The following is a 115,343-nucleotide window of genomic DNA, read 5'->3' as shown; positions in this document are numbered from 1 at the left end:
GTGCTGTGTGGTAGACCTTTATGACGCCCTCCTTGGCCGCAACCGCACTCTTTTCCAACCACTGCAAGCCCTGAGCAAGAACGTTATGGCTTGACTCTGTCATGCCGCGTGGGCGGAAATAGCTGAAAGGCTCAATGCTCATGAGAAAACCGGACTTGGAGTCATGCACCATGTTCCTAACGAAGGCCACCACATGATCGTTGGCTGTAGCCTTCCACGCCTCCAGACGCCAAGCCTCAGGATTAACGACTTGCCCATAATTTTCGCCGATAAAGCGGACAGTCCTTGTGGCGGCCTTCACTGGCGAAATAGTCTTGACGTCGTTCGCAATGGCTTTGCCTGGGTTAAGCAATAGTTCCGCTTCGCGCGCCATGCTGTCGTGGCCAATGAGTCGATTCCCCAGCGAACTCTCTTTTTGCACAACGTCTGCGGTCTTGATACCTTTGCGAGTCATGGTCCCATACGCTGAATACAAGGCCTTCATGTGCGCGGCTATAACCTGTTCAATGCTTCCGTTCGGTGCCACACTGGCCATATAGTTGTTGTACAGCTCCTGGGTTTTGGGCTCGATCGCAAATCGCTCGATAAACACCGCCTTATGCAATTTCTCGACTTCGCGATATGAGTACATCCGCACCCCGGACTTAATAGCCTCACCCATCATGTCGCGCATCGGAATTCGCGCCAGATTGTTGGTAATGCCCTGATTGGCCGAGTCGTCATTGCCACCATTGGTCGCAAGTGGCAGATACCCGCCGCCGACATCTGAGTGGACCCCGGGATAGACTGTCTCGGTCCAACTAGAAGCTAATTGGCCTTTCTGTCGGATCAAGTCCACCGGAAAAGAAAAACGCAATTCGTGGGCGGCAACATAGTGCACGCAGCGTTCGCTCTGGCTGGGAACCCTGAGATTCTTTTCCGAGAACAATCCATCCATATTCGCGGAGGGCGCTCCAAACGATGCCACTGTGTCGAACAGTCCCATGAATTGGAGGCGAACTGGAATCTCCTTATAGGTCAATTGACCATGCTGATCCTTCTTGCAGAGCTTGATGAAGTCATTTGAGAACGCACGCGCCAACGCGGCTCCCCGCGAGAAGCCAAAAATCGAGATATTGATGACTTTAATCAACCGATGGCCACCCAATGCCATGCTTAATTCTGCAAAACTCTTGTCTTTGCTTTTGTCTGCATACGCTTTGGCGACACCACCGAGCTTGCTTGCATTGGTTATTAGCACCTGACGCAGGGCATCATTGACATTGCTTTGTCCGAATTCTGTACGACGGGTACCGCCACCGCCGCCTGCGTTGCCGAACGCCGTATCCTGAACGCTGGTTCCCGCCTTATCCAGCCAGCCCGTTGCCGTTCCATTAAATGGCGTGCCAACGCCCGAAATGTAAATAGCATGAATATTCTTTGCACCCTCGACCAGATCGATGGCAAACGTCGCCGACAGCCACATGCGTGCGACATTGCTCCACTTCTTTGGCTTTTCGTCCACATCCTTGTTGTTGCCAGTGCCGTCAAAAAACAGGCTCAGATGAACGACGTCGGAGCAATCCTGTTTTGCAGTCGACTCGCACCCCGGCACATCACGGTTGCAAGCCTGCGCAGCATGCAATTGCTCATTCTTATCGTCCACGCTTACGAACCTCTGCCAGAATAGTTTCGCCGCGAGGACTCACCTCAGGGATATATTGCGAAAAAGTAAATTCCGCAGTGTCGTCGGGATAAATATGCACTCCTAGATAGCGGGAATTCGGTGGAACTTGATTCTTGCCGATGGCCAAGGCATTTTTGGCCATCACGGTGTCGCCATTGCGTGGCGTTCCTTCAGGACCACTCAGGCGCCAGCTAAGAGTTTGCGCGCCAAATGGAATCGTTTCGCCAGTCATGATGCCCCCGCCCCCGCCGTAAGCCATTGCCCCGCCGATATCGCTGCCGTTCAGGAGCACCTCAAAGATCGGCCGGTTCACATAATTGAACAACACAACGCTTAACACAATTTCATTACTCATAAATAGTTTCCCTTTACAACTGGCAACAAGCGGATACAGCAGCGCTGCTCCTGCAAGGCTGCCGAAAAATTTCCGGCGAGTCTTCACACTCATGGATAGTGCCCCTTTTTCCTTGTTCGATATGGCGAATTGTCACTTCTTCTTCCTGGGAGGCCTTCGCGAAACTGACAACCATTGACATTGCTCGTCAAGTTGAGATTGATAATGAATTTAACGGACATCCTTTAGGGCCTCAGCGAGGATGCTCTCCCCGCGAGGAGTTCGCTCGGGAATGTACTCTGCAAAAGTCAATTCCGCCGTATCGTCGGGATAAATATGCACCCCTAAATACCGCGAATTCGGTGGAACCTGATCCCTGCTTATAGCTAGGGCATTCTTGGCGATCACAGTGTCGCCGTTGCGTGGCATTCCTTCGGGGCCGCCCAGGCACCAACTCAGCTTTTGCGGGCCAAACGGAATTGTTTCCCCGGTCATGATGCCCCCGCCCCCGCCATAGGCGATTGCCGCGCCGATGTCGCTGCCGTTCAGGAGCACATCAAAGATCGGCCGGTTCATATAGCTGAACAACACAACGCTCAGCACAATTTCATTACTCATAAATAGTTTCCCTTTGCAACTGGCAACGAACGGGCAAAGCACCAGTGCACTTGCAAGGCCACGGAGAATATCGCGACGACTTGTCGAACTCACTGGGATTGCTCCAATTCACCGCCAAGCGCTTTCAGGGCAACGTTCTCATCCCAATCAGCCATAACGTTGTCATGTTTCACTAGACAGGGCACCGCCGTACTCAACTCAGCAGCTCGTTGAGAGGGAGCCTGCCAACGCGCCATAAAATCCCTCACGGGCATCAGCGCGTTCCCTTGTTTACGAAAGCGGAGCGCGAAATTGCGCGTTTCCTTAAGCATTCAACGCAAATCGTTTTGGGAAGTTTTTGCTTGGTCTTCGCTGAGAGTGCAGCTCCGTTGCAACTGGCGGCGAACGGATAAAGCAGCGCCGCCCCCGCTAAACCCCCAAGGATTTTACGGCGTCTCGTCATTATCATGGGAATTGCTCCAGTGCCTTCGCGAGGGTGATTTCGCCAGACTTTACTTTGCCCAACAGTTCTATGATGACGCTGTCATTCCGCATTTGCTCGCCGTAGATAAACTCCGCGCAGATGTAGTTGATGAGGTCTTGCATGCCCCGCAAATTGAGTCGCCTAGCAGACAGCAAATGTCGCTTCACGCTTAAATACTGCTCAAGTTCTGACATGCCATGCATTAGCATCGGCTGATTCTGTTTGATGTACCCCCGCAAATGGTCGGGGACGCTTGCTTCGATCAACATTTCCAACTGAACCGGGGCCAACTTGAGCGGCAGCACTACCTGGTCGGCGTCGCTCTGTCGCGCCTCGTCTATTATTTGCTGCTCCTTACCATCTCGCCCCCAGTACCACCATACCTGAACTCCCGTCAGCAGTTTGCTGCGCTGTCGTGCGGTCAGTACGGGGCCCGTCACATGCAATGTGCTATCGCTTTTCTGTCCAACCAACGTGCCGAGGATGACGGGATCCCAAAATGCAAAGTGCATTTCATCTCCATCGGGCAGCACAACCTCTGTAAACGCGGCCAGTTGGGCATGGAGCCGCGAAAATCGCAGGGGGCTGGCGATGACGGTGACACAGGCAGGATTTGCGGCGGAGCGACGTGCAATGAGCCGCCAAGCATCCAATTCTTCCACGAACGGCGGCAAGGCTACCAGGTGGGGGGCCGCTTTGCTCAATTCCGGGCCCTGCGCGTCGGGAAGCAAACATTCGCTTTGCGTTTCGGGTGTCGCCTTGTGAAGCGCCGCAAGCAGGCTCGCGTCCTGGGCCGAATCGACAATGGCGTACAGGTGCAACGGGACCGCTTGGGGAAGGGTTTCCCAATGCTCCAAAAATTCTTTCATAACTCTCATTGTGTTCCCTTGTTCATAAAGGCGGATCGTGACATTGCACGTTTCATCAAGCATTCCAGGCAGATCGCTTTGGGAAGTGTCGGCATGGCGAACGGCATAGCCTTGGCGGAGGTCAGGCTGAACTCGCTTTGATGGATAATCCGCTGGCCGCTGGTTATATCGGTGATGCCCGATCCATTGATCTTGATTGCCGATCCGCCGGCGCCAATCGTAATTTCGTTCTTGGCCCAAATCTCAATGTTCTCGGTGGTCGAAATCAGGCGCAGCACTTTCTCCGCAATGATGTCCAGGTTATCGCTTTGCGCCTGAATTTCGACCTTGCCTTTGGCGGCAAAGAATTTCATGCCACCGTTGTAGGCAAACAGGCTCAGCTTCTCCCTAATGCTGGCGACGAAGCTCTTTCCAACAGCCAGGTTGCTGTCCTTCCCCGACGACATTGTGATGTCCTCGCCACTGTGGATGTGCGTGCTCTTGGGTGTCGTCAAGCCGATGCCGCCTTGAGCCGCAGCCAACAAGATCGGCTCTTTGAAGCGATTGGCTTGTTGTTGGCCATCGCCGTCATAGCTGTCTTGTGTCGCCTCGGCGAATTTCTGCAACGACTCCTGAGCGTCCAGGGTTTCAGCATTGGCCTTGCTGCTGGTTTCCGAAAGGGACTTAGCCAGGTTCTGACTGGTTTCCAGCTGCTGCTCGGCATCCCGCACGTCGAGTTGCGATCCGGGCCGGCCGAAGGTGCTGATATAAAGGCCCTTATTCGCTGTAATGGCGCCGAAAGCGTCGGTGTTGAGCGCAAAGCCCGAACCGTAGAATGGACCACGCTTGTTGCCTTGCTGCCCAACCAGGTAGCCCAGGTTCAGCTGTGCATTGGTATTGGTGCTGTAGAGTTGAACGCGGTTCTGGTTGGTATTGTCGTCCATCACCAACTGCGTAAATCCGCTACCCTTGTACTCCTTCGATTTATAGCCGGACAACTTGCCGTCCGTGTGCCAGTCAGGCGCTTGCTCAGTGTTATAGACGCGGCCCGTGATGATCGGGCGATCCGGATCTCCGCCCAGGAAAGTCACGATAACTTCCATCTTGATGCGCGGGACATGCAGCCCACCATAACCCTGCCCAGCATTCGGGTAGCTCACCCTGACCCAGCAGGAGGCCTTTTCGTCGCCCGGATTCAAACGGTTCCACGGGAACTTGATCTTTACCCGGTTGAGGGCGTCGGTATAGATTTCTTCGCTTTCAGGGCCCACGACCACCGCAATTTGCGGGTGCATTTCCGGTTTGGTGTGCACCAGTGGGCTGCGGTATTCAACACTGCGGCGCTGCACCTCGATGCTGTTGACAAAGTAGCCGCTCTGTTCATTCAGGACCTTGTCGCTGGCAGCAGTCTGGCGTTTTGCATCGGCAATCCTGCCTTCCAGGCTGCCGGGATAGTGATTGACTCTGGTCGAAAACGGCAGATTGTTCTCGATGTACCAATGCAAGCTGATGACCATGAACTGCCGGCCTTCTGCCTCATCACTGTTATGGTCGGCGTGGTCTGCCAGGCTGAACCAGCGCCCAACCCCCGCAGCCATGCCAGGGACGCTCGACCAGGCAAAATATCGCTTGGCCTGGGACTCCCAGCCTTCGACCTTGATCTTGGCCAAGGTGTCGCCACGCTCCCGCTCCAGATAGGTATAGGGCCCGGTATATTCGTAGACCTCCAGCTGGTCAGGCACCTCGCCATGCCCAGGCTGGGTATAGGTATTCGTGGCTTTTTGATTGCTGGGCGCCTTGTAGTCGTAGGTTACCGTCGACAGCTGCCGGCTCTGCAACCTGCGCTGGCCGCCCCAATGGGTGATCTTGTCGATTTCATCGCTCTTTGCCCCACGATGGAACTGAATTTCTTCCGGCACCAGCGGCTTCAACTGGGACACGGAATCGGTAATCACCAGGGTGTGGTTGGATCCGTCTTTTCCTGCTCGTGGTAGCAGTACCAGCCTTCGCTTTCCATCAAGCGCATCACGAAATTCCAGTCGCTCTCGTACTGCGTGCAGTAGGAACGCGGCTGGGCCGGTTCGGCCAGGTCAAAGCGGAAGCGGCCGCTAGCCTGCGGGTGCTGGTTGAACACCTCGCTGATGATGTCGTCGGTGCTCTTGTCCTGCCAGATGCGGGCATCATGCCGGAATCGCAGGAAATATAACCAGGACGAAAACACCAGCTGGTAGACCGTGAACTGGCCGTCGTGCCCGAGCATGGAGGCTTGCTGCACGTAGCCGTGCACGGGCAGATAATCGGTGGAGCCTGCTTGCCTGATCCACAGCGCAATTGGCTGGGCAATCAACTGCTTGAGCTCAATATCGTCCTGCAGCGACAGGGCATCGAGCGTAAAAGTATAACCTCGTCCTAACCTGTCCTCCCCCACGACGCGGTGCGGTAGCAGCACATCGGTACCCAGGGGCGTGTCAAGCTTCAGCAACCGGCCCTGCTGCGTGACGCCAAGCAGAGCTTGCATATTTTTCATCCAAAAACCCCAACCATTTGCATTTGAGGCAACTATTTTATCACTGGCAACTAATACGTGAATTCAACAGTGCGCGGGGCAAGGCATACCTGTGTTATTGGCGAATCCAGTCGCGCAGTTCGTAGTACCAGTAGGCCAGTTGGGCAGCTAGCAGGCCGGCGGGGCCGCCGGTGGTGGGCAAGCCCCAGGCTCCAAACTGCTCAACCTGGGTCAGCTCGCCCATCAACGCCGCCGACAGCACGTCGCCGGCCAAGGAAGTGGGACCGACCCCGTGACCGCCAAAGCCCATGCCGTACCAGACCCCGCTGGGTAGCCTGCCCAGTTGCGGCATCTTGTGGCGTCCATAGCTCATCAACCCGCTCCAGGCGTGGTCTACCCTGGTCCCGGCCAACTGCGGATAGACCTTCAACATGTCCTCGTACAGCAGGCGCGCCACGTCCTGCGGGCTGCGCGAGCGGATCGAAATGCGGCCGCCCCATAGCAGGCGGCTGTCCTGCAAAGGGCGGTAATAGTCAAAAGCAAACCGCGTGTCGTAAATAGCCGCATCGGTCGCCAGCACGGCCGGCATGCGATCGCCCAGCGGCTCGGTCACCATCACATAAGTCGCAATCGGCAGGATCGCGCCCGCCAAGGCGGGATAAAGGCGCTCGATATAGCCGCCGCAGCAGACCACCACCTCATCGCACAGCACTTCGCCGCCGGCCGTCGCGACGCGCCAGCCTTTGCCATTGCGCGCCTCGATTGCAGACGCCCTGCTCGCTTCATGCACCCGCACGCCGCCGGCGTGCAGCGCGCGCGCCAGGCCCTGCGTATATTTCAGTGGATGAAAGTGGAAAGCGTTTTCCTCAAACAGGGCGCCGAAATAGCGTTCGCTGCGGGCCTTTTCGGCGAAATCGGAAGGCGAAATTCTTTGCCACTCGACGCCTAGATGCTCCTGCATGAAGCGCTGGCGCTCATCCAGTACGCGCGGATCGTCGAACCAGTTCGCAAGATAGATGCCGCCATGCGTCGCATCGCATTCAATGCCGTACTGCGCAATACGGCGGCGAATCTGGTCGACCGCGCCAAGCGTGAGCTGGTAGAGCCGCTTGCCCTGCTCCGCGCCAACAGTGGCAAGCAAAGCCTGTTCATCAAGCGAATATCCGCCGAACACGAACCCGCCATTGCGGCCCGATGCGCCATGGCCGACAGTTTCGGCCTCGAGCAGCACCACGTCGCGTTCGCCGTGCTCCATCAGCGACATCGCCGTCGCGAGGCCGGCAAAACCCGCGCCGATGATGCAAATGCGCGCCTCCTGGCGGCCTGCCAGCGGCGCATAGGCATCGCCGGGCGCAGTAGCGCGGTAGTAGCTCTCCGCACCGTTCATCACAGGGTTGGGTACCCGCTGACTGTCAGCTCGAAGCCCTCGGCGTCGGAAACGAGCTGCGCCTGTGCCCCAAATGGCAAAGTACAGCGCTCCTCACCGTGTCCGAACGGCAGCCCGGTCAGCACCGGCACGGGCAGCAGGCCCCGGATATAGGCCAGCATGGTATCGAAGTCATAGCCGTTATCATGAGGCGACAATCGGTAACCGGAGAAATCGCCCAGCACGATGGCGCGCTGCCGCTCCAGCACCCCGGCAAAATGCAGCTGCAGCAGCATGCGCTCGACGCGGTAAGGGTGTTCGCCGATATCCTCCAGGAACAGGATGCCGCCATCGATGTGCGGCCAGTATGGCGTGCCAATCAAGTGGTTGATCATTGCCAGGTTGCCGCCCCACAGCGTGCCCTGCACGTCCACCTGCGGGTTGCCAAGCGCCGCCCCGCGCACGGAGTGCGTCGGCCCATGCAGGCAATCCCAGAACTGCTTGAGCGTGTACGCGACCGGCTCCTCGCGCACAAAGTCCGCGCTCATCGGCCCGGCGAAACTGATACGCCCCGCCGCCTGGTACAGGCCCATATGGAAAGCCGTGAGATCGCTGAAGCCGACGAAAAGCTTGCCGCTGTCGGCCATGGCACGGAAATCGATATGCGGCAGGATGCGGCTGATGCCGTACTGTCCGCGCAAGGCGATCACGACCTGGCAATTCGGATCGGCTGCAGCGGCGTTGAGCTGGGCCAGGCGGTCCTGATCCGTGCCGGCGAAACGCTGGAATTTGCGGGCCGGATCATAGTAGTTGTGGACGATGCAGCCTTGCGCCTCAAGACGGCCTATACCGCGTGCCAGCGCGGCGTCATCGATGGGGTAGCCGCTGGTTCCGGCGATGGCAATTCCGATATTTTTCACCCAGCCATATTACTCCGCAGGTGTTGATCGAGCAAGGTTAGCAGCCTGCCAACCAAGGCCGGCGGCATATCGTGCCCCATGCCCTCGATCAGCTCCAGCCGCGCGCCCGGGATCTGGCGCGCGGTGTCGATGCCGCAGGCGCACGGCACCAGCGGATCGGCATCGCCGTGGATCACCAGCGCCGGGCAGCGGATCTTGTGCAGCAGCGCGCTGCGGTCGCCGGAAGCGGCAATCGCCACCAGTTGCCGCGCCACCCCGTCGCCATTGACATTGCGCGCCACCGCCTCGCCGGCCATCTGGCGCAGCAAGTGTTCCGGCGTCGGAAATGCCGGGCTGCCAATGGTCCGGAAGGTATCGACCATCTGCTCCACCACGCGCGCGCGATGGTGGGCGCTTGCGGTGCGCCGCAGCAGGATGCGCCGCGCCGCCGGCGTCGGCCCGGGCAGGCCGGGACGGCCGCTGCTCGACATGATGGAGGTCAGGCTCAGCGTGCGCGCCGGGTAGCGCGCCGCCATGATCTGCGACACCATGCCGCCCATCGACACCCCGACGACGTGCGCCGCCGCCACCCCGAGCGCGTCGAGCAGCCCGAGCGCATCGCCGGCCATATCGTTCAGGGTATACGGAGCGCTCTGGCGCCAGCCGCACAGGTGGCGCAGGTAGGCCAGCCAGAGGTTGGGCGCGCCCAGGTGGTCGAAATGGGAAGACAGGCCGGCATCGCGGTTGTCGTAGCGGATCACGCGAAAGCCGCGCTGCGCCAGCCCGTCGACGAACTCACCGGGCCAGGAAATCAGTTGCAGGGCCAGCCCCATGTTCAGCAGCACAGCCGGTCCGGCCGGGTCGCCACTCGACTCGTAGGTAATCGTAATACCGTTTATATCAACGCTGGCCATAGTCCAGCATAGCACCGCCACAGCAGTGCGTGGCGCACCCTCAGGCGGCGTTGTTTTTGCGCACGGCGCGGCGTTCGGCGAAGAATTCTTTCAGGACCTGGCCGCAGTCTTCGGCCAGCAAGCCGCCTTCCACTGCGGCGTGGTGATTCAGCTGCCCGCTCTCGAACACATTGACGACGGAGCCACAGGCGCCGGTCTTGGGATCGCTCGCGCCGTAAACAATCTTCGACAGGCGCGCGTGCATCATGGCGCCGGAACACATCACGCATGGCTCCAGCGTCACGTACAGCTCACAGCCCGGCAGGCGGTAGTTGCCCAGTGCTTCGGCCGCGGCGCGCATCGCCATGATTTCGGCGTGTGCGGTCGGGTCGTGGCGGCCGATCGGCTGGTTGTAGCCGCGGCCGATCACCACGCCATCCTTGACCACCACCGCGCCGACCGGCACCTCGCCTTCGGCCCAGGCGCGACGCGCTTCCAGCAGCGCCTCGCGCATGTACAGCTCATTCGACAATTTCAGCCCAGCAGTTAGGCGTTTCGTGCAGCACCAGCTTGTGCAGGTGCAGGCCGGTGCCGTAGCGGTCCTGGAAGGCGGCCTTCAGGATGTCCCAGGCCACGGCAGCCAGGTTTTCCACCGTCGGGATGCGGTCGATCACCACGGTCTTGTGGCTGGGCAGCGAGGACAGGAAATCCTTGACCGCGGCGTCCTTTTCGTACACCAGGAAGGCGTGGTCCCAGACATCCACCAGGTGCTCCTTGGCGATGGTCTTGACGTCGGAGAAGTCCATGATCATGCCGTTGTCGGAATTGCCTTCGGCGTCGATCACCTTGCCGGTCAGCGTGATTTCCAGGGTGTAGCGGTGGCCGTGCAGGTTGCGGCACTGGCTCTTGTGGTCCGGAATGCGATGGCCGGCATCGAATTCCAGCTTACGGGTAATCGTTAACATCGGGTCAGCAATACTTAAGGTATGTTCAACAGTTTATGGGTTTGCAGGCTCAGTTTCCATTTCGGATTGCGCTTGCAGGTCTCGATCGCCAGCGTGGTATTGAAGGCCGCCAGCGGGCCATCCATCGGCTGCACGAAGAAATTCTCGAAATCCAGGCCTTCGTAGGCGGCCAGGTCCTGGTCCTTCTGCGGGATCACGACCTTGATTTCATTGCCTTTGCCAACCACCAGCTTGGCGCCCATTTTCGGGCTGACGCAGATCCAGTCCACGCCTGCCGGTACTTCGATGGTGCCGTTGGTTTCGATGGCGATGGTAAAGCCCACCGCGTGCATCGCCGCGATCAGCGGCGCGTCGAGCTGCAACAGCGGCTCGCCGCCGGTGAACACCACGTATTTGTGGCCATGGCCGGCCGGCCACTGGCTGTCGATGGCCTGCGCCAGTGCCTGCGGCGTGGCGAATTTGCCACCGCCCTCGCCGTCGGTACCGACGAAGTCGGTGTCGCAGAACTGGCATACCGCGCTGGCGCGGTCCTGCTCGCGGCCCGTCCACAGGTTGCAACCCGAAAAACGGCAAAACACGGCCGGTCGCCCCGCATGGGCGCCTTCGCCCTGCAGGGTGTAGAAAATTTCCTTAATGCTATAGGTCACGGGTGAATCCGGTGGTCGGCAACCCTACATTATAGCGTGTTTCACGAAACGAAACGGCTTTGCGCTTCGTCAACATTTGCCGCTGGCGGCAGCGGCACAATCAAGTTCCCGACGCAGTGAACAACAAACAGGGCCGCCGCCAAATGAATAGTCTGCTCAAAATCTCCCATCTGATGGAAGCACCCTCCTCCGACCAGCCGCAGGGTTTCGCCCTGAAATTGATGGAACTGCTGGTCATTCCCACTTTCGTCCTGGACACCCAGGGCCGGGTGATCATCTGGAACCGCGCCTGCGAACGCCTGACCGGCGTGCCGGCGCACGAGCTGCTCGGCACCAGCGGGCACTGGTGCGCCTTCTACGCCAACCAGCGCCCCACCCTGGCCGACCTGGTGATTGCCGGCCGCACCGGCGAAATCCTCGACCTGTACGACGGCCAGTCGCGCAGTCCGGCCGGCGCCCAGGACAAGCTGTGCGCGGAAAACTGGTGCGAAATGCCGCGCACCGCCGGCCGCCGCTACCTGGCCGCCGACGCCAGTCCGATCCACGACAGCGACGGCCAATTGGTGGCGGTGGTGGAAACGCTGCGCGACCTGACCGAGGAAAAGCAGGCCCAGATCGCGCTGGAGCAGCTGGCCACGCGCGACGGCCTGACCGGGTTGGCCAACCGGCGCTGCTTCGACCGCACCCTGCTGGCCGAGTGGCAGCGCGCCCTGCGCCAGGCGCAGCCGCTCTCGCTGTTGATGGTCGACGTCGACAACTTCAAGCAGTACAACGACGCCTACGGCCACGTCGGCGGCGACGATTGCCTGAAGCGCATCGCCGGCGCCGTGGCAAGCGAGATGCGCGCCAACGACCTGGTGGCGCGCTACGGCGGCGAGGAGTTCGCCGTGATCCTGCCCAACCAGTCGCTGAAAGGCGCCGCCATCGTGGCGGAACGGATCCGCTGCCGGGTCGAGGCGCTGCGCCTGCCCAACATCGGCGCGGCGCAGCACTACGTCACGGTCAGCATCGGCGCCGCCACCGCCATCGCTTCGCACGAGCACCAGCCGGCGCAACTGGTGGCAACGGCCGATGCGGCGCTGTACCGCGCCAAGCACATGGGCCGCAACCGTATCAGTCTGCCCGGCACTTAGCGCTTTCCGCGTCGCCCAGCGTGGCGCGGTTGCGGCCGGCGCGCTTGGCCTCATACAGCGCCTTGTCGGCCGCTTCCAGCAGCCTGGCCGGCGTGTCGTCCATATCGGGCGCCAGCGAACACAAGCCGACGCTGATGGTGACGTGCGGCGCCACCGGCGAGGCGGCATGCGGCAGCTGCAGTTCCGCCATGTGCTGGCAGAGCCAGGCGCCGTAACGCTGCATGTTGTTGCCGCAGCTATTCGGCAGCAGTACCACGAATTCTTCGCCGCCGTAGCGCGCCACCAGTTCGCCGGGCCGGCGCGTGCACTGCGCCAGTGCTTGCGCCACCGCGCGCAGGCATTCGTCGCCCATCTGGTGGCCGTAGTGGTCGTTGTACAGCTTGAAGTGGTCGACGTCGACCAGCGCCACGCCCAAGGCCGCGCCCTGGCGCCGGTGGCGCGCCACTTCGAGCGCGATCTGCTCGTCGAAATAGCGCCGGTTGTGCAAGCCGGTCAGGCCATCCTTGTGCGCCAGCGTGTCGAGGCTGGCCAGCGCCGCCTGCAGGCGCAAATGGGTGCGCACCCTGGCCTGCACCACCGGGCCGCTGAGCGGCTTGGTGATGAAGTCCACCGCCCCGGCGTCGAGGCAGGCGATTTCACTTTCCACGCCGCTGCTGGCGGTCACGAAGATCACCGGGCAATGGCGCAGGTCCGGATCGGCCATGATCCGTTCGCAGACGGCAAAGCCGTCCATGCTCTTCATCTGCAGGTCGAGCAGGATCAGTTGCGGGCGCTGGGCCCGTGCGATCTCCAGCCCCGCCATGCCGTTGGTGGCGAACAGCACGCGCGCCTGCTCGCGCAACATGGCGCTCATCAGGCGGATGGTGTCGGGGTTGTCGTCGATGATCAGGATGGTGCTTTCCATGCTTCCTCACTCAAGACGTCCAGCGCGGTACCGAAGTCCAGCGCTTCGATGGCGGTTTCCAACTGGGCCGCGGCATGGTCGCCGCGCTGGCTGGCCAGTTGCGGGCGCAGCTGGCGGAACTGTTCCAGCGCATCGAGATCCTGCCGCCGCAGCATGTCGACCAGGGTATCCATGGCCGCCTGCAGACCCTGCTGCACGGCGGCCGCCGGCGCCGGCCGCTCCAGCTGCAGCCAGTGCGCGCCGGCCTGCAGCGTCGCCGACAGCGCTTGTTGCGCCAGCTCGAACTGGGCGCCGACTGCGGCGGCGTCGGCGCTGCGCAGGGCCTGTTCGGCCGCCAGCGTGGCGTCGGCGAAGTGGCTCGCCCCCAGGCTGCCGACGCCGCCGCGCAGGGCGTGCAGCGCCGCCGCCGCGCCGGCCGCATCGCCGCCTTGCCAGCGCGCGCGCGCGGTATCGAGATCGCCCTGCGACTGGCGCACCACGCGCTCGACCAGCGACACGATATTCTGGCGTTGCGGGCCCTGCCCGATCACCGACAGCAGCTTGCGGATCGAAAACACCCCGGGTTGCTGGTCGGCGTCGCCGGCGTCTGCCTGCAGCTCCGGCGACGCAGCGGCGGCGGGCACGGCTGCCTGCGGCGGCGCGCCTGCCAGGTGGGCTGCGATGGTGGCCAGCATCTGGGTGTAATCGACCGGCTTGGGGATGAAACCGTCCATGCCGCACTCCTGGCACCTGGCCTGCTCGGTATCGAGCACGCCGGCGCTCATCGCCAGGATCGGCAAGCGCAGGCCCATTTGCTGGCGCAGGATACGGGTCGCCTCGAAACCATCCATCACCGGCATCTGCACGTCCATCAGGACCAGGTCGAAAGCACCCGGCCCGGCGCGCAGCAGGTCGACCGCCTGCTGGCCATGCTCGGCCACCGTCACCAGCGCGCCGGTTGGCTCGAGCACGCCGCGCGCCACCACCTGGTTGGTCGGGTTGTCTTCCACCAGCAGGATGCGGGCCCCGCGCAACACATCGGCATACACCACCACCGGCGCCGCTTCCGGCGCCGCCTGCGCCGCGGCGCCCTGCTGGCGCAAGCCTTGCAGCAGCAAGCGCATGGCCGCAGGCAGCACCGGCTTGGCCAGCGCCGCCGCTTCGGCCGGCAGCGACTTGCGGTCCAGGCTGCGGTTCAGGCCGACCAGGCACATACCCTGGTACGGCGCGCAGCCTTGCGCATCGAGCAGCACCGAGTCGACCAGGGCCACCTCCCAGTTGGCGGCAGCGGCAGCCGGCGCTGCCGCATGCGCTGCGACCACGCAGCCCCAACTGCGCAACTGCGCCTCCAGGTAATGCAGCGTCGGCACGTGGTCGTCCACCAGCAGGACCCGCAGGCCGGCCAGCGCGCCGGCATCGGGCCCGTCCACGCGCGGGCGCCGCGCCGCTTGTAGCGGCACCGACACCACGAACTCGCTGCCGCGCCCGGCTTCGCTGCTGACCGTGATGGTGCCGCCCATCAGCTGCACCAGTTGCCGCGAAATCGACAGGCCCAGCCCGGTGCCGCCAAAGCGGCGCGAGGTGGAGGTGTCGGCCTGCTCGAAGGGATTGAACAGGCGCCCCAGTTGTTCGTCGCTCATGCCGATGCCGCTGTCGCTTACCACCAGCTGCAGGATGTCCATCGCACTGCCGGGCGCACTGCTGCCGAGATGCACCCGCACCTCGCCCTCGGCGGTGAACTTGATGGCATTGCCGACCAGGTTCAAGGCCACCTGGCGCAGCCGCTGCAGGTCGCCCACCAGGCTGTGCGGCAGCTGCGGGTCCTGCGTCAGCAGCAGGTCGAGGCGCTTGCCGACGCTGGCCGACTGCATGGCCGCGGCCACCGCTTCGGCCAGCTCGTCGAGCTGGAACGGCGCCGCCACCACGGTCAGCTTGCCGGCCTCGATCTTGGACAGGTCGAGAATATCGTTGACCAGGGCCAGCAAGGCGCTGCCGGAGGCGCGGATCAGGCGCACGTATTCCTGCTGCTCGGCGCTGAGCGGCGTGCGCTCCAGCAGTTGCCCGATGCCCAGCACCGCATTCATCGGGGTGCGGATCTCGTGGCTCATATTGGCCAGGAAAGCACTCTTGGCGCGGCTGGCTTCCTGCTGCTGCAGTTCCGCCTTCTTGCGCGCCGTGATGTCGAGCGCCACAATGTGGAAGCCGCAGACTTCCCCTTGCACGTCGGTGTCGGGGATGTAGTCGGTCATGAAATGGCGCTGCCAGCCGGCGCGCTCGGTGTCGGTTTCGAAGTGGACGCGTTCGCCGCGCAGCGCCGCCGTCACCTGCGGCCCGATCTGCCGGTACAGCAGCTCGCCCAGCACCTCCTGCATGCTGCGCCCGATCATGCCGGCCGGGTCGATCCCGAGCAGGGTCTGGTAGCTGCGGTTGGCAAAGCGGAAGATCTCATCCTGGTCGACGTAGCCGATGGCCGCCGGATTGTGGTCGGCCACCGTGCGCAGGAAGCGCTCCTTGTCCGCCAGTTCCAGTTGCGCGCTGGCCAGGGCCGACAGCTGTTCGGCGGCCGCCTCTTCGCTGCGCCGGCTCTCGGTGGCGTCGGTCACGAACACCGCATACGCCAGTGCCCCATCGACCCCGTGCCGCGCCAGCGTCAGTTCGGCGTCAAAGCGCGCGCCATCGCGGCGCCAGCCGGTCAGCGCCACCGGCTGGCCAACGCTGCCGTCGCCCAGGCTGGCCAGCAGGCCGGCACTGGCCTGCAAGAGTTGCTCGACCGGCTTGCCCAGCGCTTCGGTACGCTGCCAGCCGAAGATCGCGCCGGCGCGCTCGTTCCAGTCGGTGACGATGCCGTCCTCGGTCAAGCCGATGAAGGCTTCCTGGGTCGCTTCCAGCATGGCCCGCATGCGCAATTCGACCGTGCGCCCGCGCTCGCGCGCCAGCGCCAGTTCCGCTGCGCGCTGGTCAAGCTGCGCCTGCAGGCCGGCCTGCTGCTGCGCCAGCTGCTGCGCCTGCTCGTGCTGGTGCCGCAGCGCGCCGTTGCAGGCGTCGCGCAGGGTCTCCAGCTCGCGGAAGCTGCCGGCCAGGGGCGGCACGGCGCGCGCCGTGCCCTGCTGCACGGCGCGCAGGGCGCCGGCCGCTTGCTGCACCGGCTGCAGCAGGGCGCGCGCGGTGCGCCAGCCCAGCAACGCAAACAGCACCGCCAGCGCCATGCCGCCCAGCGCGACGCCGGCCTGCAGCCGGCGCACCCCGGCCAGGGCGCCGTCGGCATCCTGCCGCACCAGCACCGTCCAGCCCAGGCCCGGATAGCCGTCGTAGCCGCGCGTGCGGCCATACCCCACCAGGTAATGGCGGCCATCGGGCCAGCGCTCTTCCACATAGCCGGCATGCTGCAGGCGCGCTTGCGCCAGGGCGCCGCTGGGCAAAGACTGCTCCAGCAAGCCGTCCGGCCCTGCCAGCACCTTGCCGGCGTGCGACAGCACCAGCATGTTTTCGCCCAGCAGTTCGCGCACCCAGTTCCAGTGCAGCTGCACGCCCAGCACGCCGGCCGGGCGGCTGGTGCCGTCATAGTAAGGGAATGCCAGGTCGATCACCCGCAGCGCGCGACTGCCATTCGACGGCAGTTGCCGCCCCAGCAGCGGATCGGCATGCACATCGTGCACATACACCCCGCTCGGCGCTTGGCTCCACCAGGGCTGCTGCGAGACGTCGGCGCCTTCCAGCACGCCGCCGGCGGCGGTGGTGACCCTGCCGGCCGCATCGGCCAGGCCAAGCCAGGCATACAAGGGATAGGTGCGCTGCAGGTCTTCCAGCAAGTGGCGCCGTTGCGCCACGCCCTGCGCGCCAGTGGCGCCGGCGCGGCGCGCCAGCAGTTGCACTTCGCGGTAACGCTCGAACATGGCGGCATCGAGCTGGTCGGCGCTGTCGGCCGCCCGCTGCGCCAGGCCCTGGCCGATGCTGTGCTTGAGTTCTTCCGCGGTGCGCCAGCCCAGCAAGGCGGCAGCCAGCAAAGTCAGCAATAGAACCGCGATCGCCAGCAGTCCGGCCAGCACCGTGCCCAGGCCCGCCGGGCCAATCCTGTGTCGCAAGGAGGGACGTTCGGGCAAGGCTTGGTCTGGCATGGCAGCTCCGGTTCTCCGAAGCCCCGAGTATAACCGACTCTCCCGCGAAAAGTTGCCAGAAAGTCTTGTTTAAAGCGCCTTCATTAATGCACTTTACGTCCGGCGCGCGACTTCTGCGCCTTGGTTTCACCGTGTTCGCGCCGCTGCTTGTTCACGATGCGGGCCGCGACTTCCTCTTCGCGCCCGGGATAGCGGTGTTCTTCCTTAAACTCGTGCTTGAGTTCCTTGAACTCGCGCTCGCGTTTCTGGCTGGCTCCTTTTGGCATGCTAGGCCTCCTGGTTTCCAAGAATCTGCAAACCCGTATGCTAGCCAAGCTTGGACCGGCACAGCGCACGCAAAGGCCGGCCGCCGCAGCCTGCAGGCCAGCCGCGACCGCATGCGATCGCCGGCGGCAAGCGGGACCTGTCGGCGCGCACCGGACAGCAAGCGGCCGAACTGCTGCGCACTGTGGATACGGTACAACAGCTGGCCGGCAGCCACGCCGAGTCGGCCGGCATCGCACCAGTGGGGCGCAGCGGGACGACCAGCAACGCGCTGCGCCGCAGCGCGCCCAGGCGCGGCGCTGATCAGAACTGCTCGACCCAGGCCGCCAGTTGCGACGGGGTCAGGGCGGCGTCGGCCTGCACCAGGCGGCATTCCACGCCCAGCACATTGCTGGCCATGTGCAGCGCCGCGCCGCGCTTGCCCAGCCACAGCAGGCAGGCCAGCCAGAACGCGTGCTGCGACGACACCGCCGCGCTGGTTGGGGTTTCCAGGAACTCGGTGAGCTGGGACGCCTGCAGGAACAGCGCGTGGCCGGCATCGACCGCGCGGAAGGTCGGGCCGAAGGCTTCCGCCAGCAGCGCGAAGGCGTGCGCCGGGTCGGCGTCGGCATAGCGCTGCTCCAGCTGTTGCAGGTGGTCGCGCACGGCGCAGCCGAACGCGGCGCTGCGGAAGGCTTCCGAGCTGATCAGGTCGGAGTGGTCCAGCATCAGCCAGTCCGGCTCCGGCGGCGTCATGCCGGCGCTGAGCGCGCCGGCCAGGTAGCTCTCCACCGGCACGAACGACGGGCCGGCCGACAGGCTGGCCGCCAGCGTGTACAGGGTGCCGATGCGGCTGGCCACGGCCTGCTTCTGGCGCACCAGCAGCTTTTCGCGCAGCAGTTGCGAATGCTCTTTCTGCAGCTTGGCCAGGGCCAGCGCCTGTTTCAATTCCATGCGCAGCGCGGCGATATCCCAGGGCTTCTGGATGTAGCGGTGGATCTGGCCCTGGTTGACCGCGTCCACCGTGTGTTCCAGCTCGGAGTAGGCGGTGGTCAGGATACGCACGATGTGCGGGTAACGGTCCCAGGCATAGAACAGCAACTCGTTGCCGTAGGCGCCAGGCATGCGCTGGTCGGACACCAGCACCGCGATGTCATCGGCGTGCTCGTCGAGCATGCGCTTGCCCTCCTCCACCGACTCGGCCACGTAGACGGGCGCCAGCGCGCCCAGGGCGCGCTGGAAATATTTGAGGGCGGTCGCCTCGTCGTCGACGTACAGGATCGCCGGCGCGGGTCGTGCCGTTTCTTTTTCTATCATGCTGGTTCCTTCTCTAACTGCGGGAAATTCATGGTGACGGTGGTGGAGCAACCCTGTTCCGACTGCACCCTCAGGTGGCCGCCGAACGATTGCATCACGCGATTGCAGAAGATCAGCCCCCAGCCGCTGCCGCCTTCGCTGGCATGCATGGAGACCGGATCCAGCAACAGGCGGTTCAGCAGCGCCGGCGCGATGCCGGGGCCGTTGTCTTCCACGATGATATACGGGCGCTCGGCCACGCCCACGGTAATCCTGATGCGGGGCTCGGGGTGGCCTTGCAGGGCGCGCAGCGCATTGCTCAGCAGCGAAGACAGCACCAGCGCCACGCAGTTGGGCGAAGCGCGCACCGTGAATTCGCCCTGCACGTCCACCGCGATCATCTCGCGCTGGCCCGGTGCCAACGGGTACACGCCCAGCAAGGCCGTGACCATCTGCTGCGCGCTGCCGCTGGCCAGGCGCGCGGTCGGCACCACGCTGGCGCGCTTGACCGATTCGACAAACGAGGCCAGCACCGACAAGCAGTAGCGCGCATTATCGGTCATGTGCGCGGCGGCATTGACGATATCGGCCTTCAGCGGCAGCCCGTTGTCGTCCGCCTGGCCGTTCACGCGGCGCTGGATATTGCGCGCGAAATTGGCGATGGTGGCCAATGGCGTATTCAGTTCGTGCGCCAGGAAGGCTACCGTTTCTTCGATGGCCAGCAGGCTTTGGCGGCGCATGGCGCGTTCGCGCGCATTCTCGCTGGCCAGGCGCAGTGCATCACGCACGGCATGGGCGTCCAGCGGCTTTTCCAGGATGCGGAAAATGTCGCCGCCGTTGATGGTTTCCAGCAGCACCTCCTTGTCGGCATAGGCGGTGACCAGGATGCGCACCAGGTGCGGATAGTCGCGCTCGACCTGGCGCAGCAGTTCGCCGCCGACCCGTCCCGGCATGCGGTAATCGGTGACCAGCACGTCGACCTCGCTGTCCGGCTTGGCCAGGATTTCCAGCGCCTCGTCGACGCTGGGCGCGGTCAGCACGGTGAAGTCGTTTTCCACCGCGCGCGCAAAATACTTGCGTGCCAGTTCCTCGTCGTCGACGTAGAGCACGGTCGTGGGCTGGCTGCGTCCGCTCATTTCTCGCCTCCGGTCACGCGCGGCAGGTCAAAGCTGAACTTGGTCCACTCGCCCGGCACGCTCTCCGCGGCCAGCAGGCCGCCGTGGCGCTGGATCACGCTGTAGCAGATCGACAGGCCCAGGCCCAGGCCCTGCCCCACTTCGCGCGTGGTGAAGAACGGTTCGAACACCCGGCCGATATTTTCCGCCGCGATGCCCGGGCCATTGTCGCGCACCGTGATCAGCAGGCGCTCGCCGCGCGCTTCCGCGTAGACATCGATGGCCGGCCCCTGGGTCGCGCCCTTGCGCATGGCCAGCGCCGCATTGCTCAGCAGGTTGATCAGCACGCCGATGATGGCCGCCTCGTCGCCGCGCACCAGGGTGTCCGGCTGCAAATGGCGATTCACCTTGATGCCCTTGATCTCGTGGCCCACCAGGCGCACCGACGATTCCAGCGCCCGCTCGAACAGGAACTGCGCGCTTTCGTGGTCGCTGCCCGACTTGCGGTAGGCGAAAGTCTTCAGGTCGGACACGATGTACTGCACCCGCTGCATGCCCGACTTGGCATCGGTCAGGCATTCCAGCAGCACCTCGCTGCTCTTGGCGCCCGGCTCCTCCATCGCGATGTCGATGGCCATCATGCAGAAGTTGACCGGGTTGTTCACCTCATGCAGCAGGCCGGCCGCCAGGGTGCCCAGGGCCGCCATTTTCTCCTGCTGCAGCATCTGGCCCTTGATTTCGGCCAGGCTGCGGTTGTTCGCTTCGAGCTGGGCGTTCTTGTCGGCCAGTTCCGCCTTCAGCTGGAACAGGTTGAAGCGGGCCTGCTCGTTGTAATAGGTGCAGACCGCGCTGGCAATCGCGCTGAAGGCCAGCAGCAGGGAGTTGACGGCAAACGCGCCGCCCGTCGGCGCCTGGCCGTCGTGCACCCAGCAGGCCGCCGCGTACAGCAGGTAAGTCAGCAGGCCGAGCGTCAGGTTCTGCCACATGCGGAAGGCAAAGGCGATGGCCGAGGCGAACACGCCCAGGTTCAGGCCGGCGTAGTAAATCGATGCGGCGCCTTCGGTGACGGCGATCATCCAGGCGATCATGACCTGCGGCAGCATCAGCCAGGCGAAGCTCATCGCCTCCACATGGCGCGCGCCCCAGGGGCCGCGCATCAAGCCGATGATGCCCAGGATGGCCAGCGACACCAGCACCCGCGCCAGGGTGAACGCCCCCAGGTGGTCGGGATACAGGCTGAAGTCCAGGCCGATCCCCAGCAGGACCAGGCCGATCGCGGTCCACGCGCCGCCGCGGCTGAAGCGCAGCCGGTAGGCGCGCAAGTCCGATTCATACGCCGAATGCAGGTGCAGGTTCACGTAGGGTGCCGGTCCCGTCATGGCAGCGACGCTTCGGCAAACACATTGACGCCGGTCGCATCGACATAGGTCAGGCGCTCGCGCGACTGCTGCGGCAGCAACTGCTCCATCTTGGCTTCGTCGCGGTAGATCAGGTACCACTCCAGCAGGTGTTCCATGCCCGGGCGCTCCGGGTTGTTGGCGTGGACATTGGTCACCAGCAGGCGGCCGCCGCGCTTCATGCAGGAGGCGAAATAGTTCAGCAGGCGGCTGCACACCTTGTCCGACAGGTAGTCGAACAGGCCGGCGCAATACACCACGTCGAAATCGGCGCCCATCTGCGGACCGTCGACGCGGCGTTTCAGCAGGTTGTGCACGGAATCCTGCACGAAGCGGATGTCGGGCTGGCGCGCCAGGTTGGCGCTGATGCCGCTCAACTGGCCGCGCGTCCAGGCCAACGTTTCCTCGCTGAAGTCGACCAGCTCGAACGACAGCCAGTGCGGTTCGTCGTATTCGCGCAGGAAGCGCTGGATCTCCTGCGCCGGCCCGCAGCCGACGTTGAGCACGCGGAACGGACGCCCGACGCGGCGCGCCGCATCGGCATGGCGCTTCAGGAACGCGACCAGGATCTCGATCCGGTTGCGGTGCGCCACCGCCACCGCCGTTTGCAGGAAGGCCGCGTTGACGATCTGGAAGTAGGTGCTCGGGCCCTGGCGCGGATCGCCCAGGATCTGGTTCACCATCTCATAGTCGCCGGCATAGCCGAGCGGCTTGCTGAAGGTGCGAAACACGAACGGCGCACGCAGGATCAAGGGATGCAGCGCGCCCTGGGCAAAGGCGCGGTGGGCGGCCGCCGCTTCCTGCTCGACCAGGCCCGCTTCCTTGTTCAAGTCGTCGAAATAGCGGCGCACGCGCATGATCAGGGGCTCGGCCAGTTCGGCAAAGACGTCGGCGCGCAGCCGTCCGCCTTCCTTGGGCAGCGAGTCGGACAGGTCGACCTGCTCCACCCAGCGCGCCACTTCAGCCAGGTAGGCGCGCGACTCGTTGACGGCAATCTGGTAGTCGCGGCGGATGCGGAAGCGCTCGTCCCAGTCCAGCACGAACTTGCTCGCCTCGCGTCCCACAGCGCCCGGCTGCATCACCACCTCGCTCAGTTCGCGCCACTCGTCGATCAGGGTCACCGACACCACGGCAGTCAGGCCCGTGTTGACCATGCTGATCACCACGGCCTTGCCGATATAGGCGCTGGCCGTCCCCATGCGCACCGTCAGCTCGCTGAGTACTTCGCTGACCTGCACGATGGAATACGGGTTATACACTTCCATCACCAGCGACTTGCGCTGGAGCGTCACGATGGTGCCGCGGACCGCTTCACCTTGCGTGTTCAGGAAACTGACGACCGGATCGATTTGCGCCTGTGAATACACTTTTATTCGGAACTTAAATGGTTGCCGTGAATTAAATTGAGTGTACTGACTTGTAGCCCAAATCGCAACGTTTCCCTATGAAGAATTGCCCGCCAAACAGTAGGGATTAATAAATTGACAAGCAAGCGCAGCCACCAAAAGTTCGCTGCCGCACAGACGCGATCATTTCCGGATGTCAAACTGGCGGCGAGTCTTGGAGAACACGATGGAGCAGTTACGCAAGCAGTCTCCCGCCGAACTGGAACGGGCTGAATTCCACGAACGGTTTGCGCGCAGTTTCACCGATCCGCGTTTCGACGGCCTGCGCGACGCCGTCGACGCCCTGGAAGAACTGGCCTGGCGCCAGTACTGCGAGCAGCGCTGGCCGGCGCCGCGGCATTAAGCGTTGCTCGCCAGCAGTTCCAGGCGGGCCGCCAGCCGCTCGGCCATCTGCGCCGGCGTAAAGCCGGCGTAGCGGTTGGCCACGCCGCGCGCCGACATCAGGGTGCGCCCGTCCATGAGCAAGCTGCGCACCACGCTGCGCCAGTCCACCGTCCCCGGCAAACGGCCGCCATTGACCGCCACGCCCGCCTGCTCCAGGCGCGCCGCCAGCAAATAGCGTTCAAGCTGGGTCGGCAACAGCAGCAGCGGCACCGCCGCCAGCAGCGCATGCGTGATGGTGCCCTCGCCGGCCTGGCTGACGCAGATGCGCGACTCGGCCAAGGCCGCCGCCAGGTCGACCGGCCCGCGCGCATAGGCCAGGCTGGTGGCGTGCACCGGCGGCACGGCCCCGGCAGCGACTTCCGGTTGGTAACACAGCACCCGGCAACCTTCCATCACCAGCGCATGCAGCACCGCCACGTGGGCTGGATGTTCCTGGCGCAGGTAGACAAAGACTTTATGGCCATGGCCCGGCGGCCATTGCGGCGCTTCGCCGGCGGGCGCCACGAAGGCTGGCCCGAACCACTGCTCGCGCTCGGGGGGCCGGCCATAATGGTCCAGTTCGGGCCAGGCGCACAGGAAGTGTTGGCGCCCCAGCAGCGCGTCGGCCGCCTGCACATACGGCACGCCGCCATGGTGCACCAGCACCGTATTCATGACTTTCAGGGTATGCTGCTCGGCCGCGGCCAGGCGCTGCAGGTCCATCGCTTCCCAGGGGCGAAAATTGGGCAAGGGCTGGCCCGCCGGCGGCAAGGTGAAGCCGGCCCCGAGCGCCGCCGCCGGAATATCCAGGGTGCGCGCCGCCAGCAGGGCGGTGGGGGCAAATTCGCCCACCACCACGTCCGGCTTCAGCAACTGCAGCGCCGAACGCCAGCCGCGCACCAGGCCGTCGAGCCCCTGCGCCTCGCGATAGCCAGAGGCGAGCAGGATCTCGGCCAGGCTGGCCGCGTGCTGCGCCGCCCCGTGCAACCATAGCGGCGCCTGCAACATCGTGACGTCGAGGCCGCCCAGCAGCCGGCGCGCCTGCCCCAGGTCGCGTACCGACAGGCTGACGGCGTGGCGGCGTGCCAACAGGGCTTGCGCAATGACCCGCAAACGTCCTGCATGGGCGGCATCGCCGCCTAATTCCCAAGCCAGGTGAAAGTGCGCCATCCTCAATTCACCCAGCCAAGTGTCATTGCAGTTTTCACATTATTTCCAATTAAGGCCGTGCGTTGGATTTTAGAACACACTCGCAAACAGGTGTGCAATACTAAGCCATGGCCCCCACCCGACTGCTACCACGGAGCTTGCGCGCGCGCATGACCTGCGTGGTCATCTTGTTCGTGCTGGCAGCCACCACCATCGTGACCTGGCTGGCGCTGTCGCTGTCGGAACGCGACATGAAAAGCGTGATCGGCCAGCAACAGTTCAGCCTGCTCTCGGTGGCCGCCGCCCATATCGACGAGCAATTGGCCACCAAGCGCTTGCTGCTGGCCTCGATCGCCGAAGCCATTCCCGCCACCCAGCGCACGCCAGCGGCGATCCGCGCCGCCATCGAGCGCCATGCTTCGGCCTCGGCCGAGTTCGCCAATGTGGCCGCCTTCGACGGCAGCGGAAAATACCTGGCCAGCCTGCGTGCGCCGCAGCAAGAGAACCCGAACGTGGCCGACCGCCCTTACTTCGAACAGACCCTGGCGCAAAAGCGCGCGATCATCTCACCGCCGCTGCGCGGACGCGTGTCCAGCTTGCCGGTGGTGGTGCTGACCCATCCCATCATCGATAGCGGCGGCGACGTGCAAGCGGTCCTGGTGGGCAGCATCGACTTGCTGAATTCCGACTTCTTCCATCATTTCAACACCATGAAGCCTGGCAAGACGGGTTTCATGTTCATCATGACCACCGACGGCCTGTTGGTCAACCACCCCAACAAAGCCCGTCTGCTGGAACATATCAATGCCAGGCCCGGCCTCAACCTGGGCACCCAGCGCGCCCTCGACGGCTTCGAAGGCTGGATGGAAGCGAGCAACAAGGATGGCGTGGACGGCATCTATTCTTATAAGCGGCTGAACGCCACCAACTGGATCGTGGCGGCGCGCTACCCCACTGCCGAAGCGTTCGCCCCCATGATCAGCATGCGCCAGCAAGGCGTGCTGGCGGCCAGCCTGTTTGCGGCGGTGGCCGGCGTGTTAAGCTGGCTGATGATCAATGCGCTGCTGTCGCCGCTGCAAAAGCTGCGCGCCAACCTGCACGCGATCCGCAACCGCGGCGGCGATATCAGCCTGCTGCGCAGCGGCGGCAAGGACGAAATCGGCGAACTCAGCGAAGCGCTGTACGAACTGACGGCCGAACGCCAGGCGGCACAGGAGCGCCTGGCCGACAGCGAAAAACGGGCGCGCGTGATCGCCGACAATATCCCGGCCCTGGTGGCCTATATCGACCGCGACCTGTGCTACCGCTTCACCAACGAGCATTACCAGTTCCTGCTCGGCATCGACCCGCGCGCCATGGTCGGCAAGCGCTTCGACCAGGTGTTTGGCGGCGCGGCCTTCGAACGCTGGAAGGATTGCTTCGAGCTGGTGCTGGCCGGCCGCCGCATCCACGTCGAGCGCCCCGGCGAGGAACTGGAACGCCACCTGCACCTGATGGTCGAGCTGGTGCCGGACCTGGCCCCCGATGGCAGCGTGCTCGGCTTCTACATGATGTGCACCGACATCACCGAACGCAAGACCGCCGAACTGGCCCAGGCGGCCAGCGAAAAGCGCTTGCGGCTGATTGCCGACCATCTGCCGGTGATGATCAGCGCCATCGACCGCGAGCATGTGCTGCAGTTCGGTAACGCCACCTATCGCCGCTGGCTCGACACCGATCCCGATACCCTGCCCGGCCGTCCCATGGCCAGCGTGGCCGGCGAGCAGGCCTACCAGCAAGCCCGCGCAGCGCTGGAGCGCGCCTTCGGCGGCGAGGTGACGGAATACGAATCGACCGCCCGCCTGCACGGCGAACCGCGCGTGCTGGAAACCACCTTTGTGCCGGACGTGCGCAAGGATGGCAGCGTGCCCTTCGTGTACGCCTTGACCACCGACGTCACGCGCAGCCGCGAGGTGGAGGCGGAATTGCTGCGTCAGGCGCGGCGCGACCCGCTGACCGGCATTCCCAACCGGCGCCAGTTCGAAGATGTACTGGACCAGGCCATCGAGCGCGTGCGCCGCCAGGACAGCCAGATGGCGCTGGCCTACCTCGACATCGACAACTTCAAGCACATCAACGACAGCCTGGGCCACGCCGGCGGCGACGAGGTATTGAAGGAGTTTGCGCTGCGCCTGTCCGGCAGCGTGCGCACCACCGATACCGTGGCACGCCTGGCCGGCGACGAATTCGTGATCGTCTTCGAGCATATGCGCCATGCGGACGAAGTACGGTTGCTGGCGGAAAAAGTCATGGCCGCGGTGATGCCCGACTTCACGGTGCTGGACGCGCCGTTGCGCGTCACCGCCAGCGTCGGCATTGCCTTGTACGCCGGCGGCACCGAAACGGCGGGCGGCCTGATCGGGCGCGCCGACATGGCGCTGTACGACACCAAGCGGCGCGGCCGCAACGGTTTCACCATCGACAATGGGCGCGGCCTGCCGGAAGCCGTGGTGGTCCCGCCTTAAACTTCGCGCAGCAGTTCGATGAAGCGGCGCCCGGCCGGCCCCGGCGGCGCGTCCTTGCGCCAGCTCGCATACATCGAGAACGCCTGCCCCAGCACGGGACTCGCTTCCAGCGTCAATTCCACCAGCGCACCGCTGGCCAGCTCCTGCTCCACCATATGGCGCGGCATGCCGCCCCAGCCCAGCCCCGCACGCAGGAAGGCATGCTTGGCGCCGAGATCGGCCAGGCGCCAGCCCTGCGGGTTGACCACCCCGAACTGGCGCCCGGCGGTCAGCGTCGAACGGTCGCTCAGGATCAATTGCACATGGCGCGCCGCCGCGCTGCGCGCGATCGGCGCCGGCATGGCCGCCAGCGGGTGGCCGGCCGCCACCACCGCCACCAGCGGCACCTCGAACAGGTAGTCCGTTTCGCACTCGGGCGGCACGTCGGGATAGGAGCCGACCACCGCCAGCCGGCAGCGCCGCTCCAGCAAGGGCTGTACCACGGCGCCCAACGCTTCCACATCCAGCCGCAGCGGCGTGCCGGGAAACGCATGGTGGAATGCGCGTACGGCCTCCGTCAGGCGCGCGATCGGAAACATCACATCCACGGCGACCGACAGTTCCGCCTCCAGGCCCTCGGCCAGGGTGCGGGCCTTGGCCTTGAAGCCATCCATGCCGCTGGCGGCGGCGCGCGCGGCATCGAGCAAGGCGCGCCCTTGCTCGGTCAGCCGCGGATACCTGCCGCTGCGGTCGAACAAGGGGAAGCCGATTTGCATCTCGAGGTTGGCAAGGGTCTGGCTGACCACCGATTGCGCGCGCCGCAGCTTGCGCCCGGCTGCCGAAAAGCTACCCTCTTCCGCTGCCGCGATGAAAGTGCGCAGCTGGTCCATCGACATTGCGTCAAGCATGTGCCATCCTGTGTTAAACCGATGGCGGCCGATTCTACACCACGCTGTAAGACTGGTCCGACACGGTGGCGCGCTTTTCTCTGCTTGGAAACACTGCCTTGCACTTGGATACTGGTTGACATGATGACCACACTTCCACTCAGCCGTAGCAACCCGGCCGCAGCGGCCGGACCATCACACCAGCTCTATATGCTGCTGCGCGAGGCGCCCGACCGGGCAGCAGCGACCGCCTACCTGCAACGCCGGTTGGCCGAGGCCGGCGCGTTGCCGCCGGCCTGGAGCGGCGGCATGCAGGGCCTGGAAGAGTGGCTGGAACTGCGCGGCCGCAACCGCGCGGAAGAGTTCCGGCAGTATCAGCAAGGGCGCCAGGAAGGTGCTCCGCGCCGCCATTTCGCCACACTGGCGCAGGCACGCCGCTTCCTGTGCGTCCAGGCGCCCGGGCTGCTGGTCGAAGGCGCCTGGCTGCACAGCGTGCTCGATCATTGGCGGCAGGCGGCCTATATGCCCCTGGTCAAGCTCTACCTCGACTACCTCGGCAAAGGGGTACCGACAGCCAACCATGTTGCGCAAGTGCGACAGGTGCTCGCGGTCCAGGCCTGCAGCACCTGGCAGGATCTCGAAGACAGCGGCTTTGTGCAAGGCGCCATCCGGCTCGCGCTGGCCAGCGCCGGCGAACACTATCTGCCCGAGTTGCTGGGATACCAGCTCGCCGTGCCCGACCAACCCGCCGCCCAACCGTCGCTCCTCCTCGAGCTGGCGGAGCTGGGCATCGCCTTGCCGCCGCCGCCGCCGTCGGACACCCCGATCCTCAACGTACTGCGCGCCATGCTCGGCGCTGAGCCCGACACCGCGCCCCGCTTCCTGCAACAAGTGGAAGTGGGCTACGCCCTGGGCCGCATCGGCCTGCAGACCTTGCCCGCCACGCCGGAAGATGGCGCCCCGCAAGATGCGCCGGTGGCCAACGGCTCGGCCCACGCCGCCATCTTCGCCACACCCGCCGGCGGCACCGACGGCGCTGCCACGGCATCGCCTGCACCGGAACAGCCGCGCCCCATCCTGCGCCACCGCTTCGATGGCGACGAACACGCCTGGGAAACCATCACCAGCGACCTCGGCCTGCTGGAAGCCCAGATCGCAGCCTGTGGCGGCAAAGCGGAAGCGATGACCATGCTGGCCCGTCACATGGGGCCCGCCGTGCACCATCAGCCGCTTGGACTGATGGCGGCGCGCGTCTATGCGCAATTGTTCGCGCTGGCCTAAGTCGCCAGCGCGGCGCGCAGCAGGGCCGGCGTCAGGCCGGTCCAACGCTTGAACGAGCGCCGGAAGTTGGCAGCATCGTGGAAGCCCAGGTAATCGGCCACCGCTTCGTTGTCGGCCCGCCGCGACTGGAACAGGTAGAGCGCGACATGGGTGCGCACCTGGTCCAGCTCCGCCACGAAATGGGTGCCGTAGCGCGCCAGGTGGCGCTTCAAGGTGGCCGGGCTGATGCCGAAGGCTGCGCTGGCGCTTTCCAGCGTCGGGCTGCGGCGCACGTCCGCCAGCAGGTGGTCGTACAGCGCATCGGTCAGGCTGGGCACCTGGCCGGCCTGGCCCGCGGCAGCCAGGGCGGACGCGCATGCATCGGCGTTCCCGTTTGGCCATGGCTGCGAGAAACAGCCTGCATCCAGCAGCATCGCGTCGAGCTGGCAATCGAAACGCAGCTCGCCGCCAAGATGCACCTCATGCTGTTCGATGTGGCGCGGGCGGGCACGGTTGAAGCAGAACCGCCAAGGCAGCCGCTGGCCGCCCAGCCAGCGCACCAACGAAACCAGCGCCGTCATGTGCATTTCGACCAGCGCCGCGCGCAGGCCGGGCGCACCGTGGCTGTCGGTCCAGTACAGCACTATCTGCCCGTCGGCCAGGTGCAGGCGGGGCCGCAGCAGCGGCAACAGGCGTGACGGCCAGCGGCACACGATTTCCAGCGCATGCTGGAGCGATGCCGCCTGCCGGAGCGCGGCCGACAGCGCCGGGTCACCGCCTGGCAGCAGTTGCTGCCCGAGCATGAAGCTGGTATCCGGGCTATCGAGTTCACGCAGGATATTGGACAGCAATTGCAGGCATTGCTGCGGACTGACCAGGGATCCTTGCAGCGGCGGGCTGCCATCGCCCGGCATACCGCTACCGCGCGCAATCGTAGCAGGCAGTACGTCGCGCTGAAGCGCGTAATCGAGAAAATGCCACGGCAAGCCGCGCGCAGGAATGTTCGCCTGGTCCGGCAGCGCGTACCGGGTCACGGCGCGGGATTCACGTCCGGCTGCGGCGCCAATACCTGTCCGGCGCCGTCGATCGCGGCGGACAGCCGCGCCAACAGGCTTTCGGCATCGCCATGCGCCGCGCCACTGGCAAACCGAAGGCTCACTTGCAACGGCCCTATCGGACCGTGATGCCGCATCATCGACACCATGCGGCAAAGGTGCTGCGCCAGCGCGCCGGCCTGGCCAGCCGCCATTCCGGGCAGCAGCAATGCAAAGCGATCGCCGGCATAGCGGCACAGCAGATCTTCATTGCGCAGGTTTAGCAGGAGCATATGGCCCACCGCCTGCAGCACACGGTCGCCTTCGCGTGCGCCATGCTCGCGATTGATGCGGTGGAACCCGTCAATATCGAGCAGTACCAGTGCACACTGTCCCGAAGGTTCGCGCTCCTGCTCAAGGCGGATCTGGTGCCGCAGGTAGGCGGCATCCGCCAACTGCGTCAGCCGGTCGAAGGCGCGATGCTGGCGGAACAGGCGCTCCCGCTTGGCCAGATGGTCGTTCAATATGAACTGTTCATGGCGCCAGTAATAGATACCGGCCGTCAGCACCAGCATCCCGACCGGCACCAGGGCCTCCAGGCAGTTGTCCCAGCTTGCCGCCTTGTCGACCCGGAAGAATTCATCAAGGCAGTCGGCCCAGGAGCCCAGCATGATGGCGCCCAGCCCGCCGGCCAGCAGGCGCGTGACAAGCCCGCCGGGACGGCTGCTCAAGGTCATGACAAACCACAGGCCCGCCATGGCCGCCATGCCGCCTTCGGCAACAATGTCCATCCAGCGCCAGGCGTTGAATGGTTTGGCCTCGCCCGCGCCGGCATACAGCAGCAGGCACACGGCCACTGCGAGGGCCGCGGCGAACAGGAAACGACGATGAAGTTTCAGCATAGCCGCCCAGCGTACCCGCGCCTTGTGACCGGCGCATGACAGCCGCAGGGTCATTTCAGCTCACCGCTGCGTAACCAGCCTGTCATCCACGCTTCACATAATCCGCTGCATTCTTCCACTCCCGACTGAATGCACATGACAACCCAACTGACCGCACTCGCCGCCGGCGTACTCACCCTGGCCAATGCCATTGCCTCGGACGCTGCGGGCGCTGCGGATGCGTCACTGGCCGGCGCCAGCGTCGTCATCACCGGCCAGCGCGCCGTCCTGGCCAAATCCATCGCGGCCCAGGACAAGGCGGACAACATCATCAACGTACTAAGCAGCGACGACATCGGCAACCTGCCCGACAAGAACGCGGCCGAGGCCCTGGCCCGCCTGCCGGGCGTTTCCGTGCAGCGTGACCAGGGCGAAGGCCGCTACATCACGGTGCGCGGCCTGGGACCCGACCTGAACACGGTCACCATTAACGGTGCCCTGGTGCCGTCGCCGGAGGCCAGCCGCCGTGCCGTAGCGCTCGACGTGCTGCCGGCAGGCCTGATCCGGTCTCTCGAAGTCAGCAAGACCCTGACGCCGGAGCAGGACGCCAATTCGCTGGGCGGCACCGTCGAAGTCAAGGCGCTTTCCGCCTTCGACCTGCCGGGCTCCCTGCTGACCTTGAATGCGGCCGCCTCGCACGACCAGTACACGGGAAAGAACAGCCCCAGCGCAGGCGTGCTGTGGGCCAGCCGCTTTGGCGATGGCAAGTTCGGCGTGGCCGTGGGCCTCAGCGGCGAAAAGCGCAAGTTCGGCTCCGACAACGTGGAAACCGGCGGCGCCTGGGATGGCGAGCGCCTGTCGGGATTCGAACTGCGCGACTACCTGCCGGTGCGCGAGCGCCGTGCCGCCGCGCTGAACCTCGACTACCGGCCGGACGCGGGCAATGCCTGGTTCCTGCGCAGCTTCCTGAGCCGCTTCAGCGACGATGAAGTGCGCGACCGTCTCACCGTCGGCATCGTCAGCGGCGGCGCACTGGCCGAAGGGGTGCCGGCCAGCGGCCGACTCGAGCGCCGCATCCGCCAGCGCAAATATACACAGGATATCCAGTCGGCCGTCATCGGCACCCGGCAGAAGCTTGGCACCTGGCAGCTCGACCTGCAAGCTGGCCGCAGCAAGGCCGATGAGGACACGCCGGAGGCCCTGAACGATGGCCGCTTCCGCGGCAACGCCAACTTCAAGGACATCAGCTTCACCGGCAGTGAACGCCCGACGCTGACAGCGCCGGGTGCGGCCTACGATCCGGCCAACTACAGCCTGAACGCCATCGCGCTGCAGCAGCGCTACTCGCAAGACACCGAACATCACCTGAAGTTCGATCTTGGGCATGAATTCGGGCTGGGCGAGCTGCGTTCGGCAATGAAATTCGGCGCCAAGGCAAGCCGCCGTGAAAAGAGCAACGACACCAACCAGTGGAGCTACGGCAGCAAGGCCGTCGCCGGTCCCTTGAGCATGTCCTCATTCGTGCAGGCTACCCAGCTCGACTATCCGTTCGGCCGGATCGGCGCCGCCCTTGATCCGGGCGCCATCCGCACCCGTGTCGCAGGGCTGGACCGCAACGCCGCCCGCCTCGCAACGGAATCCGCCATCAACGATTTCACGCTCAATGAGGATATCGATTCCGCGTACTTCCAGAACGCCCTGTCGCAAGGCGACTGGCGCTTGCTGGCCGGCGTGCGCGCCGAACACACCGGCTTCGACGCCGCCGGCGTGCGCAGCAGCGGCAACACCGTTACTCCGCTACAGCGCAGCCGCTCATACACCAACTGGTTGCCCTCGTTGCAACTGCGCTATGACCTCGACCGCGACACCAGCTTGCGCGGCGCCTGGACCAACTCCGTCGTGCGTACCAATTTCAGCCAGCTGGCACCCGGTATCGCGCTGGCCAGCGCCACCGAAGCGACGATCGGCAACCCGGACCTGAACCCGCTCAAGTCGCACAATGTCGATCTTGGCGCAGAGCGCGTGATCGGCAGCGATGGCGCCGTCTCGGCCTATCTGTTCTACAAGGATATCAAGGACTTCACCTACACGACCAATCTCGCCGGCAGCGGCCAATGGGCGGGCTACACCAGTGCAAGCACCTATGCCAACGGCGACAGCGCGAAAGTAACCGGCATCGAACTGTCCTGGCAACAGCCGCTGCGCATGCTGCCGGCGCCCTTCAACGGCCTGCTGCTGGGCATCAACGGCGCCCTCACCGACTCGCGCGCCAACGTTGCCCGCTTTGACAGCAAGGCCGGCGCCATGGTCGCGCGACGCATCGCGATGCCCGGCCAATCCGACCGCGTCATGAACCTGATGCTGGGTTACGAAACCGGGCCAATCAGCACCCGCGTCGCGTTGAACTACAAGTCGCCCTACCTGCTGGAGCTGGGCGCGGATATCCTGGACAGTGCCCAGGATCGCATTGTCGATACCCAGAAACAGGTCGATTTCTCCCTCTCCTGGCAATTGTCCAGGAGCGTACAACTGAGCTTCGATGTGGCCAACCTGAATAACGAGAAATACTATGTCTACCAGGGCGTCAAGGCGCATAACGTGCAGTATGAGCAATACGGCCGCACCTACAAACTGGGCCTGAAAGCGAGCGTGTTCTGATGCGCCGCCTGTCCTTGATTCCCTTCTTGCTGGCCTGCGCCCTGCCGGCAGCAGCCGCTGAAAGCGTCGCCCTGCCCGGTGGCGCCAGCCTGGTGCTCGACAAACAAGGTTTGCACCTGCGCGCGGCCGACGGCGCCGAACGTGCCGGCATCGCGCTGCGCGGCCGCCATCTCGACTACCGTGACGGCACCGCCCTGGTGGTGGACGCCAGTACCGAACGTGCCATGACTGTCGCCGTCGATGCCGCCGCCGGCACATTGTCGGCCAGCGCGGTGCTCGATGGCGCAGCCATCGCACCGGAAGCCGCCTGTCTTTACCGCGACGCACAAGGCCTGCTGTACGCCTTCCTAGCGGGCAAGGACGGCCAGGCGGAGCAATGGCTGCTGCACGGCCGCCCACAGTTGCTGCGCAAACTCGCCCTGCCCCCGCACAGCGGGCAATGCCTGGTGCACGACGCTAGCGCCAGCCTGGTCGTAGCGGAAAAAGGCATGGGTGTCTGGGCCTACCGCGCCGATGCGGAAGGAGCACCTGGCCGCCGCGTCATCGACGCAGCGGCGCACGGCATCGCCCCTGCGCCGTCCGGCGTCACCCTACTCGGCCGCGACGGCAAGCCGCGGCGCATAGTCGCGTTGCGCAGCGGCTTGCCGGCTGCCGTCATCGTGCAGCCGCAGGTGCAAACCGAAAACATGCCGCGCATGGGCGACGCGGCCGATGATCCGGCCATCTGGATCGACCGCCAGCACGCCGCCCAGGGCCGCGTGATCGGCACCAACAAGAAGCAAGGCCTGCACGTCTACGACCTGCAAGGCCGCCAACGGCAATTGCTCGAATCGGGCCGGCTGAACAACGTCGACCTGCGCCAGGGCGTCATGCTGGACGGTCAAAGCTTCGACCTGGCGGCCGCGACGCAGCGCGACGAAAATTCGCTGCTCCTGTACACCATCGATGCCACCGGCAACGTCGCCGAAGCGGCGCGTTTCCCGACGCCGCTGGAACGCATTTACGGCATCTGCCTCTACCAGCCGGACAGCGGCGGGCTGGAAGCCTTTGTCAACGACAAGGATGGCAGCTACCTGCAATACCGCATCGGGCGCAGCGCGGGAGCGTTTACCGCCACCGAGGTGCGCCGGTTCAGGCTCGCCACCCAGCCTGAAGGCTGCGTGGCCGACGACCGCAATGGGCGCCTGTTCGCCGGCGAAGAAAAGCGCGGCGTCTGGTCCATCGACGCCCGCGCCGATGCCAAGGCCAAGCCGCAGATGATCCTGCCAGTGGGCGGCCCGCTGCGCGCCGACGTCGAAGGCATGGCCCTCTACCACGGCGCCAACGCCAGCTACCTGGTGGTCTCAAGCCAGGGCAGCAACAGCTACGTGGTGGCCGACGCCGCCCCGCCGCACCGCGTGCGCGGCAGCTTCCGCATCGGCATCAACCCCGACGCGGGAATCGATGGCGCTTCAGAGACCGATGGCCTCGATGTGACCTCCGCCAACCTGGGCGGCCGGTTCGCGCGCGGCATGCTGGTGGTGCAGGACGGCTACAAGCGCCTGCCCGACGGCGCCCAGAACTTCAAGTATGTTGCATGGGACGATATCGCCCACGCGCTGGGCTTGCCGTAATGGTATGCTCCCCGGTAGTTCAAACCGGGGAGCAGTCGTGTCGATTGTCGAAAAACTATTCAAACTCAAGGAAGCCGGCAGCGATGTGCGCACGGAAGTGGTGGCCGGTATCACCACCTTCCTGACCATGGCCTATATCATCTTCGTCAACCCCGCCATCCTCGGCGACGCCGGCTTGCCGAAAGAAGCCGTCTTCGTCGCCACCTGCCTCGCCGCGGCACTGGGCACGGCGATCATGGCCTTGTATGCGAACTATCCGATCGGCATGGCGCCCGGCATGGGCCTGAATGCCTACTTTGCCTACGCCGTGGTGCTTGGCATGGGCATCCAGTGGCCGGTGGCACTCGGTGCGGTGTTCATCTCCGGCTGCCTGTTCCTGGTGGTCAGCCTGCTTGGCCTGCGCGAAGCCATCGTCAACGGCATTCCCCGCTCGCTGCGTATCGCGATCACGGTCGGCCTGGGCCTGTTCCTGGGCTTGATCGCGCTGAAAAGCGCCGGCATTGTCATGGCCAATCCGAATACCATGGTGACCGTGGGCGACCTGCACAAGCCGCCGGCGTTGCTGGCCATTGTTGGTTTCCTGCTGATCGTCACCCTGGACCGGCTGAAAGTCAAAGGCGCCATCCTGATCGGGATCATGGTTGTCACCGTATTGAGCTTCTTCTTCGCAGGGAATCAGTTCCGCGGCGTATTCTCGGCGCCGCCATCGCTTGATGCCACTTTCCTCAAGCTTGACGTGCCGGGAGCGCTGGGCGTCGGCGTGCTCAATGTGGTCCTGGTGTTCTTCCTGGTCGAATTGTTCGACGCCACCGGCACCCTGATGGGCGTCGCCAGCCGCGCCGGCCTGCTGGTCAGCGGAAAGATGGAGCGCCTGAACAAGGCGCTGCTGGCCGACAGCACCGCCATCGTGGCCGGTTCCGTGCTCGGCACTTCCAGCACGACCGCCTACCTGGAAAGCGCTTCGGGCGTGCAGGCCGGCGGCCGCACCGGCCTCACCGCGCTGGTGGTGGCGCTGTTGTTCCTGGCAGCCCTGTTGATCGCGCCGCTGGCAGGCGTCGTGCCACCATACGCCACGGCGCCGGCCCTGCTGTTCGTCGCCTGCCTGATGCTGCGCGACCTCGGCGACTTCGACTGGAACGAAACCACCGAATGCATTCCGGCCGCCATCACCGCCCTGCTGATTCCTTTCACCTATTCGATCGCGCACGGCATCGCCTTCGGCTTCATCACCTATGCCGCACTCAAGCTGATGACCGGGCGCTTCCGCGAAGTGAAGCCGATCGTGTGGGTGATCGCCATCGTGTTCGGCTTCAAGTACGCCTATATCGGCGCGTAAGCACGCGCCTGCACGCGAATCTTCAACACGCCGATCAGGTTGCACAGGCGCATGCGGGCCAGTACGAGGGCATCTTCGCCCTCGGCTGCCACATCCAGGTCCAGGTTCATGCCATGCACGCCCGGTGCCATGCGCATGGCATGGAGCTGGACGCCTCCGCGGCGCAGCGTCGCCAGCACCGCCTCCGCGGCATCCATGGCGGAGCAACGGTCGAGGCGCAGGCGGAAAGTTTTCTGTTCGGTATTCATGTGAAGATTATCCGGCTGGGAGGCCGGAATAGGCATCCAAAGTTTGCCGTGTTTTCCGTGTAAAATAGAAGAATCTTCTTCATTTATGCGAAAACATGGAACACCTTGATGAAATGGACCGCAAAATCCTGAGGGAACTTCGCCGGGATGGCCGTTTAAGCAATACCAAACTCGCCGAAACTGTCGGCCTTTCCACCACCCCTTGCTGGAACCGCGTCAAGGCGATGGAGGAGCGCGGCGTCATTGAAGGGTATACTGCGCTGCTCAACCAGCAGGCCCTCGGCCTGCCGGACACCGTTATCATCGAGGTCACGCTGGATCGCCATGATGACGACATGCTGCACAAATTCGGTCTGGCGCTGGCCGAACTTCCGGAAGTCATGGAGGCCTACCTGTTGACCGGCGAATACGATTACCTGATCAAGGTGGCCGTGGCCGGCACGGCAGGTTATGAGGAGTTCCTGCGCCGCAAATTGTATAAACTGCCCGGCATTCGCCACAGCCGCTCGACCTTCGTGTTGCGCTGCCTGAAACGGGCGCATTCTGTAGAGCCCTGATAGAATTCAGTTATGAAATACCTGATCCCCCTGATTTTCGCCTGCGGCCTGGCCGCAGGCAACGCACTGGCAGAAGATAACGCAGTCGACCACACCGGCAACATCATGCTGTCCGCCGAGATCGGCGCGATTACCACCAGTGGCAATACCGCCGGTACTTCCGTCACCGGCAGGTTCGAAGTCCTGCAAGACACCCTGCGCTGGAGCAATGAGTACACCGGCAACGGCTACTTCAAGGAAGACCGCGCCCGTGTCGACGGCGAGGAAACCAAGCAACGCTCGGCCGAGCGCTACCAGTTCACCGCCAAGGCCGGTTACAAGCTGCTGGAAGAAAATTCCACCCTGTTTGTCCTGGCCGGTTTCTCGGAAGACCGCTTCGGCGCCTATACCCGCAGCGCCAGCCTCGGTGTCGGTCATGGCTTCCGCGTTTACCAAAGTGACAACAAGACCCTGGACATGGAAGCCGGCCCGGGCTTCTTCAAGGCGACCCGCGCCAATGGCGAAGAAGATCGCGGACTGGTGCTCCGCGGCCGTGCCGCCTTCCGCTGGAAGATCAGTGACAGCGCCACGTTTGCGCAAATGCTGACGGTCGAACGGGCATCATGGAACACACACTCGACTTCCGAGACTTCGCTCAGCGCCCGCATCAACGGTTCGATGCATATGAAGGCAGCGTTCAGCGCGATCAACGACTCCACTGTGCCGATCGACAAGCAGAACACCGACACCCAGACTTCGGTGACCCTGGTCTACTCGTTCTAAAGCAACCGTAGCAAAGCCAGCCCCGCCAGCGCCTGCAACACGGCGCAGTGCCACAGGAGAATAGTGTTATCCAGCGTGGCACGACTGGCCGCCCTCAGCTTCCCCTTCGCCGCAACGTAGATTGACGCCGGCGCCAGCACGGCCACGTGCAATCCCTGATAAGCCAACAACGCCGCAACCGCAGCGCTCCACGCATCATGCGACGGCGACAGGCCAGCGGATCGTTGCGCGCCCAGATCGGCCGCGAACGCCGCAAGCAGGCACGCGCCGGCCACCAGTATCGGCCAGCACCAGCTTGCACGCCGCCCGTTCAACCAAGCCAGGACCGAACTGGCCGCCAGCAAAGCCGCCTGCAGCCAGGGCCAGGGCGGATCCGGCAAGTGGGCGCCGGGCGGGGGGCAGGCTTCCAGGCGCATGGACAGGTGCACCAGCGTGAACGCCAACGAAGCGAAGATCGCCGCATCGACCACCACCAGCACCCACGTCGCCCACCATGAATGCGATGCTGCCCCCTGCGCCCCGATCGGGATCGCGACGTGCTGCGCGACGACAGCAAATGGCCGGGTTCGCACCGGCTCCGCCTGCCATAGCCAGGCAACCAGCGTTGCGAAGGCAAGTGCGCCGCACAACCATGCGGCGATGGCCTGCTGGACCGTCATCAACAGGAAGAATCCCGCAGTCCCAAGCGCGCAAAGGAAGGGCAGCCAGCTATCGCCCGGTAATACCAATAGATGCCCGGGCCTGGCATCACGCCAGCCAGTCACCAGCGTCTCACGCATGCCGGTCACGGTGCCCGGAAGCCAATGCATGCCGCGCTCCACCTCTTGCGCCAGCAGCGGCTGACGCCACAACGGTTCCGCCGAGCGGACATCCGGCTGGCTGCGTGTCGCATACTCGTCCTGCGGCAGCCATTCCAGGGAGCTCGCCTTCCAGGGATTGCCATGTTCCCGTTGCGGGCGCCGCAAGGTGCGCACCAGATCGAGCGTGAACAGCACAACACCGGCAGCCAGCAGCAAGGCGCCCACGGTGCTGGCCATATTCAACCCAGCCCAACCCATTTCCGAGCCATACGTATGCACCCGGCGCGGCATGCCGAGCAAACCAGTCGCGTGCATCGGGAAGAACGCCACATTGGTGCCGACGAAAATCAATCCGAACACCCAGCGCGCACAGGGTTCCGACATGCGCTGACCGTTGAACAAGGGCATCCAGAAATAAGCTGCCGCGAACATCGGAAACACCAGCCCGCCCACCAGGACGTAATGCAGGTGGGCGACGATGAAATAGCTGTCATGGGCCTGCCAGTCGAACGGCACCGCCGCCACCATCACGCCCGTCAGGCCGCCCAGTACGAATACCAGCAGGAAGCCGAGAATGAACAAGGTCGGCGCATTCAATTGCACCCTGCCTCGCCAAAGCGTGGCGATCCAGGCAAACACCTGCACTGCGGTCGGGATGGCAATCGCCATGCTGGCGGCGGACACCAACGTGGTTTCAAGCTGGCCGAGGCCGGCCGTGAACATATGGTGCATCCACAAGGCAAAACTCAACGCTCCCACTGCAAGCAGGGAAAAGATCACCGCGCGGCGCGCCACCAACGGGGTTTGCACCAGGGCCGGCAACATCGACGACACCATGCCCGCAGCCGGCAGGAAGATGATGTACACCTCCGGGTGCCCGAAGAACCAGAACAGGTGCTGCCACAGTACCGGATCGCCGCCGCGCGCGGGAATGAAGAACGGCCAGTCGTAGGCGCGTTCGAGCTCCAACAGCGCCGTGCCCGCGATCAGGGGCGGGAACGCGAAGACCACCATCGCGGCGACAATCAGCATCGTCCAGGCGAAAACTGGAATGCGCGCCAGCGTCATGCCCGGCGTGCGGGTAAGCAGGATGCCGATGATCAGTTCGACGGCGCCTGCAATCGCCGAAATCTCAATAAAGCCAATCCCTAGAAGCCAGAAATCCGCGTTCAGGCCGGGAGAATATTCCTTGCCCGTCAACGGCGGGTACATGAACCAACCGCCATCAGGCGCAAGCCCGAAAGCCAGGGTCACGATGAACCCCGCGCCGCCGAAGGCATAGGCCCAGTAGGCGTAGGCGGACAGGCGCGGAAACGGCAGGTCGCGCGCACCCAGCATGCCGGGCAGCAGGAAGACCGCGATGGCTTCCACCATCGGAATGGCGAACAGGAACATCATCACCGTGCCGTGCATGGTGAAGAACTGGTTGTATGTGCCTGGCCGCAGCAGGTCGTTGCCGGGAACGGCCAATTGCAGCCGCATAACCAGCGCCAGGGCCCCGGCAAACAGGAAGAATCCAAAGGCGGTTGCGAGGTACAGGCGGCCTATGCGGGTGTTGTTGACGGCGGTCAGGCCGCGCCAGCCGGCCGGTTTGCGCCAGGCGCGCTCCAGGGCCTCATACTCGCCCGGCGGCCGGGGGAGACTGTTGGGCGTATCAACGCGTATGCTCATCGGAGCTCCTCCAGCCAGCCTGCCAGGGCTTGCAAGTCCTGGGGCGAAAGGTTGCTGGGCGGCATGCGGGCGCCCGGTTTGGCAGCCTGGGGGTCGGCGATCCAGCCGATCAATGCGGCACGATTCATGGGCAGTGCCCCCGCCGCGATGTGCGTGCGGCTGCCGACATGCGTCAGGTCCGGCCCGAGCGCACCACCGTCACTGACACCGCGCACCGCATGGCATGCATTGCAGCGCGCAGCGAGAAAGACTTCCCGTCCGCGATGCGCAAGCGTGTTCGCAGGTGCGCCCTGGCGTGCCAGCCAGGCGTCGAACTCCTGCGGTGCGACAGCCACCACATCGAGCGCCATCGCGGCATGCTGGGCACCGCAGTATTCGGCGCATTGCCCCCGGTAGCGGCCGGGCGCATCGGCGCGCAGCGTCAAACCATGCAGGCGGCCCGGCACCATATCGACTTTGCCGGCCAGCGCAGGCACCCAGAAAGCATGCAGCACGTCCGCCGACGCGAGCGCGAGATACACCCGCTCACCTGCCGGCAGACGCAGTTCATTCGCCAGCACCGCCTCGCGGCCGCTCAACGTGTCACGGTAGCGCACCTCCCACCACCACATGTACGACGTCACGCTCACCTGGATGCGGGTTCCCGAGAACGGCCAGGACACAAGCGAGGCTTGCCTGCCGGACCAGCCCATGAGCGCCGCCAGCAGCGGCACCGGCAGGAACAGGCCGCCACCCACCACCAGACGGCGCGACCACGACCTGCCGCGCTTCCGGACGACACTTGCGAGAACGAGCAGCGCCACCAGTAGAAATATGACCGCACCAGCCGCAAACAGCAGCCAGCTGAAACGGCTAAGCAGTGCCGCATCCGGCCCGGCAGGCGACAGGACCGATTGCAGCGCAGGTGTCATTTCAGCGAATGGAGGTAAGCTGCCATGTGGCGCGCATCGTCGTTGGAGACGCCCATGTCCGGCATCGAGGTCGCGGGATCCATGCTGCGTGGTGCCGAGATCCAGCGCACCAGGTTGGCCTGCTGGTTCGGCCAGCGCCCGGCTATATAACTGCGCAGGCCGAATTCCGCGAGTGACGGGCCGGCCTTGCCGCGTGCCGCTTCCACATCCGGAATGTGATGGCAACTGCCACACTGGAATTGGGCCAGCAGGGCCTTGCCGCGCCGCGCATCGCCGCCTACATCGGCTTGGGGGTAGGGTTTGCGCGGCTGGCATGCGCACAAGGCGAGCGGCAACAAGAGGGCCGCCACGCCAGCGCGCGCCGCGTAGCCGTTTTTCCGCAAACGCATAGTGATTGCTTTCACGAATCGTCCCTGCCTTCCCGCTGCCGATCCCTATAATTCACTGAAGACATCATCGCCCTTTTCCCGATTGTGCGTCGCCTTATTGCTACCGCCGCTGTCACCCTATGCCTGGCCGGGCTGGCCGGGATGCTTGCGGCTACCGTGGTGCTGCAGGCCGGCTGGTACGACGCTTCCGCGGTTCGTCCGCATTTCCAGTTCGTGCACACGCTGATTGAGCGCGGCATGCAGCAGTCGGTACGCTTCCATGCGCGCGGCATCGTCGCGCCGAAGGCGCCGGCTGGCGCATTGGCGCGTGGTGGCGCATTGTTTCGCCAGCATTGCGAGCAGTGCCACGGCGGGCCGGGCAAGGCGATGGGCGTCATTGGCTTGAGCATGCAGCCGGTTCCCGGCCCCTTGGTCGACGCCGCGCGACGCTGGAAGGCGCGGGAGATGTATTGGATCACCGCGAATGGGATCAAGATGAGTGGTATGCCCGCCTGGCGCTTCCACCTGGACGAGCAAGAAATCTGGGACGTGGTTGCCTTCCTCGGTGCGCTGCCTGCGATGACGGCGGCCGACTATGCGCTGATCGAAAAGCCGGCGGCGGCGCCCCGGCCTGAGCCGGCCACGGGAACGGTCGCTGCGCCGGACCGTGCGCGCGGCAGGTTGGCGCTGACGCAGTTTGCCTGCCAGTCCTGCCACCACATCCCGGGCGTGACCGGGCCTCTGACGTTCGTCGGCCCCAACCTGGAGGGACTGGCGCAGCGCAGCTTCATCGCCGGCAAGCTGCCGACTTCCGAGGAAAACCTGGTGAAGTGGATCCGCGCTCCGCAACAGGTCAAACCCGGCACCGTCATGCCGCAGCTCGGCGTGCCGGAACGCGATGCACGGGACATGGCGGCCTACCTGCTGCAGGCCACGCAGTGATCACTGATCCAGTTGTTTTTGCGTCTGGTACAGGCGCGCATAAATACCGCCCTTTTCCAGCAGCGCATGGTGGCTGCCCTGCTCCGCAATCGCTCCGGCCGACATCACGACGATCCGGTCGGCGTTTTCGATGGTGGACAAGCGGTGTGCGATGACGACCGTAGTGCGGCCTTCCATCAGTTTTTCCAGGGCCGCCTGCACCTGCCGTTCAGACTCCGTATCCAGTGCGCTGGTCGCCTCGTCCAGGATCAGGATGGGGGCGTCCTTGTACAAGGCGCGGGCAATCGCCAGGCGCTGGCGTTGCCCCCCCGACAGGCGCATGCCGTTCTCGCCGACCTCGGTCTGGTAGCCCTGCGGCTGGCGCATGATGAAGTCGTGCGCGTAGGCCGCACGCGACGCGGCTTCAACCCGCGCCAGGTCCGGCGCCGGGTCGCCGTAGGCGATGTTCGCCGCCAGCGTATCGTTGAACAGCACCACATCCTGGCTTACCAGGGCGATCTTGCTGCGCAGCTCCGGCAGGCGGTACTCGCGCAGGTCGACTCCGTCCAGCAGGATGCGGCCGCTGCCAACGTCGTAAAAGCGCGGCAGCAGGCCGGCCAGCGTCGTCTTTCCGCTGCCCGACCCGCCGACCAGGGCGACCGTCTCGCCGGCCGCGATATCGAGCGAAACGGAGCGCAGCGCCGGTGCGGCTTCGGGATCGTCCACGTTGTAACGGAAGCCGACGTCGACCAGTTCGATGCGACCCTTCACGTTGTCAGCGCTCCGGGTGCCGGTATCGGCTTCCATCGGCGCATCGATCAGGCCGAACACCGACTCAGCAGCAGCCAGGCCGCGCTGCAGCGGTTCATTCAATTTGGTCAGGTTCTTGATCGGGCCTTGCAGCGACATCAGGCAAGTGATGAAGGCAACGAAGGCGCCCGGCGTCAGCGCGCCTGCCTGCGCGCGCAGCAAGGCGTAATAGATCACAGACGACAGCGTGGCGCCGACCATCAGCATGATCAGGCCGGAGTTCATGGCTGCGGTTGAGGCGTGCTTGACCGCCAGCTGGCGATTCATCTTGACCACTTCGTCGAAGCGCTTCTGCTCATAAGCCTGGCCGCCGAAAATCTTCACCACCCGTTGGCCGCCAATGCTCTCGTCCAGCACGCGGGTCAGTTCACCCATCGCTTGCTGGGCGCTGGAACTGAGACGGCGCATGCGGCGCGCAGCGATGGTCACCACCAGGGCCACCATTGGCAGCAGCACCAGGCAGAACAAGGCCAGCTTCCAGTCGATATCGAACAAGGCACCGAGGAAGCCGATCACCGCCACCGTATCGCGCACGGCAATGGTGAATACGCTCAGGCCCGCTTGCGTCACCTGGGTTGCATCGAAGGCGATGCGCGACAAGGTGGTGCCGGTCGACGACTGGTCGAAATAGCGGTTCGGCAGCCGCAGCACGCGGGCGAACATCTTCTCGCGCACATTGGCCTGCACGCGCTGGGTCAGCCACGCCGAACCGTAATCGCCGGTAAATGTGCTGACCATGCGCAGCAGGGCCAAGGCCATGATCAGGGCCGGAATCGCCCACATCGCAGCGGCGCCCGGATCGGTCGGCAGGATGCGGTCCAGCCAGCCATGTATCGTCGCCAGCGCGCCGCTTTGCGCCGCCGGGCCGGATGCGCCATTCGGCTGCACGGCGTCGACCACATTCTGGAGCTGGCGGATCAGCAGCACGTCGGTCAGCGAAGCCACACCCACGCCGAACAGGGTCACCAGGGCGGCCCACTTATAGGGGAGGAATTCCTTCAGCAGGCGGACGTAGAGTTGGCGGCTTTGCACTATGGTGGCGGGAGTAATTGGCAACCCCGAATTGTACCAAAGCAGGAATGCGGCAACCGTGGCAAAATGGCCTGCTCCCCAATGTGAAGGAAAAAAATACATGCGCAACGACACCCGATTTCACGCACTGCACCAGGAAGGCATCCTGCTGCTGGCCAATTGCTGGGACGGCGGCACCGCCCGCATCGCTGCCCTGGCTGGCGCCCAAGCGCTCGCCACCAGCAGCGCGGCGGTCGCCTGGGGCCATGGCTATGCCGACGGCTCCCAACTGCCAACCGCCCTGCTGCTGGAAACCGTACGCGACATCATTCGCGCCAGCGCCTTGCCGCTGACGGTCGATATCGAAGACGGCTATGCCTCCGACCCGGAAGCGGTGGGCCAGTTCGTCGGACAATTGGTGCAGGCCGGCGTGGTGGGCATCAATATCGAAGACGGCGGCTCCCCGCCCGAACTGTTGGCGCGCAAGATCAGGGCGGCACGCACTGCGGCCAAGGCAGCCGGCATCGACCTGTACATCAACGCCCGTTGCGACGTCTACCTGCGCGGGTTGGCCGAACCGGGGGCCCGCGTAGCGGAAACCCTGCGCCGTGCGGCGGTTTACCAGGAGGCCGGCGCCAGCGGCTTGTTTGCGCCGGGTGCTACCGACGAAGGCGACATCGCGGCTCTTGCAAAAGGTACAACGATGCCGCTCAACCTGTTGGCGCGCCCGAACCTGCCGGCCCCGGCCCGCCTGGCCGCACTGGGCGTGCGCCGCCTGAGCGCCGGTTCAGCGCCGGCGGAGGTCATGATGGGCCGGCTGAAGGCCTACATGGAACGCTTCCACCAGACCGGCGCCATCGACGACGAGCAGACCTTCCATTACGGCCCGCTCAACCAACTGATGTCTACTGCACGATAGTGGCGGGTTCGCTCCAGTAGAAGTACAGGTCCTTGGTCCGCCCGGCCTGTACCTGCACCTCGCGGCGCTGGACCTGGCCGTCGGCAGCCGTTGCCGTCACGCGGTAGCGGCCCGGCTCCAGGTTCACGAACATCAGCGGCCCCGCGTCGCGGGCGTTGACGTTGGTAGCCCCTTTCGTGTCGGAGATCTCGACCTGCACGTCCGAACGGTATTCGCCGGTGCCGCGGGTCGCGAAGGTCATGCGCACGTTGTAATCGGGCTTGCTTGCGAGCATTTGGCCGCGCTCTTCGATGCCGACGCCGCCAGTGACGAATTGCGGCTCATCGGCTGCCACGGCCGCGCCGATGGCGCTGCAAGCCAGGGTGAAGGCGAAAGTTATGTTTCGAGTAAACATGATGCACTCCTTTCCTTGTTCAGGCTTGCCGCCAGTATTCCCCTGCCGGGCCCGTCCCGCTATCAGTCATCATGTCGTATCCATGTCGGGGAAAGCCTACATAACCCTATTTCCTTAGTTGCCAAACTGATAGACTCTTGAACTTTGCTAGCAACAGTTTTAAGCAACGTTGCAAAAATAATCATATAAAGCAAGGCACTAGGGGTAATCATGTCGAATTGCGGGGCGAATCTTTGCCCGACCGTGCTGGCGGCCGCCGTCTCCAGCATGCTTTGCGCGCCGGCTTGGGCGCAAGGTCAAACTGGAGAGCAGCTGCCGGAAGTCCTGGTGACGGCCCAGCGCGTTGCCGCGCCCGAGTCGCGCACGCCGGTCGCCATGTCCGTGCTCACAGCCGGGCAACTGGACAAGTTCGGCATCGACAACGCCGCCGGCATCGGCAAGCGCCTGCCCAATGTGCACCTGGACGGCGCCCCCGACGGCCTGCGCATCACCATTCGCGGCGTGTCGAATTCCGACTCCACCGAAAAAGGCGATCCCTCGGCCGCGTTCATGCAGGACGGCATTTATATCGCGCGTCCGCAAGCCCAGAGCGCCGGTTTCCTCGACGTTGAGCGCATCGAGGTGCTGCGCGGCCCGCAAGGGACGCTGTATGGCCGCAATACGACAGCCGGCGTGGTGAACGTCATCAGCAATACGCCGGTCCGGCAATGGGAAGGTGCCGCCAGCCTCGCGCTGGGCAATTTCAATTCGCGCGTAGCCACCGCCATGCTGAACGCACCGGTCAACGACAGCCTCGCCCTGCGTGCCGCCGTGGCGGTCAACCGGCATGACAGCTACCTGCGCAACGGCCAGGGTACCGGTTTTGAGCTTGGCCACGACCGCGACGACCGTTCGGCGCGGCTGTCGGCCAAGCTGGCGCTTGGCCAGTCGGCTTCCCTGCTGCTGCGCTACGAGCACGCCACGCAGGACGGCAACATCGACAATGTAGTCCCGGATACCAATTTCTACCGGGGTGTTGAAGCCGGCAATCCTGAGTGGTACCCGGCCGCCACCGACGCCCGCCTGACCAACGCCTTCAAGCCATTCAATACCAGGCTCGAACAAGGCTACAACCACAAGTCGATTAGCGGCTTCGGCGCCGAACTGTCGTGGAACCTGGGGCCGGTCACGCTGGACTATCTTGGCTCGCACCGCAAGAACCAGCATGACTTCCTGGCCAACTTCTATTACCGCGTGCTGCCGACCGTGGCGATTGGCGTGCACGAGAATTTTTGGGGCGCGCAACGCCAGGATTCGCACGAACTGCGCCTGTCGACCAACGGCAGCGGTCCACTGAAGGCCCAGGGCGGCTTGTACCACTTCAGCGAAGAGTCGCACCAGCTCTATGTATTCCGCGACCTGCAGCTGGTCGAGCTGCCGCCCTACTATATTTTCCCGCATGGCCCGACGATCTCGCGCAGCAAAGCCGCCTTCGGCCAGCTTACCTACAGCGTGACGCCGGCACTGCGGGCCACGGCGGGCTTGCGCTATACGGATGATGAAAAATCGCGCGTCGGCTCGACCAACTTCCAGCAGGCGCGCGAATACAATCCCGCCACCGACTTCAAGATGCTGAACGACGCCGCGCTGGCCACGCACAAGACAACCTGGAAGCTGGGCGCCGAATACGACCTGGCTCCGGCGGCGATGGCCTACGCCAGCATCGCTACCGGCTACAAGTCGGGCGGCTTCAACGACGGCTGCCTGGCCGGGTCGAGCGCGCTGGGCATTCCGTGCCCCGCGGCGATTGCCGTTCCAGCCGACACGCTGTTCTACCAGCCCGAAACGCTGAAGTCCTTGGAAGCAGGCCTGAAAACCCGCTTCTGGAACAGGCGCGCCAGCTTGAACCTGGCCGTGTTCAGCTATGACTATACCAACCTGCAGTTGTCCGGCGTCGCCATCGTGGCGGGAGCGCCGCGCTTCGTCACCCGGAATGCCGGCGCAGCCAGTGTCAAAGGCCTGGAGCTTGATGGACAGGTGCGCGCGACCGCCGCCGACAGCCTCAGTTACGCCCTGACGCTGCTGGACGCCCACTACGTCAGCTACCAGCCCGACGGCGTGGTGTCGTGGGCCGGCGAAGCGCTGGACCGCGCACCCCGCTCGGTGTTCAGCCTGGGCTGGGACCATACCTTCCGCCTGCCTGCCGCGGCAATCGTTGCCGGCATCAATGCGCGGCGCAGCGCCGCCTACAACATCAGCGTTCCCAGCCAGTTGCTGCAATACCGGGTGCCGTCCCGTACCGCCAGCGACCTTACGCTGGCATACCGTCCCGACGGCGCCAACTGGAGCCTGATGGCCCGCGTGAAGAACCTGGAAAACAAGGTCCAGCCAGTGACGATCGACAGCTTCGGCATGGCGGTTCCAAGTGAACCAAGGACGTTTGACATCCGTTTCGACTACCACTTTTAACCTGGAGACGTATGAAGTCGCTGCTGAACCACCTGCCCCGCCTCACCCTCATCCTGCTGGCCGGTTTCCTGATTGCGCTGGCATCGCGCAGCTGGAGTGAAACCACCACGCTGCTGATCGTCAGTTCGATCCTGATGTTTGCCTGTTGCTGGGCGAGTGCGAGCCATTTCCTCGGTCACGCGCCGGCCTTCCGTTTCGTCGTCATCGCCTTGGTGCTGGGCTGGTTCGCAGAAGAGATGGGCGCGCGCTTTGGCTGGTTCTTCGGTTCCTATACTTATACCGACGTGCTGGGTCCGCGTATCGGCTCGGTGCCGTTCATTATTCCGCTGATGTGGTTTGCGCTGTGCTACGTCGCCTATGTGATCGGCAACCTGATCGTCTGGCAGTCGCCTACCGACGGCGTGCCGTCGACCCTGATGACCTTCATCATGGCCTTCCTCGGCGCCATGATCGTCACCGCCTACGACCTGGGCGCCGATCCCTACATGGTGTTCACGCTCAAGGCCTGGATCATGACCAAGACCGACGGCGGCTGGTTCGGTGAGACGCTGCAAGGCTTCGTCGGCTGGATGGCCGTGTCGTTCGCCATCATTTACGGCTTCCGCCTGACGCTGCGCAACAAGCCGCCGGTGCCTAGCAGCCGCATTACTCCGCTCTATGCCCTGGTCCCGCTGCTGATCTACGGCGGCAGCATGGTATTCCAGGCCCTTAAAGGCAACCCGATCGAGACCCGCACCATCGCCCTGTTCGCCATGGGGATTCCCGTCCTGACCGGGCTTTGCGGCTGGATGCGCTGGAAGGAAGCACAATGAACGCACCCATTGCGATCGCGCCAACCCTGCGCGCCGATCCGCTTGCCGATGACACCATCGCGGCCATCCTGCATGGCCACGACGGCAGCCAGTGGGACGCCATCGCGATCGTCAACCGCTTGCTCGGCCAATGGCAGAGCAACGCCATCGTAGCCGGTTGGCGCGCGCCGGAAGGCACGCCGGCGCCCATCGCCACCGCACTGGAAGCCTACCTTGCGGCGGGAACCAAACTACCCGATTGGGCCGACAGCGCCAGGATCGCGCGCTCGGAAGACCTGTTCTTCGACATGAGCATGCTGTCCTGCAGCCTGCTGTTCTGCGCCAGCCTGCCGGAATGCTATGTGGTGCCGGACCTGGCCGGCGTGCTGCACGTCGCCGGCCAGCTTGAGGCGCATACCGATTATCGCGTGCGCTCCACGGCCGCCATGATTTTCCCGGTCATGATGCACGGCGGCCTCACCACGCCGGAAGGCGGGGGGGTGGCCCAGATCCTCAAGGTGCGCCTGATCCACGCCACCATCCGTCACCTGATCCTGCGCGGCAATCCTTCCGATGCAGTACTTGATGGCGGTATCGCCGTGGCACCATTGGATGCGCCTTGCCGCAACGTGCACGACACGCTGTACAACAACGGCTGGGACGTGGCCGCCAACGGCCTGCCCTGCAACCAGGAAGAACTGGCGTACACCCTGCTCACCTTCCATTACATCTTCCTGCGCGGCCTGCGCAAGCTTGGCCTGGGCTTGCCGCAGCAAGACGAGCAAGCCTACCTGCACACCTGGAACGTGGTCGGGCATATCCTCGGCATCGAGTCCGGCCTGATGCCGCAAACCATGGAGCAGGCCGAGGCCAGCTTCAACGAGATCCAGGCGCGCGCCCGCCTGTCGCCCTACCTGCCCGACCCGCGGCCCGAGCTTGGCGCCGCCCTGATGAAGGCCATGCAGGACCAGATCCCGCTGCGCATCCTGAAGCCGTTCCCGGTCCTGCTGACGCGCTACCTGTGCGGCAAATCGGCCCGCCTCGACCTGGGACTCAACCAGCGCGTCAACCTGCTGTCGCGCGCCCTGTTCATCGGCGGCATGGTCATGGTGCGCGGCTTCGATGCTTTGGTGCGCCTGGTGTTCCCCAACTTTTCGATCTGCCGCATGATCACCCGCATCTTCGGCTACCAGTTCACCGTGAAATTCCTGATGGACCAGACCCGCCCTCTGAAACTCCCGCCGACGGTACTGAACCAGGTCGATCACGCCGTGCGCGGCTGGGGCAAGGACCCCAAGGCCCCGGCATGGATGAATGCACTGGAAGCGCGCCTGGCAGGCCGCGCCCCGGCCAAGCCGGCGGGAGACCAGCAGCCATGCTGAAGCGCTTCATCCTCGCGCTGTTCGCGCTGTTGCTGTCCTTGGCGGCGGTTCCCGGCTTCGCCGGCACCGCAGGCGGCGCAGGCAGCGTCACCAGCGCGCCCCTGGTGCTCGACGAGCGGCCTGGCTCGCACGACGCCTGGCCCGCCGTCACCATCCTGAAAGACCCGGGCGGCACACTCAGCGCGGCGGAAGTCCTGGCAGCGGCAGCCGGCTTCCAGAAACCGGAATCGGCCTATGCGACCCTGGGCGTCAACAAAGGCACCGTGGTCTGGGTCCGTATTCCCGTTTTCGTGCCGGCCGACGCCACCGGCGAATGGACCCTGAACATCGACTACTCGCAGATCAACCGGGTCGACGTCTTTGCCGCCACCGACGGCGCGCTCCACAGCCACACCGTGACCGGCAACCTGCAACCGGTGGTCGCTCCCGGCGGCGGCGGCCGCACGCCGGCGGCTGCTTTGCGCCTGACGCCCGGCGCCGACCATGTGGTCCTGCTGCGGGTTGAGAACATCGGTTCGATGATCCTGCCGATCAATTTCTCGAAGGCCGCGGTATACCACTCCTCCGCGCTCGCCGAGCAGATGCTGCAAGGGATGCTGATCGGCCTCAGCCTGTGCCTGCTGCTGTATAGCCTGGCGCAATGGGCCAACCTGCGCGAGCCGCTGTTCGGCAAATACTCGCTGCTGATCGCCGGCACCACCCTGTTCTCGTTCGAATTCTTCGGCCTTGGCAGCCAGTACATCTGGCGCGACAACGTCTGGATGACGCTTCATGCCGGCGGCCTGTTTGCGCTGATGGCATCCTGCGGCGGCTACCTGTTCGTCGAGCAGTCGCTGGCCCGACCCGGCGTCGACCGCACGTTCTCGATCCTGATGAAGGGCGGCGCCGCGCTGGCCGCCCTGTTTGCCGTTGCCTATTGCCTCGACGTGATCAGCATCGACGTCCTGGTCATCATCGTCAGCACCCTCGGCCTGCTGCCCATGCTGCTCGGACTGCCCGGTGCCTACCAGCGTGCCCGCCGCGGCGACTCCGTCGGCATCTACTTCATGGTCGGCTGGGCGGTCAGTTTCCTGTCGTCCGTGGTCCTGAGCCAGGTTATCAGCGGCAAGCTGGCCGCCAACTTCTGGACCATGCACGCCCTGCAGTTCGGCAATGCCTTCGACATGCTGGTCTTCATGCGCATCCTCGGCCTGCGCACCAAGGCCATGCAGAACGCCATGTTGCGCGCCGAAGCGGCTACCCGCCTGAAGTCGGATTTCCTGGCCAATATGAGCCACGAAATCCGCACCCCAATGAATGCCATCATCGGCATGAGCCGGCTGGCCCTGATGACCGACCCAAGCCCGAAGCAGCGCAACTACCTGGCCAAGATCCTTGGCGCAGGCGAGCACCTGCTCGGCATCATCAACGACATCCTCGACTTCTCCAAGATCGAGGCCGGCAAGCTGGCGCTCGAATCCGCACCGTTCAGCCTTGATGAATTGCTGGACCACCTGTCCACCCTGACCGCCATCAAGACGGATGCGCGCAAGGTCGAACTGGTATTCCGGGTTGAACGCGGCGTGCCGCAAAAACTGGTCGGCGATCCGCTGCGCCTGGGCCAGGTGCTGATCAACCTGACCAACAACGCCGTCAAGTTCACCGAACGCGGCGAGATCGTGGTCGCCGTCAAGGCAACCGAGCGCTCGGCCGACGGCGTGGTGCTGCAATTCAGCGTCAGCGATACCGGTATCGGTATGAGCGAAGAGCAGCTCGCGCGGCTGTTCCAGTCCTTCAGCCAGGCCGACAACTCGATCACCCGCAAGTTTGGCGGCACCGGGCTGGGCCTGAGCATTTCCCGCCAGTTGGTGGAGCTGATGGGCGGCAGCATCAAGGTCACCAGTACACCAGGCGTCGGCAGCCGCTTCAGTTTCACCGTCAAGCTCGGTGTCGGCGACGCCAGCACGGAGGCGGTCGCTTCGCCGACCGCCGGCCTGCAGCAGGCACGCGTACTGGTGGTGGACGACAGCGCCACGGCGCGCGAAGCGCTGGTGGAGATGCTCGGCACCTTCGGCGTAGCCGCCCACAGTGCCAGTTCCGGCGAGCAGTCGCTGAACATGCTGGTGCGCGGTGTCGAAACCGGCATGCCTTACCAGGTGGTGCTGATGGATTACATGATGCCGGGCTGGGATGGCGTTGAAACCATCCATCGCATCCACGCCGACCCGCGCTTCGCCGCCCCGCCGTCGATCCTGATGGTCAGTGCCTGCACCCGCGAAACGGTGCTGCAGGAAGAAGGCGAGCTGCCGCTGCAAGGCTTCCTGACCAAGCCGGTCGGCCCGGCGCTGCTCTACCACAGCCTGCTGCAGGTGCTGCGCCCGGAGATCGCACAGCCGGCCACCCTGCAAGGCGACCAGCGCGGCCTTCCGGCCGAGGAACTGGCCAGGTTGCATGGCGCCCGGGTCCTGCTGGTGGAAGACAATGCCAACAACCGCGAAGTGGCGGTCGACTTCCTGGAAACCGTGCGCGTGCACGTCGATATCGCCGTTCACGGCGGCGAGGCGGTCCGGATGGTGCAGCAAGGCGATTACGACCTGGTGCTGATGGACGTGCAGATGCAGGTGGTCGACGGCCTGAGCGCCACGCGCCAGATCCGCGCGATCCCGGCGCTGCGCGACCTGCCGATCCTGGCCATGACCGCCCATGCCATGCCGGACGACCATGCCAAGAGCCTGGAAGCCGGCATGAACGACCATATCACCAAGCCGATCGATCCGGACGTGCTGTTCCGGGCAATGCTGAAGTGGATCGCTCCCGCACGCCTGGTAGGCCGTACCATTCCCGGCGCTCCTGCCGCTGACAGCAGCGCCGCCCCGGTTGCCGTGGCTTATCCGCCGCTGGCGGGCGTCGACTGGCAGTACGCACTGGCACGCGCCGAGCGCGATCCGGCCATCCTTGCCAAGCGCATGCGCAGCTTCTGCAGCGAATACGGCAACGGTCCGGCCCAGCTCACCGCTGCACTGGCCGACGGGGACTGGAGCCAGGTCGAGCGCCTGGCCCACAACCTGAAATCCAGCGCCACCTATCTTGGCGCAGTCGGCCTCGCCCAGCTGTCCGACATCGTCGAAGCGGGCATCCGCGACGGCCGCCCCGAACGCTGCACCAGGGAAGCGGCCGACATGGCCAAGGCGCTGGGAATCATCCTGGCCGGCTTTGCCAATGCCTTGCAACCGTCGGCCGAGGCCGGCGGGGGCCAGGCCGCCGACTTCGGCCGCCTGCTGCGCGAACTCGATCGCTACCTGCGGGCCGACGACGCCCGTTCGGAAGACCTGTTGACCGAGCTGAGCGCCTTGCTGGCCGGCTCCGGCCAGGCCGCCCTGTTGGCGCGCATCCAGCGCGCCGTGGACGACATCGAATATCATGACGCCCTGAAACCGCTGGCCGAACTAGCGCAAGCGCTCGGCATCGATATGGAAATGAGTGCATGACCCAGGAGACGCAAAAAGTTCTGATCGCCGATGACGACGGCATCAACCGCCAGGTCCTCGCGACCCTGCTGAAGCCGGAATACGTGGTGCTGCTTGCCAAGACCGGCGAGCAGGCCATCGAACGCGCCCAGCGCCACCTGCCCGACCTGCTGATGCTGGACGTGATGTTGCCCGACATGGACGGCTACGAGGTATTGCGCCGCCTGCGCGCCGATCCGGCCACCGCCCACATCGAAGTCATCTTCATCACCGGCATGGGCCGGCCCGAAGACGAGGCGCGCGGCTTGAAGCTGGGCGCCGCCGATTACATCACCAAGCCTTTCAACACGACGGTGGTGATGGCGCGCGTCGCCACCCACCTGGAAGTGGTGCGCCAGCGCCGCATGCTGGAACACCTGGCGCATATCGACGGCCTGACCGAGCTGGCCAACCGCCGCCGCTTCGACGAAGTGTACGAAAGCGAATGGCAGCGTGCCACCCGCCACGCGCACACGATCTCGGTGGCGCTGCTGGACATCGATTGCTTCAAGCAGTATAACGACCATTATGGCCATCCCGCCGGCGACCGCACCCTGCGCGCCGTGGCCCGTGTGGCGCGCAATGCCATGCGCCGTCCCTGCGATGTCGCGGCACGCTACGGTGGCGAAGAGCTGGCGATCCTGATGCCGGAGACGGATGCCGCGCAGGCCCTGTACGTGGCCGAGGGAATCCGCGAGGCCGTGGCGCAACTGCTGATCCCGCACGAGCAGTCGATTGCCGCTCCGGTCGTGACGGTGAGCATCGGCGGCGCCACCCTGCCGTTGGGCGGCGGGGAAACCTCGGCCGTCCTGTTCGAGGCGGCCGACGCAGCCCTGTACCGCGCCAAGGAGGCGGGCCGCAACCGCGTCAACTGGAGGATGTGATGGCCAAGCGACTGATGATCGAGGGTGTGGTGCAAGGCGTCGGCTATCGCTACGCGCTGGCGGAACGCGCAAGCGCGCTCGGCCTGGCCGGCTGGGTGCGCAATCGTGCGAATGGTGCGGTGGAAGCCAGCGTGCATGGTCCTGCCGACGCGGTGAAAGCGATTATCGACTGGGCGCACAAGGGACCCAGTGCGGCACGTGTCAGCCAGGTCCACGTGGCCGACGATCCGGAAGCCGCGCCGCCGGGCGCCACCTTCGACATTCGCCCCACGCTCTAGCACGATGGCGATGATGGCGATGATGGCGATGATGGCGATTATGCGCCGAAGACCCTGAACAGGAGCCAGCCGGGCAGTGCAAGATAAAGCGCGGCATGCCCGATGCGCTCCAGTCCCTGCCTGGCGTCGATGGCAGCACGCGGGCGCAACAGCGCAACCAGCATGGTCGCGGATTCGATCACCGTGCGCACCAGTGCGGCCCCCAGCACCACACCGATCGTCCAGGCAGCCCACCAAAGTCCGAATGCGCCCAGGTATGCCGCCAGGCCAAAGCTGTAAAACTCGCCCAGTGCGCTGCCATATGCAATATGCTGGTGCAAGTGGAAGGCTGGCAGCGCAAGTGCCAGCGGCAACAGGACGAACTTCACCAAAGGATGATCGAGCCGCGTCGCCGGCGCCACCAGCATGCGCCAGCCGGACGCCTTTGCCGCAGGGGGCCCCCCGTGCACCGCCAATGCCGCCGAGAATGCTGCGGGGTCGGCAAGCGCGAGCCCATAGCCCGGAGATCTCCCGGAGCGCAGTCGCAATGCCACGCCGGGGCCAGGCACCGGCAAGCGCCACGGCTCGATCGCAGCCAGCTCGGCCAGCCCCAGCATCAGTTTCTGCCGTCCCCGCGCCAGCACCAGCCGCCCTTCACTCACCGAGGCTTGCGCCGAGAATGCCCTGAGCACCAGCCAGGCGATCGCTTCCGGCACCAGGAAAAACAGGCCAAAGATGCGCAGTTGCGCCAGGGTGTTGGTGCGCAGCGGTTCATTCAGCAACAAGGCCACGCACATACCCAGCAAGCCTGCCCGCGAAATCACCCGCAGCAAACCCGCAACGATGCGCGCCGCCGGCGGCAAGACCGCCACGCGCATCGGGAATGCCGGCTGCGGCACGCGCGCCTTGGCGCCCTCGCCCTGCGGCTGCCACGCCTGGCTGAGCGGCCTGACAGTCAGCACAAGAAGCAAGGCACAGCATGCCAACCCGACCCAGTCGCCCCACAGCACAACCAGGGTCGGCACCGGCGAGCGTACCGGCAGATCGGCAATCACCAGGGCCGGTTCGCCGACCTTGGTGCCTGCCAGGATATCGCCGCTTGCATCGATCGCGGCGCTGAAGCCGTTGCTGGTTACGCGAAACTGCGGCAAGCGGGTTTCGATGCTGCGGAAAGCGGCCGCCGCCTGGTGCAGCCGCGCGCCAGGTCCATCGCCGCTGAACCAGGAATCGTTCGACATCGTCAGGATCACCTGCCCGCCAAGCCGCGCACCTGCGACGGCCAGGCCGGTGTCGACATCGTCGCGGCAGATCAGCGGCAACACGGGAATCTCGCGGCCATCCGCCAAGCGCAACGGAAAGACCCTGGCCCCGCTACCGGCCACCCAATTGCCGGCCCACGGCAGAATGCGCCGCACCAGCTGCCCGTCCAGCCATGCAGGCAAATACTCTGTGAACGGGAACAGATGCGACTTGCGGTACATGCCGACCAGCCCCCGACCGGGTTGCATGAAGGCAGCGGCGTTGTACTCGCCGCGGTCATCCCGGTCATATGTTCCGAAAACCAGCGGTACCGCAGCCGCATTGACGTAATCGGCGATCTCGCGGTCGAACTCCGCCCCCGAATTACTTTTCGGCTTGCCGAAAGTGGTCGGATAGGCGGTCTCGGACCAGAGCAGTGCCTCCGCACGCTGGCGCGTGACTGCGTCATAGCCCATCGCGAAATGCCGGTCCAGCACTTCCCGCACGACAGCATGGGCGCCCTTCTCCTGCCTCTGCCGTTCATAATCAACCAGGTTCGCCTGGATCAGTGCCATGCGCAGCGGCTTGCCAGCCGGTGCTGGAATGCCCGACAGCGCGACCGCACCGTAGGCTGCCAGCACGGCGGGGGCCAGAGCGGCCAGCGCCAACGGCTTGGCGAACGAACGCCAGCCCTCGCGGTAGCGCACAAGGCCCGCCGCCACGCCCTCGTTGGCAAGCAACAGCAAGAGCGTCAAGCCGGCGGTTCCGCCCACATCCGCCGCCTGCCGCAGCAGGCGCGAAGGATACAGGCCGTAGCCCAGCGTATCGCCAAGCATGCGCGGCACCAGCCACTCGAGCGCGATCCAGGCTGCCGCCGCAGCCAGCGCGCGCGCACCGCGCCCGTACCAAGGCGCCAGCGCGTAGCGCACCAGCGCATAGGCAAAGAACTGCGGCTGGAACAAGGGGGCGGCAAGCAGCAGCAGGGCCATCCCCGTCCCTTCGCCGAGCTGCGTGTATCGCCCAAGGGCCGCGCCGAACCATGCGAAGCCGGCCGCTGTGTAGGCCAGCGACATCGCCCAGGCGCACAGCAGCGTTCCGGCAACCGACCGGCGCCCATCGAGCGCGATCAGCCATGGGACGAGAAGCACGAAACCGAGCACCCAGCCCGCGCCTCCGCGCGCATACAGGGCAGTCATCGCGGCACTGGCAAGAACGCTGGCAAGTATCTTCATCGTCCGGAGCTATCGGCAGGAGGAGGAATCACAATGCGCCGCAGCGGCAAGCCGGGCGGCGCCATGTCAGGTGGCACGACGCGGTCCTTCGGCATTGCAAGCGGCCGGTTCGAGGCATCGTAAAGTTGGAATTCCGGGGCAAACATCAGGATGGGTTCAATCGCCTGGCCATCGTCGGTCACCTGATGGTGGCGCACATAGCCCGTCGGCAGCGCGAAGTCTTTCGGCACCGCCAGTCCCACCACCGGCGGATTGGTGCCGGGCGGGTTGAACGCCCCCAGGCCGGTGTGCACGCCCTGTTCGTGCAAACGTTTGATGACCTCGTTCATGGTCGGATTTTCGCCGCGCATGACGTAGCTGCGCAAGTCGCGCGTCGGATCGGCGTCGCCTTCCGGCGCAGGATGCATGGGACCCTGGCGGGCTTCGCGCGCAACTGCTGACGCGGCAGTGGCGGCGGAGGCTGGTCGTCCGGCAGCCGCCACATTCGCCGGGGCCGGCGTTTGGCCAGCCCCCGCAGCCGCGTCATCGCGCGCAAAGTACCAAAGGAAGAACACCAGGCTGGCCGCGCCAACGGCCAGCAGCAGCGCCGCCGCCAGGTAACCCGGGCTGGGGCGCCAGGAACTCACGGCGTTGGCGTGTTGAAGACCGAAACCGCCCACCCCATGCGTTCATGCCCGAACTGGTTCCAGATCGGGTTCTTGCCTGAACTGAAGGAGGTGTAGCGCGGCGCCCCGGTGCCGGTAGTGCCGCCGAACAGCCCCGCCGTCACGGTGCTGCCGGTGTAAGTCGGGTGCGTATCGTCCGACTGGATGTAGTCATAGCTGCTGCCGGCCGATACGAAGTGCGTGTTGGCGTCGCGGATGGTGGAACGCAAGGTCGACGTAATGCGCGTCACATAGCTGGCCTGGCTCTCGCCCGCCACATAGCGCAACGCATCGGAATCGGCCATGCCGTCGCCATTGCTGTCGTAATCCGCACCCATGTATTGGGCGAAGTTGTCGGCGCACTGGAAACCCTTCTGGCGCGCCGTATCGCACATCATGAAGTTCATGCGTGCCAGCGCGGGCAGGAATTTCTGCTGCATGTTGACGGTGGCGCCGGTATTCGGGTCCTTGCAGGAACTCTGCACGTTGTCCGCCGAGTAGCCTGGATAGTGCAGGTTCGAGATGACCTTCACTTTCACGCCCGAGTAGGCGTTCGCGTTGATGTAGTCCATGGCTGCCGCGACATAGGTCTTGCAGCTGTTCTCGGCGGCAGTCAGCACCGCGTCGTCGCAAGTGCCGCTCTGCCCCTTGAAGGCGGAGCGGGCCTGCAACCCGTCATTGCCGCACATTTCGAACGTGACGACCCGGGTATTGCTGGCCTGCATGTAAGATCGCTCGGCAACAATTTTGTTATTGTAGACATCGGAAGCCACGGCGCCGGATTTGGCACGACGCACGCTTTCGATGTCGGCATTCCATGCCGCCGACAGGTATTCGGCGTCCACCGTCGGCGCCGAGTATTTGGCCGCGCTGGTGATCGAACCGTTATAGCCCGCATAGATCGAATCGCCATAGGCCACCACGCGGTACTTGGCGGTGGTGCCGGCGCGGTCGATGGTCCAGGATACGTTTTGGGTCAGGGTATTTGCGGTTGCTTGCCCCGCCAGGGTGAAAAAGACGACTGCGGCCAGAAGCGTGTTGCGGATGCGAGTTTGCATAGATTGTCTCCGATCATTGAAGTATTTATTCGAGTCGACCAGCCAACAACTCATCTTAGCGCCAGCCCGCCCGGCCACAAGCGCGTGGCTCGCCAGGACAATCAAATGGCCCCGAAGGCCTTGGCGCCTGTCGCGCGCAGGCCACGAACCGGCTCCGATGCGGCATAATATGGCATGCTGAAACTGACCTTCCTTGGCACCTCATCCGGCGTGCCAACTATCCGGCGCAACGTCACCGCGCTGGCCTTGCACACAACAATGAACCGCGACTGGTGGCTGGTCGATTGTGGCGAAGCCACCCAACACCAGCTCCTGCGTATTCCGCACACCGTCCACGAGCTGGTGGGCATCTGCATCACCCACGTCCACGGCGACCATAGTTACGGGCTGCCCGGACTGCTCGCAAGCGCCTCCATGAACGGCCGCAAGAAACCCTTGATCCTGGTTGCCCCGGCACCCGTCAAGGCCTGGCTCGATGCGACCATGCTGCACACGGAGCTCTTCCTCACGTTCGAGATCATCCACATCGACGTGGCCAGCCAGCAGTTGGTGCACCGGCAGGATGGCCTGGCGATCGAACGCTTCCCGCTGTCGCACCGCGCGCCAAGCTTCGGCTTCAAGTTCAGCTTCGAAAAGACGACATGGAAGATTGATAGTGACGCCCTGCGCGCACGCGGCGTGCCGCCCGGCCCGGCCTGGGGCCTGCTCCAGCATGGCAAGGATGTGCAGCTGGAAGACGGATCGACACTCTTGGCTGCCGAGTTCCGATCGGAACACGTCGAACGCGCGGTCGCGGTGATCGGCGGCGACAACGACACACCGTCGCTGCTGGCCGGAGCCTGCCGGGATGCCGACATCCTGGTCCACGAGGCAACCTACACCGAAGCCGTTTTGCAGAAAGTCGGTCCCGGTCCGCAGCACAGTTCAGTCCAACGCACTGCCAGCTTCGCCGCCACGGCTGAAGTGCCGAACCTGGTACTGACCCACTTCAGCGCCCGCTACGACAGCGCGGAAGGCATGGCCGAAGTGGAAGCCGAGGCGCGGCTGCATTACCAGGGCACGCTGTTGCTGGCCCGCGATTTCGATACCTATGAACTCAACGCCGGTGTCCTGGCCAGGCTGGCGCCGGCCCCGCGCGTGAAATGACACCATGACACCATGACAGCAATCACCGAATTCCGTAACCAGTTGCCGGCCCCCGAGTATGACCACCCGCGCGAAGAGCGCCGGCTGGAGGGCAATCCCAAGCGCACCACCTGGAACCATTTCACCAATGCCAGCGGCGAAGTCCACGCCGGCATCTGGGCCTGCGGGAAAGGCAGCTGGCGCATCGCCTTCGCTCCCAACAAGGATGAGTATTTCTGCGTTCTTGAAGGCCGCTGCCGGGTGATCGACGAAAATGGCCATGCCGCCGAAGCCGGGCCCGGCGACGCGCTGGTGATCCCGGCCGGCTTCAAAGGGGTGTTCGAGGTCCTTGAGCCGGTCCGCAAGCACTACGTCATCGTCGAGCGGCAGCCGTAGGCCGCCACCCGGTCAAGCACAAGACGGCCTGCGGGTGTTCCCGGTCGTGCTTTCCTGGCCTGGATTTGCAAGATTCAGGAAGGTTGCGCTGACTCTGCTGCGCATTTCCTCCATGCCGTCATCCGTCGCCGGCCTGGCGGCGCGCAGGATCCGGATGATATTGGCGCCGACGTTGACCGGGTTGCGCGGTTCGCCCATCGCCGCCGCCCAGGCGCCATTGATCGGATTCCGGTCGTGGCAATTGTGCCAGTCGCCGTCCTGGCCCTGGTAGCTGTGGAACTCCTTGACAGTGCCCCAGGCAAAACTGCCGCCTTCACTGACTTCCCGCTCCACATGCCCACCCGCATAGCTGTCCTGGACGATATGCAGGAAGCTTCCCAACGCCACATCCTTCAGGTTGAGGGCCGCGCGATCGCGGTCGGCCCGGAACATGGTGCCCACGCGCCACTTGGCCATGTTCTTGTTGTCCCGCAGATGGGGGCGCGACGGGAAAATCTTCGCCCAGTGGAACCTCGCATTCGTTGAAAGCATGGGCACGACCTGTTCCAGGCGAGTATCGTCAACCACCAACCCGGCCTGGATCAAGGCCACCAGCTCGGCCCACATGAGTATCTTTTCGCGCACCTCGGTAGCTGCCACCTTTTCCTCGCTCATGGCATGCAGGAACTGCATATCGTAAAAATGTGAGCGAACGATCATCGCCAGCAAGGTCGGATCGTCGGTTTCGACTTTGGGGTGCGTCTTCCCATACAGCATTTGCGATCCCCAACATGGCAGGCTATTGGTCGCCTGCAGCTTCAATTTGCAGAACAAATACATTGCCCCGGTCCGCACGACATACGGCGAATCGTTCCACCTTACGCCATACAGCAAGCTGCGCCCGCTGTCGGTGGCGGCCAGCTTCTCCAACTCAACGCCCGCAGTCCCTGTTGCCGTGGCCTGGGCCAGTGAGCGTAAGGTCATTTGTTCGTGCACCGGATCAAAGAAGGCGTTCGGGTGACCTTTCTCGGCGCCGAGTTCCCGCATTGCCTTGGCGCGTTCTTCCGCCGCCGCCTTGGCGTTGCCTTTGAACGCCCAAGGGTCCAGCTTATAGGCCTGGGCGTTGGAGGCGCAAGCCGCCACGCACGCGAGCAATATCATCTTGCGAACCTTAGACATCGGTAGTCTCCTTATGCCGCTTTTGGCTGGTCGATCTTACGCATCCAGTCCGGCGTCGGAATCTGGTGCCGGTCGTAGAATTTTTGCAGGCGCAAGCGCGTCGGCTGGCCATTGCGCAGGCCCGCGAAATCGGCGGCATTTTCGCCGAAGAACTTGCGGGCCACCAGCTTGCTTTCGAATACTTCCTCGAAATTCGCCAGATAGGACTCGATATGCCCTTGCGTGATCGTCATTTCCCAATCGGTGCCGTACATGAAGCGATTTGCGAGCGAAGCGCTGCCCTTGCCATCGGTTTCCTTGATCAATTGCGCAATGGCCGTCTTGAAGCTCTCTTTATGATCGACGGCTTCAATGAAGTAACCGGAATCCGCATACGCATTGCGGCCAACACCGTTGACCTGCATCAGCCCGGCGAACTCCTTGGCCCGGACATATGCGCTGGCCTCACTCCCGCCAAACCCTGTGTCGCCGAAATGCCCGAAATTGATGCGCAGTCCCGGGAACTCCTTCAGCGCACACGCCCAGTATTCGGCCGCAGCCAGGCCTTCGAAATCGCCCGATGGGCCGTTCGATTGCGCCGTATGCGCCATGATGGGAATGTCGTTGTCGACGCAATGCCGGTACAGGGAGCGCAGCGCCGTATCGAGGCGCTGTCCAAGGTCGGGCAGCAACAGCCGCTCGTCGAACCATTCCTGGCGCCAGAACGCCGGCGATCTTTCTTGCAGCCTTTTATTGCCCAAAGCCGCGAACCCCATCGGTGGATAGAGCTTCACGCCGATACAGCCGCGATCGAGCGCATCCTTGACCAGCTCCAGTGAGCTCGATGGCGCCAGATGCAGGCCAAATGCGACCTCGCGCAAGGGATCGAACGGCACAAAGGCATGGACACGGCCGCCCGTTACGATCGCCATCTGCTCCATTGTTTCCACCTGCCCGGCCAGCGACGACGCGGTCGGGCTACCGCCGGCCAGCCACCAGTCGTAATCGACCATCATCGGCATCAGCAGGTCGATGACCCGCTTGCCTGGTACGTTATAGAGGCCCAGGTAATCGTGCACGCTGACGTACCGGTACTGGAAATTCTGAATGACAAACGCGATAGCACCGCGCGCGCTGATGCGGGCGATAGCCACCAGTCCCTCGCCCGCTGCGGCGCTTCCCAGGTACTTCCGGTAGTCGCCATACGTCGGCATCTTTGAAACCAGCTCGATTTCGTCGGCTACCGCGGCTTCAGCCTGGATCTTCATGTCCAACGCCAAAGCCTGGTCCTGCACCTTCCGCCTCGCACTCTTCAGGGCTGGCGAGGCATTGAGCGCATTCGTCAGCTCCTGCACGGCATTCCTGAATGCCCTGTCAGCCATTGCCTGCACCAACGTCGATATCGCGGGCTGGCCGCTACGATCGCCACAGGTTGCGAGTTTGAGCTTGATTTTTTCCAGTTCGGCCAGCTCCTCCCTGGCCTTGGGCGCGTTGGACCAGGCAGCCGTCTGCAGCAACGCCCCGATGATGGCGGCAACGCTGCCCGGTACGCCCACCTGGCGCGACATGACAAGTTCGAGAAATCTTTTGACCGGAAGGTCGGTTCCATTGAACACATGGGCGTGGACATCGATCGTCAGTTCCGCCTTAAGGTCGCTGACCGCGCCGCTGTTCGGGCAATAAGGAACAATCTCCCGCGGGCCAAAAAGACAGCAGCCACTCAGGACTGGAAGACCCAACACACCTGCATACTTCAGGAAACTGCGGCGACGCTCGATGCCATTCACGATATCCCCTGTCTGGTTTATTGTTGAGAAAGGCTAATCATTAAACAACATCTTCGCAACAAACTGGTGAAACTCGCGCCGCAACTCGATGCTTTTTTGCTATTCTTCGCTCCTTTCGCCAAAAGGAGTACCAATGAACTACGCCATCAAAGCCCTTGCGCTCAGCGCCAGCCTCGCCACCGTCTGCCTGCATGGCCATGCGGAAGTAATCCCTCTCAAACTGGCACCGGGCCTGTGGGAACAAACCCGCGTCACCATGATCAATGGCCAGGATGTGGAGGAAGCGATGCGCAAAGGCCGGGAACGCATGATGGCGCGCCTGACGCCTGAACAGCGCAAGCAGATGCAGGACCAGATGGGCCAAGGCGGCAACGCCGGCGGGACCCAGACCTGCCTGACGGCTGCCCAGGTGGCCAAGGGCGTCGACACCGAAGACATCAAGCGCAAGATGGAGCAGTCGTCGCAAGGCTGCAAGCTGGACATCATTTCGGCCAGCAGCTCCGGCGCCAAGTTCAAGGCGGCCTGCATGGGTCCACAGGGGACCAACTACAACGGCAGCGGAGAATACATCGTCGCCAACAGCAAGGAATGGCGCTTCAAGATGGTCGGCGACGGCAAAGTCACCGGTCCGAATGGCGCACCGGTGCCGCAAGCGGGCAACTTCCACGCCACCCAGGAAGTGACCGCCCGCTGGAAAGGCAGCGACTGCGGCAAGGTAGCGCCGCAGCAGGAAGGTTAAGGCTTGACCGCCACCAGGTTGATCAGGGTTTCTTCACGCACCGCCGGTGGATTGATGCGCAACACACGCTCCATCAATCCCAGGTCCTCCCGGCTCCACCACAGGAATGGGTAGGACACCGCGCTGTCCGGTACGTTGAAACCGGCGTCGCGCACCATGGCCAGGTATTCCGGCGCGGTTTTCTGCACGTCCATCGGATGGCGGAACAACAGGCGGATGATCCACGAATGGATGTAACGCTTGGTCGATTCGGCGAACAGCAGCACGCCGCCCGGCTTGAGGACGCGGAAGAATTCGCGAATCGCGTTTTCCTGGTCCACCAGGTGGTGGAATGTCTGGTGGCAGAACAGCAGGTCGACCGAATTGTCTTCCAGCTTGATGTTGGAGCTGGAGCAGCAGATGAATTCCGTCTTGACGTTGTGCGCAGCCACTTCCTTCGCCGCGTGTTGCAGCATCTCCGGGTCGATGTCCATGCCGATCAGGCGTTGCGGCGCGAAGCGCTGGTGCAGCTTCGGCAGGGAACGGCCAAAACCGCAGCCTACATCGGCCACCACGCCAAAACTGGCCGGCGCATTGGGCATCAGGCGCTGCAAATCCGCCAGCGCGCGTTCCAGCACGTGCACCGTCCACGTTTCAGTCCGCAAGAACCATTTGCCAAATGCCGTCTCTTCAATGTGGACTTCACCGGACGGCGGGACGACTTCTAAACTAGCGCTCATATCTATTTTTCTGTTCAAGTTGATTCAAAGGGCGGGCAAGAACCGGCCCGGCAAATCACGTACAATGTCGGGCCAACCGAACTAGTCGAGCCTTTTGCCGTGTTTTTCCTGCGCCTGCTTCTTGCTGCCCTAACAATATTGCTACTTCCTTCCGGAGCGATGGCGCAGGCCGACCAAGCCCCTGTGCGCTTCCTGCTCACCTTCGACGATGGCCCGGCATGGGCGCCCTACTTCAACCCCACCGTGCGCATCCTTGAAACCCTGGAGAAAAATCCTTACCAGGACAATATCAAGGGCGTGTTCTTCACCCAGACCCGTGCCTGGAGCGGCGGCGGCACCGAAAGGGGCCGCGCGCTGATCCGGCGCGAACATGCCGAAGGCCACGTGGTCGCGCTGCACTCCGCCACGACCTTTCATTCCAATCACCGTCTCATGAGCCGCGAAAAGCTCGATGAGACCCTGCAGCTTGGCGTCGCCGACCTGGTTGCCGAAACCGGCGTGGCGCCCAAACTTGTACGCCCGCCATTCTGGGCCTACGACGCCGATACCCTGGCGTCCTACGAAGCGCATGGCATGCGCATGCTGCTGACCGACCTGAGTGCCAAGGACGGCGTCATTTACGTCTTCAACTTCAGCTTCCGCAAGCGCTCCAACATGCTCAAGATGCTGGCGGAAACGCGCAAGCGCTGGGCTGCCGGCGACATGCCGGTGGTGGACGGCGTCACGCCGGTCGTGGTCACTTTCCACGACGTCAACAGCCACACCGCCCGCCACTTCGAGGAATACCTCGGGATCCTGCTCGACGTGGCGCGCGAACTGGAAATTCCCCTGTCCGACAAGCCTTTCTACGACAACCGCGAAGAGCTCGAACGCGCGGCCATGGCGTCGACTGTCGATACTCCCGACGGCGCCCCGCCCCTGCCCGGCCTGTGGCACTGGCTCTGGCAGTAACGCATTGACGCATTAACGCATCAACGCAGCAAGCATCAGGGCAGCGTGACCAGCACCGGCTGCGGCACGCTCGCCAGCTGCACGGGGCTGCACAACACCACCGACAACTCCTCATGCGGCACGGCGACGCAATAGGCACCCACCGCCATTCCGAGCTTGATCCGCGCTTCCTTCTCGCTCCACAACCGGTAAAACCCCGCCACCCGCTCCGCTTCCTCCCAGCGTTGCATCTGCTGCCAGCGCGCCATTTCATCGGCATCGAAGGCTTGCTTCGCCAGCGCGGCCAGGTCGCGCGACGAATCGCGCACTTCAATATCCAGGCCCACTGCATGCTCGCCGACGGCGCATGCCACCCAGCGTCCGCTGTGGGAAATGCTGAAGCCGGGCGTGGCGCCAGCCGGCGCCGGGGTCAGCAACCGCGGCGCCAGCCCGGTGCGCTCTTCCAGCAGCACTTGCTGCGCCGGCACCCGCAACAGCGGCGCCAGCGCCATGCGCAGCAGCACGCGGCCGGCAATGAACTGGCGCCGGCGCTGCTCGCGTACAAAGCGGCCGTGGCGCGCCAGTTCGCCCGGTGTCAGCCAGGCCAGGTAGCGCTGCAGGTCCGCACTGGTCAGCGCACCCGCATCGGCCAGCCAGAGCAAGGTCCCGCGCGCCATGCGCCGCGCCTGCTTATTTGGCCAGCTTGACGAAATCGCCTTTCAGCGCCACGCCGGCCATCAATGCGCCATCCGCGCATTCGAATTCGGTAGCGCTGGCGAATTCAACATTCTTGAAGTTGCTGACGATATTGATGACGGCATCCGCGCCCAGGTCCTGCGCACGCTTTTGCAGTTGCAGCATGGCCGACAGGAACACGTAATTGCATGCTTTTTCAGGCGACTTGCCGAAGCCATTGGTACGCTGGCTGGTCTTGTCGGTAATGATCTTGCTGGCAACAGCTGGCGTTGGCTGGCCGGCGAAGAAGAACTTCACCGAATTGCCCAGGCGGGCCTGGGCGTCGTTAGCCGCCATGGCGCCTTCGATCGGCAACTTCAGCATGTCGTTGCCTGCCGATGCAGCCGAAGAAGCCAGGGTGGCGGCTGCCATTACTGCTACCGAAATCATCTTTTTCATCTAGTCTTCCTCTTATTTGTTGTAGCGTTTGAAAATCAGGGACGTATTGATGCCGCCAAACGCAAAATTGTTCGACATCACGTATTCGCAATCCAGCTCACGGCCGCTGCCGGCAATATAATCCAGCGCAGCGCATTCCGGATCGGTTTCTTCCAGGTTGATGGTCGGGGCGAACCAGCCCTCGCGCATCATTTCGATGCTGATCCATGCTTCCAGCGCGCCACAGGCGCCCAGCGTATGGCCCATATAGCTCTTCAGCGAACTGATTGGCGTGGCGCCGCCGAATACCGCCAGCGTCGCATGCGATTCGGCGATGTCGCCCTGCGCGGTCGCGGTGCCGTGGGCATTGATATAGCCGATGTCGGACGGCTGCAGGCCCGCGTCCTGCAAGGCCAGTTCCATGGCGCGTTGCATGGTGGCGGCGTTGGGCTGGGTCACGTGACAGCCGTCGCTGTTGGTGCCGAAGCCGACCAGCTCCGCATAGATCGTGGCGCCGCGCGCCTCCGCGTGTTCCAGGTCCTCCAGGATCAGGCAGCCGGCTCCTTCCCCGATCACCAGGCCATCGCGCGCACGGTCGAACGGGCGTGGCGTGGCCTGCGCTTCGTCATTGCGCACGCTGGTGGCGAACAGTGTGTCGAATACCGCCGCTTCGGTCGCGCACAGCTCCTCGGCGCCGCCGGCCACCATGGCGAGCTGCTTGCCGCTCTTGATCGCCTCGTAAGCGTAGCCGATGCCCTGGCTGCCCGAGGTGCAGGCGCTGGAGGTCGTGATCACTCGCCCGGTCAGGCCGAAGAACACGCCGATATTCACCGGCGCGGTGTGCGCCATCATCTTGATGTAGGTGGTGGCGTTGATGCCCTTGGTGGTGCGCTCTTCCATCATGCGGCCGAAGTCGCCGATGGCGCTTGGGGTCCCGGCGGACGAGCCAAAGGACACGCCCATGTCGCCACTCTTGATCAAGGGATGTTCAATCAGGCCCGCATCTTCCAGCGCCAATTCGGTGGCGCGCGTTGCCATCAACGCCACGCGGCCCATGCTGCGGGTGGTCTTGCGGTTATAGCGGCCGGACAGCTCGAACGGCGCGGCGGGCACGCCCAGGCGGGTGTTCAGGCCGTCATAGTCTTCCCATGCTTCCATGCGCACGACCGCGTTGCGGTACTGGCCGAGGCGTTCGCGGATTGCGGCCCAGTCGTTGCCCAATGGGCTGATACCGGCCATGCCGGTAATAACGACGCGGCGGTTCATGCCAGGCCTCCGTTGACCGAGATGACCTGGCGGGTGATATAGCCCGCATCCTCGCCGACCAGGAAGCTGACCGCGGCGGCCACCTCTTCCGGCTTGCCGACGCGGCGCGCCGGGATCATCTTCAACGCTTCCTCCATCGGCACGTCTTCGATCATGTCGGTTTCGATCAGTCCCGGCGCCACACAGTTGACGGTGATCGAGCGTTTGGCCAGTTCCAGCGCCAGTGCCTTGGTCGCGCCGATGATGCCGGCCTTGGCTGCGCTGTAGTTGACCTGGCCGCGATTGCCGATCAGGCCCGAAACGGAGGCCAGCGTAACAATGCGCCCCGGTTTGCGGCGCTGTACCAGCGGCATGATCAACGGGTTCAGGACGTTGTAGAAGCCGTCCAGGTTGGTTTGCAGCACGATGTCCCAGTCCTCGCCGGACATCGCCGGGAATGCGTTGTCGCGCGCCACGCCGGCGTTGCAGACCACGCCGTAATAGCAGCCGTGCTGCGCGACGTCCGCTTCCAGCGCGGCGGCTGTGGCGGCCCGGTCGCTGATATCGAACTGCAGCACGCGCGCTGCGCGGCCCATCTGCACGACTTCCTGCGCAACGGCTTCGGCCTCTGCACGCTGGCTACGGCAATGCAGCACCACGTCGTAACCGTCGCGCGCCAGGCGCAGCGCGATCGCCTTGCCGATACCGCGCGACGATCCAGTCACCAGCACGCTCATGGACTTATTCTGATTCATCCTACGTTTCCATCTTTGAGAAATTGATTGACATTATCCGGCTGGAATACCGTGACCGTCGCGGCGGCGGCATTGGCCAGCCCGTCCACGATGTCGATTCGGCATTCGAAGGCGCCCAGTCCGTTCTCGGACTGCAGCACGCGGCGCACGTGCACTTGCAGCACGCTCCCCAGCGCAAAATTCGGTACTTTGGCTTCGTACTTGCGCGAGCCAAGCAGGAAGCCAACCTTGACTTCTTCGCCGCGCTGCAGCGCGAGCCAGCCCGCGTGCGCGGCAATCGCCTGCGCCATGTATTCAATGCCCACCCAGGAGCCGACGCCATCCGCGCCGGCGAGCATGCTGGCCGGGTGGATGCGCACTTCCGCGCACAGGTGGTCCGCATCGGCATGCAATGCGCGATCGAGCAATACCATCTGGCCGGAATGCGGCACCAACTGGCGGATATCGGGCATGCTCATTCCGGCCTCCCGAGCAGCAGCACGGCATTCGAACCGCCAAACGCAAAGGAGCTGCTCAGCACGCGGCGCAGCGGCCGGCCCAGCGCAGCGCCCGGCGATACCAGGTTCAGCGCCGGCAGCGCAGGATCAATGGCGCCATCCCACAGGTGCGCCGGCAGGCGCCCTTCAGCATTATCGTCCTGCATGGCCAGCCAGCACAGCGCTGCTTCAATGGCGGCTGCCGCGCCCAGCGTATGGCCGGTAAATGGCTTGGTCGAGCTGACCGGCACTTCGTTGCCGAACAGGGCATCGATCACGCGCGACTCCATGGCGTCGTTCTGCGGCGTGGCGGTGCCGTGCATATTGATGTAGTCAATCGCCTTGGCTTCGACTCCGGCGCGGCTCAGTGCCTGCTCGAACGCAAGGCGCGCACCGGCGCCCTCAGGATCAGGCGCCGAGATATGGTGGCCGTCTGACGATTCGCCCCAGCCCATCAACTCGACCGATTGCTCGCCGGCCGGTGCGGCTTCCATCAGGAACAGGGCCGCGCCTTCACCGATGTTAATGCCCCTGCGATTAGCGCTCATCGGATTGCATGGTCCTGCGCTGACCGATTCGAGCGAGGAGAAACCGGCCACGGTAAACGCGCACAAGGAATCGGCGCCGCCGGTGATGACTGCGTCGCACAGTCCCATACGGATCATGCGCGCGGCACTCGCCATGGCCTTGGCGGCCGAGGAACAGGCTGTCGAATGCACATAGGCGGGGCCTTCCAGTCCCAGCTCCATGGCCAGCAGTTCGGCTGGCGAGCCCATTTCCTGCACCCGGTAGCTGAATTGTTCCGGCAGCTTGCCGTTCGCCACGTGGTGGCCAAGCGCTTGTTCCGTTTCGCCGATGCCGGATGTGCTGGTGCCGAGCACCACGCCGACACGGCTTGCGCCATAGCGGGCAACCGCCGCCTGTATCGCCGGGCGGATCTGCGCCACGGCAGCCAGGGCCAAGGCGTTGTTGCGGCTGCGTAGGTGTGCCGGCAAATGGTCTACCGACGGCAAATCTCCAGGCACGGCGCCCAGGGCCAGTTCGCGGCCCTCCGACCAACGACTGGTCGCGCTCACGCCAGCCTGGCCTGCATACAGCCGCGCCTTCACCTGCGCCTGGCCTTCGCCCAACGCGCAGATGATGCCGCATTCGTTCAGGTATATCTTCGACATTGCTCGCCCCCGCACTCAGTCCGCATTCGCCGCGAACTGGATCGTCAGCTTATAGCGATAGCGCAGGTTTTCCAATACCACGGTACCACTCCAGCGCTGCGCGTCGCTATAAGTGATCCGCATGACAGGCGCGTCGTCAAGGTACAGCGTACGGATGCGGCCCTGCTCGGCCACTCGCCAGCCGGCCGGCAATCCGGCTGCAACAGCGTCGGTTGGCCAGATGGTGAGCTGGATATCTTCCAGCACATCCTCCGCTCGTACCTGCGCCGGCAGCATGACGTGGCGCCACGAGCTCAACTCCTTGCCGTCGTAATGCAGCGACAACACGCGCTGGCCGAATGCCAGGCCGACCACGTCCACGGCATCCGGCTCCACCTGCAAGGCCACGTCGAGGTCATCGGTACGGCCATTGCGTTCCACTTTCAGGTGCTGCTGCACGCTCAAGGAGGTACCCAGGGCGGCTGGCGCCAGTTTCAGGCCCAGGCGGGCCTGCGGTTGCGGCGGCGTGGCGGCGCAGGCGGCCAGCAGCATGGCGCAGGCGGCAACGGCAAGGCGGCGCGACATCGCGTTAAACATTCTTGATTTCCTTCACAGTACCAAAACACGGGACCAGCAGCCACACCAGCGTGGTCCCCAGCAGCATCGTCAGGCCGAACGCCTGCAAGGCCGGCGTCGCGCTCAGGCCCAGCAAGCCAAACGACAGGATGGTGTTGGCGGCCGACATGCCGACCGCCAGCCAGGGCGTGCGATCGCTGCGGTCAGGGTGTTCCTGCATGAAGATGCCGTAGTCCACGCCCACGCCAAGCAGCAGCATCAGGGCCAGCACATGGAACAGCTGCAGGTTCTGCGACGCGAAGCCGAGCATGGCCAGGGTGGCGATGCTCGCCAGCGCGGTCGGTGCCAGCACGCGCCAGGTGCGGCCGCGATAGCGGTGGAACAACAGGCCAAACACCACGGCGTATGCGCCCAGCACCACCCAGCCCATGTAAGCGCGGTAGCGGCCCAGCACCGATGAAATCTCGGCCACTTTGTCCACCCACTGCACGCCCTGCAAGCCGTCGGCCGCCAGCATGACCTGCTTCGAAGCCTGGTTGTCCATGCCGCGCAGCGCGACGATGCTGGCGTAGACGCCTTTCTGTTCGCCGAGCCACAGGTGGCGCCATGGCTCGCTGGCCGGGGAAGCCAGGAATTGGTCCAGCATCAGCGGTTGGCCGGCGACCAGCAGCGCTTCGCGGGTGGCTGCGATCCATTGCCGGTCTTCGCCCGCCTGGGTGGCGATCCCTTGCAACGGCCCGTCATCCGCCAGCAGCTTTTCGGTCACCAGTGCACGGCGCGCGGCTTGCGTGCGGGCGGACGGGACCCAATTCGACATGGCCTGGTAACCGCTCAGGCGCTGCGCGGCCACCTGCTGATCCAGCCGTGCTTTCAGTTGTTCTTCGCGTTGCAAGACCTGCTCGGCCGAATCGCCGCGCACCAGGAAATACTGGACCGGGGTCGGCGCGTCCAGCAGCTTGCCCAGCTTGAGCTGGTCGGCCACCAGGTGCTTCGGCGGGTTTTGCAACAGGCGGATATCGTCGTTCGCGCCAAGGCGGCTGATACCCCAGCCGGCCAGCACGGCAAAGATGGCCGCGGCTGCCAGCGAAACACGGCCGGCACGCCACAGCGGCCAGCGCTGCAGCGCGGCGCCATAATGCCTGGCCAGGCCGCCGCTGCGCAGGGTACGGCCATTGATCAGCGCCGGGAACCAGCACACTACGGTGAACCAGGCGAACACCAGGCCGAGGGCCGAAAACACCGCCATCTGACGCAAGCCGGGGAACGGCGTGAGTGCCAGGCCGGTATAGCCGATCACCGCAGCCAGCAGCGTCAGGCCGAGGCCCGGCAGCAGGCGTTTCAGCAGCGAAGCGGAATCGAGCTTTTCGTCGGCCGCCAGGCGGTTGCACAGGAAGTAGATGCCATAGTCCTGCGCCACACCGATCAGGCTGGCGCCGAACACCAGCGTCAGCAGGTGGATGCGGCCGAACAGCAGCCAGCACACCGACAGGGCGCCAAGACAACCGATGCCGATCGACAGCAGGATCAGCGCGATAGGCTTGAGGGAACGGAACGTACACCACGTCAGCAGGACGATGCCGATCAGCGAGCCGATGCCGATGGTCGACATCTCGCCGCTGGCCTGGGCGCTGGCATGCGCGGCGTGCAGGATCACGCCGGCCTGGATCAGGTCCACCTGAGGACTTGCCTTGCGGGCCGCCGCCTCGGCTTGCTGCAGCAAGGGCAGCACGGTCTCCTGCGCCGTCATCGACAACGCAGCTACCTTCAATGTAAGCGGCAGCAACACATACTGGCGCTGCGCATCGGCGACGAACAGGTGGCCGTCGCGCGGACGTACCGGGGTCTCCTGCGCGCGTTCCTGTACCCAGCCGGCGAACAAGCCATACGGGTCATCCTGCCAGGCACCGAGTTTGGGGCCGCCAAACGGTGCATACAGCTTAGCCAGCGCCGACTCCAGCCAGAATTGCGAAGGTTGCTCGCGCAACTGCTGCTCCTGCTGCGCGGTGAGCAGAGCCAGGCGATGACGCTGGAACAGGCCAAGCCAGTCGTTCTGGGTCTGCTCAGTGATCGGAACGGCCTGGAACAGATCCTTGCGGGTATCCAGCACCGCCCGATAAGCATCGGCCGCGCGGCGCGCGTCATCCCATTCGGCGGCACCGGCCAGCACCAGCACGCGCTGCTGCGCCGCATCGACCATATGGCCGAACGACGCCTGCAGCACCGGGTCGCGCTCCTGCACCGGCAGCAACGCCATGATGTCGGTGTCCGGCACAATGCGCTGGACCAGCCACAGGGTGGCGTTATGGCCCAGCAGCAGGCAGGCGACCAGGGCCCACAGCCACGCGAATTTTCGGGTTTGCGTCAAAACAGCGCCGCCTCTTCCTTGTTCATCGCGCCTTCGCCGGTCTGGATGGCGGAGAATACGATCGTGGTGCGGTCGCCGCTGGCTTCGTTCATCACGATCTGCTTCACGTAAGCGCCGCCTTCCAGCTTGATGGTGCCGATGGCCTTTTCCAGCGCCGCCTGGCGCGGCTTGAGGGCCACGTTCCAGCTGTTGGCATCCACACTGCCCTCGCCCTCGAACAGCGTATCGAGCTGGGCCAGGTCGCCCGACAGCAGCGAAAACAGCACGTTGTTGATCATGCGCACGGTCGGTTCGGTCTTGGCATCCAGGCGCATTGCCACGCGCTCACCCTGGTAGTTGACGATTTCTTCGCGCGTCAGGCGCAGCGTGTTCGGGAACGGCTTCAGCGTGCGCCACAGCACGCCCTTGCCGGCGATCACGCAGAAACGCCCTTCCGACGCCAGCGGCTTTTTCATGCCCGCCAGGTGCTTGGTCTGGTCGAAGCGGCCGCACATGACGGCCGGCTTGGCCAGCATGGCCTGGATTTTCGCGCTTGGCACGGCCGCCTGCGCACCGCCTAGGACGGCCAGCGCCGCCGCGATTGCTAAGTATTTTTTCATGCTGGTTCAATCCCCAGTTTTTCAAACAGTACCGGCGGCGAGGCGAAGCACATCTCCTTGCTCGCGATATCGACGGCAACCATGGTGGTGCTGGCGCGGTTCAGGCGCCGGCCGGTTTCGGCATCGGTGACCAGGTAGTCGATCTTCATGCGGTTTTCCCACTCGACCAGGTCGGCGCGCAGCTTCAGCCTTTGGCCGAATGCCGCGGGGCTGACGTAGCGCAGCTGCATGTCGATGACCGGCCAGGCGTAGCCCGACTCCTTCATCTGCGGATAGTTGTAGCCGATCTTGTCGAGCAAGGCGCAGCGCACGATCTCCAGGTACTTCACGTAATTGCCATGCCAGACGATCTCCATCGGATCCAGGTCGAAGAACTGGACCTGGATCTCGACTTCGGCGAACCAGCGGCTTTCCTTGTGCTTACGCATACAAGGTCCATGCCTTGCTGCGGATGCGCTGCAGCATCAGGCGCAAGTCCGGCTCCAGGCGGCGGTCTTCTTCGACCGGCGCGATATCGGCCACCAGCGCCTCCTGCATGGCCGCCAACGGGCTTTGCGGCAGCACGCCCTGGTGGTCGCGGCAGCGCAGCCATACGCCTTGGCGCACGGTGACCAGCAAGGCTGCCACCACCTGTTCCGTCAGGTCCAGTACGCGCAGGCAGTCGCGGGCGGCAATGGTGCCCATGCTGACCTTGTCCTGGTTGTGGCATTCGGTGGAACGCGAAAATACCGACGCCGGCATGGTCGCCTTCAGCGCCTCCGCCGTCCAGGCCGACGCGCTGATCTGCAGCGCTTTCAGGCCATGGTTGATCGGCGCACGCTCGCCAACAGCCCCGGACAGGTTGGCCGGCAAGCCGTGGTTGTAGCGCGCATCGACCATCAGCGCCATCTGGCGATCCAGCAGGTCCGCCAGGTTGGCGACCGCGTTCTTCATGCCGTCCATGGCGAAGGCGATATGGCCGCCGTAGAAATGGCCGCCGTGCAGGATGCGTTCGTTCTCAACGTCCACCAGGGGATTGTCGTTGGCGCTATTCAGCTCGTTTTCGATCAACTGGCGGAACATCGGCATGGTGTCGGCCAGGACGCCGATCACGTGGGGCGCGCAACGGATCGAGTAGCGGTCCTGCAGGCGCTTGCCGTTTCGTTCCCATTGGTCGGTCGGCAGGTCGGTGCGCAGCCATGCGGCCACCTGCTGCATGCCAGGGTGCGGCTTGGCCGAGAACAGCACTTCGTCGAAGTGGTGGGCATTGCCGTCCATCGCGAACGAAGCCATGGCGGTAATGCGGGTGCACAGCTTGGCCAGGTAATCGGCGCGGTCGTAGGCCAGGCAAGCCAGCGCGGTCATGACGGCGGTGCCGTTCATGATGGCCAGGCCTTCCTTCGGGCGCAAACGCAGCGGCGTGATGCCGGCTTCCTGCAGCGCCTGGGCGGCCGGCACCTGCTCGCCATTGCGCCATACTTCGCGCTCGCCGCACAGCACGGCGGCCAGGTAGGACAGCGGCGTCAGGTCGCCGGAGGCGCCGACCGAGCCTTCCGACGGGATCAGCGGCAGCAGGCCGGCGTCCAGCAGGCGGGTGATCTGCAGCAGCAGTTCGACACTGACGCCGGAAAAGCCTTTGCTCAGCGAGGCCAGGCGCGAGGCCAGGATGGCGCGGCTCTGGGCCGGCGTGAAATACTCGCCCAGGCCCACGCCGTGGTAGGTGTACAGGTGGTGCGGCAGGTCCGGCACCAGCTCCGGCGGCACCGTCACGGTGCAGGAGTCGCCATAACCGGTGGTCACCCCATAGATGGTGCCATCCTCGCGCAGCAGACGGTCGAGGAAGTTGGCGCCGCGCTCGATGGCCGAACGGAATTCGGGATCGTCCGACAACACGGCGGCTGCGCGCCCTTGCGCGATATCGACGATGTCTTCGATCGACAGGTTGTTCCGGTCAAAGCGCACGGTGCGCTGCGGGGTATTCAGTTGGGCGATGTCAGCGAGATGCATCGTTGTGTTCCAGTTCAGGTAAATGCCAGAAATCGTAGAAATTGAACCACTGCAGCGGGGCGCGCAGGGTGTGGTGTTCGAGCCGGCGGGCGTAATCGGCAGCCAGCACTTGTAGTGCGGCTTCGCGCCCCTGGCGCGGGATGCGCACCTGGTCGCGGAAATGCTCGAAATGCACTTCCGAACGGCTTCCCCGGCGCACCGAAAACAACAGGTAGACCGGGCATTGAAGGATGCTGGCCAGCATATGCGGGCCGATCGGGAACGCGGCGGGGGCGCCGATGAACTCGGCCACCGCCACGCGCGGATTCAAGGATACGGGAATGCGGTCGCCGGCAATCACCACGAACTCGCCGCGCGCAACCCGCTCCGACAGCATCATCGCCGTGGCGGGCGACATCTCGGTCACCTGCAGCAGGTTAAGCTGGCTGGCCGGGTTCAGCCGGCCCAGCATGGCGTTGAAAGCTTGCGCGTGCTTGGTGTGCACCAGCACCGTCAACTTGATGTCATGGCGCTGGCGCGACAGCACACGGCACAACTCCAGGTTGCCGAGGTGGGCGCAGACCAGCAGGCCGCCGCGGCCCGCCGCCACCGCGTCGGTAATCAGCTCGCCGCCATGCAGGTCGACCGAATTGAAATCGAACAGCCCACCCCACAGCAGCATCTTGTCCAGGATGCTCTCGCCGAAAGCGCCGAAATGGCGCATCACGCCAGCCGGCCCGCTGGACGTATGGCCGGCCACACGGCGCAGGTACTCCTGCGAGGCGCGGCGCGGCAACGGCTTGGCCATCACGTACCAGGCCAATACCGGGTACAGCACCAGGCGGAACGGCCAACGGCCGAATACGCGGAAAATCCAGAACATCAGGCGCATGCCCGCCACGAAGCTCACTTCGTTGATGGACGCCCAGTGCAAGCCGCGCGCGCTCATTGTGCCCGCCATTTCCGCGCCAGCAGTTTGGGAATGCGCGGCAGCATGCCGAAGAACAGCACGGTGTGCATGCGCGTGATCAGCACGTTGTCGCGCCAGACGCGGAAGTGCGAAACCCCATCGGCCGGGTAGGAAACACGCGTTCCCACGTTCACCACGCGCAGGCCCGTCCAGAACAGGCGCACGATGATGTCGGTGTCGAAATTCATGCGCGAGCCGATGGACTGGCGCGCCGCGAGGGCATTGACCGCCGCCACCGGATAGACACGGAAGCCGCACATGGAGTCCTTGATCTCCAGCGAGATGGTGTTGATCCAGACCCAGATGTGGGTGGCATAACGGCCGTACAGGCGCGCCTTGGGCACCGATTCGTCGTAGATGGGATAGCCGGATACCACAGCATCAGGATGCGCTGCCGCCTGCTCCAGGAACTTCGGCACGTCGGCCGTCTGGTGCTGGCCATCCGCATCGATTTGCACCGCATGACTGAAACCGAGTGCCCCGGCACGGCGGAAACCGGCCAGTACAGCCACGCCCTTGCCTTGGTTGCGCGCCAGGCGCTCGAGCACGACGCGTTCGCCATGCTGGACCGCCAGCGCATCAAGCACGGCGGCGCAGGCAGGCGAGCTGCCGTCATCGACCAGGATGACCGGCACGGCATGGCGCAGCAAGCCTTCCAGCACAATGCCGATGGCGTGCTCGTGGTTGTACACCGGCACCACGATGCAGGGTTTGAAATCAGCCATCGACGCCTCCCAGCGCAATGCGGCCGCTCGAATGCTGGCCGACGGCGGAACCGTAGCTGAAGCGCAGGTTTCGCTTGGCGGCGTCGTACGCCAGTTCGAGTTGCACCGGAGTTTCCGGCCCCACCACTTGCTGGAACTTGAGTTGGCTCATGCCCTTGAATTGTGGCGGCAAGTCGAAATACTCACGGCCATAGTGCATCGCCCAGTCGACCTGGACCACGCCGGGCAGGATGGGCGCCACGTCGAAGTGGCCGTCGAAATACAACAGGCGGGCGGGGGCCGTGATTTCCAGCAGCACGCGCCCGGCGTCGCGCTCCAGCTCGCGCACCAGCGGCAGGCGCGGACGCTCGTCGCCGAGCAAGGACAGCAAGGCGGCCAGGGTGACCTTGCCCTGCGCATTGACGGGCATCTGGTCCAGGTAGCGCCAGCGGCGCGGCAAGGCCACGGCGTCCACTACGCCGGCCAGCACCGCCCGCAGGCGCGCGTTCAGTGCCTGTTTTCCCTGCTGCTCCAGCAAGGCGCGGCCTTCGGGGCTTGGCACGACGAAGGCGGCCAGGCGCTGGCGCTCGCCCGGCACCGGTTCGCACAGGGCGACCCGGGCTTCGATGGCATGGCCGGATGCCAGCAATGCCGCTTCCATCGCATCCAGCGAGACGCGTTTCTCCTCGATCTTGACGATACGGTCGCTGCGGCCCAGCAGGCGGAAGCCGCCATCGACAGCCGCCGCGCGGTCTGCCAGCGCAAGCCAGTTGTCGTCGGCAAGGTGCGGTGAGCACACGTCCAGCGTGCCGTCTGCCTCATTGATGCGCCATGACACGTTCGGGAACGGGCGCCAGGCGTCATCCCCGATGTCGCGGCGCTGGCGCCAGGCGATGCCACCGGTCTCCGAGCTGCCGTACACCTCCGTCGGCACTTGGCCAAGCAGCGCACCGGTAGCCAGTGCGGCGTCCGCCGCCAGCGGGCCGCCCGATGAGAACACGCCGCGCAGCATGGCTGCCGCCGCGCTCCAGTCCAGGTGTGACGGCAAGCGCTTCAGGTGGGCCGGACTGGCCACCAGCAGGCACGGGCCCGCCGCCATGGCCGGCAGCAGTTCTTCCGGATAAACGATGCTCGCGGCATGGATTGCACGGCCACTGGCCAGCGGCCACAAGACCTTGAACAGCAAACCGTAGATATGCTGGTGCGAGACTGTCGCCAGTACGGCGGCATCGCCGGCGCGCGCGCCGAACAGCTCTTCCAGCGTGGCGACTTCGCTCGCAATCTGCGACAGCTTTTTTGGAATGGCCTGCGCTGCGCCGGTGCTGCCGGAGGTAAACACGACCAGGGCCGGCAAGTCCGGCTCCAGCGCCGGAAATGCAGCGCTGCCCGCAGCAGCAGCAGCCACAGCGGCGGGCAGCAGCGGCGCCAGTTCGGCGGGGAACTCGCCAAGGAAGCCATCCACTTCGCCGCGCAAGACCGCGCAACTGGCCGGCAGCGTATCGGCGCTCAGCCAGATGGTTTTTCCCGCGTGCCAGGCGCCCAGCAACGCAGCGCCGAATTCAATACTGTCTTCCAGGTACAGCGCAAAATGACGGCCCGGCTGCGCGCGCAGCAGTTCCTGCCAGGCGCCTACGCGGACCAGCAACTGCGCGTTGTCGACGGCCTGCCCCGCACGCCAGCCGGCCAATGCATTGGCCGGGCGCGCCGCAATGACGGCGTACAAATTTTCGATACGGTCAGACATTATGCAAGCGCTTGAAACGCAGGCGCACCAGGTATTCCGCGCCAAACAACAGCGCCATCAGCGCATAGGAGATGACACCGGTGTACAGCGACCAGACGGCCTCCGGCGCCCACAGCGCGGTGCCGAATGCGATCGCGCCATTGATCACGAAGAAGACACACCAGACCTGCGTCACCTTACGCATATAGGCTTGCGCCACCGGCGGGAAATCCTCGCCGCGCAGGCGCGCCATGCGCTCGACGGCGGACATCGGCGTGGTAAGGCTATATGCGAAACCGGCCAGCAGCGCGGCGCTGACCAGCACCGGGTACAGTTTCAACGGCAGCAGCAGGTTGCTCCAGATGGCAGCGGCCACCAGCACCAGCGCGCCTGCCACCGACCAGCGTGCAACGCCGTTCAGCTTCAGCGCCGGCAGCCGCGAGATGGCCGCGACCAGCAGCAATCCGGCCAGCCAGCGCGGCTCGATGCGGCCATGGCCAAACCAGATCGCCAATGGATACAGCAGGGTAATCGCTGCCGCCAGAACGCTCATCCTCATCGTACTTACGCAACCTGCTCCGTTTTGCCGGCCAGTGCTTCCACCACGTCGCCGATGGTGCGGATGGTTTTGAATACTTCCGGCTGCAGGCGTTGGCCGGTCAGCTGTTTCAGCTTCACGGCCAGGTCGACGGCGTCGATGCTGTCGATGTCCAGGTCGGCGTACAGGTTGGATTCGGCGGTCAATTCCGACTTATCCAGTTCAAACATATCGGCGAGCAGGTCGACCACCCAGGCTTGCAGCTGGTCTTTGCTCATTTCTTTCAAGTTAATCATCTTTCACCCCTACGTTGTTTTATTTCTGTCTGTGGCTCTCAACCATCGCCGCCAGCGCCTGCACCGAGGCGAAATGGCGGCGGGTCTCCTCCGAATCGGCGGAGAGAGAAATCCCGTATTTCTTCTGCAATGCGACGCCCAGCTCCAGCGCGTCGATCGAGTCAAGGCCCAGGCCTTCGATGAACAGCGGCGCTGCGCTGTCGATATCATCCGGCGCGATGTCTTCCAGTTGGAGGGCATCGATGATCAGTTGTTTCACTTCGAGTTCAAGCATTGCTTTGGCACTTTCCGGCAAAATAATTCTGTAAGAAGTCGGTCAATTGGCGCGCTGCCATCACGTCGCTGGCGCCCTCTGTAAATCGGGCGACCGCCAGGTCGTCCTGTACATCAATCTGGATCAGGAAGCGGCGCGACGGCACGCGCCACCATTTTTCACCCTTGTGCAGCGTGGGCGGATCGCACTGCAGCAGCACCGGGGTTATGTCCCGGCCGCCGCGCACCGCGATATTGGCGGCGCCACGCTTCATGCTGATCACGCCATTCTTTGGGGTGCGCGTCCCTTCCGGGAAGATAATCAGGTTGTTGCCGCTCTCCAGGGAGGCGATGCAATCGTCGACCAGCTCCGCTCCACCCTCGTTATTGATATAGCCCGCGCCCCGCACCGGGCCGCGCGTGAACGGATTGTTCCACAGCGCGCCCTTGACGATGCAATCGGCGTTCTTCACGAAAGCCATCAGGAACACCGTGTCGAGCAAGGTCGGATGATTGGCCAGGATCAGCATGCCGCCCCGCTCCAGCTTTTCCAGTCCGCGCACTTCGTAACGCAGCACGCCGATCACCCGCATCATGTCGATATAGATGCGGAAGGCGCAGCGAATCACCGTGCGGGCCGCATTGATACGGCGTTGCCGGTCCCGGATCGCCAGGTTCATCACCGGGAACACGATCAGGCCAAGCACGATCCCGCCAACGCCGAAGACCACGAAGCTCAAGCCCGTGACGAGAATACGCCAATAACGGTCAAGCATCGCGGCTCCAGCTCCAGCGCAGGCGGCCATCGCAGCGCTCCAGCTTGCGCGCGCCACTGGCGTGGAAGGCCCCTACTTCAAGGCTGCCCGGCATGCCGGCCGCCTGCGCCTCGGCGCAGGGCTCCCACTCCAGCCGCAGCGCATCGTCGCCGGCAGGCGTCACCAGCCATGCCCAGGCATGCGGCTGTTCTTCATATTCTTCGAATGGCGTAAACAACTCCGGCAGCGGGCAATCGCAGGCCACCAGCAATACCATCGGTGCACCGTCGGCCAACAAGCCACAGGCCTCGATCAGGGCATGCTCGACCGACGCGGTGCCGGCTGCCAATGCGGTGTAGTTGGCCCGATCGCTGCGCGCGATGCTGAACAGGCCTGGAATCGCATTGTGTACCGCCATGCCGAAGGCCATCGGCGACAGCGGCTCGCCACGCGCCAGGTCCGACAACAGTTCGACAGCGCGCGCCACATCGCCGTGGCGGGAACAAAACACGGTTGGCACGCCGCTGCGGCCCTCCAGGCAGTCGTATGCCACTTCCAGCGCCATCTTGCCGAGGAAGCCGGCACGACGACGCAGCATGGCCGGCATCGCCTTCACGCCGGGCTCCTCGCCCGGGCGGATAGTCGACGGAGCTTGCGCCCAGGCCTGCCAGGCTTCAGGCGTGGTGATGCCTGGCGCCCATGCGGAATGCCTGAGGATTGAAAAACGTATGCCCTGGGTGCGCACTTTGGTGAACTATCGGAAAACTGAAGGAAGCCGGCGATTATAAACGAACAGCCCACCGGAGCGATAGAAACATTATCCCCGGAGCAACATTTTTTTGCATATTAGCACCTAAAAGCATCAGAACTTCGCGCAAATTCTCTCCAAAACTCTCATTTTGCTGCTGATATTGACATCATTGCTCGTGATAAACTCCGGTCGAGCTATTTTCAGGAAAAATTTGAATGGCAGTAATGTCGTGGTTTGGCTGGTCTGTGCTGTGGACGCTCCCCCTGGTCTGGCGCCTCGTGAAGGTGTTCCTGCTGAAGAGGACCACTGTGCTCGGGCAGGGCTTTATTCGTTTGGTGCTGGGCACCCTGCTCATGTTGCTGGCCAACTCGATTGCCGCCACGAGCAGCCGCCCCGCCGGCATTTTCGTGATCCTGGCCATCGGGACGGTGGCCATTCCCTGGATGTTCGGCTATCGCGCCCTGGAATTCCTGGCCTGGTGCGGCCGCGCCATCCGCCGCCTCAGGCGCCCCGCCGATAACGAGCGGCGTGCGCCGGCCCGCAGCGGAGCCCACGCCTCCGCACCGGCTGGTCCCGCACGCGCCAAGGAACGGCTGGCAGAGAAGCGGCCGGCATGGGAATCTTCAGCCGACGCCGCACCCGCACGTTTCTTCGGCCTTGATGCGCTGGAGAAGACCCGCGCGCCTGCCGCGCGACCAAGTGCGGAGTGGGCGGAAGTCGAAAGCCTGCGTCCAACGCCGGCAATGCTGGCTCGCGCCAGGGCCCTGGAAGAAGCCGAGGCCCGCACCCGGCAAGCGCGGACAGTCAGGATCGTGAAATTGCCTCACCCCGCAGAGCCGGTGCAGTCCGTGCACGGCCCGACTCCGCCGGCGCCGGCACCGGCGGCACCCGCGGCGGTCGCGCAAGTACAGCTTATTCAAACGGCGGTCGAAGTTCGTACGATTACGGCCGCGCGAGCCGAACCAGCGTGGATCAACGAGACGCCAAGTGCGCCGTTCCCCCCCCTGCCGCCGGCAAACGCCCCGCTTGAGCTGGAATACACACCATTTACCCCGGCACCGAATCCGGCGCCTGTACTCCCTTGGCAGGAGGCCCCTACGGTGGTACACCTGGAGCCGGTCATCGCAGCGGGACCCGCCGTGCCCACAACGCCAGTGATGCCCCTGATGCCCGTGCCTGTGGCACCCGTGGCGAGCTCCCCATCCGCCCCCGTGATAGAAGCCATAACGGTCGGCCCCGAGCCCGGATTCGACGTGGAACTGCCGGGCCTGGGCTTGCTGGATGCCTACTCGGAAGCCAAGTTCGAGGTATCCAGCACCGAGCTGGAGGAAACGGGCCGTCTGATCGAGCAGCGCCTGAAAGAGTTCAAAGTGCCGGTCACCGTGCTTGGCGCGACGGCCGGACCGATCATCACCCGTTTCGAGATCGAGCCGGCCGTCGGTGTGCGCGGTGCGCAAATCGTGGCGCTGGTGAAGGACTTGTCGCGTGCGCTCGCCGTGACTTCGGTACGCGTAGTCGAAACCATTCCAGGCAAGACCTGCATGGGCCTCGAGCTGCCGAACACCCGCCGCCACATGATCCAGCTGTCCGAGATCCTCGCGTCGGAAGCATATCGCGCGTCGCGCTCGCAATTGACGCTGGCAATGGGCAAGGACATTACCGGCGCACCGGTCGTCACGGACCTGGCACGCGCGCCGCACATGCTGGTTGCCGGCACCACCGGCTCCGGCAAATCGGTGGCAATCAATGCCATGATCGTCTCCTTGCTGTACAAGGCCACGCCAACCGACGTACGCCTGATCATGATCGATCCGAAGATGCTGGAACTGTCGGTGTACGACGGCATCCCGCACCTGCTGGCGCCAGTGGTCACGGACATGAAACTGGCAGCCAATGCGCTGACCTGGTGCGTCGCCGAAATGGAGAAACGCTACCGCCTGATGTCGGCGCTCGGCGTGCGCAACCTGGCGGGCTTCAACCAGAAGATCCGCGACGGCAAGGCCGCGGAAAAATACATCACCAATCCCTTCTCGCTGACACCGGATGCGCCGGAACCGCTGAATACGCTGCCGACCATTGTCGTCGTCATCGACGAACTGGCCGACCTGATGATGGTGGCGGGGAAAAAAATTGAAGAGCTGATCGCGCGCCTGGCACAGAAAGCCCGGGCGGCCGGCATCCACCTGATCCTGGCGACACAGCGGCCTTCGGTGGACGTGATCACGGGCCTGATCAAGGCCAATATCCCGACCCGCGTAGCTTTCCAGGTTTCCTCCAAGATCGACTCACGTACCGTGCTTGACCAGATGGGCGCGGAGACCTTGCTTGGCCACGGCGACATGCTGTTCCTGCCGCCTGGCAGCGGCTATCCGCAGCGCGTGCACGGCGCTTTCGTGTCGGACGAAGAGGTGCACCGCGTGGTCGATTACCTGAAGCAGTTTGGCGAGCCGGAATACGAAGAAGCGATCCTGGCAGGAACGCCGGCCGAAGAACCGGCGCCCGACCTGCTCGGCGACGTCAGCGCTGGCGAAACCGACCCGCTCTACGACGAAGCGGTGGCCTTTGTCATCCGCACCCGCCGCGCCTCGATCTCCTCCATCCAGCGGCAGCTGCGCATCGGCTACAACCGCGCCGCACGCATGGTGGAGGACATGGAGGCCGCTGGTCTGCTGTCGTCGATGTCGACCAACGGCAGCCGCGAAATCCTGGTGCCCGTCTCCAGCGAGTAAGCACCATGCCAGGCGCGGGCGCCTGGCACGCACCGCCAAATGTCATCAAACCGTAACTCTTCTTCGTTAAGATTCACGATTTTGCATGACCAACCGAACTTACAATGTGCTGTTCCTCAGCACGCGCAACACGGCGCGCAGCATCATGGCCGAGGCTTTGTTGAATGCCGTGGCTGGCGGCCGTTTTCGCGCGTTCAGCGCAGGCACCGACCCTGCCGGCAAACTGAATCCGTACGCGGTCGAGCAGATCAGGACCCTGGACGACACACTGGCCGGCTTGCGCAGCAAGCCGCTGGATGAGCTTTCGGCACAAGGCGCGCCGGAAATGGATTTCGTGATCACCATGTGCGACCTGGCCTCGGGCGAACCCTGCCCGAACTGGCATGGCCAGCCGGCGACGGCGAACTGGAACTTCCGCGACCCGGCCGCCGTCCAGGGTTCGGTGGACGATATCCGCCAGGAGTACTTCACCGTCTGCCGCGAAATCAAGACCCGCCTGGAGATCTTGCGCAACCTTCCTGCTAAAGCGCTTGACAAAATGGCACTACAACGCAAAATAGCGAGGATTGCTGGCGTCCAGCTATAACCCTGCTCAAGGCATCGACTCATGCTCATTAAATTACGCGCCTTCGCCGCGTCCATCTCACTGTTCTGGCTGGGTGCAGCCCATGCAACCGGACTCGAATTCCGTTTCAACGAAGCGCCTGCCCGGTTGTACAGCGCCGCCGTCCAAAAGGGCCAGATTGACGCCGCGACCGGCGAGGCGATCCGCCGCCTGCCGGAGACCGGGGCGATGGTGCGCAAAATGAGGCTGAAGGATGCCGATGCCTTTATCGACTACTTGCGCGGACTTGGGCGTGATCCCCAGAAGGTAGAACTCGCAACCCAGGTGCAATCCGAATTCGGGCGCGAGAATGGCGGCAAATTCGCACTCGCAGCGACTGAAATCACGAGGCAGTTGAAGGCCTATGTGCCGCCTGAATTTACTGCCAACCTGACCGTGCACTTCCTCTTCGGCGGCAATGCGATGGGTTTCGCGTTTGACGACAAGCACGACGACGTCTATGTCGACCTGTCGCGCTTCACTCAGGCGACACCTGAAGAACTGGCAGAAGTGGTATCCCACGAACTGTTCCACGCAGTCCAGTCGCATGTCATGACGGCGCCGCCCCGCCCAGCTGCCGATATGCAGCAGTCGGCCACCGGCAAGATCTGGATGAACCGCCTGCTATACGACCTGGTGCAGGAAGGCACGGCCGAACTGTTCTCCCACCCGATTGCCGACCGCCCCGCCACGCCGTTCTCCACGCGCGGCAAGGAACGCATTGTACGCAACCTCAAACGCATCAAGAACATTGCAGCCTTGATGGAAACCAGCAGCTTGCGCCTGCTATTGGCTCCGCCTCGCGATGAAGACCATTACGACCGCATTTACGGCATGCTCTTCTACGGCAATTTCGACGACATGGGATATGACATGGGCTGGGTCATGGCCAATGCGATTGAACGCAAGGACGGCAAGCAGGCCATCTTCCGCTTGCTGCAAGGCGAACCTAAGCAGTTCGTCCTGCGCTACCAGCAAATCGCGGAAAGCGACCCTACCCTATTCCGCTTCAACGAAGACTTCCTGAGTGCCGTGCGAGCATTGCCGCGTTGATTAATGTTTCTGGAATTCCATTGGGCGGCCCGTGCCTTCCAGGACCAGGCTGCCATCCCTGACTTCGAGCGTGTGGTTGAAGGCCTGCGGCGCTGGCGCAGGCGGCTGGAAGTCAAGCTGGTATGCCCTGCGCTGGGCGTCGCTAGCGGCGACTTCATGCACCAACCATTTGCCTTCATCGACTTCCGGATGGCTTACCGCGATCTGGCGTACCGGCCCGCTGAAGGCTGTGCGCCAACCCTGGCCTCCGGTATTCCCTTCCGCCTTGCTCGGCGCCTCTCCCAGCAACACGACTTTGAAGCCCGGGATACTCCGCCCCCGGTAGCGCAGGTCCACCAGAACCTGGCCCGCAGGCACTGCGTCGGATGGTGCATCGGTTGACACCTGCATGGACGCCGCCCGGGCAGGCGTGCTATCCGAACGGAATACCACCTGCTGGTTCCAGACCTCCCAGCTGCCCTGGGCAAATTCATCGACCGCGCCGTAAGACATCGAGTACTGGAATTTGCCGTTCGGGCGTAGCAGGATCTCGGCGCCCATCTCCCGCACGCCGCTCAGGTAATAGTGCCCCGGCAGTTTGGCTTGCAGCGCAAGATCGGCAGCCTTGTCGTCCTGGGGGAGCGCTTCTTCTTCGGCCGACTTCTGCCTGACCGGCGGCGTCCAGCCCGCCTTGGCCAACAAGCCCGCCAGCGCCGCATGCCTGCTCGCGCCAATGGCCTCCCATGTCTCTACGCTGAAACTGTCGCGGCCCGGGCCAAGCTGCGGCAAGCGTTCCAGCAATTGCCGTCCCATCCAACCCTCCAGAAGCACGCTGCCGGTATCAGCCAGGTACAGCGCAAGCCTCTCCTGCGAGCCGACGCAAGCAACGTCGCTGCCGAATCCATGCTCGCGCAACAACGCCCAGTAACTGGCCGGCGACTCCAGCACCACCTTGGCCAGATGGACATTCGACTTCAGGCAGGCCTGCTTCAAGGACAGGCCGAAATCCTTGCTGACCGTGCGCAGCATATCGACGTTAAGCGAAACCACCGCGCGGTCCAGCGCCGTCCCCCAGGGCTGCGCGGTGGCGGTGTCGATGACACCTCCATGTGCCAGCAGCACCTTCAGCGCTTCCATATTGCCTTGAGAAATCGCGTACTCCACCGCATTCGGCTGCACCGAGTCGTTGCGTGCCTTGTCGCGATGGTTCGGGTCCCCGCCTTGCGCCACGATCACGGGCAGCAAATCGGCCCGCCCGGCGCCAATGGCGAAGAGCAGGAAATTCGGTGCGGCGCCGGGCTTGCCAAGCATGCCGTGCCTGATCAGCAGATCCGCCACGCTACGGTCCGGCGCCCTGAACGCAGCATCGATAGAACGTCCACCCAGGCCTTCAGCGGAGGCGCCTGCATCGAGCAGCTTGCGAAGGCGCGTGACGCTGATGCCATGTGCACTGCCCAGCACTTCTTCGATCGGCCAGGGGCCCATTTCGGCCAGCGACTTCTTCCGCACCTGCGCGATATGATCGAGCAGCACGTCCAGCATGTTGCTCTTGCCTTCCGGTGCCTTGAGCGCAAGCGACAGCGCGGATTCCGGTTCTTCCAAAGGATCGGCACCCTGTGCCAGCAGCACTTTCACGAGTTCGACATCGTTTTCACGCACGGCGTCGACCAGCTCCCGCCGGCTGGCGCCGGTGTTGGCGGGCACTCCCAGCGCCGCTAATCCGGGGAGCCAATCGAGCCGTCGCGCGCGAATAAGGTGAGACGGCAAGGTGCCACTCTCTACCCGCCCCATGCCGCCGTAGAGGGGACGGTGACTGCGGCCATAGCCCTCGTCTTGCGGGCCTTCCTGGGCCCACTTCATGTCCTTGACCAGCAATTGCCGAAGTACTTTATCGCGCCCGGCCGCGCTGCTGTACATCGCCAGCATCGCGGCATCCAGCCAGCGATCCCTTCGGTCCTTGCCATAGCGGGGCACGCGTTTTTTCAACCAGGCGATGGCCTCGACATTACCTGCTTCGGCCGCGTAGCCGAAGGTGGTCTTGCCATCCTCGTCGCCGGCTGGGCGGGTACCGGTTTTCAGCAGCGCGTCCAGCACGGCCGTGCCGTGCGTAAGTGCCACCAGGTTTGGCCACAACAGGTAATCGGCGGATGGGCGCTTGAGCTTTCCATCGTAGCGGATATAAGGGCGCTGCGCGCCAGCCTGCAACAGTGCCAAGATACTTTCGGTGCGCATTTCCGGGGTGATCAGTTCCGGCAATCCGAGCCCGTATTCGTGCTGCTCAAGAGAGAACTCCAACGGGGCCAGGCTCTTGCCCTCGCCGCCGTAATGGCGCGGGTCGGCACCGTGCTTGAGAAGCAAACGTACCATTTCTGGCGTGCCGAACATGGCGGCCAAGTGTAAAGGCGCCGCATTGTGACGTGCGGTCCCCTCATTGAAGCTGGCACCGCGCTTCAACGCCAATGCCAGCATGCGGGTTTTCACCGGCAGCAAGGCGGCATGGCGTTCCTGCTGACCATGCCAATGTGCCGTATCGCGCGCATCGTTGCCGGCATTGCGCCAGGCATCGGCTTCCGCACGCAAGCTTTCGGCCGGTAGCAGCAAGGCGTGCAGCAGCTTTTGTCGATCGACGAGATATTCGTTGATGTGGTCCACCTTGCCCAGCAGGCGCGCGAAGCTCTCCTCATCGCCTTCATTGGCGGCCTTGAACAAGGCCAGAACGTCTGCTGTCGGCGTGAGCTTGCCGGTCGCATCGTCGACATAATTGACCTTGCGCTGCATGCCGTAGCGCGTCGCCAGCGGCAATGCATCTCCTTTCTTCCACTTTGCGAGCAGCGCCATGCCCTCGCCCAATTGCTGACTGGTCAGGCTATCGTCCCAGCCATGCTTGCGCGCTGATGCCTGCTGATTGCCGCCACGCACGGCCAGCGAATGCAGCACGTAGCCGAGCACGAAGTCTTTCGGCACGCCATATCCCATGGCGTACAACTGGCTAAGCTGGTACTGCGCATCCGAAATGCCACCCTGCGCGGCCTTGCGCAGCCAGAACGCAGCTTGTTCGGCATCCACCTCCAGGCCCTCGACACCTTTCCAATACAATGTGCCTGCCTTATGCGCGGCATTCAGGTCGCCCGCTTTCGCCGCTTCCTTGTACCAGTCGCGCGGATCGCGCTTACCCGTGACGGAGGTCGTCGGCAAGGGCATCCCTGTCTTCCATGCCGATGCCAGGCTTTCGGCCTCAGCCAGCTGTTCGGGCGACATTGCCAAAGCGCCCTCGTGCAGCGCCTGGCCCAAGCTCGCGCCGTCGTTCCCGCCGTTGCGGCGGCTGGCCAGCAGCCTGAACGTATGGGCGAGCACACGGTCATGCGGCACACCTTCGGCGCGCTCGTGACGGGCGGCCAGTTTGGACAGGTCGCCGGCTGCGCCCTGCTCCGCCACCCGGGCCACCCAGAATGTCGCCTGCTCCGGCTTGCCCGGCTTGTCGCTGTACTCGTAAAGATGAATCAGGCCCCGCTGCGCCGCCACGTTGCCCGAACGTGCAGCCGGCAGGTACCAGGACTCGGCCGCCGCCGCGTCGCGCGCCTGGCCGGGGCAATGCCGTTCATCGTCCAGGTAGACATCGCCCAAGGCTTTTTGCGCGGCCGGATCGCCTGCCTTCGCGATCGGGGTCAGCGCCTTGATCGCATCTTCACAGCGCCCCGTCTCATAGGCAGCCTGCGCGCTAGCCATGTCGGCGCGCGCGGCGCCGGCCAGGCCGATCCCCATTCCCAGCAGGGCCAGCGCGAAGAGTTTTTGCTTCATATATGCTTTCGAAACTTGCGGCGTGGCCGCGACGGCCGCAATGATAAATCACGAGCATATATTTATGGCAACACGGTTGCTCGTCAGAACGCGCTCTTGACCACGCCGCCGTCAACCCGCAGCGCCGCGCCGGTCGTGGCCGAAGACAGCGGGCTCGCCACGTAGGTAACCAGCGAAGCCACTTCCTGCGGCGTCGCGAAGCGCTTGATCAACGAGGTCGGCCGCACGTGATCGAAGAATTCCGCTTCGACCTGCTCGAAGCTCTTTTCGGCCGAACGCGCCAAGTCTTCGACGAAGTCGCCAACGCCACGCGACTTCGTCGGGCCAGGCAATATGCTGTTGACGGTGATGCCCGTTCCGGCAACCGATTCCGCCAGCCCGCGCGACACCGCGAGTTGCGCGGTTTTGGTCATGCCGTAGTGGATCATCTCGGTGGGGATCTGAACCCCGCTTTCGCTTGAAATGAAAATGATGCGTCCCCAGTTGGCCCGCTTCATCTCCGGCAGCACCAGGCGCGCGAGGCGCACGCCACTCAGCACGTTGATGTCGAAGAAGCGCAGCCAATCCTCGTCGGGAATATCTTCAAAGGCCTTTGCCTCGAAGATCCCAAGGTTGTTGACGAGGATGCCGATGCCGGCATGACGCTGCACGACTTCCTGCGCTGCCCCGGGCTGGCTAAGGTCGCCCGCAAAGCCAAGCACCGTGCCGCGCGTTTCCGAGCGTATGCGCTCCACCGCCTCATCGACCCCGGCTTGCGACCTGCCGTTCACGATGACGCTCGCGCCTTCCTGCGCCAGCGTGTGTGCGATGGCATAACCGATACCCGCAGTACTGCCGCTGACCAACGCCAGCTTGCCTTCAAGTTGCAGATCCATTGTGTTTGTCCTTTCTGAGAGGTGGCGGTCCACAGTGTCTCATTCTTAACATTTTTATTTGAAAATTCTTTTTCCGAACACTTTAGTGATTATGGGTGACTATTTATGAATTGCATTTTACAAAACATAGACAAATTAATATAAAACTCCATTGACACTGCCTGCCGCCGCCGCTATCTTTCCGTCACCGTTGGATTACGCAGGATTTACGTCAGGAGTTTGTATGAATAGTGCTTACAGAAGCTGGCTGTGCTCCTCTCCTTTTCGGGGAAATTTACTTCAACGCACTATTAAGTGCAACGCCGATATCTGCATCTTTGATTTGGAAGATTCGGTTCCTAATAATCTGAAAGCGACTGCCCGTACCGAGCTCGTAGCGCAGATGAGCCTGCCTCATGAGAAGAGATATGCGTTACGCATCAATGCCTTATCGACGAGAAATGGCCTGCTGGATATGATGTTGCTGGCCGATAATGACTTCGATGTTGATATCATCCATCTACCCAAAGTCGAATCGGCCGGGGAGATCCGGATGCTCAGTCACTTGTTAAATGAAATGGGCCGGAAAGTTGAGATATTCGCTGTGATTGAAACACTTGCAGGATTAAAGGCAATTGATGAAATTAGCGGCGTCGGCGGGCAATTACGCGGTTTAATTCTGGGCGCAGCCGATATTTCATCTGAAATAGGGATTCCTGTTAACAATAAGGGCCGCATGCTGGGCCAGATCAAATACCAGATTGCCGTAGCCGCCTTGCGGCACGGCCTGGAAGCGATCGACGCTCCCTGCTTCGCCATCGAGGACGCAGCCGCGCTCCAGGAAGAACTGGACATCGCACTGGACCTGGGCTTTACCGGCAAGATCGCCATCCACCCCTCCCAGGTCGCCGCCATCAACCACGCCTTCTCGCCTTCCGAGGCCGAGCTGCGCGACGCCATCGCCGTGGTCCGATCGGTCGACAGTGCCACCCACGGCATCGCTTCCGTCCAAGGGCAGATGATCGGCCCACCGTTCGCCAAGTACGCACAGAAAGTCATTCAAAAAGCAGGTCTAACCACGGAGCAAGCACGTCAATGAAAAAGAGCATCAGTGTCCTGGAACATATTGAAGGTCAGCGTTACCGCGAATCGCATGGCATGTACTACGAGGATTTCGATGTTGGCGATATTTACGAGCACCGTCCCGGCCGCACCATCTCGGAAGCGGACAATACGTGGATGTCGTTGCTGTGCATGAACGTTCACCCGCTGCATATAGATGCGGCCTATGGCGAGCAGACTGAATTCAAGAAGCCCCTGGTATCGAGCCTGATCACCTTTGCCATCATCGGTGGCCTGAGCCTGGCCAGCACCAGTGCACGCGGCGTGGCGAACCTGGGTTGGAGCAATGTACGCTTTATCTCGCCGGTGTTCGCCGGCGACACCATCTATGCCGAAACTCGCGTGGTGGCAAAGCGCCAGTCCGAGTCGCGTCCCGGTGATGGCATCGTCACGGTGGAAACCAAGGGCTTCGTGCATCCAGACCGCCAGTTCATGGTTTGCGAACGCAGCTTCCTGGTCCCGATGCGCAACGCCCACCAATAAGGCCGTACATGCGTATCATCAATAGCAAGGATGTGCGCGCCCTGGTGACGATGGCCGACGCTGTAGCTGCGCTGCGAGATGGCTACCGGGCCAGCGTGGCCGAACCGGCGCTGGTGCCGGCTCGCACCATCATCTCGCCGCCGGGCAGTCATGCCTACCTTGGCGCCATGCCGGCTTTCGGCGGCACCGCTGGCAAGTTCGTCGTGAAGGTGGCCGCCCTGCACCTGCACGACCCGGCCCCGGCCACCATGCATTCGCTGGTCACCGTGCAGGATGGCGTCACGGGCCAGTTCCAGGCCCTGATAGAAGGCAATAGCCTGACCTCCCTGCGCACGGCTGCCACCGCTGCCCTGGTGACCGACTTGCTGGCGCCGGCCGATGCCGGCACCGTGGCCATCATCGGTAGCGGTGCCCAGGCATTGAGCCAGCTGGAAGCCATGTGCGCAGTGCGTCCGATCCGGCGCGCCCAGATCTATTCGCGCAACGCGGCCAATGTGCAGGCCTTCATCCAGCGCTGCGCCGCGCTCAAGAGCATGCAATGCGAACTGCTGGCGGCACCGAACCTGCGCAATGCGCTGGAGGGCGCGGAGATCGTCTGCACTGCCACCACTTCGGAGACGCCATTGATCGAGGCCGATGCGCTGGCTGCGCGCTGCCATATCAATGCGGTCGGCAACCATACCGATGAAAGCATCGAAGTCGGCCGTTCGGTGCTGGATCATGCCTTCCTTGCCGTCGAGGAGCGTGCCGCTGCCATTCGCGAGGCCGGAGAGTTCAACCGCCGCGCGCTGGAAATCGGCGAGCTGCTGACCCGCTCCGTACCGCCGGCGCCGGCCGGACATAGCGTCTTCGTCTCGGTCGGTACCGCCTTCCAGGACTTATGCCTCGCCACCCTGATCCAGCAGCGCGCCGCCCAAGCGCAAGCCGGACAGCTCATCGAATTTGCTTGAAGTATCCAAAATCAAAGGAAAGAACAATGCCAGACGATCTGATCGCCCCACGCAGGAACCAGTTCATGAACAACGAGAAGGCGCTCGCCATTGGCTCGCGCTTCTGGGAAGAGACGACAGCGCACGGCCTGGCCGGCATCGTCGCCTCGCTCGGCAAGGATGGCTACTTCACCACCGACACCGGCCACCGTTTTGTCAACCTGAGCTGCTGCTCCTACCTGGACCTCGATTCGCATCCCCACATCATCCAGGGTGCCATCCGCGCGCTGGAAAAATACGGCGTGCTCGATCACTGCATCTCGCGCGTGCGCGTACAGATGCCGGCCCTGCTGGAGCTGGAAGACAGCCTGTCCTCGCTGTTCCGCGCCAAGGTGGTCACCGCCATCTCGGCCAGTGCGGCCAGCGCCGGCATCCTGCCGCTGATCGCTTCCGGCCACCTGGCCAATGGTGAGAAGCCGGTGGTAGTGTTCGACAAGAACGCGCACTTCTCGATGAACCTGTACAAGGCCGTGTGCGCCGACGAAACCGAAGTGCTGACGGCACCGCACAACGACATGAACTTCCTGGAGGACGTCTGCAAGAAGCATAAGAACGTGGCATATATCTGCGACGGCACCTACAGCATGGGCGGCCACGCCCCGGCCGAAGAACTGCTCGCGCTGCAGGAAAAGTACGGCCTGTTCCTGTACTTCGACGACTCGCACTCGCTGTCCATCGTCGGCGAAAAAGGCGAAGGCTACATCCGCTCCAGCATTGCGGAAGTGAACGAGCGCACCATTATCGTGGCTACCCTGAACAAAGCCTTCGGCGCGGCCGGCGCGGCCATCATGTTCGGCCCGAAACGCGTCGACCAGGCGCTGACGCTGGAGCGCTTTGGCGGTCCGCTGGCATGGTCGCAGCCGATGAACACGGCGGCCATCGGCGGCGCCCTGGCCGCGGCGGAAATCCACAACAGCCCGGAACTCAAGGAACGCCAGGACAAGCTGCAGCGCAATATCAAGTTGTTCGACCAGCGCATCGACACCGAACAGAAAGGCTTGCGCTTCCCGATCCGCGTGGTACGCGCCAGCCACGAAAACGTCATCAACGTCGGTCTCGACCTGTACCGCCAGGGCTTCTACGTCTCGCCGGTGTTCTTCCCGATCGTGGCCCGCGACAAGGCCGGCCTGCGCGTGATGCTGCGCGCCGGCATGCCGGAGTCGGAAGTGCAGCGCCTGGCCGACACCATCCTGCGCAATAAACTGTTCTGAGCGGAGCAGACATGAACGGCCTGGCCCGCACATTGCCCCTGGTTTCACTGCTGGTGACGCTGGTCATCTGGGCCTCCGTGCCAACGGTGGCCAAGGCGGCCCTGGCGCATGTATCGCTGGTGACCTACCTGATGCTGCGCTACACGCTGGCCGGCCTGTTCATGCTGCCCTACCTGAAGCAATCCATGGCCGGCGCGTCACGGCTGTCCTGGTGGAGCTGGGCCGTACTGATCATCAGCAGCTGCATGATCATCTATGTGCAGACCTGGGCCATCCAGCAGGTTACCGCCAGCTGGTACATCGTCGTGTTTTCCAGTTGCCCGGTGCTGATCGCGCTATTGCTGCGCTACCGTTTCACCGTCCGCGCCATAGGCGGGCTGCTGGCGACGGTCGGCGGCCTGGCGCTGTACCTGCAGGACAGCCACGCAGCCGGCACGCCTTTCCAGTTGGGCGCCCTGCTCGGCGTGCTGACCGGCATGCTGGCCTGGGTTGCCTATACCGTGATCATTACGCGCTTCCACAAGGTGTATGACGACACCCAGATCACCGCCATCTGCAGCTATATCGGCGCGATCTTCAGCCTGGTCCTGTTTCTCGCTGCGGGCGACTACAGCGTGCAGCAAGCCAACTGGCAGGTAGCAGCCGCCATTGTCGTCAGCGGTGCACTGATGCCGCTATCGCTATGGTGCTATTCCTATTCAATGCGCAAGGCCGAAGCGCTCACCATCTTCGGCCAGTACCTGGAGCCCCTGATCGGGCTGTTCATCGCCTTCCTGGTCTTCGGCGCCGAGCTGACCGCAGTTGCCTGCGGCGCCGTGGCGCTGATCCTGGGCGGCACCATCGCCGTCACGCGCTATAGCGTGAAGCCGGCGAACTCACACTAATTTTTTGGAGGAACCATGCGATCTTTACTGATTCTGTGCGCCGGCCTGTTTGCCGGGGCGAGCGCCCTGGCGAAGGAACCGCAAGTTGCGGAAAAGCCGCTGCGCGCCCACCTGGCTTACCTCGCCAGTGACTATCTCGAGGGCCGCGGCACCGGCCAGCCGGGCGCCGAACTGGCCGTGCGCTACCTGGAAAAGCAGGCCGCCGAGGCCGGGCTCAAGCCACTGCCCAACGGCAGCTACCGCCAGGTGGTGCCGATGCTGGGCATGAAGATCCAGTCCAGCAGCCTGTTGCGCTTCGACGCCAACGGCGCCAGCCAGTCGCTGGAGTTCGGCCGCGACGTGGTCTACGGCTCCGGCAATGGTGAAACCGAACTGCGCGCGGATGTGCCGATGGTCTTCGTCGGCTACGGCATCCGCGCACCGGAAGAAAACTGGGACGACTACAAAGGCGTCGACGTGCGCGGCAAGCTGCTGCTGATGATGCTCAACGACCCGCAACCCACGGCAGAAGAGCCGAACCGTTTCGGCGGCAAGTCGCTGACCTACTACGGTCGCTGGGACTACAAGTTCGAGGAAGCGCGCCGCCAGGGCGCAATCGGCGTGCTGGTACTGCATACGGACGCTTCGGCCTCCTATCCCTTCTATGTGCCGGCCAACGCCTATAAGCTGGAACGCGTGCACCTAGCGGGCGGCGGCAACCGCATCGAAGGCTGGCTGGAAGAAAATGCCAGCAAGGCACTGTTCACGGCCAGTGGCCTCGACATGGCCGCGCTGCGTGCCAGCGCCGAGTCGCGCAGCTTCCGTCCGGTGGACCTGACCGCCAAGGCGCATATCGAAATGTACAGCAGCATGCGCCAGCTGGAACAATCCAACGTGATCGGCATCATTCCTGGCCGCGACCCGCACCTGAAGCACCAGGCCGTGGTGTACTCGGCGCACTGGGACCACCTCGGCACCGACCTCGCCAAAGACAGCAAGAACGCCCGCACCGGCAAGACCGACCATATCTGGAATGGCGCGGTAGACAACGCCTCCGGCGCGGCAGCCCTGCTGGCAATGGCCAAGGCCGCTGCGAAAAAACCTGCGCGCCGCACCCAGATCTTCTTCTGGCCTTGCGCCGAGGAGGAAGGCATGCTGGGCAGCACCTACTATATCCGCCAGCCCGCCTGGCCGCTGGCGCGCACCGCCGCCAACCTGAACCTGGACAGCATGAACTTTGTCGGCATCACGCGCGATATGGGCGTGCCGGGCAGCGACGCCAGCACTTTGCGAGCGACTTCGGCCGAGGTGGCCGCGAAAATGGGCTTGCGCCTGGTGCCGGAAGTACCTGATCCTGCGGGCAGCTTCTTCCGCAGCGACCACTACAACTTCGTGAAGGCAGGCGTGCCGGGCATCCGCGTCGGTTCTTCGGTGTTCTCTGGCGACGGCCTGTTCGACTTCGTGAAGGACCCGACCGGTTCACTGGCGCGCATCCGCGAATACACCGAGCATTACCACCAGGTGTCGGATGAATACAATCCGGCCTGGGACCTGTCGGGCATGGTGCAACAGGCGCAGTTCACGCTCAATCTCGGCTACGCCGTCGCCAATGCCGACCGCATGCCTCACTTCAAGGGCCAGCCACCGCGTTAAACCGCGGCAGCCGCCGGCAAGGCCCGCATACTGGCCTTGCTGCGCGCGCCAGTGCGCGTGCGCGGTTACTTCGCGCTTGCGAGATTCCCTAAGCCAGGATATCGGTTTTGATGATCTTCGAAGGGTAAAGATCTTTCAATCCTTTTCCATATAAAAGTTGGCAATGTCGGACTCTCCTCGCGTAGCTTTGCCCAGCGGGATTCGATTGAAAGCAGCTCCTTCCGCAGCTCCTCATCGCTCGATGGAGGAAGCGTGGCGACCAATTCGATCCTATGTTTCAGATTGGCGAACCGCGCACCGGCGATCCGGTGCCTCTCCGCTTGCTCGGCATTTTTCAAGAACGTCTGCAGGCCCGTAAGGATCGCTGCCAGTACGCTCAAAAAGCCAACTGCGATTTGCACAACAATGCTTCCATCTTCAGTCGGCATGCTTGCGGTATGGGATTTGCTCAAGGTCGAAAAGATCGCTGTTCCGACGAGCGTGCTTAACACGGACGCAGGAACGCCAAGAAGCAGATGAAGACCAGCGAAAAATCGTGCGGAATCGTAGTGGGCTAACTGCACACGGTGATTTCGAAAACGCCAGTGTTGGATCAACTCAGCAGGATTCATGTTCTCCTCGTTGATGTTAGCGGACCTCCTCTAGCATATCACCGCCGAGCGATTCAGAATGGGCTCCGAAAGCTCATTCCCAGGCCCGCGCTTGCGAGCGGTATGCCGTCCACGTAAAGCCGAAGCCGATCGACAGTCCACTGTTCTTGCGGAACAGCGGGCTGTCGCGGTTGGCGGCGTGCGTGTAATTGTCGTAGCGCGTGAAACCGAACACGCGCCAGTCCGGCGTCAATGCATGCGACAGGCTGAGGCCGACCCGCGTCATCATCAAGCCGGCTTTCGCTTCATAGGCCGGACGGGAGGCGGTCGCGTATTGCGGTGCGACTTCATAGAAATACTGGTTCAGGCGGGCATTGCCGAATACCATGCCGAGATTGGCGTCCGCATTCCATCGCTGGTCGCTGCCGCTGGTCTCGAACACGACACGCGGTTCGAACACGAGGCCCTGGCGGCGGAAGCCATTACCCAGTTCCAGCGGCATGCGCAGCGGCAGTTCGAGCCGTACGCGGTTCGCGGCGGAAGGTTCCGACAGCAGTACTTTCAGGCGCGGGCCGAACTCCAGCAAGGAGTTCAGGTCAGGCATGCCGGCGCGTGCAGGCACGTCGTCGGAACGGGCCGGTAGCGACATCTGGAATCCAAGGTCCAGGTCCACGCGCTCGGTATCGAACAAGCGCGCGCTCACGCCGGAGCGATCCGCACGCAGCACTTTGCCGCGATAGATCAGCATCGGCAGCACCAGCGCGCGGCTCTCGCGGTCGGCGGAACCGGGATAGGCAGGCGTGGAGGCCGCGCCACCGAACAGGCCGACCTCCCACAATGGCAAGTCCGGCTCCGGCGTCGGTGCCGCGCTGGCGGGCAACGCCAATGCCAGGATTGCGATGCCAGCCCATAGTTGCTGCTTCATATTCATACTCCAGGATCAGTCGGTCAAAAATGGCGTTGATGATACAACCAATAGCAAAAGCTAACCATGCCATAATTTCATTTTTCATAAGAATTGGAATGTCATGAAGCCAGCCGCCATCTTGCCCATCCTGTGCATGCTTGCAGCATGCGATCCCGAGTCCGCCAAGCCGCACCAGGACGAATCCCAGAAGCTGGGCGACGGCAATACGATGCTTTGCGTTGCCGGCGGCATCAAACTGGCAGGCAAGGGCGCACCGGATGTCGGGATTGCCAGTTTCGGTGTCCAAGGCAATACCATCACCGGCTTCGGCCTCAGCCTGAACGTCAAGCATGACGGCAAGATCCACGAAGTTTCCAGTTCCCTGATGCCCTTGCCGATGCAATCCGGCAGCTACCACTTTCCATCGCTGGCCGAACCGGCCATGACTTTGGCGTCTTACAAAGTCAGGACCAGCGACGGTGATTTGCTCAAAGACTATAACGGCGGAATTTATAGCCAACATTTCTCCCCCATCGAGAACGATCCCGACGCCAAGCTCAAGATTCAAGTAAGCAAAATGGAGGTCACGGACGCAGCGCTGCCGGGATTCGAACGCGTCCACGCGGTCGGCAGCTTCGCGTTCAACGCCGCAGCCCTGCCCGCCTCTTCGCCAAGCGATGCTTGCGTCAGCAACGGCATCGCGCGTTCACTGGCCGGCGTGAGCGCCGGCAAGCGCCAACTGCCACTCTTCGATGCCGCAGTGTGCGGCGCCGAGAAGAAGCATGTCGAGTGTGAGTTCGATGTCGTAGCGGACTTGGTCAAACTCCAGTAGCACAGCAGCACGGCATCACTTGTGTGGTGAATAAGTGTGAGTTTTGTTCACTGTTATCGGATGTACTATCGTTTGCAAGGCAGCCGCACGCCTGTTCCTCGTGGATGGAGAATTCGATGGTCCGCTACCGTTGTCTTCCGGCTTTTTTGCTCAGCGTGGCAGCTTTGCCCCTGCTTGTCGCCTGCGCGTCCGGTCCCCCGAAGCCGGCCATCATCCAGGCAAACATCGCAGTCGCCAGCGACGTCAATCCCGATGCCCGCGGACGCGCCTCGCCCATCGTGCTGCGCCTGTTCGAGCTGAAGAATTTAGGGGCATTCCAGAACGCCGATTTCTTTTCCCTGCTGGAACGCGACAAGGAAGCCTTGGGCGGCGAGTTGCTCGCCAGGGAAGAGTTCACCCTGCGCCCTGGCGAGAACAAGCATTTCGACCGACCGCTGCAAGCCGAGACGCGCTACGTCGCCGTGATTGCCGCTTTCCGCGACCTGGAGAAATCCTCCTGGCGCGCCGCCGTTCCCGTGCGCGTCAGCCAGTCGATGCCGGTATCCATCAGCGTGCGCTCGCGCGATGTCTCGATCCGTGCCGAAAAATGAAACCGCCTCACCTGGATTGAAGGAACAACGATCATGTCGTGGGAAAGCAAAGTCATCTGGTCGGAAGGTATGTTTTTGCAACCACAACATTTCCAACAGCATGAACGCTATCTCGAAAACCTGATCGAGGCCCGTGCCAGGCCGGCACGCTCGCATGGCTGGGGTTTCCTGTCGCTGCAAGTCGACCAAAGCGCCCTGGCCATGGGCAAGGTGACGCTCTCCACGGGCAGCGGCCTGTTCCCCGACGGTACCCCCTTCGACTTTCCTTTCACCCACGCCGCACCCATACCGTTGAACATTCCGGCCAGCGCCCGCGACCAGCTCATCATGCTGGCCGTTCCAATGCGCCGCAAGGGCTTCTCGGAATCGGATGCGGCCCCGGACGGCAACGGCCGGCTTGCGCGCTACGACGTCACCGAACTGGAAGTGACGGACAGCAGCTCCCACAATGCCGCGCCAATCCAGGTGGGGCAGATGCGCCTGAGCCTGCTCCTCGAGAGCGAACGGACCGACGCCTATGCCTGCCTGGGCGTACTGCGCCTGAGCGAACGCCGCGCGGACAATCAGTTGCTGCTCGACAAACACTATATTCCGCCCTCGCTGACCATCCGCGACAACGCCGCGCTGGCGGGCTTCTGCAACGAAATTTACGGACTGCTGCATCAGCGCGGCGAAGAGCTGGCAGCGCAGCTGTCACAGCCGGGGCGCGGCGGTGTGGCCGAAATCGCCGACTTCATGCTGCTGCAGGCGGTCAACCGGCATGAACCGCTTTTTGCCCATTACTGCGATGTTGCCCTGTTCCACCCGGAGCAATTGTTTGTCGCGATGCTGTCGCTTGCCGGCGACCTTTCCACTTTCAGCCGAGAGAGCCGGCGGCCGGAAAATCAACCCGCCTACCAACACGACAACCTGGAGCGGACCTTTGCCCCGCTGATGAACGAGCTGCGCAGCGCGCTCAGCATGGTGTTGCATCGCAGCGCCGTGCCCATCGACCTGCAAGACAAGAAATACGGCGTGCGGCTGGCGCAATTGCCTGACCGCGACCTGCTGAAGTCGGCCGGTTTCGTGCTGGCCGTCAATGCAAAAATGCCGTCCGAAACCTTACGGGCGCGCTTTCCGGGCCAGGTCAAGATCGGCCCGGTGGAACGGATCCGCGACCTGGTCAACCTCGCCTTGCCTGGCATCCCTTTGCACTCGATGCCGGTGGCGCCGCGCCAGATTCCCTATCATGCCGGCTTCCATTATTTCGAGGTGGAACGGGGCGGCGAACTGTGGGACCAGCTGGAGCGCTCGGGCGGATTGGCCATGCATATCGCCGGTGAATTTCCGGGACTGGAACTCGAATTTTGGGCCATCAAGGGATAACCATGAGCCAGGACGATCCATTTGCCACGGCGGACGCGGAACATACCATCATGGTGCCTACGCCGGGCGCGCGCCAGCGCCCTCAGCCTGCGCAGACGCCGGCCACCCAGCCAAGCGTGGACTTCGGATTCGTCCCGGCCGCGCAAGTTTCCGGGCTGAATGCGCTACTTGCCGCTGCCAATCCGCTGCTGAACCTGGTACCGCAATTGCGCGCCACAGTGCACCACGCCGATCCGGCCGGCGCAAAAGAGTTCCTGGCAACCCAGGTCAAGGAATTCGAACGCCGCGCAAAGGCTGCCGGCATCGCCAACGAAAACATCATCGCTGCGCGCTATGCCCTCTGCACCCTGCTCGATGAAGCTGCCGCGTCGACGCCTTGGGGCGCTTCCGGCATCTGGGCCAAGGACAGCCTGCTGGTCCGGTTCCACAACGAAGCGTGGGGCGGCGAGAAATTCTTCCAACTGCTATCCAAACTGGCGGAGACGCCGCGCGAACATCGCGAATTGCTGGAATTCATGTATACCTGCCTGGCGCTTGGCCTGGAAGGCCGCTATCGCGTCCTCGACAACGGGAAAGCGCAGCTGGAGGCCTTGCGCGAACGCCTGGCCCTCATGCTGCGCAACCTCCAGGGCGATTACGAGCGCCCGCTGTCGCCGCGCTGGGAGGCAACGGACGTGCCGCGCCACGCCTTGCTGGCCACGCTGCCGTTATGGGTTGCGGTTGGCGTACTGGGCTTGCTGCTGCTCGCTGTGTATGCCACGTTCAACCTGGTCCTGAACCGCGCCTCGGATCCCACGTTCACCCAGATCCAGAACATGCGTGCCAGGCCGGCAACCATTGCGTCCCCACTGCCGCCAACCGCGCCGCCGGCTGTCAAGCCGCGCCTGGCCGGATTCCTGGCCCCGGAGATCGAACAAGGCCTGGTGGCAGTGCGTGACGAGCCTGGGCGCAGCACCATCATCATCCGCGGTGACGGGCTGTTCGCGCCGGGAAGAGCTGCCGTCTTGCCCAACTACGCAGGGGTACTGGAGCGTATCGCGGCAGCACTGAAGGCCGTCCCAGGGGCGGTGGTGGTCAACGGCTATACAGACGACCAGGCGATTCGCACCACGCGCTTCCCTTCCAACTGGCACTTGTCGCAGGAGCGCGCTGGCGCTGTGGCCAAGCTGCTGGAACAGAAGGCCGCAGCGCAAGGCCGTTTCTCCGCCGAAGGACACGCCGACGCCAACCCCGTTGCTCCCAACAATACGCCTGCCGGACGGGCTCGCAACCGGCGCGTTGAAATCATCCTGACTCCCAGGCCGGACGTCCAGTAGAGGAGCGACATATGTTCAAGAAGCTCCTTGCCTGCTTGCTGAACCGCTGGGTCATCGCGCTGCTCGGCCTGCTTGCGCTGTCCTTGCTGATCTGGTTCGTCGGCCCCCTGATCGCGATCGCCGACTACCGTCCACTGGAGCCAGGTGCAATCCGGGCCGCCTTGATCGCCCTGGCTATCCTCTTTTACATTGGCAAGCAATTATGGAAGTTGCTTAAAGCCAGGCGTGCCAACGCGCGTTTGATGGATGGCTTGCTGAAACAACCCGCCAGCCAGGCCTCTGCGGTGGATCCGGTTGCGGCGGAGGAGCTCGCGACGCTGGGCAAGCGCTTCGCGGATGCGATCGTCGTGTTGAAGAAGGCACGCTTAAGTGAGCGCGGCAGGAATTCCGTGCTGGACCTGCTTGCCAACTTGCGACAGCAGTGGGTCTACGAGCTGCCCTGGTATATCATGATCGGCTCCCCGGGCTCGGGCAAGACCACCGCACTGGCCAATTCCGGCCTGCAGTTTCCTTTGAGCGAGCGCTTCGGCCAGGCAGCCATACGCGGCGTCGGCGGCACCCGCAACTGCGACTGGTGGTTCACGGACCGCGCCGTCCTGCTCGATACCGCGGGCCGGTATACAACCCAGGACAGCAACCAGCAAGCGGACTCCGCGGCCTGGACCGGCTTCATGCAGTTGCTCAAGAAGTATCGTGTACGGCGGCCGATCAATGGCGTCCTGCTGACGCTGAGCGTGCCGGAACTGCTGGAGCAGTCGCCGGCCAAGCGCGCCAGCCATATCGAAGCGCTGCGCATGCGCCTGCAAGAATTGCACGATGAACTGGATATCCGCTTCCCACTGTATGTGCTGGTGACCAAGATCGACCTGTTGCCGGGATGTATGGAGTTTTTCAGCGACATGGGCAAGGAAGAGCGCGCCCAGGTTTGGGGGACAACCTTTCCTTATCGTGAAGCAGGCACGGAAGCCGCAACGGCACCGGCTTTTTCCGCGGACTTTGCCGCCCTGGAAGAGCGCATCAATGCGCGCCTGATCGATCGCATGCAGCAGGAAAGGGATCCACAGCGGCGTGCCCTGCTCTACGCCTTTCCCCAGCAGCTTGCCGCTGTCAAGACCACGCTCTGCGAGTTCGTCGACCATCTCACCTCGACATCCCGCTTCACCGACCAGCCGTTGCTGCGCGGCGTCTACTTCACCAGCGGAACGCAGGAAGGCAGCCCGATCGACCGCCTGATGGGCAGCCTGGGCCGGGCATTACAGCTCGAGCGCAAAGTCTTGCCGCCGAACACTCCCAGCGGCAAAAGCTACTTCATCACCCGCCTGCTCGACCGGGTGGTCTTCCAGGAAGCCGGGTTGGCGGGTATCAACCAGCGTTGGGAACGCAGGCGGGCCAGGCTCCAGCTCGCTGCGCTGCTGTTGGCAGGCCTGCTCTGCATTGGTGCCATTGCGGCCTGGACCGTCAGTTTCGCCCGTAACCGCGCTTACATCACCGACGTACAGGCCAGGACTGCTGCGGTTTCCAGGCAGCTGGAGCAGCTCGGCGCCATCAGCACGACCAATGTGGTGGAGCTGCTCCCGGCGATGCAAGCCGTGCGCGACCTGGCGCGTGTGGCCAATGTTCCTGAGGGCAGCCCGCCCGCTTCGATGGGCTTCGGCCTGTATCAGGGAGACAAACTGGCCGCCGCATCCAGGAGCTCGCACCGACGCCTGTTGCATGACGTCTTCCTGCCCCGCCTCGAATTAAGAGTCCAGCAGCAGTTGCAGTCGGACGGCCAGAGCAATCCCGAGTTGCTGTACGAAGCGTTGAAGGCTTACCTCATGCTGCACGACGGGCGCTATATGAACCCGGCGGCCCTGAAGGCTTTCATCACAGCCGACTGGGAAAACAGCCTGCCACGCGAAGTCACCCTTGGCCAACGGCAGGACCTGGAACGGCACCTGGACATGCTGCTGGCAAGTGGCGACGTGCTGGCCCCCAATCCAGCCGATCCCCGCCTGATCGCCGCTGCACGCCAGGCCCTGGCCCAAACGCCTTTAGCCGAACGCATCTACAACCGCATCAAGCGCCAGGGCGCCGGCAGCAACCTGCCCGACTTCACCATTGCCAACGCGGGCGGTCCTTCCGCCATGCTGGTATTCACGCGCCGCAGTGAGGCCGCACCGGGCAAAGGGGTACCCGGCATTTATAGCGTGAACGCTTATCGCCAGGTATTCATGCAGGAAGCGGCCCGCGTCACCGGCCAGTTGGCCGACGAAGAAGGATGGGTGCTGGGATTAACCGAACGGGAACGCGGCCTGGCAGCGCCGGACAAGAACTCCGCCCTGGTCGACGAGGTACAGCGTCTCTATCTGCAGGATTACGCACGGACCTGGGCCGGCTTTATCGACGATATCGCGCTGGTGCGCGCCTCCAGCCTGAAACAAAGCATCGAGCAAGCGCGCATATTGTCGGCGCCCGACTCCCCCCTGCCCCTGCTCTTGCGTGCCATCGTCAAGGAGGTGACCCTGGTGCAGCTGGACGAGGCGGACAAGACGGTCGCAGACAAGGCCGGAGACAAGATCAGATCCACGCGCGAGGAGCTGCGTAAGCTGTTCGGCCAGGGCGCCAGCCAGGAAAGCGCCGCGTCCGGCCTGGCACTGCCGGAGAACATCGTGGACCGGCAGTTCGACGCCCTGCGGCGCCAGGTCCGCAGTCCGGCGCCGGGCCAACCCGCCCCGATCGACGCCAGCATCGCCTTGATCAACGAGCTTTACCTGCTGCTGACGGCTACCGATGCCGCGCTCAAGGGCGCCAGTACACCGCCGCCAAGCGACGTGCCGAACAAGGTGAAAGCCGAAGGCAGCCGCATGCCGGAACCGCTGCGTGGCGTCATGCTGACCCTGTCCGCCGGCGGTGCCAGCCAGGCGCTCGGGCTTACGCGCAGTAATCTGAGCCAGGCCATGCAGGGCGCCCTCGGCGATTTCTGCAGCAAGGCCATTAGCGGCCGCTATCCCTTCTCCAAAGCCAGTGCGCGCGACGTCACGCCGGACGACTTCAGCCGCCTGTTCGCACCCGGCGGCCTGATGGACGATTTCTTCCAGAAGAACCTGGCGCAGTATGTGAACACCGCTACCCGCCCCTGGAGCTTCCGCCCGGTGGGCGATGCGAGCCAGGGTCCCAGCTCGGCGGCCCTGCTGCAATTCCAGCGCGCGCAAGTCATCCGCGACGTATTCTTCCGCAATAGTCCCGCCATCAGCATGCGCCTCGACCTCAAGCCGACGATGATGGATGCCTCGATTAACCAGTTCATCCTGGACGTCGATGGGCAGCTGGTGAAGTACAGCCACGGGCCGCAAGTCCCTGCACCGGTCCTGTGGCCCGGCCCGCGCGGCAGCACGCAGGTGCGCCTGCAACTGAGTCCGGTCAGTACCTCCGGCGCCTCGGGCCGCACCTTCGAAGGCGCGTGGGCCCTGTTCCGCCTGTTCGACCAGGTGCAGCTCGATGGCACCGGGCAGCCAGAGAAGTTCCTCGCGACCTTCAACGTGGATGGCCGCAAGGCGCAGTTTGAGGTGCTGACCAATAGCGTGCGCAATCCTTTCCGGCTGCCCGAACTGGAGCAATTCCAATGCCCGGGGACGCTCTGATGCGGGACGCCGCGCCGCGCCTGCCCGGCTGGTATGGCAAGATGCCGGCCCTGGGCGACTTCGCCTCGCGGCGCCTGCCGCCAGCCTTTATCGGCGTCTGGGACGCGTGGCTGCAGCGAGGCATGGCCGCCAGCCGCGCCAGCCTGCAGGAGCGCTGGCTGGAGACCTACCTGAACGGGCCGCTCTGGAGTTTCGCCGTATTGCCGGGCGTATGCGGCGCTTCGGCCTGGGCCGGCACGCTGATGCCCAGCGTCGACAAGGTCGGTCGCCACTTTCCGCTGACCATTGCGGTCGAACTCGAACCGCAGCCTGAAGTTGTGTCGGCCATCCTGTCTGCCCAACGCTGGTATTCTGACCTGGAACAAATAGCGCTCGATTGCCTGAATGCCGGCTTCGACCCGGACAGGCTGGAGGAACGCCTGGCCGCCAACACCTTTCCCCGCGCGCAAGCCGCACAGGAACAGGAGGCTGCGCGCCGGTTGGAGCATTGGTGGAATAGCGCAACGGTTGGCGCGATGGCCCTGGAGCTGCCGGCCAGCGAGACACTCCGCGAGCTGTTCCAGGTCGCGGGCCTGAACGGCTACGGGCGCAAGGGATGCGGCAAGAGCTTGTGGTGGACCGAAGCGGCGGCAGGCGGCCCGATCCATTTGCTGGCATACACCGGCCTGCCGGGCGGAGATGACTTCGCTACCCTGTTGGCGGCTGGCCGCTGACACCGCTGGCGGCCGGTCACGCTTCGTCCTCGTCCAATGCGCTTTCGGTCCCGGCCATACTGTAATCCCGGCACGCCACAAGAAGCGCTGAATAATTGTCCTGCAGATGGCCTCCTTGCGCCCTCACAGCGCCTTCAAGCTGGCTTAACCAGGTCTCGGGCGACAGCGCTGTATGCAGCTCCTGCTCCATGTTACGCTCGTCCAGATGCTCCCAGAAGCCGTCGGTACAAAGCAGGAAAATATCGCCGTCGCACACACTGAAGGAAGATGGATGGATGCACGGCTCGAGCGCCTCGGCATCGCCCAACGCGGCCAGCAGAACGTTGCGCTGCGGAGAACTGCGTAGCTCTTCCAGTTGCATGTAGCCCGCGTCGACCATGCCCTGCAACACACTGTGGTCGCGCGTCTGGAACACAATGCGCCGGCTGCGGAAACAATACAGGCGCGTGTCTCCGACATGGCCCCAAATGGCGCTTCGCCGTTCAGTATCAAAGGCAAGGACGACGATGGTGGCGCGCATCTCCGCATACTCGGGCATACTGTGTTGCGCGTCGACGATTGCCGTATTGGCTGCAGCGATGGCCTTCATCACGCCTTCCACGCTGCATTCCTGGCAACGCCGGAACCATGCCAGGGCATGTTCGACCGCAAGCCGGGACGCGACCGCACCACCCTTATGCCCGCCCGCGCCGTCGGAGAGAACGCAAAAGCAGGCTGTGGGACTCGACCAGCAGCCGTAAGCGTCTTCATTGACGGCGCGCCCGCCCGGTTCCGATAGCACGGAAATCGTGAGTTCCATCGCTAGGATCTGTCTTCCTTGAGCTTTGCCATTTGCGCCTCATAAGCGCTGAGGAATTCCCTGCCGAACCACGTCTGGAAGTCGTCTTCCGCTTCCTTCGTGATGTCGTTGTACAGCGCCAGGTACTGCGCCCACAGCCTGGCTTTGCGGTGCGCCGGAAGCAGCGAATCGGCCAGCGTCCTGTCGGACAGGCGCTCTTCCAATTGTTCCGGGTCGAATCGTTGCAAGACGCGCGCCAGCGCGGCCCGCATGCCCGCCATCACGCCGAACTGGTGCGCCCGCAAGTCATCGTAAGCATCCTGCATCGCCTGCAGCGGCGGCATGAATCCTTTTCCGCGCGGCGCCAACAGACTATGCAAAGCCACTTCCACATTCGGTGAAAACTTGAGCGGATTGTTCTCGCGCATCGCAATCACGGTCATTTGCGCATGCATCTCCCTTTTGGTCAGCGACCTGGCCATCAGCAGGTCCAGTGTTCCTTTGGTTGACTGGCGCAAGAGCTGCCCGAACATCGCCATCATGTCAGGCGTCAGCGCGGTCCCTATCTCAAGATCAGGCACGCCCGCGCCTTCCAGGAAGGCCTGCAACAAGGCGGCCTCGCTTTCCCTGGCCACCGGCGCGGCGGACGCCAGCGGCAGCGCCACTTCCGGGGCCGGGACGGCTGTCGCCGCGGCGGGCTTCTGCGCTGCATTGGCACGCTCCGCTGACGGCTTCGCGGGCGAACGCATCACCATGGTCTTGATACCACCCGAGTCCTGCTCATTGCCGACGTCCCAGGACACCACGGGTCCCATTGGAGCGGCCTGAGCCACCGCCGGGCCTTGCCTCGGGGACGTCGGCCTGCCCTGGATATCCTGCCGCGCCTTTTGTTCGTTGCCGATCGCGACCGGTGGCGGAGCGAACGCAGCGTGTATTTCGAGTGCATCGTCGCGTTGGCTGTTTGCGCCAGGCTGCGGCAGCGGCACAGCACCCAGCGCCACCAATGGGTCGCTGTATCCCGCGTCGGCAGACTGCTCGGCTAAGGGATGGCCATCCGGAAACAAGCTGCCACCGGCATTGTTGCCAAGACCGAACAGCTGGTTGATGTCGGAACTCGATGCCGGTTCCAGGCCCAGGCGAAAATCGTCCCCGATGCTTGGGGGCTGAGCCTGCGCAGCAAGCGGCTGCTTGGCTGACTCCACGTCTGCAAACGGATCGAAGTCTTCAGGAATGCCACCTGGCGGGCGATCCGCCTTCCGCGGTTCTGGCTGCCCTGCCGCCACGCTGTCTTCAAACAAGCCAAGCGGATCGTCCACAGGCGTCCCTGCAAGGCTGCTTGCGCCAGGCGCGGCCTGCGGCAATACCTGCAAGGCATAAGCGCCTATGCGCAGCTCATCGCCATATGCAAGTCTTGCCTCGCGTCCGTTCCCCAGTGGAATGCCGTTGACATACACGGGCGAAGCACTGCTCAAGTCGCGAATCACATACGTTCCGGCATGGAAGGCAATCGCGGCATGCGCACGCGACACGAAGCGTTCCGGGTCCGGCAACACCAGCGCATTGCCATTTCCGCGACCTATCACACCACCCGCTTCGCCGAACGCCGCCCCAAGGTCGGCGGCCAGCGGCTGGCCATTGAATGACACGGCTTTGATCATAATCATTGGTGCACCTCACCACCTCTCCGCACCAAACAAGGTGCATAAGCTATGCAAGAGCCAACGGAGCCGTGCCGATCAATGATCAAATTCTAACAGCACTCTTGCCTATCCATCGTCGGCTGCACGCCAAATAAGACACGCTCCAAACGCATGTGTCGACCGCCCTATCATTCCAGCCACAACCAGGTGCTGACCAGGGCGAATATGGCGCCGGTCAGGAACCAGGTCTTACTGGCAGGAGCGATGCGGCCACCGTCGCGATAACATCGCAGGCCAGCGGCGGCCAGGAAAATCAACGCCAACACGCTCAGCAGCAACCTGGCTTGCATGGCTCAATCCATCCTGGCGAGCCAACGTTCCTGCCGCCACGCCGGAGCATCGGTAGGAAAAAGCGGCGTCCCAGGCCGCAACAGGCAAAGATATTCCGCCGCCGCCTTGCGTTGCCTTTGACAGCCCTCGCGCAGCACCTTGCTGGCTTGGGCGAGCGTTACCGGCTGGCCCAGGAAATAGCGGACGCCCGTTGCGAAACGAACTTGTTCCTCTTGCCACCAGGACTGCAACTTCACCCGGTCTGGCCATGGCAGGCCATCGTCTTCGTCCATCTCGACGTCGTCATCGCCGGGATCGTCGTTTGGACCGGCCGCAATGTTTTCCGGCGGTTTGCCGTCGTAGTCCAGCAAGGCCAGGTCCAGGCCGGCGATCGTGGCGACAGCCTCTCCGGCCAGCCGCGCCAAGTTCCGGTCTTGCATCTGCGTCAGGAGCCACGGGATATAGCTGGCATCTCCCGCCATGCCAGCGCCCTGAATCAGCAAGCGGTCGCGCAGCGGTTGGGAAGCCAGTTCCCTCAAAAGCAAGTTTGCCTGGGCCGGATCGATCATCTTCAGTATCAGACGCAGCGCGCGGGCCTGGCGCGGCCCCGCTTGCAGCACACTGTGTTTTAGAATTGCCGTGGCGCCCTCGCGTTCTCCCAGTAACGCTGCTGACCAGGCTGCCTCGAAGCGGCAGTTTGGGTCACCGTCGTCCATTGCCTTCGAACATTCGCCCAGCAAGTCGCGCCGACCGGCCTGTCCGGCGACGCGCAGCGCACATGCGCGCAAGGCCACATCAGCGTCACCCAGGGCCGCGTCCAGCGCACGCCCTGGATCGACTTGATGCATGGCACACGCGGCAATGCCGACTTGCCGATGAAATGGGCTGGACGAAGCGAACAAACTGCTGATGGTGCCTTGCAAGAATTGCGCTGAGACCCAGGCGAAGGCGAGATGCAGGCCGCTCCGGCATTCCGGCATCGCCTCGGCGAGCGCCAACAGTTTTCCCAGCCTGGCCGCGTTCCTGGTTTCAATCGCCATCACTGTCGCGGCAAACAATTCCCCTGGACCCGCCTGCGCCAGCCCTGCTTCGCAGTGGAACCAGCCGGCCTCGCCCGCTACCGAGAGCCCGTCCAGATGCGCAGCGATCCTGTCGTCGATACGGCGCAAATGGCGCAAGCTGTTCTGGGCTGACTGAGCAAATACGCCACGCTGCTGGCCAAGCATGGCGGCTTCCTGCGCATGGCGGCCGACGATTGAAGCGATCGAACGCCCCCTTGTGGGCAGCGGCATACCGGTGTCCAGGATGTGCATATCAGGTGTATTTCTTCCATTGTTTGCCGTCAAAGGAAACCACATCCTTCTGTCCTATGGACCATAGAACGTCTTCCGCCGTGGACAGGCTGTAGCAACTGACTGGGCCAATCCTGCCCATATCCACTGCCTGCAGGGTATTGCCATTGAGCGTGTACAACGCTTGCATGGTAGCCACGTAGAGCTTGTCCCGGTACCAACACAAGTCCCATAGGTCGGCACTGACTTCATCCTCCCACTGCACGGTGTCCCATACATCATGCCGGCCTTTGACGAGCACGCCTCGCTGCCCGGCAATATAAGCCTGGCCGTCGCCCGCACAACAGACGGCGGACAAGATCACGTTGCTGGGGCTGCACTGTTCTGTCCAGTTGCTGCCATCGAATGTCCAGATCTCGCCGCCCCATCCCGCGGCATAGATTTCCTGCTCCGTAAAGCCGTCCAACGCTTCAAAACCAAGCTCTTCAAGGTCCTTGGCGCGCGGGGCGCTGATATCGATCCATTGTGCTTCCCCCGCGCGCCGATAGACTTGCCGCTTCATGCCGCAGGCGTAAACGTGGCCGTCAATCGTCCTGGCGTTGCGGATCATGACCGGCTCCGGCATGATCGTTTCCTCAGCAGACTTGCCGCCGACATAGGTTGCGACGTCGCCCTCCTCGCCAATGAGGACGAGCTTTTCCTGCGGTTGGCGCGCCACTGCAATGGCGGTGGAGTTCCATCCTCCGTCGACCGCGTCACCCCACTGGCCACGGTAGATGCCGAGCACACTGGCGTGGGCGATATCCCGTTTCAATAAATTCCTGTCTTTGGTGACGATGTACACCAAGTCGCGCAACCTGGCGGCGCCCCTGATGAATTCACGCGTTTCCAGCACTTCCTTGCTCATCTTTGGTCTCCTGTCGGATTAAGGTACTGTGCTGCCGATTCGTTTCAATTCGTCTTTGATGGTATTCTGCAAATCATTGAACGTTGACAGGTCAGTTTTGCCGCACGGCGAATATCTCACGTCCTTGGACTGGTCTCCCAAGCCTTCGTGCCCTTCTCTCAGCTGCGCCGCCAGGCAGCCGCGCGAGCAATGCGGCGCCACCGCCCTCACGCCCCGCACACAATGCGCGAGTTCCGCGTTGAAAGAACGGTGAGTGTGTTTCGCGATCCCGGCAGTTGTTTTATGGTGCGCGTGCCGCAGCCCGTGTGAACCGGTAGCATTTCCTCCTTCGGTACACATGCAGGGCGCAGGGTCCTCTTTGTATTTTTCCCACCCGGGCATTCTGGTGCCTTTACTCCATGAGTCCTTGCAAAAGGAACTTTTCGGGACAATGTGGTCGGGGGTCTGCGCTGGGCAACAGCCATTGATGCCGTCGTCCGTCCCGTTGTAAGGGACCAGCCGGCATCGGCGCGCCGCGATGCAAGGATTTTCGGTGGCGCTCTTCGAACGCGCAGCGATCACGGTCTTGTCATAGCTGAACTGTTGATCCAGCCCCGCCTCCACGCAGGCATCTTTTCCCGGCCCGCCAACTTCCTTCCGATATCCAGCGCAAGCAGCCTTCTCACGATCCATATCTTTCTTGCAACGCTTGCCGACTCTGGCGCTGGTGGCCGAGTCGACGAATGGCCAGGGAATCGATTCGTTGGCGGTCGGGCTGCCGTGATTGTTGGTCGTATTGTCCAGGTGGCGAACGGCGTTTTCCCCTTCCAGCTTGACATCCATCGACCAGTTGATGAAGTACACCTTGCCCTTGTTGGTGCTGGAAACCACGCCCTTCTTGGCTGCGCAGCCAGCTTCGTCGCCGGTCGAGGTCTTGAAGTAGGACTTGTTCTTCAACATGACCTCCTGGCCCGAAATCCGAACGCTTCGGCTGCCTTCGGTGGTATCCGATGCCAAGGCCGTGTTCGGGTAAGGCACCGGCACGCCAGGCGGCGTGGCGGGATTTTCGGGCGGCGTCATGCAAACGTCCGGCGTGGCGCAGATTGTCTTGCCGGCGCCGGCCTTGCATGCCAGCTCACGGCCGTTGGCGAACACCTTGTTACTCATTTCACCCTGCTCCGCTATCCCATGAAAAAATCATCGATGCGCGTTTGCCATCATCGTTGCCAAGATGCAGCAGCACATTGCTTCCCTTGGCATAGGCTTTCTCAAAAGCGCTCTTCAGCACTGCGATCATGACCAGGCCGATCGGTGCGCCAATTTCGCCGATGCAGTCGGCGGGGTGCCACACGTCGAACTCCGTGCGCTTGGTGCGGTCAATGCGGCCGAACGCCAAGGTGGCCTCCTTGAAAGCATATTGGCCGCCCGACGCGTCGATGATCTTGAAGCCAAGTACGCTCTCGCCGCAGCCCGCGTCGGCCAGTGACTGCTGGATGGCGGCGGTCAATCCGTTGGCCCGCAAGGGCAAGTCGGAATGGATGTGCGCAGGTTCGACTGCAAATCCAATGCCGCGGCAAAGCAGTTGCGGGCCAGCTGATTGGCCGGGTGCTTCGATCAGCAAGGCACCCGCGCCTTCGCCAGGAATGAAGCCGTCGGAATGTGCGCTGGTGAGAAGGCGCTCGTGTTCTTCCAGATGGCTTAAGGTCTTGCCAACCAGCAGACTGTCGCTGGCTGCCACCAGCACCCTGCGAATGCCATCGCTTTTCACCAGCGTGCGCGCGCAATCGAGGGCGCTGGCGAGCGCGACGTGGCCATCTGGGAACACGCGGGACATGGGATGAAACTTCAGGTTCAGCGCGCTTTCCAACGCAAGGAGGAATGTCGCGTCGTCGCGTACAATGCGGCCGGGCCTGTCGGTCTCGGCCAAACACAAGAGCAACGGTATGTGCTGGCAGGACTGGCGCGTCGCACCACCGAGGCATTCGGCGATTGCCATCGCCGCCATTTCCACCAGCCGCCGCTCACCGCGCCAGGACTCGGCGAATGGTACTTCGCAGCCCATTAGCCACTCACCATACTGGTCCTGGAATCTGGTTTCCCGGAAATTGTCGATCGCGCTCCGGATGGCGGCGCAGTTCGACCCGGCGTCGAAGCCCACCCCTGTCACCAGTCCGATTCGCCCAATTGCAATGGGATCAGGCATCAGCTCGCCCCGTCAAGTACGGCGCCGCGCTTGTTCAGCACAAGATCGCCGAGTGATGGATACCATTCCTTGCCGAGCTCGCGCGCCCGCCACCAGCCGCGCGGCATCCGCCCTACCAGCACTTGCGGTATCTCGAACATATCTTTTTTAAGTGCGATGCGGGCGCGCCACGTCAACGTCAGCAGGTCTTCGCCGGGCCGCAGTACGATGGTGTCGGCAACCGCCAGGGTTTCATGCCGCGCACCGTCTTTGCGGAAGAACACCACCGGCACGTCAAGTGCCGGCAAGCGAAACACGCTGCGTCCGCGCGAGGTCAGGTTCAACAACACTACTTCCTCACCGCCACTTGGATAGGGCATTTGCTGGTCCATGGGCGCGGCCTGGTAAAACGCTTCATTGAAGTCGCTTGGCAGGAAGGGAAAGGTATGGTCTATCCAATCCTGGTCATACGTCCCCGCTAAAGGCCGTCGCCCGTCCCATCCGCGCCCGACCGGGCCTAGCGACATGGGCATATAGTCGCCGTCCGGTACGCGGACCGGCCGATTCAGTTCCTCGGTTTCCGGCAACGGCGCCCCATCGACAAACCTGCTTTGCGCCTGCTTGTGCCAGCCGCGCCCAACCGGA

General features: G+C 63.8%; 101 protein-coding genes and 1 pseudogene (2 of these 102 cut by a window edge). 36 read left to right on the top strand and 66 right to left on the bottom strand.

Going from position 1 to position 115,343, the window contains the following annotated elements; all coding sequences use genetic code 11:
• The 12 genes from BM269_RS14415 to queE form a co-directional block, all read right to left on the bottom strand.
• Positions 1-1,645, bottom strand: the 5' portion of a protein-coding gene (locus tag BM269_RS14415; RefSeq protein WP_090437818.1) for a T6SS phospholipase effector Tle1-like catalytic domain-containing protein. The gene continues 470 nt to the left of window position 1, outside the view; only the first 1,645 of its 2,115 coding nucleotides appear in the window; its start codon is at positions 1,643-1,645; its stop codon lies off the left edge, out of view.
• The gene (locus BM269_RS14410; protein ID WP_139232746.1) at positions 1,635-2,114 is read right to left on the bottom strand and encodes a hypothetical protein; all 480 of its coding nucleotides are present in this window, start codon (positions 2,112-2,114) and stop codon (positions 1,635-1,637) included. The genes BM269_RS14415 and BM269_RS14410 overlap by 11 nt, the downstream gene beginning before the upstream one ends.
• Positions 2,115-2,231: 117 nt before the next feature.
• Positions 2,232-2,618: a hypothetical protein gene (locus BM269_RS14405; protein ID WP_090437814.1), complete on the bottom strand. Its 387-nt coding sequence runs from the start codon at positions 2,616-2,618 to the stop codon at positions 2,232-2,234.
• A 444-nt stretch (positions 2,619-3,062) separates the two neighbouring features.
• Entirely contained in the window at positions 3,063-3,950 is an 888-nt protein-coding gene (locus BM269_RS14395) for a DUF4123 domain-containing protein (RefSeq protein WP_170860382.1), read from the bottom strand.
• Between the two features lie 5 nt (positions 3,951-3,955).
• Positions 3,956-5,884, bottom strand: coding sequence for a DUF2345 domain-containing protein (locus BM269_RS29985; RefSeq protein ID WP_170860381.1), 1,929 nt, complete (start codon positions 5,882-5,884; stop codon positions 3,956-3,958).
• The gene (locus BM269_RS29980) at positions 5,881-6,447 is read right to left on the bottom strand and encodes a type VI secretion system Vgr family protein (protein WP_170860380.1); all 567 of its coding nucleotides are present in this window, start codon (positions 6,445-6,447) and stop codon (positions 5,881-5,883) included. The genes BM269_RS29985 and BM269_RS29980 overlap by 4 nt, the downstream gene beginning before the upstream one ends.
• 103 nt (positions 6,448-6,550) lie before the next feature.
• The gene (locus tag BM269_RS14380) at positions 6,551-7,822 is read right to left on the bottom strand and encodes an NAD(P)/FAD-dependent oxidoreductase (RefSeq protein ID WP_090437804.1); all 1,272 of its coding nucleotides are present in this window, start codon (positions 7,820-7,822) and stop codon (positions 6,551-6,553) included.
• Positions 7,822-8,721 carry a muramoyltetrapeptide carboxypeptidase gene (ldcA, locus tag BM269_RS14375; protein ID WP_090437802.1) on the bottom strand — a complete coding sequence of 300 codons (900 nt, stop codon included), beginning with the start codon at positions 8,719-8,721 and terminating at the stop codon, positions 7,822-7,824. The genes BM269_RS14380 and ldcA overlap by 1 nt, the downstream gene beginning before the upstream one ends.
• Positions 8,718-9,614, bottom strand: a complete 897-nt coding sequence (locus tag BM269_RS14370; RefSeq protein ID WP_090437799.1) for an alpha/beta fold hydrolase — start codon at positions 9,612-9,614, stop codon at positions 8,718-8,720. The genes ldcA and BM269_RS14370 overlap by 4 nt, the downstream gene beginning before the upstream one ends.
• Before the next feature lie 40 nt (positions 9,615-9,654).
• Complete coding sequence (tadA, locus tag BM269_RS14365) at positions 9,655-10,107, bottom strand: tRNA adenosine(34) deaminase TadA (protein WP_229204656.1); 453 nt, start codon at positions 10,105-10,107, stop codon at positions 9,655-9,657.
• 7 nt (positions 10,108-10,114) lie between these two features.
• Positions 10,115-10,558, bottom strand: coding sequence for a 6-carboxytetrahydropterin synthase QueD (gene queD, locus BM269_RS14360; RefSeq protein ID WP_090437795.1), 444 nt, complete (start codon positions 10,556-10,558; stop codon positions 10,115-10,117).
• 14 nt (positions 10,559-10,572) lie between these two features.
• On the bottom strand, positions 10,573-11,205 hold the full coding sequence (queE, locus tag BM269_RS14355) for a 7-carboxy-7-deazaguanine synthase (RefSeq protein WP_090437793.1): 633 nt from the start codon (positions 11,203-11,205) through the stop codon (positions 10,573-10,575).
• A gap of 143 nt (positions 11,206-11,348) precedes the next feature.
• On the opposite strand from queE, the gene BM269_RS14350 reads away from it, so the two are divergent.
• Positions 11,349-12,338 (top strand): sensor domain-containing diguanylate cyclase, encoded by a 990-nt coding sequence (locus tag BM269_RS14350; RefSeq protein WP_090437964.1) that lies wholly within the window; start codon positions 11,349-11,351, stop codon positions 12,336-12,338.
• Here BM269_RS14350 and BM269_RS14345 read toward each other — a convergent pair.
• The 7 genes from BM269_RS14345 to BM269_RS14315 form a co-directional block, all read right to left on the bottom strand.
• Complete coding sequence (locus tag BM269_RS14345; protein ID WP_090437791.1) at positions 12,319-13,242, bottom strand: diguanylate cyclase domain-containing protein; 924 nt, start codon at positions 13,240-13,242, stop codon at positions 12,319-12,321. The two genes, BM269_RS14350 and BM269_RS14345, sit on opposite strands and share 20 nt — an antisense overlap.
• Positions 13,224-17,336: an ATP-binding protein gene (locus BM269_RS14340; protein ID WP_090437789.1), complete on the bottom strand. Its 4,113-nt coding sequence runs from the start codon at positions 17,334-17,336 to the stop codon at positions 13,224-13,226. Before BM269_RS14340 ends, BM269_RS14345 begins: the two co-directional genes overlap by 19 nt.
• An 83-nt stretch (positions 17,337-17,419) precedes the next feature.
• Positions 17,420-17,602, bottom strand: coding sequence for a hypothetical protein (locus BM269_RS14335; protein ID WP_090437787.1), 183 nt, complete (start codon positions 17,600-17,602; stop codon positions 17,420-17,422).
• A 301-nt stretch (positions 17,603-17,903) separates the two neighbouring features.
• On the bottom strand, positions 17,904-18,896 hold the full coding sequence (locus BM269_RS14330) for a response regulator (protein ID WP_090437785.1): 993 nt from the start codon (positions 18,894-18,896) through the stop codon (positions 17,904-17,906).
• Positions 18,893-20,011 (bottom strand): hybrid sensor histidine kinase/response regulator, encoded by a 1,119-nt coding sequence (locus tag BM269_RS14325; protein WP_090437783.1) that lies wholly within the window; start codon positions 20,009-20,011, stop codon positions 18,893-18,895. Before BM269_RS14325 ends, BM269_RS14330 begins: the two co-directional genes overlap by 4 nt.
• Positions 20,008-21,369 (bottom strand): sensor histidine kinase, encoded by a 1,362-nt coding sequence (locus BM269_RS14320; RefSeq protein ID WP_090437781.1) that lies wholly within the window; start codon positions 21,367-21,369, stop codon positions 20,008-20,010. The genes BM269_RS14325 and BM269_RS14320 overlap by 4 nt, the downstream gene beginning before the upstream one ends.
• Entirely contained in the window at positions 21,366-22,754 is a 1,389-nt protein-coding gene (locus tag BM269_RS14315; protein WP_090437779.1) for a class I SAM-dependent methyltransferase, read from the bottom strand. The genes BM269_RS14320 and BM269_RS14315 overlap by 4 nt, the downstream gene beginning before the upstream one ends.
• Before the next feature lie 205 nt (positions 22,755-22,959).
• Here BM269_RS14315 and BM269_RS29460 point away from each other — a divergent pair, with 205 nt between their 5' ends.
• Positions 22,960-23,136, top strand: coding sequence for a hypothetical protein (locus tag BM269_RS29460; RefSeq protein WP_170860379.1), 177 nt, complete (start codon positions 22,960-22,962; stop codon positions 23,134-23,136).
• On the opposite strand, the gene BM269_RS14310 is transcribed toward BM269_RS29460, so the two are convergent.
• Positions 23,133-24,326: a hypothetical protein gene (locus BM269_RS14310; RefSeq protein WP_090437777.1), complete on the bottom strand. Its 1,194-nt coding sequence runs from the start codon at positions 24,324-24,326 to the stop codon at positions 23,133-23,135. The genes BM269_RS29460 and BM269_RS14310 overlap by 4 nt on opposite strands.
• Before the next feature lie 107 nt (positions 24,327-24,433).
• On the opposite strand from BM269_RS14310, the gene BM269_RS14305 reads away from it, so the two are divergent.
• The gene (locus tag BM269_RS14305; protein ID WP_229204655.1) at positions 24,434-26,809 is read left to right on the top strand and encodes a diguanylate cyclase domain-containing protein; all 2,376 of its coding nucleotides are present in this window, start codon (positions 24,434-24,436) and stop codon (positions 26,807-26,809) included.
• On the opposite strand, the gene BM269_RS14300 is transcribed toward BM269_RS14305, so the two are convergent.
• Positions 26,806-27,696 carry a LysR family transcriptional regulator gene (locus BM269_RS14300; RefSeq protein ID WP_090437773.1) on the bottom strand — a complete coding sequence of 297 codons (891 nt, stop codon included), beginning with the start codon at positions 27,694-27,696 and terminating at the stop codon, positions 26,806-26,808. The genes BM269_RS14305 and BM269_RS14300 overlap by 4 nt on opposite strands.
• Before the next feature lie 120 nt (positions 27,697-27,816).
• Here BM269_RS14300 and BM269_RS14295 point away from each other — a divergent pair, with 120 nt between their 5' ends.
• Complete coding sequence (locus BM269_RS14295) at positions 27,817-28,956, top strand: hypothetical protein (protein WP_090437772.1); 1,140 nt, start codon at positions 27,817-27,819, stop codon at positions 28,954-28,956.
• On the opposite strand, the gene BM269_RS14290 is transcribed toward BM269_RS14295, so the two are convergent.
• Both BM269_RS14290 and BM269_RS14285 read right to left on the bottom strand, forming a co-directional pair.
• Complete coding sequence (locus tag BM269_RS14290) at positions 28,953-29,969, bottom strand: AraC family transcriptional regulator (protein WP_229204654.1); 1,017 nt, start codon at positions 29,967-29,969, stop codon at positions 28,953-28,955. The two genes, BM269_RS14295 and BM269_RS14290, sit on opposite strands and share 4 nt — an antisense overlap.
• Positions 29,966-30,925: a GGDEF domain-containing protein gene (locus BM269_RS14285; RefSeq protein ID WP_229204653.1), complete on the bottom strand. Its 960-nt coding sequence runs from the start codon at positions 30,923-30,925 to the stop codon at positions 29,966-29,968. The genes BM269_RS14290 and BM269_RS14285 overlap by 4 nt, the downstream gene beginning before the upstream one ends.
• An 81-nt stretch (positions 30,926-31,006) precedes the next feature.
• Between BM269_RS14285 and BM269_RS14280 the strand changes: the two genes are divergently transcribed.
• The 3 genes from BM269_RS14280 to BM269_RS14270 are packed head-to-tail and all read left to right on the top strand — an operon-like array spanning position 31,007 to position 36,457.
• Complete coding sequence (locus tag BM269_RS14280; protein WP_229204652.1) at positions 31,007-33,508, top strand: TonB-dependent receptor; 2,502 nt, start codon at positions 31,007-31,009, stop codon at positions 33,506-33,508.
• Positions 33,508-35,121, top strand: a complete 1,614-nt coding sequence (locus BM269_RS14275) for a phytase (protein WP_090437766.1) — start codon at positions 33,508-33,510, stop codon at positions 35,119-35,121. Before BM269_RS14280 ends, BM269_RS14275 begins: the two co-directional genes overlap by 1 nt.
• 4 nt (positions 35,122-35,125) lie before the next feature.
• A complete protein-coding gene (locus BM269_RS14270) occupies positions 35,126-36,457 on the top strand; it encodes an NCS2 family permease (RefSeq protein WP_170860378.1) in 1,332 nt (443 codons plus the stop codon).
• Here BM269_RS14270 and BM269_RS14265 read toward each other — a convergent pair.
• Positions 36,442-36,705, bottom strand: a complete 264-nt coding sequence (locus BM269_RS14265) for an ACT domain-containing protein (protein WP_090437762.1) — start codon at positions 36,703-36,705, stop codon at positions 36,442-36,444. The two genes, BM269_RS14270 and BM269_RS14265, sit on opposite strands and share 16 nt — an antisense overlap.
• Positions 36,706-36,800: 95 nt before the next feature.
• On the opposite strand from BM269_RS14265, the gene BM269_RS14260 reads away from it, so the two are divergent.
• Positions 36,801-37,262: an Lrp/AsnC family transcriptional regulator gene (locus tag BM269_RS14260; RefSeq protein ID WP_055923646.1), complete on the top strand. Its 462-nt coding sequence runs from the start codon at positions 36,801-36,803 to the stop codon at positions 37,260-37,262.
• 12 nt (positions 37,263-37,274) lie between these two features.
• Positions 37,275-38,024 carry a DUF481 domain-containing protein gene (locus BM269_RS14255; protein ID WP_090437760.1) on the top strand — a complete coding sequence of 250 codons (750 nt, stop codon included), beginning with the start codon at positions 37,275-37,277 and terminating at the stop codon, positions 38,022-38,024.
• Here BM269_RS14255 and BM269_RS14250 read toward each other — a convergent pair.
• Genes BM269_RS14250 through BM269_RS14240 form a run of 3 tightly spaced genes read right to left on the bottom strand, consistent with a single transcriptional unit; the run spans position 38,021 to position 41,795 of the window.
• Positions 38,021-40,495, bottom strand: coding sequence for a cbb3-type cytochrome c oxidase subunit I (locus BM269_RS14250; protein WP_090437758.1), 2,475 nt, complete (start codon positions 40,493-40,495; stop codon positions 38,021-38,023). The two genes, BM269_RS14255 and BM269_RS14250, sit on opposite strands and share 4 nt — an antisense overlap.
• Positions 40,492-41,406 (bottom strand): cytochrome c oxidase subunit II, encoded by a 915-nt coding sequence (locus BM269_RS14245; protein ID WP_090437756.1) that lies wholly within the window; start codon positions 41,404-41,406, stop codon positions 40,492-40,494. The genes BM269_RS14250 and BM269_RS14245 overlap by 4 nt, the downstream gene beginning before the upstream one ends.
• Positions 41,403-41,795, bottom strand: a complete 393-nt coding sequence (locus BM269_RS14240; RefSeq protein ID WP_090437755.1) for a c-type cytochrome — start codon at positions 41,793-41,795, stop codon at positions 41,403-41,405. Before BM269_RS14240 ends, BM269_RS14245 begins: the two co-directional genes overlap by 4 nt.
• Before the next feature lie 84 nt (positions 41,796-41,879).
• On the opposite strand from BM269_RS14240, the gene BM269_RS14235 reads away from it, so the two are divergent.
• Positions 41,880-42,716 carry a c-type cytochrome gene (locus tag BM269_RS14235; protein WP_229204650.1) on the top strand — a complete coding sequence of 279 codons (837 nt, stop codon included), beginning with the start codon at positions 41,880-41,882 and terminating at the stop codon, positions 42,714-42,716.
• Here BM269_RS14235 and msbA read toward each other — a convergent pair whose 3' ends face one another.
• A complete protein-coding gene (gene msbA / locus BM269_RS14230; RefSeq protein WP_090437751.1) occupies positions 42,717-44,537 on the bottom strand; it encodes a lipid A export permease/ATP-binding protein MsbA in 1,821 nt (606 codons plus the stop codon). It lies immediately after the preceding gene.
• 100 nt (positions 44,538-44,637) lie between these two features.
• Here msbA and BM269_RS14225 point away from each other — a divergent pair, with 100 nt between their 5' ends.
• Positions 44,638-45,435: an isocitrate lyase/PEP mutase family protein gene (locus BM269_RS14225; RefSeq protein WP_090437749.1), complete on the top strand. Its 798-nt coding sequence runs from the start codon at positions 44,638-44,640 to the stop codon at positions 45,433-45,435.
• Here BM269_RS14225 and BM269_RS14220 read toward each other — a convergent pair.
• Positions 45,422-45,829, bottom strand: coding sequence for a hypothetical protein (locus tag BM269_RS14220; RefSeq protein WP_090437747.1), 408 nt, complete (start codon positions 45,827-45,829; stop codon positions 45,422-45,424). The two genes, BM269_RS14225 and BM269_RS14220, sit on opposite strands and share 14 nt — an antisense overlap.
• A gap of 210 nt (positions 45,830-46,039) precedes the next feature.
• On the opposite strand from BM269_RS14220, the gene BM269_RS14215 reads away from it, so the two are divergent.
• Genes BM269_RS14215 through BM269_RS14190 form a run of 6 tightly spaced genes read left to right on the top strand, consistent with a single transcriptional unit; the run spans position 46,040 to position 55,097 of the window.
• Complete coding sequence (locus tag BM269_RS14215) at positions 46,040-48,277, top strand: TonB-dependent receptor (RefSeq protein ID WP_090437745.1); 2,238 nt, start codon at positions 46,040-46,042, stop codon at positions 48,275-48,277.
• An 11-nt stretch (positions 48,278-48,288) separates the two neighbouring features.
• Positions 48,289-49,089 (top strand): carotenoid biosynthesis protein, encoded by an 801-nt coding sequence (locus tag BM269_RS14210; RefSeq protein WP_090437744.1) that lies wholly within the window; start codon positions 48,289-48,291, stop codon positions 49,087-49,089.
• Complete coding sequence (locus tag BM269_RS14205) at positions 49,086-50,450, top strand: oxygenase MpaB family protein (protein ID WP_090437741.1); 1,365 nt, start codon at positions 49,086-49,088, stop codon at positions 50,448-50,450. Before BM269_RS14210 ends, BM269_RS14205 begins: the two co-directional genes overlap by 4 nt.
• Positions 50,444-53,917 carry a hybrid sensor histidine kinase/response regulator gene (locus BM269_RS14200; protein WP_090437739.1) on the top strand — a complete coding sequence of 1,158 codons (3,474 nt, stop codon included), beginning with the start codon at positions 50,444-50,446 and terminating at the stop codon, positions 53,915-53,917. Before BM269_RS14205 ends, BM269_RS14200 begins: the two co-directional genes overlap by 7 nt.
• Positions 53,914-54,819, top strand: coding sequence for a diguanylate cyclase (locus BM269_RS14195; protein WP_090437737.1), 906 nt, complete (start codon positions 53,914-53,916; stop codon positions 54,817-54,819). The genes BM269_RS14200 and BM269_RS14195 overlap by 4 nt, the downstream gene beginning before the upstream one ends.
• Positions 54,819-55,097, top strand: coding sequence for an acylphosphatase (locus BM269_RS14190; protein ID WP_090437735.1), 279 nt, complete (start codon positions 54,819-54,821; stop codon positions 55,095-55,097). The genes BM269_RS14195 and BM269_RS14190 overlap by 1 nt, the downstream gene beginning before the upstream one ends.
• Before the next feature lie 38 nt (positions 55,098-55,135).
• Here the strand turns inward: BM269_RS14190 and lnt are convergent, their stop codons facing one another.
• The 3 genes from lnt to BM269_RS14175 are packed head-to-tail and all read right to left on the bottom strand — an operon-like array spanning position 55,136 to position 59,249.
• Positions 55,136-57,547 carry an apolipoprotein N-acyltransferase gene (gene lnt / locus BM269_RS14185; RefSeq protein ID WP_229204649.1) on the bottom strand — a complete coding sequence of 804 codons (2,412 nt, stop codon included), beginning with the start codon at positions 57,545-57,547 and terminating at the stop codon, positions 55,136-55,138.
• Positions 57,544-58,173 (bottom strand): hypothetical protein, encoded by a 630-nt coding sequence (locus BM269_RS14180; protein WP_090437733.1) that lies wholly within the window; start codon positions 58,171-58,173, stop codon positions 57,544-57,546. The genes lnt and BM269_RS14180 overlap by 4 nt, the downstream gene beginning before the upstream one ends.
• Entirely contained in the window at positions 58,170-59,249 is a 1,080-nt protein-coding gene (locus BM269_RS14175; RefSeq protein WP_090437731.1) for an SGNH/GDSL hydrolase family protein, read from the bottom strand. Before BM269_RS14175 ends, BM269_RS14180 begins: the two co-directional genes overlap by 4 nt.
• Before the next feature lie 174 nt (positions 59,250-59,423).
• Between BM269_RS14175 and BM269_RS14170 the strand changes: the two genes are divergently transcribed.
• Together BM269_RS14170 and BM269_RS14165 are read left to right on the top strand one after the other, a co-directional pair.
• On the top strand, positions 59,424-60,395 hold the full coding sequence (locus tag BM269_RS14170; RefSeq protein ID WP_090437729.1) for a ribonuclease Z: 972 nt from the start codon (positions 59,424-59,426) through the stop codon (positions 60,393-60,395).
• A 12-nt stretch (positions 60,396-60,407) separates the two neighbouring features.
• A complete protein-coding gene (locus tag BM269_RS14165; protein WP_090437728.1) occupies positions 60,408-60,770 on the top strand; it encodes a cupin domain-containing protein in 363 nt (120 codons plus the stop codon).
• A 12-nt stretch (positions 60,771-60,782) separates the two neighbouring features.
• Here the strand turns inward: BM269_RS14165 and BM269_RS14160 are convergent, their stop codons facing one another.
• Both BM269_RS14160 and BM269_RS14155 read right to left on the bottom strand, forming a co-directional pair.
• Complete coding sequence (locus BM269_RS14160; protein ID WP_090437727.1) at positions 60,783-61,928, bottom strand: hypothetical protein; 1,146 nt, start codon at positions 61,926-61,928, stop codon at positions 60,783-60,785.
• 11 nt (positions 61,929-61,939) lie between these two features.
• Positions 61,940-63,694, bottom strand: coding sequence for an amidohydrolase family protein (locus BM269_RS14155; protein WP_139232745.1), 1,755 nt, complete (start codon positions 63,692-63,694; stop codon positions 61,940-61,942).
• A gap of 133 nt (positions 63,695-63,827) precedes the next feature.
• On the opposite strand from BM269_RS14155, the gene BM269_RS14145 reads away from it, so the two are divergent.
• Positions 63,828-64,433, top strand: coding sequence for a DUF3617 domain-containing protein (locus BM269_RS14145; RefSeq protein ID WP_170860377.1), 606 nt, complete (start codon positions 63,828-63,830; stop codon positions 64,431-64,433).
• Here BM269_RS14145 and BM269_RS14140 read toward each other — a convergent pair.
• Positions 64,430-65,152, bottom strand: coding sequence for a class I SAM-dependent methyltransferase (locus BM269_RS14140; RefSeq protein WP_090437719.1), 723 nt, complete (start codon positions 65,150-65,152; stop codon positions 64,430-64,432). The two genes, BM269_RS14145 and BM269_RS14140, sit on opposite strands and share 4 nt — an antisense overlap.
• 159 nt (positions 65,153-65,311) lie before the next feature.
• Here BM269_RS14140 and BM269_RS14135 point away from each other — a divergent pair, with 159 nt between their 5' ends.
• A complete protein-coding gene (locus BM269_RS14135; protein ID WP_090437717.1) occupies positions 65,312-66,103 on the top strand; it encodes a polysaccharide deacetylase family protein in 792 nt (263 codons plus the stop codon).
• 35 nt (positions 66,104-66,138) lie between these two features.
• Here BM269_RS14135 and BM269_RS14130 read toward each other — a convergent pair whose 3' ends face one another.
• Genes BM269_RS14130 through BM269_RS14040 form a run of 19 tightly spaced genes read right to left on the bottom strand, consistent with a single transcriptional unit; the run spans position 66,139 to position 82,181 of the window.
• The gene (locus BM269_RS14130) at positions 66,139-66,759 is read right to left on the bottom strand and encodes a 4'-phosphopantetheinyl transferase family protein (protein ID WP_090437715.1); all 621 of its coding nucleotides are present in this window, start codon (positions 66,757-66,759) and stop codon (positions 66,139-66,141) included.
• Between the two features lie 13 nt (positions 66,760-66,772).
• Positions 66,773-67,216: an excinuclease ATPase subunit gene (locus tag BM269_RS14125; protein WP_090437713.1), complete on the bottom strand. Its 444-nt coding sequence runs from the start codon at positions 67,214-67,216 to the stop codon at positions 66,773-66,775.
• A 12-nt stretch (positions 67,217-67,228) separates the two neighbouring features.
• The gene (locus BM269_RS14120) at positions 67,229-68,461 is read right to left on the bottom strand and encodes a beta-ketoacyl-ACP synthase (protein ID WP_090437711.1); all 1,233 of its coding nucleotides are present in this window, start codon (positions 68,459-68,461) and stop codon (positions 67,229-67,231) included.
• Positions 68,458-69,195 carry a 3-oxoacyl-ACP reductase FabG gene (gene fabG / locus BM269_RS14115; protein WP_090437709.1) on the bottom strand — a complete coding sequence of 246 codons (738 nt, stop codon included), beginning with the start codon at positions 69,193-69,195 and terminating at the stop codon, positions 68,458-68,460. The genes BM269_RS14120 and fabG overlap by 4 nt, the downstream gene beginning before the upstream one ends.
• Positions 69,192-69,653, bottom strand: a complete 462-nt coding sequence (locus BM269_RS14110; protein WP_090437707.1) for a hotdog family protein — start codon at positions 69,651-69,653, stop codon at positions 69,192-69,194. The genes fabG and BM269_RS14110 overlap by 4 nt, the downstream gene beginning before the upstream one ends.
• The gene (locus BM269_RS14105) at positions 69,650-70,843 is read right to left on the bottom strand and encodes a beta-ketoacyl-ACP synthase (RefSeq protein ID WP_090437705.1); all 1,194 of its coding nucleotides are present in this window, start codon (positions 70,841-70,843) and stop codon (positions 69,650-69,652) included. Before BM269_RS14105 ends, BM269_RS14110 begins: the two co-directional genes overlap by 4 nt.
• A 15-nt stretch (positions 70,844-70,858) precedes the next feature.
• On the bottom strand, positions 70,859-71,419 hold the full coding sequence (locus BM269_RS14100; RefSeq protein WP_229204648.1) for a DUF3261 domain-containing protein: 561 nt from the start codon (positions 71,417-71,419) through the stop codon (positions 70,859-70,861).
• Positions 71,412-73,763, bottom strand: a complete 2,352-nt coding sequence (locus BM269_RS14095; protein ID WP_090437657.1) for an MMPL family transporter — start codon at positions 73,761-73,763, stop codon at positions 71,412-71,414. Before BM269_RS14095 ends, BM269_RS14100 begins: the two co-directional genes overlap by 8 nt.
• Complete coding sequence (locus BM269_RS14090; protein ID WP_090437655.1) at positions 73,760-74,362, bottom strand: outer membrane lipoprotein carrier protein LolA; 603 nt, start codon at positions 74,360-74,362, stop codon at positions 73,760-73,762. The genes BM269_RS14095 and BM269_RS14090 overlap by 4 nt, the downstream gene beginning before the upstream one ends.
• Entirely contained in the window at positions 74,359-74,790 is a 432-nt protein-coding gene (locus tag BM269_RS14085; RefSeq protein WP_090437653.1) for an acyl-CoA thioesterase, read from the bottom strand. The genes BM269_RS14090 and BM269_RS14085 overlap by 4 nt, the downstream gene beginning before the upstream one ends.
• Positions 74,783-76,348 carry an HAL/PAL/TAL family ammonia-lyase gene (gene hutH / locus BM269_RS14080; RefSeq protein WP_090437651.1) on the bottom strand — a complete coding sequence of 522 codons (1,566 nt, stop codon included), beginning with the start codon at positions 76,346-76,348 and terminating at the stop codon, positions 74,783-74,785. Before hutH ends, BM269_RS14085 begins: the two co-directional genes overlap by 8 nt.
• A complete protein-coding gene (locus BM269_RS14075) occupies positions 76,335-77,288 on the bottom strand; it encodes a lysophospholipid acyltransferase family protein (protein ID WP_090437649.1) in 954 nt (317 codons plus the stop codon). The genes hutH and BM269_RS14075 overlap by 14 nt, the downstream gene beginning before the upstream one ends.
• Positions 77,273-78,022, bottom strand: a complete 750-nt coding sequence (locus tag BM269_RS14070; protein ID WP_090437647.1) for a glycosyltransferase family 2 protein — start codon at positions 78,020-78,022, stop codon at positions 77,273-77,275. Before BM269_RS14070 ends, BM269_RS14075 begins: the two co-directional genes overlap by 16 nt.
• Positions 78,015-79,745 (bottom strand): ApeI family dehydratase, encoded by a 1,731-nt coding sequence (locus BM269_RS14065; protein WP_090437645.1) that lies wholly within the window; start codon positions 79,743-79,745, stop codon positions 78,015-78,017. Before BM269_RS14065 ends, BM269_RS14070 begins: the two co-directional genes overlap by 8 nt.
• Positions 79,738-80,283 (bottom strand): COG4648 family protein, encoded by a 546-nt coding sequence (locus BM269_RS14060; protein WP_090437643.1) that lies wholly within the window; start codon positions 80,281-80,283, stop codon positions 79,738-79,740. The genes BM269_RS14065 and BM269_RS14060 overlap by 8 nt, the downstream gene beginning before the upstream one ends.
• Before the next feature lie 5 nt (positions 80,284-80,288).
• Positions 80,289-80,540, bottom strand: a complete 252-nt coding sequence (locus BM269_RS14055; RefSeq protein WP_057263890.1) for an acyl carrier protein — start codon at positions 80,538-80,540, stop codon at positions 80,289-80,291.
• Between the two features lie 37 nt (positions 80,541-80,577).
• Positions 80,578-80,832: a phosphopantetheine-binding protein gene (locus BM269_RS14050; protein ID WP_090437641.1), complete on the bottom strand. Its 255-nt coding sequence runs from the start codon at positions 80,830-80,832 to the stop codon at positions 80,578-80,580.
• Positions 80,825-81,586, bottom strand: coding sequence for a lysophospholipid acyltransferase family protein (locus BM269_RS14045; protein WP_090437639.1), 762 nt, complete (start codon positions 81,584-81,586; stop codon positions 80,825-80,827). The genes BM269_RS14050 and BM269_RS14045 overlap by 8 nt, the downstream gene beginning before the upstream one ends.
• The gene (locus BM269_RS14040; RefSeq protein WP_373994392.1) at positions 81,579-82,181 is read right to left on the bottom strand and encodes a beta-ketoacyl synthase chain length factor; all 603 of its coding nucleotides are present in this window, start codon (positions 82,179-82,181) and stop codon (positions 81,579-81,581) included. Before BM269_RS14040 ends, BM269_RS14045 begins: the two co-directional genes overlap by 8 nt.
• 1,382 nt (positions 82,182-83,563) lie before the next feature.
• Here BM269_RS14040 and BM269_RS30160 point away from each other — a divergent pair.
• The 3 genes and pseudogenes from BM269_RS30160 to BM269_RS14025 form a co-directional block, all read left to right on the top strand.
• Positions 83,564-85,045, top strand: a pseudogene (locus BM269_RS30160) (DNA translocase FtsK); the annotation flags it as partial.
• An 85-nt stretch (positions 85,046-85,130) separates the two neighbouring features.
• On the top strand, positions 85,131-85,631 hold the full coding sequence (locus BM269_RS14030; protein ID WP_090437637.1) for an arsenate reductase ArsC: 501 nt from the start codon (positions 85,131-85,133) through the stop codon (positions 85,629-85,631).
• A gap of 21 nt (positions 85,632-85,652) precedes the next feature.
• Positions 85,653-86,702 carry a DUF5700 domain-containing putative Zn-dependent protease gene (locus BM269_RS14025; RefSeq protein ID WP_090437636.1) on the top strand — a complete coding sequence of 350 codons (1,050 nt, stop codon included), beginning with the start codon at positions 85,653-85,655 and terminating at the stop codon, positions 86,700-86,702.
• Here the strand turns inward: BM269_RS14025 and BM269_RS14020 are convergent, their stop codons facing one another.
• Positions 86,703-90,479: a hypothetical protein gene (locus tag BM269_RS14020; protein WP_090437635.1), complete on the bottom strand. Its 3,777-nt coding sequence runs from the start codon at positions 90,477-90,479 to the stop codon at positions 86,703-86,705.
• 83 nt (positions 90,480-90,562) lie between these two features.
• Positions 90,563-91,354 (bottom strand): SDR family NAD(P)-dependent oxidoreductase, encoded by a 792-nt coding sequence (locus tag BM269_RS14015; RefSeq protein WP_090437634.1) that lies wholly within the window; start codon positions 91,352-91,354, stop codon positions 90,563-90,565.
• Between the two features lie 223 nt (positions 91,355-91,577).
• Between BM269_RS14015 and BM269_RS14010 the strand changes: the two genes are divergently transcribed.
• Genes BM269_RS14010 through BM269_RS13985 form a run of 6 tightly spaced genes read left to right on the top strand, consistent with a single transcriptional unit; the run spans position 91,578 to position 97,654 of the window.
• Positions 91,578-92,432, top strand: a complete 855-nt coding sequence (locus tag BM269_RS14010) for an HpcH/HpaI aldolase/citrate lyase family protein (RefSeq protein WP_090437633.1) — start codon at positions 91,578-91,580, stop codon at positions 92,430-92,432.
• A complete protein-coding gene (locus BM269_RS14005; RefSeq protein WP_090437632.1) occupies positions 92,429-92,938 on the top strand; it encodes a MaoC family dehydratase in 510 nt (169 codons plus the stop codon). Before BM269_RS14010 ends, BM269_RS14005 begins: the two co-directional genes overlap by 4 nt.
• An 8-nt stretch (positions 92,939-92,946) precedes the next feature.
• Entirely contained in the window at positions 92,947-93,888 is a 942-nt protein-coding gene (locus BM269_RS14000; RefSeq protein ID WP_090437631.1) for an ornithine cyclodeaminase family protein, read from the top strand.
• A gap of 26 nt (positions 93,889-93,914) precedes the next feature.
• On the top strand, positions 93,915-95,138 hold the full coding sequence (locus tag BM269_RS13995) for an aminotransferase class I/II-fold pyridoxal phosphate-dependent enzyme (protein ID WP_090437630.1): 1,224 nt from the start codon (positions 93,915-93,917) through the stop codon (positions 95,136-95,138).
• 11 nt (positions 95,139-95,149) lie between these two features.
• A complete protein-coding gene (locus BM269_RS13990; protein WP_090437629.1) occupies positions 95,150-96,022 on the top strand; it encodes a DMT family transporter in 873 nt (290 codons plus the stop codon).
• 15 nt (positions 96,023-96,037) lie between these two features.
• A complete protein-coding gene (locus BM269_RS13985) occupies positions 96,038-97,654 on the top strand; it encodes a M28 family peptidase (RefSeq protein ID WP_090437628.1) in 1,617 nt (538 codons plus the stop codon).
• 65 nt (positions 97,655-97,719) lie between these two features.
• Here BM269_RS13985 and BM269_RS13980 read toward each other — a convergent pair whose 3' ends face one another.
• Complete coding sequence (locus tag BM269_RS13980) at positions 97,720-98,265, bottom strand: SLATT domain-containing protein (protein ID WP_090437627.1); 546 nt, start codon at positions 98,263-98,265, stop codon at positions 97,720-97,722.
• A 73-nt stretch (positions 98,266-98,338) separates the two neighbouring features.
• Positions 98,339-99,169: a MipA/OmpV family protein gene (locus tag BM269_RS13975; protein ID WP_090437626.1), complete on the bottom strand. Its 831-nt coding sequence runs from the start codon at positions 99,167-99,169 to the stop codon at positions 98,339-98,341.
• 103 nt (positions 99,170-99,272) lie between these two features.
• Here BM269_RS13975 and BM269_RS13970 point away from each other — a divergent pair, with 103 nt between their 5' ends.
• From BM269_RS13970 to tagF, 6 genes are all read left to right on the top strand, one after another.
• Positions 99,273-99,983: a hypothetical protein gene (locus BM269_RS13970; RefSeq protein ID WP_090437625.1), complete on the top strand. Its 711-nt coding sequence runs from the start codon at positions 99,273-99,275 to the stop codon at positions 99,981-99,983.
• A 116-nt stretch (positions 99,984-100,099) separates the two neighbouring features.
• Positions 100,100-100,573 (top strand): type VI secretion system lipoprotein TssJ, encoded by a 474-nt coding sequence (tssJ, locus tag BM269_RS13965; RefSeq protein ID WP_170860376.1) that lies wholly within the window; start codon positions 100,100-100,102, stop codon positions 100,571-100,573.
• A 33-nt stretch (positions 100,574-100,606) separates the two neighbouring features.
• On the top strand, positions 100,607-101,938 hold the full coding sequence (gene tssK, locus BM269_RS13960; protein WP_090437623.1) for a type VI secretion system baseplate subunit TssK: 1,332 nt from the start codon (positions 100,607-100,609) through the stop codon (positions 101,936-101,938).
• Between the two features lie 2 nt (positions 101,939-101,940).
• The gene (locus BM269_RS13955; protein ID WP_090437622.1) at positions 101,941-103,254 is read left to right on the top strand and encodes a DotU family type VI secretion system protein; all 1,314 of its coding nucleotides are present in this window, start codon (positions 101,941-101,943) and stop codon (positions 103,252-103,254) included.
• An 11-nt stretch (positions 103,255-103,265) separates the two neighbouring features.
• The gene (gene tssM / locus BM269_RS13950) at positions 103,266-106,877 is read left to right on the top strand and encodes a type VI secretion system membrane subunit TssM (protein ID WP_090437621.1); all 3,612 of its coding nucleotides are present in this window, start codon (positions 103,266-103,268) and stop codon (positions 106,875-106,877) included.
• The gene (gene tagF, locus BM269_RS13945) at positions 106,859-107,590 is read left to right on the top strand and encodes a type VI secretion system-associated protein TagF (protein WP_211482696.1); all 732 of its coding nucleotides are present in this window, start codon (positions 106,859-106,861) and stop codon (positions 107,588-107,590) included. Before tssM ends, tagF begins: the two co-directional genes overlap by 19 nt.
• 16 nt (positions 107,591-107,606) lie before the next feature.
• On the opposite strand, the gene BM269_RS13940 is transcribed toward tagF, so the two are convergent.
• The 8 genes from BM269_RS13940 to BM269_RS13910 form a co-directional block, all read right to left on the bottom strand.
• Positions 107,607-108,389 (bottom strand): PP2C family protein-serine/threonine phosphatase, encoded by a 783-nt coding sequence (locus BM269_RS13940; protein ID WP_090437619.1) that lies wholly within the window; start codon positions 108,387-108,389, stop codon positions 107,607-107,609.
• 2 nt (positions 108,390-108,391) lie between these two features.
• Complete coding sequence (gene tagH / locus BM269_RS13935) at positions 108,392-110,032, bottom strand: type VI secretion system-associated FHA domain protein TagH (RefSeq protein ID WP_090437618.1); 1,641 nt, start codon at positions 110,030-110,032, stop codon at positions 108,392-108,394.
• 164 nt (positions 110,033-110,196) lie between these two features.
• Positions 110,197-110,358, bottom strand: a complete 162-nt coding sequence (locus BM269_RS29455; RefSeq protein ID WP_170860375.1) for a hypothetical protein — start codon at positions 110,356-110,358, stop codon at positions 110,197-110,199.
• A gap of 3 nt (positions 110,359-110,361) precedes the next feature.
• Entirely contained in the window at positions 110,362-111,651 is a 1,290-nt protein-coding gene (locus BM269_RS13930) for a TIGR02270 family protein (RefSeq protein ID WP_211482695.1), read from the bottom strand.
• A gap of 1 nt (position 111,652) precedes the next feature.
• Positions 111,653-112,537 carry a beta propeller repeat protein gene (locus BM269_RS13925; protein WP_229204646.1) on the bottom strand — a complete coding sequence of 295 codons (885 nt, stop codon included), beginning with the start codon at positions 112,535-112,537 and terminating at the stop codon, positions 111,653-111,655.
• 18 nt (positions 112,538-112,555) lie between these two features.
• Positions 112,556-113,683 carry a PAAR-like domain-containing protein gene (locus tag BM269_RS13920; RefSeq protein ID WP_090437617.1) on the bottom strand — a complete coding sequence of 376 codons (1,128 nt, stop codon included), beginning with the start codon at positions 113,681-113,683 and terminating at the stop codon, positions 112,556-112,558.
• 1 nt (position 113,684) lies between these two features.
• Positions 113,685-114,719: a 3-oxoacyl-ACP synthase gene (locus BM269_RS13915; protein WP_090437616.1), complete on the bottom strand. Its 1,035-nt coding sequence runs from the start codon at positions 114,717-114,719 to the stop codon at positions 113,685-113,687.
• Positions 114,719-115,343: the 3' portion of a DUF2169 family type VI secretion system accessory protein gene (locus BM269_RS13910; RefSeq protein ID WP_090437615.1), read on the bottom strand. It continues 491 nt past the right edge of the window; 625 of the gene's 1,116 nt are visible here — the last part of the coding sequence; its start codon lies off the right edge, out of view — the gene reads right to left on this strand; it ends in the stop codon at positions 114,719-114,721. Before BM269_RS13910 ends, BM269_RS13915 begins: the two co-directional genes overlap by 1 nt.

The sequence above is a fragment of the Duganella sp. CF458 genome (assembly GCF_900113115.1).
Classification (GTDB): domain Bacteria; phylum Pseudomonadota; class Gammaproteobacteria; order Burkholderiales; family Burkholderiaceae_D; genus Rugamonas.
Note: the sequence above shows the minus strand (reverse complement) of the source record. Positions and strands in the feature narration are given on the sequence as shown.

Bases quoted from the DNA above. Each gene is read 5' to 3' on its own strand.
- BM269_RS14410 (WP_139232746.1), bottom strand. From the start codon at position 2,114: ATGAGTGTGAAGACTCGCCGGAAATTTTTCGGCAGCCTTGCAGGAGCA.
- BM269_RS14405 (WP_090437814.1), bottom strand. From the start codon at position 2,618: ATGAGTAATGAAATTGTGCTGAGCGTTGTGTTGTTCAGCTATATGAAC.
- BM269_RS14395 (WP_170860382.1), bottom strand. From the start codon at position 3,950: ATGAAAGAATTTTTGGAGCATTGGGAAACCCTTCCCCAAGCGGTCCCG.
- BM269_RS29980 (WP_170860380.1), bottom strand. From the start codon at position 6,447: ATGCAAGCTCTGCTTGGCGTCACGCAGCAGGGCCGGTTGCTGAAGCTT.
- BM269_RS14380 (WP_090437804.1), bottom strand. From the start codon at position 7,822: ATGAACGGTGCGGAGAGCTACTACCGCGCTACTGCGCCCGGCGATGCC.
- BM269_RS14370 (WP_090437799.1), bottom strand. From the start codon at position 9,614: ATGGCCAGCGTTGATATAAACGGTATTACGATTACCTACGAGTCGAGT.
- tadA (WP_229204656.1), bottom strand. From the start codon at position 10,107: ATGCGCGAGGCGCTGCTGGAAGCGCGTCGCGCCTGGGCCGAAGGCGAG.
- queD (WP_090437795.1), bottom strand. From the start codon at position 10,558: ATGTTAACGATTACCCGTAAGCTGGAATTCGATGCCGGCCATCGCATT.
- BM269_RS14350 (WP_090437964.1), top strand. From the start codon at position 11,349: ATGAATAGTCTGCTCAAAATCTCCCATCTGATGGAAGCACCCTCCTCC.
- BM269_RS14345 (WP_090437791.1), bottom strand. From the start codon at position 13,242: ATGGAAAGCACCATCCTGATCATCGACGACAACCCCGACACCATCCGC.
- BM269_RS14340 (WP_090437789.1), bottom strand. From the start codon at position 17,336: ATGCCAGACCAAGCCTTGCCCGAACGTCCCTCCTTGCGACACAGGATT.
- BM269_RS14335 (WP_090437787.1), bottom strand. From the start codon at position 17,602: ATGCCAAAAGGAGCCAGCCAGAAACGCGAGCGCGAGTTCAAGGAACTC.
- BM269_RS14330 (WP_090437785.1), bottom strand. From the start codon at position 18,896: ATGATAGAAAAAGAAACGGCACGACCCGCGCCGGCGATCCTGTACGTC.
- BM269_RS14325 (WP_090437783.1), bottom strand. From the start codon at position 20,011: ATGAGCGGACGCAGCCAGCCCACGACCGTGCTCTACGTCGACGACGAG.
- BM269_RS14320 (WP_090437781.1), bottom strand. From the start codon at position 21,369: ATGACGGGACCGGCACCCTACGTGAACCTGCACCTGCATTCGGCGTAT.
- BM269_RS29460 (WP_170860379.1), top strand. From the start codon at position 22,960: ATGGAGCAGTTACGCAAGCAGTCTCCCGCCGAACTGGAACGGGCTGAA.
- BM269_RS14310 (WP_090437777.1), bottom strand. From the start codon at position 24,326: ATGGCGCACTTTCACCTGGCTTGGGAATTAGGCGGCGATGCCGCCCAT.
- BM269_RS14305 (WP_229204655.1), top strand. From the start codon at position 24,434: ATGGCCCCCACCCGACTGCTACCACGGAGCTTGCGCGCGCGCATGACC.
- BM269_RS14300 (WP_090437773.1), bottom strand. From the start codon at position 27,696: ATGCTTGACGCAATGTCGATGGACCAGCTGCGCACTTTCATCGCGGCA.
- BM269_RS14295 (WP_090437772.1), top strand. From the start codon at position 27,817: ATGATGACCACACTTCCACTCAGCCGTAGCAACCCGGCCGCAGCGGCC.
- BM269_RS14285 (WP_229204653.1), bottom strand. From the start codon at position 30,925: ATGACCCTGCGGCTGTCATGCGCCGGTCACAAGGCGCGGGTACGCTGG.
- BM269_RS14280 (WP_229204652.1), top strand. From the start codon at position 31,007: ATGACAACCCAACTGACCGCACTCGCCGCCGGCGTACTCACCCTGGCC.
- BM269_RS14275 (WP_090437766.1), top strand. From the start codon at position 33,508: ATGCGCCGCCTGTCCTTGATTCCCTTCTTGCTGGCCTGCGCCCTGCCG.
- BM269_RS14270 (WP_170860378.1), top strand. From the start codon at position 35,126: ATGCTCCCCGGTAGTTCAAACCGGGGAGCAGTCGTGTCGATTGTCGAA.
- BM269_RS14265 (WP_090437762.1), bottom strand. From the start codon at position 36,705: ATGAATACCGAACAGAAAACTTTCCGCCTGCGCCTCGACCGTTGCTCC.
- BM269_RS14260 (WP_055923646.1), top strand. From the start codon at position 36,801: ATGGAACACCTTGATGAAATGGACCGCAAAATCCTGAGGGAACTTCGC.
- BM269_RS14255 (WP_090437760.1), top strand. From the start codon at position 37,275: ATGAAATACCTGATCCCCCTGATTTTCGCCTGCGGCCTGGCCGCAGGC.
- BM269_RS14250 (WP_090437758.1), bottom strand. From the start codon at position 40,495: ATGAGCATACGCGTTGATACGCCCAACAGTCTCCCCCGGCCGCCGGGC.
- BM269_RS14245 (WP_090437756.1), bottom strand. From the start codon at position 41,406: ATGACACCTGCGCTGCAATCGGTCCTGTCGCCTGCCGGGCCGGATGCG.
- BM269_RS14240 (WP_090437755.1), bottom strand. From the start codon at position 41,795: ATGCGTTTGCGGAAAAACGGCTACGCGGCGCGCGCTGGCGTGGCGGCC.
- BM269_RS14225 (WP_090437749.1), top strand. From the start codon at position 44,638: ATGCGCAACGACACCCGATTTCACGCACTGCACCAGGAAGGCATCCTG.
- BM269_RS14220 (WP_090437747.1), bottom strand. From the start codon at position 45,829: ATGTTTACTCGAAACATAACTTTCGCCTTCACCCTGGCTTGCAGCGCC.
- BM269_RS14215 (WP_090437745.1), top strand. From the start codon at position 46,040: ATGTCGAATTGCGGGGCGAATCTTTGCCCGACCGTGCTGGCGGCCGCC.
- BM269_RS14210 (WP_090437744.1), top strand. From the start codon at position 48,289: ATGAAGTCGCTGCTGAACCACCTGCCCCGCCTCACCCTCATCCTGCTG.
- BM269_RS14205 (WP_090437741.1), top strand. From the start codon at position 49,086: ATGAACGCACCCATTGCGATCGCGCCAACCCTGCGCGCCGATCCGCTT.
- BM269_RS14200 (WP_090437739.1), top strand. From the start codon at position 50,444: ATGCTGAAGCGCTTCATCCTCGCGCTGTTCGCGCTGTTGCTGTCCTTG.
- BM269_RS14195 (WP_090437737.1), top strand. From the start codon at position 53,914: ATGACCCAGGAGACGCAAAAAGTTCTGATCGCCGATGACGACGGCATC.
- BM269_RS14190 (WP_090437735.1), top strand. From the start codon at position 54,819: ATGGCCAAGCGACTGATGATCGAGGGTGTGGTGCAAGGCGTCGGCTAT.
- lnt (WP_229204649.1), bottom strand. From the start codon at position 57,547: ATGAAGATACTTGCCAGCGTTCTTGCCAGTGCCGCGATGACTGCCCTG.
- BM269_RS14175 (WP_090437731.1), bottom strand. From the start codon at position 59,249: ATGCAAACTCGCATCCGCAACACGCTTCTGGCCGCAGTCGTCTTTTTC.
- BM269_RS14170 (WP_090437729.1), top strand. From the start codon at position 59,424: ATGCTGAAACTGACCTTCCTTGGCACCTCATCCGGCGTGCCAACTATC.
- BM269_RS14165 (WP_090437728.1), top strand. From the start codon at position 60,408: ATGACAGCAATCACCGAATTCCGTAACCAGTTGCCGGCCCCCGAGTAT.
- BM269_RS14160 (WP_090437727.1), bottom strand. From the start codon at position 61,928: ATGTCTAAGGTTCGCAAGATGATATTGCTCGCGTGCGTGGCGGCTTGC.
- BM269_RS14145 (WP_170860377.1), top strand. From the start codon at position 63,828: ATGAACTACGCCATCAAAGCCCTTGCGCTCAGCGCCAGCCTCGCCACC.
- BM269_RS14140 (WP_090437719.1), bottom strand. From the start codon at position 65,152: ATGAGCGCTAGTTTAGAAGTCGTCCCGCCGTCCGGTGAAGTCCACATT.
- BM269_RS14135 (WP_090437717.1), top strand. From the start codon at position 65,312: ATGGCGCAGGCCGACCAAGCCCCTGTGCGCTTCCTGCTCACCTTCGAC.
- BM269_RS14130 (WP_090437715.1), bottom strand. From the start codon at position 66,759: ATGGCGCGCGGGACCTTGCTCTGGCTGGCCGATGCGGGTGCGCTGACC.
- BM269_RS14125 (WP_090437713.1), bottom strand. From the start codon at position 67,216: ATGAAAAAGATGATTTCGGTAGCAGTAATGGCAGCCGCCACCCTGGCT.
- BM269_RS14120 (WP_090437711.1), bottom strand. From the start codon at position 68,461: ATGAACCGCCGCGTCGTTATTACCGGCATGGCCGGTATCAGCCCATTG.
- fabG (WP_090437709.1), bottom strand. From the start codon at position 69,195: ATGAATCAGAATAAGTCCATGAGCGTGCTGGTGACTGGATCGTCGCGC.
- BM269_RS14110 (WP_090437707.1), bottom strand. From the start codon at position 69,653: ATGAGCATGCCCGATATCCGCCAGTTGGTGCCGCATTCCGGCCAGATG.
- BM269_RS14105 (WP_090437705.1), bottom strand. From the start codon at position 70,843: ATGTCGAAGATATACCTGAACGAATGCGGCATCATCTGCGCGTTGGGC.
- BM269_RS14100 (WP_229204648.1), bottom strand. From the start codon at position 71,419: ATGTTTAACGCGATGTCGCGCCGCCTTGCCGTTGCCGCCTGCGCCATG.
- BM269_RS14090 (WP_090437655.1), bottom strand. From the start codon at position 74,362: ATGAAAAAATACTTAGCAATCGCGGCGGCGCTGGCCGTCCTAGGCGGT.
- BM269_RS14085 (WP_090437653.1), bottom strand. From the start codon at position 74,790: ATGCGTAAGCACAAGGAAAGCCGCTGGTTCGCCGAAGTCGAGATCCAG.
- hutH (WP_090437651.1), bottom strand. From the start codon at position 76,348: ATGCATCTCGCTGACATCGCCCAACTGAATACCCCGCAGCGCACCGTG.
- BM269_RS14075 (WP_090437649.1), bottom strand. From the start codon at position 77,288: ATGGCGGGCACAATGAGCGCGCGCGGCTTGCACTGGGCGTCCATCAAC.
- BM269_RS14070 (WP_090437647.1), bottom strand. From the start codon at position 78,022: ATGGCTGATTTCAAACCCTGCATCGTGGTGCCGGTGTACAACCACGAG.
- BM269_RS14065 (WP_090437645.1), bottom strand. From the start codon at position 79,745: ATGTCTGACCGTATCGAAAATTTGTACGCCGTCATTGCGGCGCGCCCG.
- BM269_RS14060 (WP_090437643.1), bottom strand. From the start codon at position 80,283: ATGAGGATGAGCGTTCTGGCGGCAGCGATTACCCTGCTGTATCCATTG.
- BM269_RS14055 (WP_057263890.1), bottom strand. From the start codon at position 80,540: ATGAGCAAAGACCAGCTGCAAGCCTGGGTGGTCGACCTGCTCGCCGAT.
- BM269_RS14050 (WP_090437641.1), bottom strand. From the start codon at position 80,832: ATGCTTGAACTCGAAGTGAAACAACTGATCATCGATGCCCTCCAACTG.
- BM269_RS14045 (WP_090437639.1), bottom strand. From the start codon at position 81,586: ATGCTTGACCGTTATTGGCGTATTCTCGTCACGGGCTTGAGCTTCGTG.
- BM269_RS14030 (WP_090437637.1), top strand. From the start codon at position 85,131: ATGACCAACCGAACTTACAATGTGCTGTTCCTCAGCACGCGCAACACG.
- BM269_RS14025 (WP_090437636.1), top strand. From the start codon at position 85,653: ATGCTCATTAAATTACGCGCCTTCGCCGCGTCCATCTCACTGTTCTGG.
- BM269_RS14020 (WP_090437635.1), bottom strand. From the start codon at position 90,479: ATGAAGCAAAAACTCTTCGCGCTGGCCCTGCTGGGAATGGGGATCGGC.
- BM269_RS14015 (WP_090437634.1), bottom strand. From the start codon at position 91,354: ATGGATCTGCAACTTGAAGGCAAGCTGGCGTTGGTCAGCGGCAGTACT.
- BM269_RS14010 (WP_090437633.1), top strand. From the start codon at position 91,578: ATGAATAGTGCTTACAGAAGCTGGCTGTGCTCCTCTCCTTTTCGGGGA.
- BM269_RS14005 (WP_090437632.1), top strand. From the start codon at position 92,429: ATGAAAAAGAGCATCAGTGTCCTGGAACATATTGAAGGTCAGCGTTAC.
- BM269_RS14000 (WP_090437631.1), top strand. From the start codon at position 92,947: ATGCGTATCATCAATAGCAAGGATGTGCGCGCCCTGGTGACGATGGCC.
- BM269_RS13995 (WP_090437630.1), top strand. From the start codon at position 93,915: ATGCCAGACGATCTGATCGCCCCACGCAGGAACCAGTTCATGAACAAC.
- BM269_RS13990 (WP_090437629.1), top strand. From the start codon at position 95,150: ATGAACGGCCTGGCCCGCACATTGCCCCTGGTTTCACTGCTGGTGACG.
- BM269_RS13985 (WP_090437628.1), top strand. From the start codon at position 96,038: ATGCGATCTTTACTGATTCTGTGCGCCGGCCTGTTTGCCGGGGCGAGC.
- BM269_RS13980 (WP_090437627.1), bottom strand. From the start codon at position 98,265: ATGAATCCTGCTGAGTTGATCCAACACTGGCGTTTTCGAAATCACCGT.
- BM269_RS13975 (WP_090437626.1), bottom strand. From the start codon at position 99,169: ATGAAGCAGCAACTATGGGCTGGCATCGCAATCCTGGCATTGGCGTTG.
- BM269_RS13970 (WP_090437625.1), top strand. From the start codon at position 99,273: ATGAAGCCAGCCGCCATCTTGCCCATCCTGTGCATGCTTGCAGCATGC.
- tssJ (WP_170860376.1), top strand. From the start codon at position 100,100: ATGGTCCGCTACCGTTGTCTTCCGGCTTTTTTGCTCAGCGTGGCAGCT.
- tssK (WP_090437623.1), top strand. From the start codon at position 100,607: ATGTCGTGGGAAAGCAAAGTCATCTGGTCGGAAGGTATGTTTTTGCAA.
- BM269_RS13955 (WP_090437622.1), top strand. From the start codon at position 101,941: ATGAGCCAGGACGATCCATTTGCCACGGCGGACGCGGAACATACCATC.
- tssM (WP_090437621.1), top strand. From the start codon at position 103,266: ATGTTCAAGAAGCTCCTTGCCTGCTTGCTGAACCGCTGGGTCATCGCG.
- tagF (WP_211482696.1), top strand. From the start codon at position 106,859: ATGCCCGGGGACGCTCTGATGCGGGACGCCGCGCCGCGCCTGCCCGGC.
- BM269_RS13940 (WP_090437619.1), bottom strand. From the start codon at position 108,389: ATGGAACTCACGATTTCCGTGCTATCGGAACCGGGCGGGCGCGCCGTC.
- tagH (WP_090437618.1), bottom strand. From the start codon at position 110,032: ATGATTATGATCAAAGCCGTGTCATTCAATGGCCAGCCGCTGGCCGCC.
- BM269_RS29455 (WP_170860375.1), bottom strand. From the start codon at position 110,358: ATGCAAGCCAGGTTGCTGCTGAGCGTGTTGGCGTTGATTTTCCTGGCC.
- BM269_RS13930 (WP_211482695.1), bottom strand. From the start codon at position 111,651: ATGCACATCCTGGACACCGGTATGCCGCTGCCCACAAGGGGGCGTTCG.
- BM269_RS13925 (WP_229204646.1), bottom strand. From the start codon at position 112,537: ATGAGCAAGGAAGTGCTGGAAACGCGTGAATTCATCAGGGGCGCCGCC.
- BM269_RS13920 (WP_090437617.1), bottom strand. From the start codon at position 113,683: ATGAGTAACAAGGTGTTCGCCAACGGCCGTGAGCTGGCATGCAAGGCC.
- BM269_RS13915 (WP_090437616.1), bottom strand. From the start codon at position 114,719: ATGCCTGATCCCATTGCAATTGGGCGAATCGGACTGGTGACAGGGGTG.